This window comes from Nannocystis pusilla, from assembly GCF_026626665.1.
GTDB classification, from domain to species: domain Bacteria; phylum Myxococcota_A; class Polyangia; order Nannocystales; family Nannocystaceae; genus Nannocystis; species Nannocystis pusilla.
This window is the reverse complement of record NZ_JAPNKE010000002.1, coordinates 4,803,734-4,915,625: the sequence shown is the minus strand read 5'-3', so window position 1 is coordinate 4,915,625 and position 111,892 is coordinate 4,803,734. Positions and strand designations below refer to the sequence as shown.

The 111,892-nt window shown below is 72.4% G+C and carries 110 protein-coding genes, 1 tRNA gene and 6 pseudogenes (2 of these 117 cut by a window edge); 58 read left to right on the top strand and 59 right to left on the bottom strand.

Going from position 1 to position 111,892, the window contains the following annotated elements:
* The 6 genes and pseudogenes from OV079_RS21700 to OV079_RS21680 form a co-directional block, all read right to left on the bottom strand.
* A protein-coding gene (locus OV079_RS21700) for an MbnB/TglH/ChrH family RiPP precursor modification enzyme (RefSeq protein ID WP_267770772.1) crosses the window boundary here: on the bottom strand, positions 1-304 show its beginning. It extends 536 nt beyond the left edge of the window; the window shows 304 of its 840 coding nt (coding positions 1-304); it begins with the start codon at positions 302-304; its stop codon lies off the left edge, out of view.
* Entirely contained in the window at positions 301-795 is a 495-nt protein-coding gene (locus OV079_RS21695) for a class I SAM-dependent methyltransferase (RefSeq protein WP_267770771.1), read from the bottom strand. Before OV079_RS21695 ends, OV079_RS21700 begins: the two co-directional genes overlap by 4 nt.
* A gap of 28 nt (positions 796-823) precedes the next feature.
* A pseudogene (locus OV079_RS58310) lies at positions 824-1,069 on the bottom strand (class I SAM-dependent methyltransferase); the annotation flags it as partial.
* Positions 1,066-1,884, bottom strand: a complete 819-nt coding sequence (locus OV079_RS21690) for a phytanoyl-CoA dioxygenase family protein (protein WP_267770770.1) — start codon at positions 1,882-1,884, stop codon at positions 1,066-1,068. The pseudogene OV079_RS58310 and the gene OV079_RS21690, both read right to left, overlap by 4 nt.
* A 26-nt stretch (positions 1,885-1,910) precedes the next feature.
* Complete coding sequence (locus OV079_RS21685; protein ID WP_267770769.1) at positions 1,911-2,075, bottom strand: hypothetical protein; 165 nt, start codon at positions 2,073-2,075, stop codon at positions 1,911-1,913.
* Positions 2,076-2,098: 23 nt separating this feature from the next.
* Positions 2,099-2,263, bottom strand: coding sequence for a hypothetical protein (locus tag OV079_RS21680; RefSeq protein WP_267770768.1), 165 nt, complete (start codon positions 2,261-2,263; stop codon positions 2,099-2,101).
* Positions 2,264-2,572: 309 nt separating this feature from the next.
* Between OV079_RS21680 and OV079_RS21675 the strand changes: the two genes are divergently transcribed.
* The 10 genes and pseudogenes from OV079_RS21675 (at position 2,573) to OV079_RS21635 (ending at position 11,959) form a co-directional block, all read left to right on the top strand.
* Entirely contained in the window at positions 2,573-3,583 is a 1,011-nt protein-coding gene (locus OV079_RS21675; RefSeq protein ID WP_267770767.1) for a 2OG-Fe(II) oxygenase family protein, read from the top strand.
* A gap of 118 nt (positions 3,584-3,701) precedes the next feature.
* Positions 3,702-4,250: a hypothetical protein gene (locus OV079_RS21670; RefSeq protein WP_267770766.1), complete on the top strand. Its 549-nt coding sequence runs from the start codon at positions 3,702-3,704 to the stop codon at positions 4,248-4,250.
* Between the two features lie 15 nt (positions 4,251-4,265).
* Positions 4,266-4,619 (top strand): annotated as a pseudogene (locus tag OV079_RS58305) (radical SAM protein); the annotation flags it as partial.
* A gap of 31 nt (positions 4,620-4,650) precedes the next feature.
* The gene (locus OV079_RS56135) at positions 4,651-5,604 is read left to right on the top strand and encodes an SPASM domain-containing protein (protein ID WP_267770765.1); all 954 of its coding nucleotides are present in this window, start codon (positions 4,651-4,653) and stop codon (positions 5,602-5,604) included.
* Positions 5,605-5,783: 179 nt separating this feature from the next.
* Positions 5,784-6,578: a polyphosphate polymerase domain-containing protein gene (locus OV079_RS21660; protein ID WP_267770764.1), complete on the top strand. Its 795-nt coding sequence runs from the start codon at positions 5,784-5,786 to the stop codon at positions 6,576-6,578.
* Complete coding sequence (locus tag OV079_RS21655; protein WP_267770763.1) at positions 6,569-7,258, top strand: DUF4956 domain-containing protein; 690 nt, start codon at positions 6,569-6,571, stop codon at positions 7,256-7,258. Before OV079_RS21660 ends, OV079_RS21655 begins: the two co-directional genes overlap by 10 nt.
* Entirely contained in the window at positions 7,258-8,586 is a 1,329-nt protein-coding gene (locus OV079_RS21650) for an HlyD family secretion protein (RefSeq protein ID WP_267770762.1), read from the top strand. Before OV079_RS21655 ends, OV079_RS21650 begins: the two co-directional genes overlap by 1 nt.
* A gap of 26 nt (positions 8,587-8,612) precedes the next feature.
* The gene (locus OV079_RS21645) at positions 8,613-9,428 is read left to right on the top strand and encodes a hypothetical protein (RefSeq protein WP_267770761.1); all 816 of its coding nucleotides are present in this window, start codon (positions 8,613-8,615) and stop codon (positions 9,426-9,428) included.
* On the top strand, positions 9,413-10,774 hold the full coding sequence (locus OV079_RS21640; protein WP_267770760.1) for a TolC family protein: 1,362 nt from the start codon (positions 9,413-9,415) through the stop codon (positions 10,772-10,774). Before OV079_RS21645 ends, OV079_RS21640 begins: the two co-directional genes overlap by 16 nt.
* Positions 10,775-10,828: 54 nt before the next feature.
* On the top strand, positions 10,829-11,959 hold the full coding sequence (locus OV079_RS21635) for a lamin tail domain-containing protein (RefSeq protein WP_267770759.1): 1,131 nt from the start codon (positions 10,829-10,831) through the stop codon (positions 11,957-11,959).
* Positions 11,960-12,146: 187 nt separating this feature from the next.
* Here the strand turns inward: OV079_RS21635 and OV079_RS56130 are convergent.
* Both OV079_RS56130 and OV079_RS56125 read right to left on the bottom strand, forming a co-directional pair.
* A pseudogene (locus tag OV079_RS56130) lies at positions 12,147-12,812 on the bottom strand (amidohydrolase family protein); the annotation flags it as partial.
* A 122-nt stretch (positions 12,813-12,934) separates the two neighbouring features.
* Positions 12,935-13,216: pseudogene (locus OV079_RS56125) on the bottom strand (amidohydrolase family protein); the annotation flags it as partial.
* Positions 13,217-14,117: 901 nt separating this feature from the next.
* Between OV079_RS56125 and OV079_RS21625 the strand changes: the two are divergent.
* Positions 14,118-14,729 carry an SAM-dependent methyltransferase gene (locus OV079_RS21625; RefSeq protein ID WP_267770758.1) on the top strand — a complete coding sequence of 204 codons (612 nt, stop codon included), beginning with the start codon at positions 14,118-14,120 and terminating at the stop codon, positions 14,727-14,729.
* Between the two features lie 214 nt (positions 14,730-14,943).
* On the opposite strand, the gene OV079_RS21620 is transcribed toward OV079_RS21625, so the two are convergent.
* From OV079_RS21620 to OV079_RS21605, 4 genes are all read right to left on the bottom strand, one after another.
* Entirely contained in the window at positions 14,944-15,840 is an 897-nt protein-coding gene (locus tag OV079_RS21620) for a hypothetical protein (RefSeq protein ID WP_267770757.1), read from the bottom strand.
* A gap of 450 nt (positions 15,841-16,290) precedes the next feature.
* Entirely contained in the window at positions 16,291-17,121 is an 831-nt protein-coding gene (locus OV079_RS21615) for a hypothetical protein (RefSeq protein ID WP_267770756.1), read from the bottom strand.
* Positions 17,122-17,165: 44 nt separating this feature from the next.
* Entirely contained in the window at positions 17,166-18,563 is a 1,398-nt protein-coding gene (locus OV079_RS21610) for a sensor histidine kinase (protein ID WP_267770755.1), read from the bottom strand.
* On the bottom strand, positions 18,560-19,276 hold the full coding sequence (locus OV079_RS21605; protein ID WP_267770754.1) for a response regulator transcription factor: 717 nt from the start codon (positions 19,274-19,276) through the stop codon (positions 18,560-18,562). The genes OV079_RS21610 and OV079_RS21605 overlap by 4 nt, the downstream gene beginning before the upstream one ends.
* A 272-nt stretch (positions 19,277-19,548) precedes the next feature.
* Here OV079_RS21605 and OV079_RS21600 point away from each other — a divergent pair, with 272 nt between their 5' ends.
* On the top strand, positions 19,549-20,553 hold the full coding sequence (locus OV079_RS21600) for a hypothetical protein (RefSeq protein WP_267770753.1): 1,005 nt from the start codon (positions 19,549-19,551) through the stop codon (positions 20,551-20,553).
* A 42-nt stretch (positions 20,554-20,595) separates the two neighbouring features.
* Here OV079_RS21600 and OV079_RS21595 read toward each other — a convergent pair whose 3' ends face one another.
* The gene (locus OV079_RS21595; RefSeq protein ID WP_267770752.1) at positions 20,596-20,934 is read right to left on the bottom strand and encodes a hypothetical protein; all 339 of its coding nucleotides are present in this window, start codon (positions 20,932-20,934) and stop codon (positions 20,596-20,598) included.
* Here OV079_RS21595 and OV079_RS21590 point away from each other — a divergent pair.
* Genes OV079_RS21590 through OV079_RS21580 form a run of 3 tightly spaced genes read left to right on the top strand, consistent with a single transcriptional unit; the run spans position 20,933 to position 24,900 of the window.
* On the top strand, positions 20,933-21,637 hold the full coding sequence (locus OV079_RS21590) for a hypothetical protein (protein WP_267770751.1): 705 nt from the start codon (positions 20,933-20,935) through the stop codon (positions 21,635-21,637). The genes OV079_RS21595 and OV079_RS21590 overlap by 2 nt on opposite strands.
* A 28-nt stretch (positions 21,638-21,665) precedes the next feature.
* Positions 21,666-23,702: a PEP/pyruvate-binding domain-containing protein gene (locus OV079_RS21585; protein ID WP_267770750.1), complete on the top strand. Its 2,037-nt coding sequence runs from the start codon at positions 21,666-21,668 to the stop codon at positions 23,700-23,702.
* Positions 23,703-23,748: 46 nt separating this feature from the next.
* Complete coding sequence (locus OV079_RS21580; protein ID WP_267770749.1) at positions 23,749-24,900, top strand: thaumatin family protein; 1,152 nt, start codon at positions 23,749-23,751, stop codon at positions 24,898-24,900.
* Between the two features lie 215 nt (positions 24,901-25,115).
* Here OV079_RS21580 and OV079_RS21575 read toward each other — a convergent pair whose 3' ends face one another.
* Complete coding sequence (locus tag OV079_RS21575) at positions 25,116-25,736, bottom strand: DUF47 domain-containing protein (RefSeq protein WP_267770748.1); 621 nt, start codon at positions 25,734-25,736, stop codon at positions 25,116-25,118.
* Between the two features lie 478 nt (positions 25,737-26,214).
* On the opposite strand from OV079_RS21575, the gene OV079_RS21570 reads away from it, so the two are divergent.
* From OV079_RS21570 to OV079_RS21540, 7 genes are all read left to right on the top strand, one after another.
* Positions 26,215-27,615: a CotH kinase family protein gene (locus OV079_RS21570; protein WP_267770747.1), complete on the top strand. Its 1,401-nt coding sequence runs from the start codon at positions 26,215-26,217 to the stop codon at positions 27,613-27,615.
* A gap of 830 nt (positions 27,616-28,445) precedes the next feature.
* Positions 28,446-29,363 carry a sigma-70 family RNA polymerase sigma factor gene (locus OV079_RS21565; RefSeq protein ID WP_267770746.1) on the top strand — a complete coding sequence of 306 codons (918 nt, stop codon included), beginning with the start codon at positions 28,446-28,448 and terminating at the stop codon, positions 29,361-29,363.
* Between the two features lie 137 nt (positions 29,364-29,500).
* On the top strand, positions 29,501-30,256 hold the full coding sequence (locus OV079_RS21560) for an SDR family oxidoreductase (RefSeq protein ID WP_267770745.1): 756 nt from the start codon (positions 29,501-29,503) through the stop codon (positions 30,254-30,256).
* A gap of 7 nt (positions 30,257-30,263) precedes the next feature.
* Complete coding sequence (locus OV079_RS21555; protein ID WP_267770744.1) at positions 30,264-30,758, top strand: Ohr family peroxiredoxin; 495 nt, start codon at positions 30,264-30,266, stop codon at positions 30,756-30,758.
* A 113-nt stretch (positions 30,759-30,871) separates the two neighbouring features.
* The gene (locus tag OV079_RS21550) at positions 30,872-31,291 is read left to right on the top strand and encodes a cupin domain-containing protein (RefSeq protein ID WP_267770743.1); all 420 of its coding nucleotides are present in this window, start codon (positions 30,872-30,874) and stop codon (positions 31,289-31,291) included.
* Between the two features lie 111 nt (positions 31,292-31,402).
* Positions 31,403-32,395 carry a LysR family transcriptional regulator gene (locus OV079_RS21545; RefSeq protein WP_267770742.1) on the top strand — a complete coding sequence of 331 codons (993 nt, stop codon included), beginning with the start codon at positions 31,403-31,405 and terminating at the stop codon, positions 32,393-32,395.
* A 67-nt stretch (positions 32,396-32,462) separates the two neighbouring features.
* On the top strand, positions 32,463-33,455 hold the full coding sequence (locus tag OV079_RS21540) for a hypothetical protein (protein ID WP_267770741.1): 993 nt from the start codon (positions 32,463-32,465) through the stop codon (positions 33,453-33,455).
* Positions 33,456-33,596: 141 nt separating this feature from the next.
* Here the strand turns inward: OV079_RS21540 and OV079_RS21535 are convergent, their stop codons facing one another.
* Entirely contained in the window at positions 33,597-34,022 is a 426-nt protein-coding gene (locus OV079_RS21535) for a hypothetical protein (protein WP_267770740.1), read from the bottom strand.
* Between the two features lie 114 nt (positions 34,023-34,136).
* Entirely contained in the window at positions 34,137-34,940 is an 804-nt protein-coding gene (locus tag OV079_RS21530; RefSeq protein WP_267770739.1) for a hypothetical protein, read from the bottom strand.
* 98 nt (positions 34,941-35,038) lie between these two features.
* On the opposite strand from OV079_RS21530, the gene OV079_RS21525 reads away from it, so the two are divergent.
* Together OV079_RS21525 and OV079_RS21520 are read left to right on the top strand one after the other, a co-directional pair.
* Positions 35,039-35,815, top strand: coding sequence for a protein kinase domain-containing protein (locus OV079_RS21525; protein WP_267770738.1), 777 nt, complete (start codon positions 35,039-35,041; stop codon positions 35,813-35,815).
* A complete protein-coding gene (locus OV079_RS21520; RefSeq protein ID WP_267770737.1) occupies positions 35,749-37,671 on the top strand; it encodes a tetratricopeptide repeat-containing protein kinase family protein in 1,923 nt (640 codons plus the stop codon). The genes OV079_RS21525 and OV079_RS21520 overlap by 67 nt, the downstream gene beginning before the upstream one ends.
* A gap of 230 nt (positions 37,672-37,901) precedes the next feature.
* Here OV079_RS21520 and OV079_RS21515 read toward each other — a convergent pair whose 3' ends face one another.
* The 6 genes from OV079_RS21515 to OV079_RS21490 all read right to left on the bottom strand — a co-directional run bounded on the left by OV079_RS21515 (position 37,902) and on the right by OV079_RS21490 (position 44,056).
* Positions 37,902-39,134 (bottom strand): cytochrome P450 family protein, encoded by a 1,233-nt coding sequence (locus OV079_RS21515; RefSeq protein ID WP_267770736.1) that lies wholly within the window; start codon positions 39,132-39,134, stop codon positions 37,902-37,904.
* Between the two features lie 197 nt (positions 39,135-39,331).
* Complete coding sequence (locus tag OV079_RS21510; RefSeq protein ID WP_267770735.1) at positions 39,332-40,348, bottom strand: hypothetical protein; 1,017 nt, start codon at positions 40,346-40,348, stop codon at positions 39,332-39,334.
* Between the two features lie 180 nt (positions 40,349-40,528).
* Complete coding sequence (locus OV079_RS21505) at positions 40,529-40,651, bottom strand: hypothetical protein (RefSeq protein ID WP_267770734.1); 123 nt, start codon at positions 40,649-40,651, stop codon at positions 40,529-40,531.
* A gap of 10 nt (positions 40,652-40,661) precedes the next feature.
* Entirely contained in the window at positions 40,662-41,546 is an 885-nt protein-coding gene (locus OV079_RS21500) for a hypothetical protein (RefSeq protein ID WP_267770733.1), read from the bottom strand.
* A gap of 497 nt (positions 41,547-42,043) precedes the next feature.
* Positions 42,044-42,835 carry a hypothetical protein gene (locus tag OV079_RS21495; RefSeq protein WP_267770732.1) on the bottom strand — a complete coding sequence of 264 codons (792 nt, stop codon included), beginning with the start codon at positions 42,833-42,835 and terminating at the stop codon, positions 42,044-42,046.
* A gap of 33 nt (positions 42,836-42,868) precedes the next feature.
* A complete protein-coding gene (locus OV079_RS21490; protein WP_267770731.1) occupies positions 42,869-44,056 on the bottom strand; it encodes an AsmA family protein in 1,188 nt (395 codons plus the stop codon).
* A gap of 587 nt (positions 44,057-44,643) precedes the next feature.
* Between OV079_RS21490 and OV079_RS21485 the strand changes: the two genes are divergently transcribed.
* Positions 44,644-45,204 carry a hypothetical protein gene (locus OV079_RS21485; RefSeq protein ID WP_267770730.1) on the top strand — a complete coding sequence of 187 codons (561 nt, stop codon included), beginning with the start codon at positions 44,644-44,646 and terminating at the stop codon, positions 45,202-45,204.
* A gap of 5 nt (positions 45,205-45,209) precedes the next feature.
* Here the strand turns inward: OV079_RS21485 and OV079_RS21480 are convergent, their stop codons facing one another.
* The 3 genes from OV079_RS21480 to OV079_RS21470 all read right to left on the bottom strand — a co-directional run bounded on the left by OV079_RS21480 (position 45,210) and on the right by OV079_RS21470 (position 48,208).
* A complete protein-coding gene (locus OV079_RS21480; protein WP_267770729.1) occupies positions 45,210-45,470 on the bottom strand; it encodes a hypothetical protein in 261 nt (86 codons plus the stop codon).
* A gap of 194 nt (positions 45,471-45,664) precedes the next feature.
* A complete protein-coding gene (locus tag OV079_RS21475) occupies positions 45,665-46,318 on the bottom strand; it encodes a hypothetical protein (RefSeq protein ID WP_267770728.1) in 654 nt (217 codons plus the stop codon).
* Positions 46,319-46,420: 102 nt separating this feature from the next.
* Positions 46,421-48,208: a CFI-box-CTERM domain-containing protein gene (locus OV079_RS21470; RefSeq protein WP_267770727.1), complete on the bottom strand. Its 1,788-nt coding sequence runs from the start codon at positions 48,206-48,208 to the stop codon at positions 46,421-46,423.
* Between the two features lie 308 nt (positions 48,209-48,516).
* Between OV079_RS21470 and OV079_RS21465 the strand changes: the two genes are divergently transcribed.
* The 4 genes from OV079_RS21465 to OV079_RS21450 all read left to right on the top strand — a co-directional run bounded on the left by OV079_RS21465 (position 48,517) and on the right by OV079_RS21450 (position 54,167).
* Entirely contained in the window at positions 48,517-49,956 is a 1,440-nt protein-coding gene (locus tag OV079_RS21465) for a hypothetical protein (RefSeq protein WP_267770726.1), read from the top strand.
* A gap of 97 nt (positions 49,957-50,053) precedes the next feature.
* A complete protein-coding gene (locus OV079_RS21460; protein WP_267770725.1) occupies positions 50,054-51,037 on the top strand; it encodes an expansin EXLX1 family cellulose-binding protein in 984 nt (327 codons plus the stop codon).
* 286 nt (positions 51,038-51,323) lie between these two features.
* Positions 51,324-52,631, top strand: coding sequence for a hypothetical protein (locus OV079_RS21455; protein WP_267770724.1), 1,308 nt, complete (start codon positions 51,324-51,326; stop codon positions 52,629-52,631).
* Between the two features lie 342 nt (positions 52,632-52,973).
* On the top strand, positions 52,974-54,167 hold the full coding sequence (locus tag OV079_RS21450; protein ID WP_267770723.1) for a hypothetical protein: 1,194 nt from the start codon (positions 52,974-52,976) through the stop codon (positions 54,165-54,167).
* A 3-nt stretch (positions 54,168-54,170) separates the two neighbouring features.
* Here the strand turns inward: OV079_RS21450 and OV079_RS21445 are convergent, their stop codons facing one another.
* On the bottom strand, positions 54,171-55,907 hold the full coding sequence (locus OV079_RS21445; protein WP_267770722.1) for a sensor histidine kinase: 1,737 nt from the start codon (positions 55,905-55,907) through the stop codon (positions 54,171-54,173).
* Positions 55,908-56,090: 183 nt separating this feature from the next.
* A complete protein-coding gene (locus OV079_RS21440) occupies positions 56,091-56,414 on the bottom strand; it encodes a hypothetical protein (RefSeq protein WP_267770721.1) in 324 nt (107 codons plus the stop codon).
* A 325-nt stretch (positions 56,415-56,739) separates the two neighbouring features.
* On the opposite strand from OV079_RS21440, the gene OV079_RS21435 reads away from it, so the two are divergent.
* The 4 genes from OV079_RS21435 to OV079_RS21420 all read left to right on the top strand — a co-directional run bounded on the left by OV079_RS21435 (position 56,740) and on the right by OV079_RS21420 (position 60,652).
* Positions 56,740-57,816 (top strand): diacylglycerol kinase family protein, encoded by a 1,077-nt coding sequence (locus OV079_RS21435; RefSeq protein ID WP_267770720.1) that lies wholly within the window; start codon positions 56,740-56,742, stop codon positions 57,814-57,816.
* 191 nt (positions 57,817-58,007) lie between these two features.
* A complete protein-coding gene (locus OV079_RS21430) occupies positions 58,008-59,594 on the top strand; it encodes a DNA polymerase IV (protein WP_267770719.1) in 1,587 nt (528 codons plus the stop codon).
* A gap of 261 nt (positions 59,595-59,855) precedes the next feature.
* Positions 59,856-60,257, top strand: a complete 402-nt coding sequence (locus OV079_RS21425; RefSeq protein WP_267770718.1) for a hypothetical protein — start codon at positions 59,856-59,858, stop codon at positions 60,255-60,257.
* Between the two features lie 11 nt (positions 60,258-60,268).
* Positions 60,269-60,652: a hypothetical protein gene (locus OV079_RS21420; RefSeq protein WP_267770717.1), complete on the top strand. Its 384-nt coding sequence runs from the start codon at positions 60,269-60,271 to the stop codon at positions 60,650-60,652.
* Positions 60,653-60,685: 33 nt separating this feature from the next.
* On the opposite strand, the gene OV079_RS54265 is transcribed toward OV079_RS21420, so the two are convergent.
* From OV079_RS54265 to OV079_RS21410, 3 genes and pseudogenes are all read right to left on the bottom strand, one after another.
* The gene (locus OV079_RS54265) at positions 60,686-61,564 is read right to left on the bottom strand and encodes an ethanolamine ammonia-lyase light chain EutC (RefSeq protein WP_276603604.1); all 879 of its coding nucleotides are present in this window, start codon (positions 61,562-61,564) and stop codon (positions 60,686-60,688) included.
* Positions 61,565-61,567: 3 nt separating this feature from the next.
* Positions 61,568-62,898, bottom strand: a pseudogene (eutB, locus tag OV079_RS54260) (ethanolamine ammonia-lyase subunit EutB); the annotation flags it as partial.
* A 440-nt stretch (positions 62,899-63,338) separates the two neighbouring features.
* On the bottom strand, positions 63,339-63,983 hold the full coding sequence (locus OV079_RS21410) for a winged helix-turn-helix transcriptional regulator (RefSeq protein WP_267770716.1): 645 nt from the start codon (positions 63,981-63,983) through the stop codon (positions 63,339-63,341).
* A gap of 73 nt (positions 63,984-64,056) precedes the next feature.
* Here OV079_RS21410 and OV079_RS21405 point away from each other — a divergent pair, with 73 nt between their 5' ends.
* Positions 64,057-64,788 carry a hypothetical protein gene (locus OV079_RS21405; RefSeq protein WP_267770715.1) on the top strand — a complete coding sequence of 244 codons (732 nt, stop codon included), beginning with the start codon at positions 64,057-64,059 and terminating at the stop codon, positions 64,786-64,788.
* A 29-nt stretch (positions 64,789-64,817) separates the two neighbouring features.
* A complete protein-coding gene (locus OV079_RS21400) occupies positions 64,818-65,621 on the top strand; it encodes a crotonase/enoyl-CoA hydratase family protein (protein WP_267770714.1) in 804 nt (267 codons plus the stop codon).
* 257 nt (positions 65,622-65,878) lie between these two features.
* Here OV079_RS21400 and OV079_RS21395 read toward each other — a convergent pair whose 3' ends face one another.
* Positions 65,879-66,526 carry an SAM-dependent methyltransferase gene (locus OV079_RS21395; RefSeq protein ID WP_267770713.1) on the bottom strand — a complete coding sequence of 216 codons (648 nt, stop codon included), beginning with the start codon at positions 66,524-66,526 and terminating at the stop codon, positions 65,879-65,881.
* A gap of 157 nt (positions 66,527-66,683) precedes the next feature.
* Here OV079_RS21395 and OV079_RS21390 point away from each other — a divergent pair, with 157 nt between their 5' ends.
* From OV079_RS21390 to OV079_RS21380, 3 genes are all read left to right on the top strand, one after another.
* Complete coding sequence (locus tag OV079_RS21390) at positions 66,684-67,007, top strand: hypothetical protein (protein ID WP_267770712.1); 324 nt, start codon at positions 66,684-66,686, stop codon at positions 67,005-67,007.
* Positions 66,995-68,128 (top strand): pyridoxal phosphate-dependent decarboxylase family protein, encoded by a 1,134-nt coding sequence (locus OV079_RS21385; RefSeq protein ID WP_267770711.1) that lies wholly within the window; start codon positions 66,995-66,997, stop codon positions 68,126-68,128. The genes OV079_RS21390 and OV079_RS21385 overlap by 13 nt, the downstream gene beginning before the upstream one ends.
* A 304-nt stretch (positions 68,129-68,432) precedes the next feature.
* Positions 68,433-69,458 (top strand): adenosine deaminase, encoded by a 1,026-nt coding sequence (locus OV079_RS21380; protein WP_267770710.1) that lies wholly within the window; start codon positions 68,433-68,435, stop codon positions 69,456-69,458.
* Between the two features lie 63 nt (positions 69,459-69,521).
* Here OV079_RS21380 and OV079_RS21375 read toward each other — a convergent pair whose 3' ends face one another.
* From OV079_RS21375 to OV079_RS21345, 7 genes are all read right to left on the bottom strand, one after another.
* Positions 69,522-71,534 carry a vWA domain-containing protein gene (locus tag OV079_RS21375; RefSeq protein WP_267770708.1) on the bottom strand — a complete coding sequence of 671 codons (2,013 nt, stop codon included), beginning with the start codon at positions 71,532-71,534 and terminating at the stop codon, positions 69,522-69,524.
* A 164-nt stretch (positions 71,535-71,698) separates the two neighbouring features.
* Entirely contained in the window at positions 71,699-72,979 is a 1,281-nt protein-coding gene (locus OV079_RS21370; protein ID WP_267770707.1) for an FG-GAP repeat domain-containing protein, read from the bottom strand.
* Between the two features lie 229 nt (positions 72,980-73,208).
* Complete coding sequence (locus OV079_RS21365; protein WP_267778886.1) at positions 73,209-73,514, bottom strand: hypothetical protein; 306 nt, start codon at positions 73,512-73,514, stop codon at positions 73,209-73,211.
* Positions 73,448-74,347, bottom strand: a complete 900-nt coding sequence (locus OV079_RS21360) for a sodium:solute symporter family protein (protein WP_267778611.1) — start codon at positions 74,345-74,347, stop codon at positions 73,448-73,450. Before OV079_RS21360 ends, OV079_RS21365 begins: the two co-directional genes overlap by 67 nt.
* On the bottom strand, positions 74,239-74,670 hold the full coding sequence (locus tag OV079_RS21355; RefSeq protein WP_267770706.1) for a sodium:solute symporter family transporter: 432 nt from the start codon (positions 74,668-74,670) through the stop codon (positions 74,239-74,241). Before OV079_RS21355 ends, OV079_RS21360 begins: the two co-directional genes overlap by 109 nt.
* Positions 74,671-75,062: 392 nt before the next feature.
* Entirely contained in the window at positions 75,063-75,278 is a 216-nt protein-coding gene (locus tag OV079_RS21350; RefSeq protein ID WP_267770705.1) for a hypothetical protein, read from the bottom strand.
* Positions 75,279-75,343: 65 nt separating this feature from the next.
* Positions 75,344-75,694 carry a hypothetical protein gene (locus tag OV079_RS21345; RefSeq protein ID WP_267770704.1) on the bottom strand — a complete coding sequence of 117 codons (351 nt, stop codon included), beginning with the start codon at positions 75,692-75,694 and terminating at the stop codon, positions 75,344-75,346.
* 18 nt (positions 75,695-75,712) lie between these two features.
* On the opposite strand from OV079_RS21345, the gene OV079_RS21340 reads away from it, so the two are divergent.
* From OV079_RS21340 to OV079_RS21330, 3 genes are all read left to right on the top strand, one after another.
* Positions 75,713-75,985 carry a hypothetical protein gene (locus OV079_RS21340; RefSeq protein ID WP_267770703.1) on the top strand — a complete coding sequence of 91 codons (273 nt, stop codon included), beginning with the start codon at positions 75,713-75,715 and terminating at the stop codon, positions 75,983-75,985.
* 364 nt (positions 75,986-76,349) lie between these two features.
* A tRNA-Lys gene (locus OV079_RS21335) sits at positions 76,350-76,422 on the top strand.
* A 136-nt stretch (positions 76,423-76,558) separates the two neighbouring features.
* Positions 76,559-77,167 (top strand): hypothetical protein, encoded by a 609-nt coding sequence (locus OV079_RS21330; RefSeq protein ID WP_267770702.1) that lies wholly within the window; start codon positions 76,559-76,561, stop codon positions 77,165-77,167.
* A gap of 10 nt (positions 77,168-77,177) precedes the next feature.
* Here the strand turns inward: OV079_RS21330 and OV079_RS21325 are convergent, their stop codons facing one another.
* The 3 genes from OV079_RS21325 to OV079_RS21315 form a co-directional block, all read right to left on the bottom strand.
* Complete coding sequence (locus OV079_RS21325) at positions 77,178-79,043, bottom strand: hypothetical protein (protein WP_267770700.1); 1,866 nt, start codon at positions 79,041-79,043, stop codon at positions 77,178-77,180.
* A 135-nt stretch (positions 79,044-79,178) separates the two neighbouring features.
* Positions 79,179-79,793: a DUF1501 domain-containing protein gene (locus tag OV079_RS21320; protein ID WP_267770699.1), complete on the bottom strand. Its 615-nt coding sequence runs from the start codon at positions 79,791-79,793 to the stop codon at positions 79,179-79,181.
* Positions 79,794-79,994: 201 nt separating this feature from the next.
* Positions 79,995-80,309 carry a hypothetical protein gene (locus OV079_RS21315; RefSeq protein WP_267770698.1) on the bottom strand — a complete coding sequence of 105 codons (315 nt, stop codon included), beginning with the start codon at positions 80,307-80,309 and terminating at the stop codon, positions 79,995-79,997.
* 133 nt (positions 80,310-80,442) lie between these two features.
* Here OV079_RS21315 and OV079_RS21310 point away from each other — a divergent pair, with 133 nt between their 5' ends.
* The gene (locus OV079_RS21310) at positions 80,443-81,450 is read left to right on the top strand and encodes a hypothetical protein (protein ID WP_267770697.1); all 1,008 of its coding nucleotides are present in this window, start codon (positions 80,443-80,445) and stop codon (positions 81,448-81,450) included.
* Between the two features lie 79 nt (positions 81,451-81,529).
* Here the strand turns inward: OV079_RS21310 and OV079_RS21305 are convergent, their stop codons facing one another.
* Together OV079_RS21305 and OV079_RS21300 are read right to left on the bottom strand one after the other, a co-directional pair.
* On the bottom strand, positions 81,530-83,185 hold the full coding sequence (locus tag OV079_RS21305; RefSeq protein ID WP_267770696.1) for a formate--tetrahydrofolate ligase: 1,656 nt from the start codon (positions 83,183-83,185) through the stop codon (positions 81,530-81,532).
* Positions 83,186-83,366: 181 nt separating this feature from the next.
* Positions 83,367-84,008, bottom strand: coding sequence for a YiiX/YebB-like N1pC/P60 family cysteine hydrolase (locus OV079_RS21300; protein WP_267770695.1), 642 nt, complete (start codon positions 84,006-84,008; stop codon positions 83,367-83,369).
* Positions 84,009-84,260: 252 nt separating this feature from the next.
* Between OV079_RS21300 and OV079_RS21295 the strand changes: the two genes are divergently transcribed.
* Genes OV079_RS21295 through OV079_RS21270 form a run of 6 tightly spaced genes read left to right on the top strand, consistent with a single transcriptional unit; the run spans position 84,261 to position 89,904 of the window.
* Positions 84,261-86,228 carry an ATP-binding protein gene (locus tag OV079_RS21295; RefSeq protein ID WP_267770694.1) on the top strand — a complete coding sequence of 656 codons (1,968 nt, stop codon included), beginning with the start codon at positions 84,261-84,263 and terminating at the stop codon, positions 86,226-86,228.
* Positions 86,225-86,872 carry an ATP-binding protein gene (locus OV079_RS21290; RefSeq protein ID WP_267770693.1) on the top strand — a complete coding sequence of 216 codons (648 nt, stop codon included), beginning with the start codon at positions 86,225-86,227 and terminating at the stop codon, positions 86,870-86,872. Before OV079_RS21295 ends, OV079_RS21290 begins: the two co-directional genes overlap by 4 nt.
* The gene (locus tag OV079_RS21285) at positions 86,872-87,459 is read left to right on the top strand and encodes a SpoIIE family protein phosphatase (RefSeq protein ID WP_267770692.1); all 588 of its coding nucleotides are present in this window, start codon (positions 86,872-86,874) and stop codon (positions 87,457-87,459) included. The genes OV079_RS21290 and OV079_RS21285 overlap by 1 nt, the downstream gene beginning before the upstream one ends.
* Before the next feature lie 4 nt (positions 87,460-87,463).
* A complete protein-coding gene (locus OV079_RS21280) occupies positions 87,464-87,919 on the top strand; it encodes an STAS domain-containing protein (protein WP_267709150.1) in 456 nt (151 codons plus the stop codon).
* A 24-nt stretch (positions 87,920-87,943) separates the two neighbouring features.
* The gene (locus OV079_RS21275; RefSeq protein WP_267770691.1) at positions 87,944-89,074 is read left to right on the top strand and encodes an STAS domain-containing protein; all 1,131 of its coding nucleotides are present in this window, start codon (positions 87,944-87,946) and stop codon (positions 89,072-89,074) included.
* A complete protein-coding gene (locus tag OV079_RS21270; protein ID WP_267770690.1) occupies positions 89,071-89,904 on the top strand; it encodes an STAS domain-containing protein in 834 nt (277 codons plus the stop codon). The genes OV079_RS21275 and OV079_RS21270 overlap by 4 nt, the downstream gene beginning before the upstream one ends.
* Before the next feature lie 255 nt (positions 89,905-90,159).
* Here OV079_RS21270 and OV079_RS21265 read toward each other — a convergent pair whose 3' ends face one another.
* Positions 90,160-90,597 carry an ATP-binding protein gene (locus OV079_RS21265; protein ID WP_267770688.1) on the bottom strand — a complete coding sequence of 146 codons (438 nt, stop codon included), beginning with the start codon at positions 90,595-90,597 and terminating at the stop codon, positions 90,160-90,162.
* A gap of 64 nt (positions 90,598-90,661) precedes the next feature.
* On the opposite strand from OV079_RS21265, the gene OV079_RS21260 reads away from it, so the two are divergent.
* Positions 90,662-91,396: an expansin EXLX1 family cellulose-binding protein gene (locus tag OV079_RS21260; protein WP_267770687.1), complete on the top strand. Its 735-nt coding sequence runs from the start codon at positions 90,662-90,664 to the stop codon at positions 91,394-91,396.
* Between the two features lie 58 nt (positions 91,397-91,454).
* Here the strand turns inward: OV079_RS21260 and OV079_RS21255 are convergent, their stop codons facing one another.
* Positions 91,455-92,591 carry an STAS domain-containing protein gene (locus OV079_RS21255; protein WP_267770686.1) on the bottom strand — a complete coding sequence of 379 codons (1,137 nt, stop codon included), beginning with the start codon at positions 92,589-92,591 and terminating at the stop codon, positions 91,455-91,457.
* Positions 92,592-92,738: 147 nt separating this feature from the next.
* A pseudogene (locus tag OV079_RS58300) lies at positions 92,739-93,298 on the bottom strand (helix-turn-helix domain-containing protein).
* Positions 93,299-93,421: 123 nt separating this feature from the next.
* On the opposite strand from OV079_RS58300, the gene OV079_RS21245 reads away from it, so the two are divergent.
* The 3 genes from OV079_RS21245 to OV079_RS21235 all read left to right on the top strand — a co-directional run bounded on the left by OV079_RS21245 (position 93,422) and on the right by OV079_RS21235 (position 96,295).
* On the top strand, positions 93,422-94,162 hold the full coding sequence (locus OV079_RS21245; protein WP_267770685.1) for an SDR family NAD(P)-dependent oxidoreductase: 741 nt from the start codon (positions 93,422-93,424) through the stop codon (positions 94,160-94,162).
* Positions 94,159-95,223, top strand: a complete 1,065-nt coding sequence (locus tag OV079_RS21240) for an S-adenosylmethionine:tRNA ribosyltransferase-isomerase (RefSeq protein ID WP_267770684.1) — start codon at positions 94,159-94,161, stop codon at positions 95,221-95,223. Before OV079_RS21245 ends, OV079_RS21240 begins: the two co-directional genes overlap by 4 nt.
* Before the next feature lie 286 nt (positions 95,224-95,509).
* Positions 95,510-96,295, top strand: a complete 786-nt coding sequence (locus OV079_RS21235; RefSeq protein ID WP_267770683.1) for a VOC family protein — start codon at positions 95,510-95,512, stop codon at positions 96,293-96,295.
* 111 nt (positions 96,296-96,406) lie between these two features.
* Here the strand turns inward: OV079_RS21235 and OV079_RS21230 are convergent, their stop codons facing one another.
* The 4 genes from OV079_RS21230 to OV079_RS21215 form a co-directional block, all read right to left on the bottom strand.
* Positions 96,407-97,240: a hypothetical protein gene (locus tag OV079_RS21230; protein ID WP_267770682.1), complete on the bottom strand. Its 834-nt coding sequence runs from the start codon at positions 97,238-97,240 to the stop codon at positions 96,407-96,409.
* 460 nt (positions 97,241-97,700) lie between these two features.
* Entirely contained in the window at positions 97,701-98,042 is a 342-nt protein-coding gene (locus tag OV079_RS21225; protein WP_267770681.1) for a hypothetical protein, read from the bottom strand.
* A 135-nt stretch (positions 98,043-98,177) separates the two neighbouring features.
* A complete protein-coding gene (locus OV079_RS21220) occupies positions 98,178-99,053 on the bottom strand; it encodes a sigma-70 family RNA polymerase sigma factor (RefSeq protein WP_267770680.1) in 876 nt (291 codons plus the stop codon).
* 1 nt (position 99,054) lies between these two features.
* Positions 99,055-99,486, bottom strand: coding sequence for a carboxymuconolactone decarboxylase family protein (locus OV079_RS21215; protein WP_267770679.1), 432 nt, complete (start codon positions 99,484-99,486; stop codon positions 99,055-99,057).
* Between the two features lie 289 nt (positions 99,487-99,775).
* Between OV079_RS21215 and OV079_RS21210 the strand changes: the two genes are divergently transcribed.
* From OV079_RS21210 to OV079_RS21200, 3 genes are all read left to right on the top strand, one after another.
* Complete coding sequence (locus OV079_RS21210) at positions 99,776-100,447, top strand: DUF899 family protein (RefSeq protein ID WP_267770678.1); 672 nt, start codon at positions 99,776-99,778, stop codon at positions 100,445-100,447.
* Between the two features lie 82 nt (positions 100,448-100,529).
* Positions 100,530-101,279 carry a hypothetical protein gene (locus OV079_RS21205; RefSeq protein ID WP_267770677.1) on the top strand — a complete coding sequence of 250 codons (750 nt, stop codon included), beginning with the start codon at positions 100,530-100,532 and terminating at the stop codon, positions 101,277-101,279.
* The gene (locus OV079_RS21200) at positions 101,276-101,659 is read left to right on the top strand and encodes a hypothetical protein (RefSeq protein ID WP_267770676.1); all 384 of its coding nucleotides are present in this window, start codon (positions 101,276-101,278) and stop codon (positions 101,657-101,659) included. The genes OV079_RS21205 and OV079_RS21200 overlap by 4 nt, the downstream gene beginning before the upstream one ends.
* A gap of 76 nt (positions 101,660-101,735) precedes the next feature.
* Here OV079_RS21200 and OV079_RS21195 read toward each other — a convergent pair whose 3' ends face one another.
* From OV079_RS21195 to OV079_RS21170, 6 genes are all read right to left on the bottom strand, one after another.
* Positions 101,736-102,236 carry a mechanosensitive ion channel family protein gene (locus OV079_RS21195; RefSeq protein ID WP_267770675.1) on the bottom strand — a complete coding sequence of 167 codons (501 nt, stop codon included), beginning with the start codon at positions 102,234-102,236 and terminating at the stop codon, positions 101,736-101,738.
* A complete protein-coding gene (locus OV079_RS21190; RefSeq protein ID WP_267770674.1) occupies positions 102,143-102,508 on the bottom strand; it encodes a mechanosensitive ion channel family protein in 366 nt (121 codons plus the stop codon). Before OV079_RS21190 ends, OV079_RS21195 begins: the two co-directional genes overlap by 94 nt.
* Before the next feature lie 296 nt (positions 102,509-102,804).
* Positions 102,805-103,008, bottom strand: coding sequence for a hypothetical protein (locus OV079_RS21185; protein ID WP_267770673.1), 204 nt, complete (start codon positions 103,006-103,008; stop codon positions 102,805-102,807).
* The gene (locus OV079_RS21180) at positions 102,963-104,036 is read right to left on the bottom strand and encodes an SLC13 family permease (protein ID WP_267770672.1); all 1,074 of its coding nucleotides are present in this window, start codon (positions 104,034-104,036) and stop codon (positions 102,963-102,965) included. Before OV079_RS21180 ends, OV079_RS21185 begins: the two co-directional genes overlap by 46 nt.
* A gap of 272 nt (positions 104,037-104,308) precedes the next feature.
* A complete protein-coding gene (locus OV079_RS21175) occupies positions 104,309-105,145 on the bottom strand; it encodes a hypothetical protein (RefSeq protein WP_267770671.1) in 837 nt (278 codons plus the stop codon).
* A gap of 40 nt (positions 105,146-105,185) precedes the next feature.
* The gene (locus OV079_RS21170) at positions 105,186-105,674 is read right to left on the bottom strand and encodes a GAF domain-containing protein (protein ID WP_267770670.1); all 489 of its coding nucleotides are present in this window, start codon (positions 105,672-105,674) and stop codon (positions 105,186-105,188) included.
* Here OV079_RS21170 and OV079_RS21165 point away from each other — a divergent pair.
* Genes OV079_RS21165 through OV079_RS21155 form a run of 3 tightly spaced genes read left to right on the top strand, consistent with a single transcriptional unit; the run spans position 105,669 to position 109,350 of the window.
* Entirely contained in the window at positions 105,669-105,809 is a 141-nt protein-coding gene (locus tag OV079_RS21165) for a hypothetical protein (protein WP_267770669.1), read from the top strand. The two genes, OV079_RS21170 and OV079_RS21165, sit on opposite strands and share 6 nt — an antisense overlap.
* A gap of 60 nt (positions 105,810-105,869) precedes the next feature.
* On the top strand, positions 105,870-108,587 hold the full coding sequence (gene acnA, locus OV079_RS21160) for an aconitate hydratase AcnA (protein WP_267770668.1): 2,718 nt from the start codon (positions 105,870-105,872) through the stop codon (positions 108,585-108,587).
* A 34-nt stretch (positions 108,588-108,621) separates the two neighbouring features.
* A complete protein-coding gene (locus OV079_RS21155) occupies positions 108,622-109,350 on the top strand; it encodes a class I SAM-dependent methyltransferase (protein WP_267778610.1) in 729 nt (242 codons plus the stop codon).
* A 361-nt stretch (positions 109,351-109,711) separates the two neighbouring features.
* Here OV079_RS21155 and OV079_RS21150 read toward each other — a convergent pair whose 3' ends face one another.
* From OV079_RS21150 to OV079_RS21140, 3 genes are all read right to left on the bottom strand, one after another.
* The gene (locus OV079_RS21150; protein WP_267770667.1) at positions 109,712-110,710 is read right to left on the bottom strand and encodes a hypothetical protein; all 999 of its coding nucleotides are present in this window, start codon (positions 110,708-110,710) and stop codon (positions 109,712-109,714) included.
* A gap of 142 nt (positions 110,711-110,852) precedes the next feature.
* Entirely contained in the window at positions 110,853-111,053 is a 201-nt protein-coding gene (locus tag OV079_RS21145) for a DUF4169 family protein (RefSeq protein ID WP_276602763.1), read from the bottom strand.
* A 329-nt stretch (positions 111,054-111,382) separates the two neighbouring features.
* Positions 111,383-111,892 carry the 3' portion of a hypothetical protein gene (locus OV079_RS21140; protein WP_267770665.1) on the bottom strand. Its footprint extends 12 nt past the window's final position, so only the last 510 of its 522 coding nucleotides appear in the window; its start codon lies beyond the right edge, outside the window; the stop codon is at positions 111,383-111,385.

Here is a 111,892-nt window from a genome sequence, read left to right as displayed (position 1 = left end):
TGACGGCGAAGTGGTCGCTGTACACCCGCGGCTGCACGAGCTCGACGAAGCGGGCGAGCCCGTCGAGGTAGGCCTGCGGCGGCCGCTCGACCGAGCCGATCGACAGGCCGACGCTGTGACCGACGAGGGCGTAGCGCTCGCGCAGCGCTCGCACGTCGTCGACGCGCCCGGGCAGGCGCGGGTCGAAGGTCTCGGCCATCAGCTCGAGCACGTCGGGCCCGCGCTCGGCCTCGTGCAGCGCGGCGCGGTAGTGCCGGCGGTACGCGAAGCCGACGAGCGGGGTGTTCGCAACGGACGCGCTCATGGTCGTCGCTCCGCGAGCACGTGGATCCACCGCACCGTCGCCCCTGCGGGCGCGCTGGCAGTCCACGCGAGGTCGAGCAGGCGCAGGCGTTCGGCGTACGGCACCCGCGGCAGCGTCCGCGACGTCGAGCCGGGCAGGCGCAGGAAGTCGCGCTGACTCTCGACGCTCTCGAACACTTCGGACTCGACGGCGCGGACCACCTCGAGGCCGGCGATCGTCAGGGCCGCGAGCAGCTCGGCGCGCCGGGGCAGCGGACGCGGCTCGGCCGGCTGCAGCCCCGCGGCGCCGGCGAGCGCGCGCATGCGCCGGTGCAGGTCGGACGTCGCGTCGGTGTGCGCGACGTTGAAGCCGAAGCGCCCGCCGGGTCCGAGCGCTCGCCCGACCGCCGACGCGACCGCAGCGGGCTCCATGGCCCAGATCGCCGCGCTGCACACGACGACGTCGACCGGTCCGGCGAGCGCCGCATCGAACCGCTCCGCCGAGGCGCACACGAAGCGCGCGCGGGTCGTCGACGTTGCGCGCGGCGCAGGCGACCATCGCCGGCGACACGTCGATCGCCACGACCGCGGAAGCGCCGGCGCGCAGCAGGGCGCGGGTCGTCACGCCGGTGCCGCAGCCGAGGTCGACGACGCTCGCGCCGGCGAGCGGGCGGCACAGCGCGACCAGGGTCTCGCTGGTCGCGGCGAAGCGGGCGTGCCGGCGCGTGAACGCGTCGTAGAGCTCGGCCGTGACCGCGTCGACGTCGACTTGCGCCGCGGGCGTCATGCGACCTCCGGAGGCCACACGATCGGGAACGCCGGGCCGCGCAGCGGCTCGCCGGCGACCAGGTCGAGGTCGGGCAGCAGGCCGCGGACGCGCGGGTTCTGCAGGATGTCGCCCTCGCGCGGCTCGTACACGCAGCCGTCGGCGAAGTAGCGCAGGGCGAGCGCGCGGCGGCGGGTCGTCGGTGTGGTGTTGCCGCCCGAGGCGTGCACGGTCAGCGGGTGATGGACGAGCACGTCGCCCGGTTGCATGTCCCAGTACATGAACGAAGCGTCGCGGATCTCCTCGGCCTCGAGCGGGGCCGCGCTCGCCGGCGCCGCGCCGTCGCGGGGGAATCGCCAGCGCTTGGCGACGCGGCCCCAGCGGTGCGAGCCGCGGGCGTAGACCACCGCCCCGCTCTCGCGGGTGACGACGTCGAGCGGCACCCACATCGTCACGAGCGCGTCGTCGCGAACCGGCCAGTACGGCAGGTCTTGATGCCACGGCATGCTCTCCTGCGTGCGCGGCTCCTTGACGAACAGCTGGTCGAAGAAGAAGCCGACCCGCGGCGCGGCGAGCAGTTCGGCGGCGAGCGCGGGCAGCGGCGATTCGCGGATGAACGCGGCGAACTCGGGCTCGCGCAGCCACAGGAAGAAATCATTGTAGAAGCGACCGGGCCGGTCCGGCGGGGTGTAGTCGACGGCGATCGATCCGGGCGCGGCGAGCACCCGGTCGACCGCCGCCTCCAGGCGGGCCAGCCAGCCCGCCGGGATGACGCCGCGCAGCACCGTCGCGCCGTGGTCGCGAAACTCCGTCAAATTGTCGGGTGGAATCGTCATGGCGGTAGGGTGGCGGGCGCCTCGGTTCAGCCCGGCTGGCCCGGGGTCCAGGTCTTGCAGATGATCACGCAGCAGCTCATGCCATTGGCCTCGCTCGGCGGGGCCAGGGTCTCGAGCTGGAACAGGTCGCGGAGGTGGAGCGGATCGATCTGCTTCACACCCTCGACCACGTGGTCCGTCGTCTCGATCATGTCAGTCGTCTCCTCTCGGCGGTTCAGCTCGGCCGGCCCGGGACCTTGGTCCAGCAGATGATCACGCAGCAGCTCATGCCGTTGGCCTCGCTCGGCGGGGCCAGGGTCTCGAGCTGGAACAGGTCGCGGATGTTGCTCGGATCGATCTCCTTCACGCCCTCGACCACGGGTTTCGTCTTCTCGCTCATGTCGCTTGTCTCCTGTCGATTACGTCCGCGGAGGTGCCGGTGCCGAATTGCCCGGACACGCTCCGTATTCGCGGCGCGCCGCCCCCGGCGCGGCCCCAGCCCCGGGCGATCGTGCTCGATGCTCGATCGTGCGTGGATGCGGATCAGGCCGTGCGGCGCTCCTCGATCAGGACGACAGGTCGTCGGCAGCGAAGTCGCATCGCGGTCGCCACGATCGACTCGTGAGCTTCTACACGCATCATTGCGCGCGTTGCCGCCCGCGCGCGCACGGCTTGACGCGACGACGCGGCGGCGGGTATTGGGGGCAGCGTGGTGGTGTTGACAATGCCGGAATCGTCCTATGTCCTCGCGCCCGCGTGTGTGTTCCGCCCCGGGCCCGACGCGACGGTCGTCGCGCTCGTCGGTCGTCGCGCCTTCTCGCTCGAGCCGCGCGCGTTCCAGACGCTCGCCGCGTTCGCGGCCCCGCGGACCATCGCCGCGGCCCACGCGACGCTCGGCGACCCAGGCTCGCTCGACGCGCTGGCGGCCACCGTCGCCGGTCTCGTCGCCCAGGGGCTGCTCGTCGGCGAGGGCGAGCTCGCGGCTGCGCCGGCGGCGTGGCCGACGTCGCTGGCCGACGCGCTCGACCCGGCAGTGCTCGCGCGGCAGGACGACATCGCCGCCCAGCTCGCGGCAGGGCGAGCCGTGGTCATCCGCGACGCGATGCGCCGCGACCTCGCCGAGCGCGTCGGCGCGGCGCTCGACGCCGCCGGCCGCTGGCGCGTGGTCGAGGCGTTCGGGCGCTCCCCCCATTATCGCCACCACGTCCTCGACGAGGACGACGCCGCGGGCCCGGCGGTCGCGGATTGCCGCGCGCTGTTCGGCGCCGCCGCCAGCCGCGACCTCGCCGCCGCGCTGTCGGGCCGCGACTGCGGCGGCCCGCTCGAGCTCGGGGCGACGCGCTACGTGGCGGGCGACTTCGCCGCGCCGCACGCCGATCACAAGCTGGCGCGCACCGTCGCGTTCGTGTGGCACCTCGCCCGCGACTGGGACGCGTCGTGGGGCGGCCAGTTCGTGTGGTGCCCGAGCGGCGCGCAGGTGGTGCCGTCATTCAATACGCTGATCGTGTTCAACGTCGCGGCGGAGACGGTACACGCGGTCACGCCGGTGTCGCCGTACGCCCGCGGCAAGCGACTCGGCGTGACCGGGTGGTGGAGCCACGCGGCCGGACTCGCCGACCCGTCCGAGCCCGCCGGCTTCGCGCGCTGGGGCGTCGGCGCGGCGAGCTACGGCGCGCAGCCGCTGGCGCTCGACGAGGCGCGCGGCCTGCTCGCGCTGTGACGGCCGAAGTCGTGGACGTGCATTCGACGAGCGGGGGCGTCGAGCATCACCTCCAGACCTCGCGGAAGGCCGCGCTGCACGCCTTGACGCGTCCGCGGCCGCGTGAGACCGTGCCTGCATGCGTTCTTGTCCTACTTGTGATCGCCACGTATTCGACGGGACCACGACCTGTCCCTTCTGCCAGGCGCCGTGCGGCACCGTCCGCGGCAACCTGCTCGCAACCCTCGGCATCACCCTCGGTATCGCGCTCTCGGCTTGCAGCGACTCGAAGACGACGACCGAGGGCGATACCTCGAGCACCTCGTCCTCGAGCACCGATCCGTCGACGACGGCCGAGACCACGACCACGACGAGCCCGACCAGCACGGCCACCGACAGCAGCTCCGACTCCACCGTCTCGGGCGACGTCACCAAGACCACCGGCCACGACGAGAGCGACAGCGGCGGCTCCTTCTACACCGTCTCCGGCGATCGCGACACGGACACCACGACCACCGGGACCGCGACCGAGACGGGCACGGACACCGAGACGGGCACGGACACCGAGACGGGCACGGACACCGAGACGGGCACGGACACCGAGACGGGCACGGACACCGAGACGGGCACCGGCACCGACACCACGACGGACACCGGCACCACCGGTGATTCGAGCAGCACCGGCTGACGCCGCCCGGTCGCCATGGGACTCCAAGACGTCCGCCGTCGCCTGCCGATCGTCGACGCGCTGCCCACCCCGAAGACCCGCGCGATCCTGCCGCTGGCGCCCGGCGAGACGCCCAGGCCGCGGCTCGCGGTGTGGGAGTTCACGCTCGCCTGCGATCAGGCGTGCCTCCACTGCGGGCCCCGGGCCGGGCACCCGCGCGGCGACGAGCTGAGCACCGAGGAGGCGCTGCAGCTGGTCCGCGACCTCGCGCGCATGGGTGTCGGCGAGGTGTCGCTGATCGGCGGCGAGGCCTACCTGCGCAACGACTTCCTGCTGGTGCTGCGGGAGATCCGGACGCAGGGGATGCTCGCCAGCATGGTCACCGGCGGTTACAACCTCACGCGCGCGCGCCGAGGCGGCGGTGGAGGCCGGGCTGCTGCTCGCCGGGATCTCGATCGACGGCCTCGAGCACAGCCACAACCGCGTGCGCAACACGCCCGACAGCTGGCGGCGCGCCTTCGCGGCCCTCCGCCTGCTGCGCGACGCGGGCTGCCAGGTCAATGCCAACACCCAGATCAATGCGTATACCCGCCACGAGCTGTTCGAGCTGCTCGAGCTGCTCGGCGCCGAGGGCGTGCGGTCATGGCAGCTGCAGATCACCGTGCCGCACGGCAACGCGGCCGACCACCGCGAGCTGCTGCTGCAGCCCTACATGCTGCTCGAGCTCTACGACGTCCTGGACCCGCTGATCACCCGCGCGGCCGCGCTCGGGATGTCGATCTGGCCGGCGAACAGCCTCGGCTACTTCGGCCCGCTGGAGAAGCGGCTGCGCGCGCCGGTGATGAAGAAGACCGGCCACTACAGCGGCTGCCAGGCGGGCTCGTCGAGCATCGGCATCGAGAGCAACGGCGCGATCAAGCCGTGCCCCAGCCTCGGCGGCGAGGTGAACATCGGCGGCAACATCCGCGACTATTCGCTGGAGCACCTGTGGCACAACACCGCGCAGCTGTCCGGCCTGCGCCAGCGCACGCGCGCCGACCTGTGGGGCTACTGCCACGATTGCTACTACGCCGAGGTCTGCCTGGCCGGCTGCACCGCCGTCTCCGAGCCGGTCATGGGCCGACCCGGCAACAACCCGTTCTGTCACCACCGCGCGGTCGAGATGGACCGCGCGGGCCTGCGCGAGCGCATCGAGTTCGTGCGCGCGGCCCCGGAGGTCGCGTTCGGCACGGCGCTGTTCCGGGTGGTGCGCGAGGCCAAAGATCCGGAGCGACGCGCGAACGAGGGGCCGGTGGCGATCGAGGAGCCACGGATCTCCCGCGAGCTCGAGCGCACCGGTCCCGGTCGACCGCTCGATCCGTCGTCCGACGCCTGACCGGCGCCCCCCTGGGCGGCGCGCCGGCCTGCTCGACACACTTCGACACAATCCTGTCACGAGCGCGACACCCCCCGGTCACACGCTCCGCTAGACCTGCCGGAAGCGAAGAAGGGCCGAGATGTCGATCCTGCTCGAGCATCACCGCGATGTCGCCGTTCACGGCGCGGAGGATCACGATGTCTGCGCGTGACGCCAACGTCATCGAGCGGCGCGAGTTCAAGTACCTCGTCGACGCGCTGACCGCGGCGCGGCTGCGGGCGGCGATCCAGCCGTTCTGCGAGCTCGACCCGTGGGCGGCCAAAAACCCGCGCGGGCGCTACACGATCGAGAGCGTCTACCTCGACACGGAGGCGCTGCGGCTGTTCTGGGCCAACGAGCACGAGCAGCTCGACCGCGTCAAGGTGCGCGTGCGCGGCTACGCCGAGGCGCCGACGGCCCCGGTGTTCTTCGAGGTCAAGCGCCGCGTCAACGACGTCATTTTGAAGACCCGCGGCAAGGTCCCGCGCGACGCCTGGCAGCGACTGGTGGCAGAGCCCGACGCGGAGATCGATCCGCGGGTCGGCGGCAAGGATCGCCGGGCCGTCGAGCGCTTCCTCGCTATCGCCCGCGGCATGCACCTGCGGCCGTTCACCGTGGTCCGCTACGAGCGCGAGCCCTACTTCAGCCGCATCGACGACTACGCGCGCGTCACCTTCGACACGGCGATCCGCGCCCAGCCGACCGCGCTGCCGACCTTCGCCCTGCCGGAGCGCGGCTGGCGGGCGCTCGACGACGCGGTCACCATGCGCACGCTCGACTCGCAGATCGTCGTCGAGCTCAAGTTCACGACCCAGGTGCCGCTGTGGCTGGTGCGGATCGTCGAGCGCCTCGGCCTCTGCCGGCGCTCGTTCTCCAAGTACGGCACCTCGATCCGCGCCTTCTACGAGGCGCCCTCGCTGCGCCGCCCTATCGCGGCCGGGGGGTGGCAGTGAGCGGGATCGAGGGCTTCACCGCGGGGCTCGGCGAGCCGATCGCGCTGCGGTCGGCGGCGCTGTCGCTGCTGCTCGCGTTCGGCCTGACGCAGGCGATCGCCGCGGTCTACGTGTGGACCTTCCGCGGCATGTCGTACTCGCAGGGCCTGGTCCACTCGATCGTGCTCGGCAGCATCATCGCCTGCACGTTGATGCTGGCGATCGGCGGCAGCATCGCCGCGGGGCTGGGGATCGCCGGCGGCCTGGCGATCGTCCGCTTCCGCACCGCGCTCCGCGATCCTCGCGACATGATGTTCGTGTTCGCGGGCCTCGGCGCCGGCATCGCCGCGGGCCTCGGCGCCCACGCGGCGGCGCTGTGCGGCGCGGCGCTGTTCTGCTTCGCGGTCGGATCGCTGACGTGGATCGAGTTCGGCAGCACGCACCGCCTCGACGGCCTCTTGCGCTTCCAGCTGCCGGCCGACGCCGACGAGGCCGCGGTCATGGCCCTGCTGCGCCGTTACACCCGCTTCGTCGCGCTGGTGACCCTGCGCGAGGTGGCCCAGGGCGCGGCGCTCGAGCACGCGTACCACGTGCGCTTCGCCGATCCGCGGCGCCGCGTCGCGCTGGTGCAGGCGATCGAGGCGCTGCCCGGGGCCCAGGACGTCTCGCTCCTGCTGCAGGAGCCGACGGTGGAGCTGTGATGTCGCTGCGGGTCGTGCGGACGCGGATCGCCCCCTGGGGCCTGTGGTGCGCGACGATGGCGGGCGTCGCCTGGCTGTGGGGCGACGTCCACGACGAGGCGGCCGTCGGCTTCGTGCTCGCCGCCGAGTACGAGCTGGCGACGCCGGAGCCGGCGCGCGTGGCCGCGGTCGCGGTGACGCCGGGGCAGCGGGTGCGCGCGGGCGAGGTGCTGGTGTCGCTCGACGCGCAGGCGATCGACGCCGAGCTGGCGATCGTGGCCGCCGAGCGGGCCCGCCTCGAGGCCGAGCTCGGGGCGGTCCGCGCCGAGTCGAGGGTGCGCGTCGGCGACACCACGCGGGAGTTCGACGAGTCGGTGGCCGCCGCCGACGTGGCCCTGAGGACAGCTCGCGCCGAGCGCAAGGCCGCCGCCGCCGAGTACGCCGCGCTGTCCGAGCAGGTGGCGACCCTCGGCGGCCTGGTCGAGCAGCGCATGGCGGACCGCCGCGAGCTCGACGCGCTCCGGGTCGAGCACGTGGCGCTGGAGAAGCAGCTGCAGACCGCCGACGCCCTGATCCCGCAGCTCGTCAGCCAGGCCGCGGCCGCGCGGGCGAGGCGGGCGGCGCTGCCGGCCGATGCCACGGAGGCGGCGCTGCGGCCGGTCCAGGCCGAGCTGGCGGTGGTCGAGCGGCAAGAACAGCTGCTGGCGGTCCGCCGTGAGGCCATGAGCCTGCGCGCGGTGGTCGACGGCGACGTCGCGGCGGTGCACCTGCAAGCGGGCGAGGTCGCCGACACCGGCCTGCCGATCGTCACGCTGGTCGGCGACGCGGCGGCGGCCGAGGTCCAGGTGTGCCAGCGCGAGGCCCAGGCGGGCCGCGGGCGCCCGGGCGAGGCCGTACGCGTGCGGCCGCGCGGGTCCGCCGGGGCCGAGGCGGGGGTCGGATCGTCCGCGTGGCGCCACGCATCGCCGAGCTGCCGCCGCGGTGCTGGCGCGACCCGAAGCTGCCCGAGTGGGGCCGCGAGCTGGTGGTGCGCCTCGACGAGCCGCTCTCGCTGCTGCCGGGACAGGCGGTGTCGGTGCGCTTCCTCGGCGAGGACGCCGGGCCGCTGTCAGGGTCGGCAGCACCGATCGACTCGCCCCGCGAAGTCATCGGCGAGGCGAGCTCCGGCGTCGCGTCGTCGACCTCGATCGACCTGCGGCCGCCTCACGAAATCACTCTCGAGGCGAGTGCCGGCGCCGCCTCGCAAGACGCCTCGGCGATTGCGACGAACCCGTCGCTCGCAGCCCCGAGCCCGCTGGTCGTCCCGTCCGCGCTGGCCGCTCGCACGCGCTTCGAGCCGTCGGCGCTGACGTGGTCGGCCCGCCGCGACCGCTTCGTGATCGCCAGCGACGACACCGGCCTGGCCGACCGCGACGAGCACGCGCCGTGGCTGTTCACCATGGACCGCCACGGCCGGGTCGACGTCGAGCCGCTGGTGGTCTCGGGGATCGACGGCTTCAGCGATCTCGAGGCCATCGCGCCGGCGGCCGAGGGCGGCCTGTACGTGCTCGCCTCGCAGAGCCGCAGCCGCAAGGGCAAGCGCCCGGCCGCGCGCCAGGTGTTCGCCCGCGTCGCCGTGACCGCCGACGGCGCGAGGCTCGAAGCGTCGGTCTCGCTGGCGGAGCAGCTCGAGCGCGACCCGGCCGTGTTGGTCGCGCTCGGCCTCGAGGACACCGCGGAGCTCGACCTCGAGGGCATGACCGCGACCGCCGGAGGCGGCCTGCTCCTCGGGCTCAAGCAGCCGCTCGACGCCGAGCAGCGCGCCCCGATCTGGCACCTGCCGCGCCCCGACGCCCTGCTGGCAGGCGCCACTCCTTCGGCCGCCGGCCTGCGTCGGCTCGGCGCGGTGCCGCTGCGAGTCGAGACCGACGGCGGCCCCGTGCCCGGGGGGATCAGCGAGCTGCTCGAGCTGCCCGACGGCTCGCTGCTGATCGCCGCGACCGCCTCGGGCGCCGACCCGCAGCGCCAGGACGGCGGCCTGTGGCACGCCGCGGGGCCAGGCGACCTCGCGCACGCGCGCCTGCTGCGGCGCTTCCCCGGCCTCAAGCCCGAGGGCCTGGCCCTGCGGCCCGACGGGCGGGCGATCGTCCTCGTGTTCGACACCGGCGCCGCCGCGCCGCAGTGGACGGAGCTGCCGTGGCCCGCGCCCTGAGCCTGGCCGGCGCCGCCCTGCTCGGCGCCTGCTTCCACGCGCCGGCCTACGCCCCGGAGCGCTCGCTGGCGGTCCTGCGCGCGCTCGAGGCTCCCGCCGAGCCGACGCGCAGCGGCGAAGACCGGGATGCTGGTGATCGCGGATGCTCGCCCAGGTCGACGCCGGCGCGCGCCGACGGGGCGCTGACCGCCGACGAGGCCTTCGCGCTGGCCGTGGCGAACAACCCGGACCTCGCGGTCGCCGAGGCCGAGGCGGCGGTGGCCGCGGCCGAGGTCGACGTCGCGCGGCAGCTCGACAACCCCTCGTTCCGCCTGACCAACTTCCGCGTCGCCGACGCGCTCGCCGGGGCTCCGCAGATGAACCTCGGCGTGCGCGTCCCGATCCCGCGCCCGGGCACGGTGCGCACGCGAGTCGCCGCGGCCCGGCTCGCGGCCGACGCGGCCGAGAGCGACGCGGCGGCCGCCCGTCGCCTGCTGCGCGTGCTGGTCTACCAGCGCTTCGCCCAGATCGCCTGGCTGCGCGCCGACATCGACGAGCTGACCCGCGCGGCCGCGCTGTTCGACGAGCGGCGGGCCCAGATCGGCGCGCGCGTCGAGCGGGCCGTGGCCACCCGCGTCGACCTCGCGGTCGCCGACCTCACCCACGCCGAGGCGCTCGAGAAGCTCGGCCGCCTGCGCAGCGAGCTGGCCCGCGCCGAGGCCGAGCTGGCCCGCGCCCTCGGCCCCGGCGGACCGCGCCGCTTCCACGCCGACGCGGCCGAGCTGCAGGCAATCGCGCGGGTCCCGAGCCGCGAGGACCTGGTCGCCCGCGCCGTCGATGCGCGCCCCGAGCTGCGCGCCAGCCAGGCCCGCGTCGCTGAGGCCAGGGCCGGCGTGCACCTGGCCCGCAGCGCCGCGTGGCCGTGGTTCAATTGGGTGCAGGTCAACTACTACGTCGGCCCGACCGCGACGCCGGCCTCGTTCGGCTTCGGCCTGGCGCTCGACCTGCCGCTCCTGAGCTGGAACCGCGGCGAGGTCCGGGCCGCGCGCGCCCGCGTGCGCCAGCGCGAGGCCGAGGAGCGGGCGGCGGCGGCTCATCTCTCGGGCGAGCTCGACGAGGCGATCGTGCGCCTGCAGGCCGCGGACGCGCGGGTCATGGAGATCGAGCAAGTCCTGCTGCCGCGCGTGGAGGACGCGGCGCGCGAGGCCGCGGCGGCCCTGGACGCCGGCGCGGTCGATCCGCTGACCGCCAACGAGATCGAAGGTCGCCGGGTCGCCGCGCGCCGGCAACACCTGGCGGCGCTGTTCGAGCGGCGCAGCGCGGCGCTGCTCCTCGAGGCCGCAGTCGGCGCGCCGCTCGGCCTCTGACGCCATTCACCGCGAATCATCACACTCGCCCATTCACCACACCGGAGCCCTGCCATGATTCACCGCCTCCTGTCTCGCACGCGCACCACCCTCACGCTCGTCGCGCTGGCGCACGCCGCATGCGGGGGCGACGGCGGCGGCAGCAGCGAGACCGATCCGACCGGCAGCGACACGAGCGGCGCGCCCCCGGCCGCCGGCGCGCTGCGGCTGAACGAGCTGACGTCGAAGAGCCCCGCGGAGGGGCCCTACGCGGGGATGGGCGACGCCATCGAGATCGTCAACCCCGGCGCCGAGGCGGTCGACCTCTCGGGCTGGAAGCTGTCCGACGACCCCGGCCTGGCCGCCGACAAGACCTACGAGTTCCCGGCCGGCACCACGCTCGCGCCCGGAGGTTACCTCGTGCTCGTCGCCTTCGACGACTTGACCGGCGCCGGCGACTTCCCGTTCGGCATCTCGTCGACCGGCGCCGAGACCCTCTCCCTGGTCGACGCCAACCAGACCCTCGTCGATCAGGTCGAGGTCGACGGCGCGCGCGCCCTGGTCTCGTATTGTCGGGTGCCCGACGCCGACGGCGCGTGGGGCAACTGCGTGCAGACGCTCGGCGCCGCCAACGTCGTCGCGCCCTCGACCTGCGGCGACGGCACCATCGAGGGCGACGAGGCCTGCGACGGCGTCGACCTCGACGGCCTCGCCTGCGCCGACCTCGGCTTCGCCGGCGGCGCCTTGACCTGCACCGCGGTCTCCTGCCGCCTCGACGCCACCGCCTGCGATGCGGGCGCCGAGGTCGTCATCAACGAGCTCGAGGCGGTCGACGATCGCATCGAGCTTCACAACGCCGGCGCCGACGCGGTCGACCTGACAGGATGGATCCTCACCGACCGGTTCGCCCCCGGCTACGACCCGACGGGCGACGCCGAGAAGCTGGTGTTCGCCGCCGGCACCGAGCTCGCGCCCGGCGGCTACCTCGTCGTCGCCAAGGGCGACCTCGCCGGCCAGCACCCGTTCGGCCTCGCCAGCGACGGCGACGGCGTGACCCTCGTGCGCGCCGACCTCACGCCCGCCGACCACGTCACCTACGGCCCCGAGCAGGCCGAAATCTCGTACTGCGCGCTGCCCGACGGCCCCGGCGGAGCGTGGACCGCCGACTGCATCCCGAGCTTCGGCGCCGCCAACGCTGCGCCCTGAGCGAATCACTCCCTGCCCGCCGCGCGAGGCCGAGAGCGGCGGCGAGGACGACCTCACTGCGGCGCTGTCGGGGCGCAGGTGGAGACGCCGGCGCTGACGATGCTGATCGGCGCGTCGGCGACGACGACCGTGATGTCCTGCTGGCCGAAGTCGCAGGCGCCGCCGAGACGCGCAGGCGTCCGCGGTCCTATCGCCCGGAGCCCGGCACCGTGTTCTTGTAGATCACGCCGTCCTTCATGACGATCAGGAAGTTCCGGCCGGGGTCGGCCACCAGCCGGATGTCTCGCAGCGGATCGCCGTCGACCACCAGCAGATCGGCCAGCGCGCCTTCTTCGATCACGCCCAGCTTGCCGGGATAGGGGTTGCGCAGCCCGGACAGCGCGAGCAGCTCGGCATTGGTCGAGGTCGCCATGATCAGCGCCTCGGCAGGGGTGTACCAGCGAGCGAGATCGGCCAGCATGGCGCCCTGCCGCTCGGCCAGCGCCGCGGAGAACAGGATGTCGGTGCCGAACGCGGTCTTGATGCCGTACTTCTTCGCCAGCGTGTAGACCCTGTCGGTCCCGTTCACGACCTGCCGCATCTTCGCCTGCTCCGCCGGCCCGAGCGCCGCGGCGCCGCTCAGGTCGAGGAACGGCTGGGTGCTCAACCAGATGCCCTTCTGCGCCATCAGCCGCGCGGTGGCGTCATCCATCAGGTGCCCGTGCTCGATGCATTTCACCCCGGCGGCGATCGAGCGCTGAATACTGGCCGACGTATAGGCGTGCGTAGAGACATAGGTCCCCCAGTTCTGCGCCGCCTCGACCGCGGCGTGAGCTCCTCCTGCGTGAACGTGGACACGTCGAGCGGGCTGAACGGCGAGGCCACGCCGCCGCCGGCCGTGAGCTTGATCTGCGTCGCGCCCTGCATGAACTGCTCGCGCGCCCGCAGGCGCACCTCGTCGGGGCTGTCGGCGATGGCGCTGCCGCCGATCTGCTCGACCCGCGACACGGGGCCGCCCAGGGTCCGCGGCAGGTCGGAGAGCGGACGGAAGTCGCCGTGGCCGCTGGTGACGGTGATCATCGCCCCGGACGGATAGATGCGCGGTCCGGGCAGCAAGCCGTCGTCGATGGCACGCTTCAGCGCGAAGCTGGGGCCGCCCATGTCGCGCACGGTGGTAAACCCGCGCATGAGCGTGGCAGTGGCCTCGGCCGCGGCCTGGAGGTTGGTGTAACCGACGTCATTGGTCAGAGCCGCCGCCGGCGTGGGACGGACCAGCATCGCGTGCCAGTGCATGTCGGTGAGGCCCGGCATCAGCACGCGGCCCGCCGCGGGAATGACGGTGGTGCCGGGCTCGGCGGCGATCGGCGCGGTGGAGATGCGTTCGATGAGGTTGCCGCGCACCAGCACGTGGGAGGGTGCAGACAGCGAGGCGCGCCGGCCGTCGAAGATCCGCACGTCCTGGAACAGGGTCAATCGCGCCGGTGCTGTGACGGGGCCGGGGCCGGGGGCGGGCTGCGGTGAATGTGCCAGGCCCAGCTGTGTCGCCGCGAATGCGAGCACTGTCAGGACACCGAGGATACGCAGCGCCCGTCTCGGAAGGGAGCCCCGGGGCGATGCGTCGGACGGATCGATCGAATTCATGGCGCGCTGCAATCGTCGGAGAAGGGGCCGCAGTGCTCGCCGCGGCGGTCGGCTCGCTCGCCGCTCGAAGCGACCGGCTGCTCGGCTTCGCCAGCCGCTCCGCGCGGCGAGCGTGGATGAATACGGTGACCCCGCAAGTTCGCCCGGGCGCCGGGGGCGGCGGCTATCTCGCCCGCGGCTGGCTCGGCGTCCGGCTGGGCGGGCCCGGCGCGAGCGAGCGAGCCACCCGACTCGAGGCGATGAGGGGCGGGGCCGGCGCAGCAGACTTTCACTTCTGCCCGCTCCTCACCTCGAAGGACCTCCGGAGGATCGAGCGACGGGGCGTCGGCGCGGCAGACTGTTACTTCTGCCCGCTACTCACCTCGAACGGACCTCCGGAGGATCGAGCGACGGGGCGTCGGGTGATGATCGGCGTCGCCGCGCCATCGTATCGGCGGAGCGCCGCGCCGGCCGCGACCCGCGAGTTGTCCTGTTGGCAATTGGTCAACGGATTGGCAGCGCGGCGGAGCGCGACCCCGGGCCACGATATCCTGGAGGCATGACGACGCCACAGTCCGAACGCTTCCCCGACTGGGAGACCCTGTACCGCCAGCGGCCCGGCGAGAGCCTGCCCTGGTACTACGCGGACCTCGACCCCGACCTCGAGGCGGCGCTGCGCGACCACAGGCTCGCGCGCGGGCGGCTGCTCGACCTCGGCACCGGCCCGGGCACACAGGCGATCGCCCTCGCCGCCCGCGGCTTCGAGGCGACCGGCAGCGACCTGTCGGCGACCGCGGTGGCGAAGGCGACCGAGCTCGCGCAAGCACGCGGAGTCCCGGTGACCTTCGTCCAGGACGACGTGCTCGCGTCGCAGCTGACCGGGAGCTTCGACGTAGTGTTCGACCGCGGCTGCTTCCACGTGATCGACCCGGCGAGGCGCGGGGACTACGTCGATTCGGTGGCCCGCCGACTCGCGCCCGGGGGACTGCTGCTGCTCAAGACCTTCAGCAAGCTGCAGCCCGACGACGTAGGTCCGCACCGATTCTCGCCCGACGACATCCGCACGACCTTCGCGCCGCGCTTCGAACTGCTGTCGGCGACCGAGACGGTGTACCAGGGCACGCTCGACCCGCTGCCGAAAGCGTTGTTCAGCGTGCTCCGGCGCGTCTGACAGCGAGTCCGTCACGTCACGATGCTCCGCGGGGCGCGTCGTTCGTGCGCCACTACAATCACCGGAGTTTGGATCGTCAAGCCCGAAAGTTCCGCACCAGGAATTCGCGCGGATGTAGCGAGACGAGGCTCCGCTTCTGAAGTACAGCAAAGGCGAGGCTGACAGATGCCGCTCCCCGGCCGTCAGTCGCGGCTCCAGCCCAGCTTGAGCTTGATCAGCCGCCACCGATCGGCGGGACCGGGGTCCACGCGAGGCCCCAGCCGAACGAGGGCTCGACGTACGAGCAGCCGGTGGTCTCGCAACCGCCCCACTCCACCGTGAGCCGGCCGCGGTAGCGCGCGCCCGCGAGGCTGAAGGCGTAGAAAGTATACGTATTGTTGTACGTGCTGGCGTCGAGGTACCACGACTCGCCGGCGACGTTCGACCACGTCCCGCTGACGAGCTTCTGGATCGTCAGGGTCTTGTCGTCGTAGGCGCCGCCGCCCTGATGGTCCACGCAGGCGCCGATCCACGTCTGCGTGTTGTTGGTCGATCCGGGGGCGAAGTACAGCGGCGCCGCCAGGTCCTCCTGAGTGTAGAAATCGGTGGCGTCGTAAGTGCTGAGCGGGCCCACGTCACCCGACCATTGCGAGCCCCAGGCCAGGCTGTGGCAATAGCCGTCGAGGTCATGATAGCCCTCCTCGTCGAGGTTCGGCGGGGCCAGCGACTCGGTCGGGCCGATCTTGAGCGGCCGCGGCGACGACTCGGCGACCTGCTCGTGATGGAGCTGAAGGCGCGTCAGCGCGGCCGGGTCGTGGCCGCGGGCAGCCACGTAGACCTCGAGCGGGGTCGCGTCTTCGGCCCTGGCCTTCGCCAGCACGGACGGGCGACCGGCGGGCCGGCGCTCCATCACGCCGACGTCGCCGTCTCCGAGATCGATGAAGGTGAGCGTCGCGCCGTCGTCCCCTTCGAGCGTCTCGATCACCGAGCCCACCACCGCTTCGGACTCCGGCAAGTCGTCACCGAACTCCACGAGGCTGTGCGCGGGCGAGGCTTCGCGCGTACACGCAGGCAGCGCCAGGGCGAGGACCATGAGAGGCACGGTCCGCGAGATCTTCGTCTTCGTCTGCATTCGTTCGTCCATTCTCTAAGTTGTCGAGGTCGCGCGCGCAGCTCGCTCGCGCGGTCGACGGCGCATCGAGCAATGGATGTGCCCGCGAATTGTCGTGGAGAATCGCGACGTGGACCGCCAGCACCGGCTGTCGTCCCGCCGGCTGCCCCATGGGGCCCCATGGGGCAGCCGCAGGGCGGCTGACGGGGTCCGTCGAGCCTGCGCTGCAGCGGCGGTGCGCCTGCGCGCGGTGGCGGCGCGTCCAGCATCGCCGTCGACCGCGTGACCGGCCGTCGCCGCGTCGGAAGTTTTGGTGCGTTTGGAGCCTGGCTAGAGTTGTAAACATCAGATACTGTGAGCGCGCTCCGACTGCCCCCGGGCGTGGCGCGGGCCGCGTCCGCCACCCGGCAGCGCTCGTGAGATCGTAGCGAATCGCCCCATGCTCCATTGGCCAGGAGCGAGACCTGCGAATCACTCGTCGCAATCGACGCGGTGGATCGCCGCGCCTGCGCCCTCGCCGACGCTGACCCACGCCTCGCCGTCGGGCGTCCACGCGATCGCCTCGCCCTGCGCCTCGTCGAGCTTCGGGCCTGCGCAGCCTTCCCCGGCCAGCGCCGACGCGACCGACTGCTCCGGCTGCTTCGTATAATAAAAAACGCCGCTGCGCGTGCGCAGGAGCACCGCGGTCCCGTCGGGGTGGACGTCGCCGCCGGTGATCCGCGCGCTGCCCGTGGGCGGCTCGACGCTGCCGACGAGCTCCGCGGTGGCGCGCTCCCCGGGTTGCAGCGGCAGCGCGTAGATCGACGAGGGTCCGCTGTCGACCTTGGTGATGACAATGACTTCGCCGCTCGCCGGATCGATCAGCAGCGTCTCGGCGTCGTGCGCTCCGTCGGGATATTTAAAATAAAGGCGCTCCGCCGGCAGCACGCTGTCGACCAGCTGCACCGGCTCGGACACGCGATAGACCACGAGGGCGTCGCGCGCGAGCTGATTGTCGCCGATGTCGCCGATGTACAGGCATTGGCCGGCGGGGCAGGGTCCGCGGGCGATGTCTTCCCAGTCGACGTGCGGCACGTCGAGCGTCAGGGTCGCGCGCAGCGAGCCGTCCTCGCCCACCGCGAACAGCCGGGCGGCGTCGCCCGAGTCGTTGTGCACGTACCACACACCCGGGTGCGCCGCGCTGGCCGCGATCCCCGAGGTCTCGCGGATCTGCGGATCGCCCAGCGTCCCGAGCACCACCGGCGCCGCGCATTCGCGGCACTCCTGCGCGGCCGGCGAATCACCGCACCCCGCGATTATCATCGCCCAAACCGTCGCAGCGATCCACGCATTCGTCATTCGTCGCCTCACTCCTGCGCCGTCGCCTGCTCGCAATGCAGCGCTTGCGACGGCACGAGCCCGCCGCGCGCTCGGGGGATCCGCAGCGTCACTCGCGTCCCGCGGCCCGGCTCGCTCTCCAGCGCCACGCTGCCCTCGTGGGCGAGGGCGATCCGCTGGACCAGAGTCAGGCCGAGGCCGACCCCGCCGGTCATGCGCGTGCGGCTGCGGTCGGTGCGGAAGAACGGCGTGAACACCTGCACCTGGTCGGCCGCGTCGATGCCGATGCCGGCGTCGGCCACCTCGAGCACCACCTCGTCGCCCTCGGCCGCCGCGCGAAGCGTGATCGGCGAGCCCGGCTCCGAGTACTTGCGGGCGTTGTCGAGCAGGTTGTCGAGCGCGCGGCGCAGCAGCTCGGCGTCGCCGTCGACGTACAGCGGCTCCTCGGGCGCGGCGATCGTCACCTGGCTGTTCGACCAGGCGCCCGCGAAGCGCCGCCCCGCCCGCCGCACCAGCGCCGCGACGTCGAGCCGCTGCCGCTGCAGGGCCGTGTGGGAGCCGCCCGGGCGCAGCGACGCCAGGTCGAGGCTGGCGGTGCGGAGCACGTCCTCGACCATGCGCTCGAGCTGCGCCAGGTCGTCCTCCGCCAGGTGCAGTTCGGTCCGCGCCGTCTCCGGGTCGCTCTCGGCCGCGAGCTCGAGCGCGACCCGCAGCCGGGCCAGCGGCGTGCGCAGCTCGTGCGACACGTTGGCCAGCAGCTCGCGCTGCGACCGGAGCAGCTCGGCCACGCGGTCGGCCATCTCGTCGAACACGCGTCCGAGCAGCCCGAGCGGCCCGCGCGGCGGCAGGCCGGCGCGCACCTGGATGTCGCCGGCCCCGAACGCCTGCGCGGTGCCGACGAGGCGCCGCAGCGGCTCCAACAACCGCCGCGCCAGCAGCACCGACAGCCCCGCCAGCACCGCCAGCACCACCGCGACCGTCGCCACCCCCATGCGCGGCGGCGGCGGCAGTTGCAGGCGCGCGACGCCGAAGCCGACCAGACCATCCTCCGCGCGCAGCGGCACGATGACCCGCGCCGGCCCGTCGATGCGCTCGGTCCGCGACAGCGTCGCCAGCCGCTCGAACGGCAGCTGCGGCGGCGTGCTCCCGCGGGTCGCGGCCAGCAGCGCGCCGTCGCGGGAGAACAGCGCGAACTGATCGGACGTCGCCGCGCTCGCGCGATCGATCGCCGCCTGCAGCCCGCCCGGCTCGTCCGCGTGGGTCGCCACCTCGCGGATGATGTGCTCGTGCAGGCGCATGAAGTTGGGCGGCGCCGGGTGGCGCGACATCCAGAACATCGCCGCCAGCGACAGCACCACCACCGCCTGGGTCAGCAGCGCGAGCGCCCAGATCTGCGCCGCCAGGCGCCACGGTCGCAGCGGGCTCACGTGCGCGTCCCCTTGGCCAGCATGTAGCCGACGCCGCGCACCGTCAGCAGCAGCTGCGGCTGGCGCGGGTCGTCGCCGAGCTTGCGGCGCAGGCGAGACACGTGGGTGTCGATCGAGCGGTCGAACGCCTCCTCGGCGGAGCCGTGGACCAGGTCGAGCAGCTGCTCGCGCGTCAGCACCCGGCCGGCCCGCTCGGCCAGCGCGTACAGCAGCGTGAACTCGAAGCTCGTCAGCGACACCGAGACGCCCTTGTTCTCGACGTACAGGTTGCCCGGGTCGAGCACCAGGCCGCCGACCCGCAGCGCGCGGTTGCTCGGCCCGAGCTGGCCGCGCGAGCGCCGGACCACCGCGCGCACGCGGGCCAGCAGCTCGCGCGTCGAGAACGGCTTGGTCACGTAGTCGTCGGCGCCCGACTCGAGCCCGAGCACGCGGTCGGCCTCGGTCCCGCAGGCGGTCAGCATGATCACCGGGACGTCGCTCATCTGTCGCAACGAGCGGCACACGTCGATGCCGTCGCGCTCCGGCAGCATGACGTCGATGAGGATCACGTCGTAGCGGCCGCGCATCGCCTCGTCGAGCCCGCGCGAGCCGGTGACCTCGTAGCGCGTCTCGATCCCGTGCGCGGCCAGGTAGCGGGTCGTCAATTGGGCCAGCCGCTCGTCGTCCTCGATCATCAGGGCGCGGACGCCTGCGCCGCCGCTCGCCTCGGTCATGCGCTCAAGATAGCCGAAAGCCCCCACCCGCGCCGGCCGACACAATCGGACACAATCGGACATACCCCGGGCAATCGCGCGGCGTAGCCTGCGCTCATCCGTCTCCGAGGCGCCGCGATGCTGCTCTCCCGCGCTGTCTGGCCGCGATCCGTCGCGCGAGTGTTCGCGGCCGGCGGCGTCGCGGCCGCCGAGACGCGGTTGTTATCGATCGATCGCTCGCGCCACCCATTGCTCGCTGCGCCGGTCCTGCGGCTCACCCCTCGCACCACGCCATGAAGCTCGTCGCATGCATACCCCGGTCCGGACGGCGCGCCTCGCTCGCGGTCGTCCTGTCGACAATCGCCGTCGTCGCCTGCGGTTCGCCGTCACGACCGTCCGGCGAGGACACCAGCGACGGCGGCGACACCACGACGAGCGGCGACACCGGCGGCGACGCGGAGGTCCTCGTCGGCAGCTTCCAGATCTCGCTCGCGGCGGAGGACGGCAAGACGACGGTGCTGGGCAAGGTGTACGACGGCCCGACCCCCGCGGCGATCGTGTGGGAGGAGGACGCGAGCGCCGGCGATTGTCGATTGCTGACCCCGCGCGTCCCGCTGTGCAGCACGCCCTGCGGCGGCTCCGCGGTGTGCGTCGAGGACGAGACCTGTCAGAGCTACCCGACCGCGGGCAGCGTCGGCACGGTCACCGTCGAGGGCCTGCGCACCGAGGCCGGGGCCGCGTCCTTCACCATGGACCCGATCGCAAGCACGTATCAGCCCGGCGGCAGCGTCAAGCTGGTCTACCCGCCGTTCGGCGAGGGCGATCCGATCGCGGTCACCGCCGAGGGCGAGGCGCTGGGCGGCTTCATGGTCGAGGCCCGCGGGATCGCCCCGCTCGCGCTCGTCACCGCCGACATCGATCTTGCCCCCGACGTCGCCCTCGCGCTCGCGTGGGAGGCGGCCGCTCAGCCCGAGCTGTCGACGATCCGCGTCAAGCTCGACATCAGCCACCACGGCGGCACCAAGGGCACGATCGTATGCGCCACCGCCGACGACGGCGAGCTCGAGATCGCCGCCGACCTCGTCACCGACCTGCTCGCGCTCGGCGTCGCCGGCTTCCCCTCGATCGTCGTCACCCGCGAGCACGTCGGCGCCACCGCGATCGCGGAGGGCCGCGTCGAGCTGGTGGTCGCCGCCAGCGTCGAGCGGTCGATCACCATCGACGGCCTCGTGTCCTGCAACGACGACAGCCAGTGCAGCGACGGCCAGACCTGCCAAGCCGATCTGACGTGCGCGTGACGACGCTCCCATCCATCCGCCTGCGGGCACGAAAGGAAGTTTTTAAATATGATGACGATTCGCAATCCACGGAGCCTCGCGCTCCTCCCGGATCCTCCTTTGCGCGCTCGGCTGTCCGAGCGACGGCGGCGACACGGCGAGCAGCGAGACGGAGGCGGCCAGCACCGGCGGCGCCACCTCCGGCACCAGCGACGGCACGGGCACGAATGTCGTCACCACGAATGACGCCCCGACGAGCGCCGGCTCCACCAGCGACGCCCCGACGAGCGGCGCCTCCGAGAGCGGCGACGGCTCGACCGCCGCGAGCACCGACGATTCCACCACCACCGGCGCGGTCCCCGGCGAGCCGTTCAGCTTCTTCGTCACCAGCCTCAAGGCCATGCAGGAGCTCTCGGGCAGCCAGCAGGGCTTCGGCGGCGACCTCCGGTTCGGCGAGGAGGGGCCCGGCGCCGGACTCCGCGGGGCCGACAAGATCTGCGCCGCGATCGCCGAGAAGAGCATGCCCGGCGCCGGCAGCAAGCCGTGGCGGGCGTTCCTCAGCGCCAGCGCCGACGAGAACGGCGAGCAGGTCGACGCCATCGATCGCGTCGGCGACGGCCCCTGGTACGACCGGCTCGGGCGCCTGGTCGCCGCCGGCAAGGACGACCTGCTGGCCGAGCGGCCCGTCGGCGCCGACTCGGCGATCCAGGACGACCTGCCCAACGAGGACGGTGTGCCCAATCACCAGCCCGATCCGCTGCAGGACCCTGTCGACAATCACGACACCCTCACCGGCAGCGGCGCCGACGGTCGCCTCGAGAGCGCCTCGTCGACCTGCCTCGACTGGACCTCCGCGGTGGGCGAGAGCGACGTCGACGGCAAGCCCATGCTCGGCCACTCCTGGCCGCGCGGCGGCGGTGGCGGCGGCGGACCCGGCCCGGGCCCCGGCGACATGGACGGCACGCACTGGATTCAGTCGCACACCGCCTCCGGCTGCGCCCCGGGCGTCAGCCTGATCGAGATGGGGCCGTCGCCGCCGGGCGCCAACACCGTCGGCGCCGGCGGTGGTTACGGCGGCATCTACTGCTTCTCTCGGGTCCCCTGATTCGAGCGGCGACGCGCGGAGGACGGCCATGTCACGACGCTCTCTCCCGATCCTCGCGGCGCGGCTCCTCGCCGGCGCGGCGCTGTCCGGCTGCGGCGGGCAGTCGGACGCCGTCAGCCTGCCCGAGCGGTGCCTGCAATCGGGCGACGCGGCCCCCGAGTTCGCGCGCCAGATCGGCTGCATGGCCGACTTTCAGGCCCTCGCCTCGGTGCCGCTCGACGCCAACCTGCCGGGCGCGCGCTCGGTCAAGGTCGTGCAGGACCACGGCGACGCCGACGCGCTGTACTTCCAGAACAGCGCCCTCTACCCGATCCACTACGAGTTCGTCTCCACCCACCTGTCGGGCGACCCGCTGCCGGTGGTCCCGCAATTGGCCGAGTTCAACGCCACCGAGTATTACAGCCCCGAGCGGCGCTTCAGCCTCGGCGCGGTGACCTGGTACGAGGAGCCGCAGGTGTGGGCATTGGAGCTCTCGCCCTACGATTCGGCCTCGGCCGAGATGATCGCGGCGCTGTGGCGCGGCGTCGCCGCGGACTCGTACTTCGGCGGGTCGCTCTATTTTCACCCGACCTCGGAGTCGATCGCGGTCGAGGCGGAGCGCCTGCCCGCCGACGTCCCGGTGATCACGACCGACCAGATCTACGCCGAGATCGACTACCAGCCGCTCTCGCTCGGCGCGGGCATGGGCCGGCTGCGGTTTCTGACCGCCGAGCAGCTGGCCGACGAGTACGTCTCGTACCAGGACATCCTGGTGCTCGACGAGGCCCCCAACGACATCAGCGTGGTCCAGGGCCTCGTCACCGAGGAGTTCCAGACCCCGCTTTCGCACGTCAACGTGCTCTCGCTCAATCGCAAGACCCCGAACATGGGCCTGCGCGGGGCGACCGGCAACGCCGAGCTGCGGGCGCTCGAGGGCAAGCTGATCGAGCTGACGGTGGACGCCGCGGCGTGGCGCGTCCGCGAGGTCACCGAGGAGGAGGCCGCGGCGTACTGGGAGGCGCACCGGCCCGAGCCGGTCACGCTGCCGCCGCTCGACCTCGACGTCACCGAGCTGGTCGACATCGAGGACGTGACCCCCGAGCCGGCCGCCGGCGAGTCGCTGCGCGAGGCGATCAAGACCGCCGTCCTCGCGTTCGGCGGCAAGGCGGCGCAGTACTCGATCCTCGCCCGCACCGAGGGCGTCCCGGTCGCCAAGGCGTTCGCGGTCCCCGTCTTTTACTACGACCAATTCATGCGCGACAACGGGTTCTACGACCGCATCGACGCCTTGCTGGCCGACCCCGCGTTCGCCACCGACGCCGCGCTGCGCGATGCGGAGCTCGCGGCCCTGCGCGCCGACATGGTGGTCGCCCCGCTCGACGGTGCTTTTCAAGCGACCCTCAAGGCCAAGCTGGCGGCCGATTACCCCGGCCAGAAGATGCGCTTCCGCACCAGCACCAACAGCGAGGACCTCGACGGCTTCCCGTGCGCCGGCTGCTACGAATCGCACACGGGCGACCCGGCCGACTGGAGCGACGTCCTCGACGCGATCCGCGAGACCTACGCCACCATCTGGCTGTTTCGCACCTTCGAGGAGCGCAGCTACTACGGCATCGATCACCGCTCGGTCGGCATGGCGTTGCTCGTCCACCCGAACTTCGCCGACGAGGAGGCCAACGGCGTCGCGGTCACCGCCAACCCCTTCGACCCCTCCGGCCTCGACCCCGCGTTCTACGTCAACGTGCAAGCCGGCGGCGACGTCGAGGTCGTCGCGCCGCCCGCGGGCGTCACCAGCGATCAGTTCCTCTACTTCTTCTCGCAGCCGAACCAGCCGCGGTCGTACATCACCCACTCGAGCCTGATCGACGCCGGCGAGACGGTCCTCTCGGTGAAGCAGGCCTATCAGCTCGGGGTCGCGCTCGACGCCATCCACCGCCGCTTCTCGCCGGCCTACGGGCCCGGCGCCGGCAATCACGGCTGGTACGCGATGGACGTCGAGTTCAAGTTCGACGACGTCGCCGACCCGTCGCAGCCGCCGGCGCTCTACGTCAAGCAAGCGCGACCGTACCCGGGCCGCGGCGACTGACCGCGCGCCGCAGGTCGTCGCGGCGCGTCGTGTGATATCGTGGCCCATGCGGTCCGATTCGTTGTTCATCTTCGCGCTCGTCCTCGGCTGCGGCAGCCCGGGCACCCAGACCTCGAACGCCAGCGAGACCGACGCCGAGACGGGGCCCGACGCGCAGACCACGAGCTCGAGCGCCCCGACCTCGACCACTTCTGCGACCACCACCGAGCCCGAGCCGACCACGAGCTCGGGCACCCAGACCGCGAGCACGAGCAGCGGCACCGAGAGCGCGAGCACGAGCAGCGGCACCGAGACCGCGAGCACGGGCGAGCCCGAGCCCGAGCAGACGGCGCGCCTGCGCATCGTCAACGGCTGCGATCAGCCGATGTGGGTGCTCCACCAGGTGGGCGCGGGCGGCGGCACCCTCGACGCGGCCAACCAGATCCTCCTCGCCGCGCAGGGCGACTATTATGATTATGCGATCCCCGACATCGGCCTGGCCGCGACCCGCTTCTGGCCAGGCTTCGGCTGCGACGAGACCGGCAACGGCTGCGCCATCGGCCAGAGCGGCGGCCCGCCGGAGCAGGGCTTCACGTGCCCCCCGGAGGGCTGCGCGCCGCCGATCGACTCCAAGTTCGAGGGCACCTTCGGCTGCCTGCCGGGCGTCGCGCCGGCCGACTGTCAGGACAACCCGTCCGCGCCCGGCATGAAGCTGCCCGCGAGCGACGGCTGGGACACCAGCATGGTCGACGGCTTCACCGTGCCCTACGAGGTCGAGCTGCTCGACGACTGCCCGGGCGGCCCTCAGGGCGGGGCCATCGATTGCAGCGAGCTCCGCCTGTCCGACTGTCCGACCGCCGAGGACATCTCGACGAACCAGCAATTCCCCGCGCTCTCCGCCGTCGACCTGCGCGCCGAGAATCCGACCACGCAGGCGGCAGGCGGCTGCTACTCGCCGTGCGGCAAGCTCACCTACGCCAATTGGGGCAACGATCCGGTCTACGCCCCGGTCGCCGCGGAGGCGGAGTACTACTGCTGCCCGACGCCGCCGATCGGCGTCGAGGACTGCCGCGAGGGTCCTGTCGTGGGCACCCAGTACGTCGATCTCATCCACGACAAGTGCAAGCAGGTGTACTCGTACGCGTACGACGACGGGATCGGCAATTGGTCGTGCCCCGCGGGCACTCGCTACCGGGTCACCTTCGCCTGCCCGCAGTGAACCTGCGGCGGCTCACGGCTCGCCTGCGAGGCGCCGGGAGGTACTGGGGCCAGGCGACGGCTTCGGCCCACGCGGCTCCTGCTGGCATGATTCGGCGCGCGTCCAGAGCTCGTCGATTCGCGGGGGCGACCGTCTCCGAAGGCGCGGGTCGTCGGCGAGGGCGCCGGCGGACGAGCAGGGCGACGAGCACGACGATGATGACCAGCGCGATCGCGTCAGCCATGCTTCACCGCCAGGTGCTTGAGGCGCTCGGCCACCGTCTCGCAGCTGTCGATCGCCAGCTCGAGGTCCTCGAGCACCTCTTTTTCGCGCAGGAGCGCCCGGGTGTCGATCGTCGGGTCGTGGAACAGCCGGCCGAGCGCGGCGCGGAACACCCGGTCGCCCTCCTTCTCGCGCTGCTTGATCGCCCGGGCCGCGGTGAGCAGGCGCGCGTAGTCGTGGCGGCGCAGGGCGGGCAGCTCGCCGTGCAGCAGCTCGGCGGCCTTCGTCAGCACCTCGATCATCTCCAGCATCGGTCGCGTCGGCCGCGGCAGGCGGTAGAGCGCGAGGGTGCGGGCCGCCAGGTCGATGTCGTCGATGATGTCGTCGATCGCCGCGACCAGGCCCTGGATGTCCTCGCGGTCGATCGGCGTGACGAACACTCTCGCCAGTCGATCCTCGACCTCGTCGACGAGCGCGTCGGCGCGGTGCTCGATGTCTCGCACCGCGGCATGCACCTGCTCCGGCGGCGCTCCGGCGGCCAGCCCGGCCAGCGCCCGCGCCGCCTCGGCCACCAGCGCGCCCTGCTGCTCGATGAGCCCGTAGAACACGTCCTCCCGCGGGAGGAGCCAGCGCACCACTCCTGCAAATTCATGGGACCTCGGGGCGTGCGCCGGTTCGTCGGCGCCGAGGCACGGGCGACGAGAGGCGGATCGAGCGGACGTTCATGCGCTTCGAGGGTAGCCCTGGGGGGACCCGCGACAATGGCGTGTGTGTCTCGATCGTGGCGAAATGTGAAGCCCGCCTGGCGATCCGCCGGGCTCCACAATTCTTCATGATCGGGACATATGCGGGAAACCTGCGCCGGGAGGCCGCAGGGTAGGGTGACGGGGATGTCCTCGACCGTTCGCTCGCTCCTCGTCGCGCCGCTCGGCGCGTGCCTGTTCGGCCCTGTACTCGCCTGCGGTGACGCAGGAGCCGGCGGAAGCGACAGCGACACGGGCACCACGGGCTCCTCCACCGGCGATACCGGCGAGCCGACCACCGGCGGCGATGCCTCCTCCGAGACCGGCAGCACCGGCGAGCCTCCCCTCCGCCGACGAGCCGGACTACGAGATGGCGTTCCCGCAGGATCGCGTCGCGCGGCTCGACATCACCATCACGCCGGAGGACTGGCAGGCCATGCTCGCCGACATGACCGACATGGCCGGGGAGTTCGGCACCGGCATGGGCATGGGGATGAATCCGCCGATGCCCGACACCTCGGCCTGCGAGGGCCTCGCCGCCGGCGACGCCTGCGAGGGCGAGTTCATGGGTCAGGCGATCGTCGGCATCTGCACCGATTTCATGGGCGCGCTGGTGTGCTTGCCGGAGGACCTGCCGGGCCCCGGAATGGGCGGTGGCGGGGGCGGGACGGACCTCCTCCCGCGCACGCCGATCTACGTCGAGTGCGAGGTGAGGAGCGGCGACGACGTCTGGGAGCACGTGGGGATCCGCTTCAAGGGCAACTCGAGCCTGTCGATGCCGTGGTCGCAGGGGATCTACAAGCTGCCGCTGCGCCTCAACTTCGACAAGTTCGAGGACCTGCACCCCGAGATCGAGAATCAGCGCTTCTACGGGTTCGAATCGCTGAGCCTGTCGAACGGCTCGCTCGACGCCTCGCTGCTGCGCGACAAGCTCGGCACCGACATCTTCGCCGAGGCCGGGGTGCCGGCGCCGGCCTCGGCGTTCTACCGGATCTTCATCGACCACGGCGAGGGGCCGACGTACTTCGGGCTCTACACCGGCATCGAGCTGCCCGAGGACGAGTCGTTCCTCGACCGACGCTTCGGCGGGCACGACGGCAACCTTTACAAGCCCGACGGCGAGGCCGCGCGCTGGGACGTGTGGGACAGCGAGACTCTGGGCAAGGAGAACAACGAAGACGCGGCCGACTACGGCGACGCGCAGGGGCTGTTCGACGCGCTGCACGCCGATCGCAGCGACGCGGTGGCCTGGCGCGCGGGCCTCGAGGCCCGGCTCGACGTCGACGGCTTCCTGCACTGGCTCGCGCTCAACGCGGTGGTCGAGGACTGGGACGTCTACGGGCGCATGCCCCATAATTACTACGTGTACGCCGACCCGGCCGACGCCGGGCGGTTCTCGTGGATCCCGTGGGATCACACGTTCGCGTTCAGCAGCGGCCAGGGCATCGGCGGCCAGAGCCTGTCGCTGGCGATGGACGAGGTCGGCGACGAGTGGCCGCTCATCCGCTACCTCCTCGACGACGCGGTCTATCGCGACCGCTACCGCCAATTCGTCGAACAGGCCGCCGCCAGCGAGTACGAGCCGGCGAGCATGGGCCCGCGCTTCGAAGCGGCGCACGCGATGATCGCCCCGTACGTGGTCGGCCCCGAGGGCGAGCAGCCGGGGTACACCTTCGTCGCCTCCGAGGCGGCGTTCGCCGCGACCCTCGACGAGCTGCTCGGCCACGTCGAACAGCGCCAGCAGGACGTCGCCGCGTTCCTCGCGCCCTGAGCCGGCCGCGGCGTCGACGGCGATTTCGTGGCCGTGGCAACGTCGCCGCGGGAGCGTCGCGGGCTGTACAATCGGCGCATGGCTGCGCGAAAGCGATCGCCCTCGAAGCCGTCCGCTGTGCCGAAGGACCTCCGCGCTCCGTGGGCCGCGCTCCTCCCACCCGCGATGGCGCGGATCGGGCGCGAGCGCGGCCGCTGGTTCGCGCCGCGACCCGTGGCCGCCGCGGACCTCGCCGCCATCGCCGCGAGCACCGTGCCGCCCGGCTACCTCGAATTCGTCCGCTCCTTCGGCGGAGCGGACAGCATCGAGAAGAGCTTCCCGTACTTCGGCGGCGTGCAGTTCCTGCCGGCGCGCGTGGTGCTCCGCGAGCGCCCCACGCTCGAGGCGACCCCGTCTTGGCCGAAGGGGGCGCTTCCGATTGCGTCGACCTTCGATCCACCCGACGCGTGCCTCGGCAGCTACCACGCGCTCTGTAAAGACGGGGTAGTGCGCTTTTGGACGCGACGCGAGGGTCTCGTGCGCGACGAGCACCCGAGCTTCGACGCGATGCTGACGTGGTTCCTGCGGTCCATCGCCGGGAGCGGCGTCACCTACGATGCGACGACGGGCTTCAGCTTCGAGCTCCGAGCGAGGTCCAGCTCCAGGAGCGCGGCTCGCCGTCTGCCCGTCCAGCGCCGCGGAGCGATCGCGGGGCATGCTCGATCCACGCGCGTCGAGGCTCGACGGCGTGGTGGGTGCATGCACGCGCTGAAGCGCGACTGCGCCGCTGCGGGCCGCGCGGCCCGCCTGGTTGAAATTCGCGTCTGCCCGCGTTACACGCTGCCTGGACCATGGCTTCCGGAGCGCCCGACGCGACGAGCGACCTCGACGAGGTGGCGTCGGCGTTCGTCCGGCTGCGGCCGCGGCTGTTCGGCATCGCGTACCGCATGCTCGGCGACGCCTCGGAGGCCGAGGACCTCGTGCAAGAGGTCTGGCTGCGCTGGCAGAACACCGACCGCGCGGTCGTCATCCACCCGGCGGCGTTCTTGGCCACCACGATCACGCGGCTGGCGATCAACGTCGCCCAGTCGGCGCGGTCGCGGCGCGAGGCGTACGTCGGCCCGTGGCTGCCCGAGGCCGTGGACACCAGCGCCGACCCCGAGGTCGGCGCCGAGCGAGGCGAGGCGCTCGGGCTCGCGGTCCTGCTGCTGCTCGAGCGCCTGAGCCCGACGCAGCGCGCCGCGTACGTGCTGCGCGACGCCTTCGACTACTCCTACGAATCCATCGCCGAGATCCTCCAGCTCGAGGAGGCCAACGTGCGGCAGCTCGTGAGCCGCGCGCGCAAGCACCTCGGCGAGGGCCGCCGGGCGCCCGTGAGCGCGGACCAGCACCGCCGCTTGCTGTCTGCCTTCCTGGTCGCGTCGCAGGCCGGTGACTTCGCCGCGCTCGAGGGCTTGTTCGCCGCCGACGTGGTCAGCGTCACCGACGGCGGCGGCGTGCTCGGGGCGGCGCGCGTGCCGGTGCTCGGCCGCGCCCGGGTCGCCAGGTTCCTGGCGAACTCGGCCCGCAAGTTCTGGCCGGGCACCACGGTCGCGTGGGTCGAGGCCAACGGGCGCGCGGCCCTCCTCGTCTCGCGGGCCGACGCCGCGCTCGCGCTGCTGACGATCGACGCCTCCGACGCGGGCATCGAGCAGCTGCTGTGGATCATGAGCCCGAGCAAGCTCGCCGCGTTCGCCCGCTCGCTGGCGGGCGCTCGCCGTCCGGCCTGAAGCGCTCGGTGTCGCCGATTGGTGCGCGGCGGACAACACAGTGCGTCCGTCCACGTGCCTACCGCCCGATCCGGGCCCAGCATAGGGTTCCACGCGTCGGACCGCCGCGCGCGGCCCGTGAAAGCGCCGAGCACACCATGAAGATCGTCGTCATCGGGGGCACTGGCCTCATCGGAAGCAAGCTCGTCCATCTGCTCCGCCAGCGCGGACACGAAGCGGCGGCGGCCTCGCCCGCGTCGGGCGTCGACACGGTCACCGGCGAGGGGCTCGCCGCGGCGCTCGCGGGCGCCGACATCGTCGTCGACGTCGCCAACTCGCCGTCGTTCGCGGACAAGGCCGTGCTCGAGTTCTTCACGGCCTCGGGGCGCAACCTCCTCGCCGCCGAGGCCGCCGCGGGCGTGAAGCATCACGTGGCCCTGTCGGTGGTCGGCACCGACCGCCTGGCCGAGAGCGGCTACTTCCGCGGCAAGATCGCCCAGGAGCAGCTGATCCGCGGCGCCGCGGTCCCGTACACCATCGTCCGCTCGACGCAGTTCTTCGAGTTCCTCGGCGGCATCGTCCAGTCCGGCGCCGACGGCGACGTCGTGCGCCTGTCGCCCGCGTTCGTGCAGCCGATCGCGTCGGACGACGTGGCCCTGGCGATGGCCGACTTCACGCTCGGCGAGCCGGTCGGCGGCATCGTCGAGATCGCCGGGCCCGAGCGCGTGCGCCTGCCCGAGCTCGTCCGCCGCTGGCTCGCGGCCACGCAGGACCCGCGCGAGGTCGTCGCGGACCCCGGGGCGCGCTACTTCGGCGCCAGGCTGGAGGACGACACCCTGGTGCCCGGCCCCGGGGCGCGCCTCGGCGCGGTGACCTTCGAGGCATGGTTCGCGCGCTCCAGGGCCTCGAGGTGAGGCGCGCATGACGAAGCTCCGGGCGCCGCCGATCTCGCTGCTCGAGCGCTACCACGGCGACGGCTTTCAGCCGCTCTACACCGCGACGGTCCGCGTGACCGGCGGCGAGGCCGAGCACGCGCGCGCCTCGGGCGTCGCGCGTTCGGACGACGGCAACCTCCACGTCGACCTCCGACTGCCGGCGGCGCTGGGCGGCGACGGCGGCGGCACCAACCCCGAGCAGCTGTTCGCCGCCGGCTACGCCGCCTGCTTCCACGGGGCGCTGAGCTTGCTGGCGACCCGGGCCGACATCCCGATCCCCGGCGCCTCGGTGGCGGTGACCGTCGCGTTCGGGCGCGATCCGGACGACGGCCTCTTCATGGTCACTGCGGACGTGACGATCGACCTGCCCGGCGTCGAGCGAGACATCGCCGAGGAGCTGGTCCGCAACACCGAACGCGTCTGTCCGTACGCCAAGATGGCGCGGCAGGGCATCGCCAGCGTCGTCGCGCTCGCGGATTGAAGCGGGCCCCGGCGACGCTCTCACACCATTCATTGCCATGACCCGGCCGGCGCTCTCTCGCCGGCAGACCACCTTTTTCGCTCTCGACGAGGCACACGCGAATGATCTCCTCCATGCAAAAAATCGTCCCTCTCCTCGCTCTCTGCGCGCTCTTCTGGGGCTGCGCCGGCAAGGCGAAGCTCGCACACCCCGACACCGCCCCGGCGGAGGCGGCCGTCACGACGCTCATGACGAAGGCGCTCGCCGACTTCCCCGGCAAGGAGGCCCTGCTCATCACGGTCGACTATCCGCCGGGCGCGGTCGATCCGGTGCACCGTCACGACGCCCACGCGTTCGTCTACGTGCTCGAGGGCTCGATCGTGATGGGGGTGAAGGGCGGCCAGGAGGTCACTCTGAAGCCGGGGCAGACCTTCTACGAGGGGCCCGACGACATCCACACCGTGGGCCGCAACGCGAGCAGCACCGAGCCGGCGAAGTTCCTCGTGCTGCTGATCAAGCCGGAGGGCGCGCCGGTGTTGGTCCCGATCGAGTGAGCGGGGCTGCGGCCACGGGCGCAGCGGGGGGCGCGCCCGACCCCGCGGCGGGGGCGGCGAAAAATTCGCCGCTGGCTGTCACAAGCCGGACGGCTCGCCGGTCCTCCGCCCGTGCCGAGCCATCCGAGCCATCCTCCGCGCCAGGGCCCCGACGCGCTGGCCTCCAGCTTCGCGGCGAGCTACGCCGGGGTCGTCGCCTTCATCGCGGTCGTCACCGAGGGCAGCTTCGCCCGCGCCGGCGACCGCCTGGGGATCGGTCGCTCGGCGGTGAGCCGCAGCGTGCAGAAGCTCGAGGAGCAGCTCGACGCGCGGCTGTTCTTCCGCACCACGCGCAGCACCACGCTGACCCGCGAGGGCGAGCTGTTCTACGAGAACTGCCACCCGGGCGTCGAGCGCATCGTCCAGGCGCTGGAGGAGATGCGCGAGCTGCGAGAAGGGCCGCCGCAGGGCCGCTTGCGCGTCGCGTCGACGGTCGGCTTCGGACGCAAGGTCGTGGCGCCGCTGCTGCGCGGCTTTCAACGCAAATACCCCGAGGTGGCGATCGACCTGCTGCTCGACGACGCCGCGACCGAATTCACGGCGGGCCACGTCGACGTCGCGTTCCGCAACGGGCGCCTGGAGGACAGCCAGATCGTCGCCAGGCAGCTGTTCCCCATGCAGCTGCTGGTGTGCGCCTCCCCGGCGTATCGAGCGACGCACGGCCTGCCGCGCAGCGTCGAGGAGCTGGCCGAGCATCGCTGCATCAACCTCCGCCACGCGTCGGGGCGGGTCTGCGAGTGGGAGTTCAAGGTGGGCGGCCGTCCCCGCAAGTTCTCGCCGCAGGCGATGACCAGCTTCAACGACGCGGAGCTGGTCCTGCAGGCGGTGCTCGACGGCCAGGGCCTCGCGCAGCTGCCCGGCTACCAGATCTTCGATCTCGTGCAGGGCGGGGCGCTGGTGCCTTGCCTCGCGCAGTACGCCCCCGACGATCGCGGCCACTACATCTGTTATCTGAGCCGCCGCCACCTGCCGTCGCGGGTCCGCGTGTTCATCGACTACATGACGGCGCACACCAGGACCCTCAACGTGCAATCCCTGACGACCTTCTCGGCGGCGCCCAGATAGGCCGAGGTGCGCCGGTGTCGGTCGCGCGCGGTTGGAAATTCGATGAAACGCGGCCATCATCGCCCGCATGTTCGCGAAGTTAGTGTCGGTATCCTGCGCCGGCGGCCGTCGGCTCCGCGGCGCCTGTCGCTCGCTGGTGCTCCTCGCGGTCGCCTGCGGCCCGAAGTCACAGGACACGACCACCGACGGCGGCACGACCGCGCAGACGACCGAGCCGGCCACGACCGCTTCGACGACCACGTCTTCGACTTCGACCTCGACTACGACCACCGCTGGCACGATGGACTTGACGACCACCGGCGATGTGCCGGGCCCGACGACCTCGACTTCCACGACGACGTCGACGTCTTCAACCTCGACGACGTCGACGACGACGACCGACGACCCGCCGTTGTGCTTCGACACCGACGCGACCACCGGCGATCCCGAAACCACCGGTGGCGACGACGAGACCACCGGCGGTCCCGTGCAGTGCCCGCCGGTCGAGGGCCTGCCGTGCACCGCCCCGATCGACTGTACCGACTTTCCGTGCGGCACCTACGCCTCCGGCTACGACGAGCACGGCTGCCCGCGCCGCCGGTGCGAAAACGACGCCGAGTGCGCCGCGGACGAGGAGTGCCTGGATAACGTGTACGAGGGACACGCCGAGTGCGCGGAGCAGGACGGCGTCTGTGCCTGCGCGCCCGGCATGAACTTCGAGCCGGGCGTGTGCGTGCCGAAGAAGGTCATCGACGTCGCCGCGCTGTGCCCGACCCTCACCGACCAGGCCGCCTGCGACCGCTTCTCGTCCCCGAAACTCTGGGAGTTCTGCCTGTGGACGGAGATCGAGCAGCTCTGTCCCGGCACCTGCGCCTCACGCAAGGTCCACCGCTGCATCCACTGGAGCTACCACGGCGCGGGATGCCTCGGCCATTGCGACGGTGTGACGCGCGGCTACACCCGCGAGGGCGAGTTCGGACCCGAGCTCATCGTCACGCAGATCTGTGAGCACGACCCGGTCGGCTGGGATTGGTGCCCCGACAGCCGCAACGCCGAGGTCTGCGACTGCGCCTGCGATTGAGGCCACCGGCCCCTGAACCACAAGTCCTTTCGGACAGGTAACGACAATCCGCACCTGCGAGATCGAGGTCTCGCAGGTGCGGAGTGATGCTGCGGTGCACGCCGGGATCGCTGCGCCCGGACGATGCCCGCCGCGCTGCGATCACACGCAGGACGCGCCCTGGCTGAACACCGGGCCGCACGCGCCGTCCTCGGCGAAGGCGCCGCAGGCGTCGGTCTTGGCCGCCTTGTAGCAGTCGATGAGCTCGCCGACAGTGATCGGGCAGTCGGCCGAGACCTTGTTGGCGCGGCACTCCTCGGCCGTGTTGACCAGCAGGTACGTGCCGTCGGCGTCGCACGTGTACTGCGTGCCGGGCTCGTCGTCGATCGCGGCCAGGAGCGTGTCGCAGTAGGTGGCCTGCTGCTCCTCCGAGAGCTCGGCGAGCGGGCAATCGGTGATCGGGCCGTCGCAGCCGTCGCCGTTGCTGCTGCCGTCGCTGTCACTATTGGCGTTGTCGCCGCTGTCGCCGCCGTCGTCGCCACAGGCCGGGAGGAAGCTGATCGAGGAGAGGGCGAGCAACGAGAGCAATTGAATCGCATGAGGTGGCCTTCTTTGGGACTGGTTCGCCGACCAGACGGAGCCCGGGCTCCGCGGTCGCGGCGAAAAAGACACGCGCGAGAATCGGCCGCGCGCGCGGTCCGATCAGGCCGGTTCGATGGGGAGCGGCTCGTCGCCGGCGTCCAGTCGGGTGGCGATCAAGCGCAGGATGCTGTCGACCGTGCGCGTGCTCACCCCAATGGCGCGTCCGAGCTCGGCGCGGGTGCCCGCGACCAGTCGCTGGCGCGCCGAGGCGCAGCGGCGCGCCGCGGTCGAGCGGTGGATCCGGTAGATGACCGCGAGCTCGTCGATGCCGACCTGATCGAGCAGGTGGTAGCGGAGCAGCAGCCGCTCGGGCATCGGCAGCTTGGCCCACGCGGCCTCCAGCGCCTCGGTGAAGCGCGTGGTGTACAGCTCCTTCTGATAGTCGACGTCCGGATCGCTCAGCGGCGTGATCGGACGTCGGGCCAGCTCGCCGAGGTCCGGCGGTTGGCGCGCGCGCTTGCGATCGAGCACCAGCCTGACCGCGACGGTGCGCACGAAGCCTCCCAGCGCGCCACGCCCCGAGTAGCGCGCGAGCTTCGGCTCACCCCCGGGCGCGCCGACCAGCAGCGCGACGCGCAGGGTCTGGACCATCTCGTCGAGCTCTTCTCCCGCGAGGTCGAGCGCGCGGAGGTTCGGCACCACGTCGCGGACGTAGCGGACCTCGAGGTGGCGGATGGCGTCGCGGTCGCCGAGCAAGCAGGCCCAGGCCACGAAGAGCTCGGCGCGGCGGTCCGCGGCCGCCGGCTCGGACCACAGCTGCGGATCCACGTCGGCCAGACGGCGCGCGACGTCCTCGCGCTGCCACGCCGTCCCCGGCGACGCGACGCGCGCCTGCTCGAGGACCGAGTCGACCAGGTCGTTCACCCGTGCGGCGATGCTAGATCTGCGACTTCGCACAGGTCAACACTGCGGCCTCGGCGGCGGTTGACTCGTCGCGTCGACCTCGACGACATTGCCGCGGGTTGGACGGCTGTCCGGAAGAAGAGACGATCGCCGCGTATCTCGAGGGCGATCTGAGCGCGGCCGAGCGCGCCGCGCTCGACGGCCACCTCGAGGCGTGCACCGACTGTCGCGTGCTCGTCGCCGGGCTGGCGCGCGGGCAGGTCGGTGCCCGCGTCGAGGACGACCGCAACGCAGACCCGATGACCGGCGTGGTGATCGGTCGCTACACCCTCGCCGAGCTGCTCGGCTCGGGCGGGATGGGCCTCGTCTATCGCGCCCACGACCCGGTGCTCGAGCGCGACGTCGCGGTCAAGCTCATCCACGCGCTCGACGTCCGCCCGGCCGATCGCGAGCGGCTGCTGCGAGAGGCGCGAGCGATGGCCCGGCTGTCGCACCCCAACGTCCTCACGGTGTTCGACGCCGGCGAATCGGGCGACGAGCTGTTCGTGGCGATGGCGCTGGTCCGCGGCAGCACCTTGCGCGAGCACTGCGCGCGCCGGCGGCCCGACTGGCGCGAGGTCGCGACGCTGTGCCTGGGCGCCGCCCGCGGTCTCGCCGCCTCGCACCGGGCCGGCGTGCTGCACCGCGACGTCAAGCCCGACAACATCCTGGTCGGCGAGGACGGCAGCGTGCAGGTCACCGACTTCGGCCTGGCCCGCGAGATGACGGACCCCGGCGCGCCGCTGTGGCCGGCGGGCTCCGAGAGCGGGAGGCCGGCACGCCGGGGTACATGGCGCCCGAGCTGCGCGCCGGCGGCGAGCCGACGGCGGCGAGCGATCAGTACGCGCTCTGTCTGACCTTGAAGGAGTGCCTCGGGCGGGTGCCACGCCGGCTCGAGCGGATCGTCCGTCGCGGCCTCGCCGAAAAGCCGGCGGATCGTTACCCGACGATGGACGCGCTGGTGGGCGCGCTCGCGGCCGCGACCGAGCCGCGGTGGCCGCGGGTCGCCGGGCTCCTCGCCTTCGCGGCCGTCGTGGCAGCGGCAGTGGTGTGGGCGCTGCCGGAGGCACCGCAGCCGCCGGTCGTCGACGCCGTCGATCCGTGCGACGAGCCGCGGGCGCGGATGGAAGGCCTGTGGAACCCCGCGCGGAAGCAGCGACTGCGCGCGGACATCATCGACGGAGGCCTCGCACGAGGCGAGCTCTTGAGCGAGCGGCTGCAGGCCCGCCTCGACGAGCAGGCCCGCCGCTGGATCGAGATGCGCACGCAGCTGTGTCGCGACGCGGGCGAGGACCGGGCGATCGCGGCGCGCAGGATCGCGTGCCTCGAGGAGGGCTACGACGAGCTCGACGAGTTCTTGGCCACAGTGGGCCAGGCCGAGCGCGCCGTGCTGCAGCAGGTCGAGTGGCTGTCGTACGGCCTCACGTCGCCGGCGCGGTGCGCGGCCGATGCACCGATCTCGCTGTTGCCGAGCCCCGATCCGGCGGTGCGCGAGGAGGTCGCGCGCGCGCGCCGGGAGCTCCGCGAGGCCAGCGCCATGGCCGACGACGGCCGACTCGACGGCGCGCTGGCGTCCGTGCGGGCGATCGAGGCGACTGCGCGGCGAGTGGGCTACGTGCCGCTCGAGGCCGCCGCGCTGAGCGACGAGGCCAACATGCTCATGATGTCGGGTGACCTGGCGGGCTCGCGGGCGCGGCTGGAGGCCGCGGTCGAGCTCGCCGAGGCGAGCGGCGACGACACTCGCCGGGCGATGGTGCTCGTGAACCTGGTCGTGCTGGTCGGCGTCGGCTACTGGGATCCCGACACGGCGCTGGCCTACGCGGCGCGAGCGCGGCCGCTGGTCGAGCGGTTGCAGCTGCCGATCCTCGCCGGCGAGCTGTGGCGGGCCGAGGGCCAGGCCCTGCTCTACAAGGGGGACGCCGTCCAGGCGCGCGACCGTCTCGAGCGCGCCCTCGACGTCTGGGACCGGACGCTGGTCGGTGATCACGACGCGACCATGGCGACCTTGAACTTCCTCGGCGCGACCGTGCAGCAGCTGGGCGCGTGGGAGGCCGCCGACGACTACCAGCGGCGCGCCCACGAGATGGCGACGCGGCTGCACGGCGAGCACCACCCGACGACCGCGGCTTTCTTGCGAGACTGGGCCAACAACGTCCTCAACCGGGCCGAGGCGGCCGAGGCGCCCGACGAGCGCGAGCGCCTCGGGCGGCTCGCGCTCGCCAAGGCCGACCGCGCCGTCGGCGATCTCGAGGCGTCCCTCGGGCCCGAGAACCCGGAGGTCGCCCAGGGGCAGCTCACCCGCTGCCGCACGTTGTGGGTGCTGCAGGAGCTGGGCAGCGCCGCGTCCGCCTGCGAGCAGGCGCTCGCGGTGTTGCGGCGAGCCCACGGCGCGGACAGCCCGCTGCTGACGGAGTCGCTGCTGGTGCTGGGCGTGGTGCAGCACGCCCGCGGCGAGCTCGGGCCGGCCCACGCCGCGCTCGCGGAGGCGCTCACGCGCGGCGCGACCGGCGATCCGACCCTGCTGGCCGACGTGCAGTTCGAGCTTGCCAAGGTCCTCGGGCAGTTGGGGCAGTCGCGCCGCGCGGTCGAGCTGGCCCGCACGGCGCGACCGGCCCTCGCCGCCGATGCCAGGACCGGCAAGACGCTGGCCGAGCTCGACGCGTGGCTGGCCGCTCGCCGTCCGGCCCGGCGCGCGCGGCCTCCGGCGAAGTGAGGCGAGCTCGCGGCCTGCGGCGCGGATCCGCGTCCGCTCGGGTCCTTGAGATGGCGTATGAGACATGTCTCGATGGCCATGTCATGAGCTCCGCCGGCCGGGAGTCACCGCGCCCACGCTGGCGAATGCGGCCGCGCGCGTCGACGGTGCCGTTGGTGAAGTGTGAAGATTCGCGGGGTCGAACGGCACCCGCGCCGGGTGAACCCGGCCGATAGGATAGAGGGCCGAGTTCAGCGCCGGACTCGCAGCGGCAGGGCCGTCAGGCCGCGGATCGACTGCGAGCGGCGCCAGGTGAGCTCGGAGCGGGGCACGCCGAGCTGCATGTCGGAGTACCGCTGCAGCAGCGCGCGGAAGGCGAGCTTGGCCTCGAGGCGGGCGAGCGGCGCGCCGAGGCAGAAGTGCGGGCCGAAGCCGAAGGCGAGGTGACGGTTCGGCTGGCGGCCGATGTCGAACCGCTCCGGCTCGGCGAAGTGCGCCTCGTCGTGGTTGGCCGAGGCGAGGATCGGGCACACCGCCTGCCCGCGCCGGAGGGTCACGCCGCACAGCTCGGTGTCGACGCAGGCGAAGCGCGGGGCGTTGAGCTGGACCGGGCTGGTGAAGCGCAGCATCTCCTCGACCGCGGCGTCCACGAGCTCGGGGTGGGCGCGCAGGCGCCCCAGCTGATCGGGGTGCTCGAGCAAGGCGAGCACGCCGTTGCCGATCAGGTTGACGGTCGTCTCGTGCCCCGCGAGGAGCAGGATGAGGGTCGACGCGACCAGCTCGTCGAAGCTCAGCTTGTCGCCGGCCTCCTCGGCCTCGACCAGCGCGCTGAGCAGGTCGTCGCCCTTGTTCCGGCGCCGCTCGGCGATAAGCTCGCGCAAGAAGCGGTTGAGCTTGATCATGTTGGGGAAGTTCGTCAGCAGCTCCAGCCAACCGGCGCCGTCCAGCTCGAGGATGCCCTTCATCCAGCGGTGGAAGTGCGGACGATGGCGCTCGGCGACGCCCATCATGTCGGAGATCACCGCGACCGGCAGCGGCAGCGCGAAGTCGGCGATCATGTCCATCGAACCGCGCGCGTCGGCGGCCGCCAGCAGCTCGTCGCTGAGCTGGGCGATCCGCCGCTCGAGCGCGGCGACCCGCGACGGCGTGAACGCCTTGTGGGCCAGCGTGCGCAGCCGCCGATGGTCGGCGCCGTCCTTCATCACCATCGAATCGTTGACGCCCAGCGACAGCCGCGACTCGAGCCACGACACCTCGTGCCCGGCGGTCCGCTTGTCGCTGGCGAAGCGCTCGACGTCCTTGAGCAGCACCATCACGTCGTCGTAGCGCGAGACGTAGAAGCTCTCGCCGCGGCGCCCCTGGTTGATGCGGACGATCGGCATGTCGCGCCGCAGCCGGGCGTAGAAGGGATACGGGTCGCGGCGATACTCCGGCGTCGTGAAGTCGAACGACGGCGTCGGTGCGGTGCGCGTTGGGGCGGTCATGGGCTGTCTCCGGGCGAGCTGAAGTGGGCCGCGTCTCGCTGCGCCGCTCGAAGGGGGCGCGTCTGCATCGTATCGGAGCTCTCAGGGTCGGGGCTCGACGATCGGGAGCGGTGATTTTCGCGCTTCGTCGCCAACGGCTCGTGGGAGGCCCGACGCCGTCGAGGAGACACGCTCCGCGCTTCGCCGACGTGAGCCGATCACGGGACGAATCGCCGCCAGTCCTGCCCCGGGGTCGGGCACAGCTCGAAGGTCGTCGCCTCCCACGAGAACGCGTGCAGGCGGCAACCCAGGCGGGCGATCGTCAGCAGCGGCGTGAACGGGTCGTCGAGGTCGCGGTAGGGGTGACCGACGACCTCGGGGCGGAGATTCACCATGTGCCCGCAGTGGCGCGCCCGATCGGGGTCCCGCACCCTCGCGTCGTGCTCGCGGGCGAGGCGCCAGGCCAGCGCGCCGAGGGTCAGCGTCTCGAGCTCGCCCCACCCCGAGCAATGACTCCCCGGCAGGCCGAGGCGCTCGTGGTGCTTCGCGTCGCCGAGGTCGTGGACGACCTGGGTGGCGGTCAGCGTCAGCATGCGCAGTCGCGAGGCCTCGCTGCGGGGCCGCCACAACCGCCACACCGCCGCGCGCTGCGGAGATCCTCGGCCGTGCGCGGCGAGGCGGTCCAGCGCGTGCGTCGGCTGACCCAGCGCGTCGAACGCCCGGACCGCCCGCGCGCCGAGCTCCTCGCAGCGTCGCATCGACGGCAGCGCCGCGGCGAAGCGCACCGCGTCCTCGATCGAACCCGGGTGCGCCAGGCCGCGGGCCTTCGGCGAGCCGGGGTCGGGATCGATGGCGATCTGCGGGGCCTGGTCGCGCGTGCGGGCGTGCAGCCGCTCGCGCTCGAGCCGCGGGTGGCCGCGGACGTGGAACCGCCGCGCGACGCCGTCGCCGAGGCGCCCCCAGGCCTCCGCGAGCGCCTCCGTCTGGCGGGCCGCGAGGATCGCCGGAGCGCTGTCGCGATCTTCCGCGCATGCGCGCCAGACCTCGCCCGCGCGTCGGCGGTGAAGGTCGGCGACGCGCCGATACAGCGTGGCCAGCCGTTCAGGCGCGTCGAGGCGGGAGCGCAGGGGATGAATGGGCCAGCGGCCGGTTCGCATGGCCTGCTGCAGCTGCGCGAAGGACATGGCGACGACCTCGCCGAGCAGGTCCGTCGCGCTCGGCAGGTCGTCCGTCATGCGCTGGTTATAACACCCGCAGCGCGCGCTCCCGGGGGAACACGAGGCCACGGCGAACGCCTCCCGAGCGGTCGAGCGCGGCTTTACGGGGGGTCGTCGCAGCGATGGTCGTCTCGCGATGCGACGCGCGGCCGGCCTTCGCAGATCCGGGTCGCCGATCACGCTCCGCTGCGCGGGCGCTCAGGCCGGGACGCAGGCGCCGCTTCGCGGGTCGCACACCTGATCGTTCGGGCAGGCGTTCGGCTGCTCGGGGTCGCAGTTCTGCTGGCAGAAGGTGCTCGAGCGTGCGGCCGGTGTCGTCACGCTGGGGCGGTCACAGGTCGGAATCGGGGATGTCGGGTGGGTCGTCCGGGATGGGTTCGGGGCCGTCGAACAGCTGGCAGGGGATCGGCAGGAAGGGGTCGAGGGTCGAGAACGCGGGGCCCTGGTAGCTGTAGAAGTTGCCGTCGTACTTCACCCAGGCGTCGCCGAGCGAGGGCACGGCCAGGCCGCCGAGGTCCTGGAGCTGCGACAGGCCGCCGGCGGCGTAATGGAGGTGCAGCACCATCTGAAAGTTGGGGTTGTCCTCGAACGCCTGCAGCGTGTTGCACAGGAACGGCTGGATCGGGACGCCGAGGCCGATGACGAGCGAGGTCGGGTCGCCGTCGAGCGCGGCGACGCTGGTGGCGACGAGCGGCCCGGTGCTCTGGTAATAGCAAGAGGGGCCGTAGTAGCAATAATAGTCGTACGGCGGCTCGTAGTAGCAGGGCGGCGGCGGGTCCGGCGAGCAGTACTGCTCGAGGTTGTAGTAGCGCGGATCGATGAGGGTGGTGCTCGGCTGGCCGCCGTAGTCGCCGAGGTAGGCCTGGGCGATGCTGAGGCGGAAGCGCTTGGGGTTGACGGTCTCGACCGGCGCGAGCGGCTCGGTGAAGCTGAGCTGCAGGGTCGAGGCGTCGAGCAGCTTGACGCCGAGCAGCGCCGGCGGCACGTCGACGGGCGGCGGGTCGGGCGGCGGCGGGTCGGGCGGCGGCAGCGGGAGCGTCGGATCGGGCGGGAAGGGCGGTCCGGTGGGATCGTCGGTGGTCGGCGCGTCGGTCGTGGTGCCGGTGTCCGTGTCCGTGTCCGTGTCGCCCTTGCCGCCGCCCTGACAGGCGCCGAGGACCAGCGCGCCGCTGGCGATGGCGGCGTGTACGAGCCGGCTGAAGCGTAGTCCAAGCATGCGCCGAGGGTACGCGCGCCGTCTCAACGCGCCGAGGTCGGCGCCTGTGGACGCTCGCGGGATCGACCTGTCCTTCGGGTCATCCCCACCGATCCATGGCGCGGGCGATCTCAAGCGCAGTGTCGGCGCCCTCGTGGGCCCTGGCGGCGCCGCGCAGCAATAGCGCGACCAGCAGGGGGTGCTCGACCGCAGGCAAGGCGGCCGGGCCGACGAGGAAATAGGTGAGGGTGCGGACCAGGAACGCCGTGCCGCCGCTGCGCTCGCGCTCGGCCCGGTCGGCCAGCGCCTCCAGGCCGCGCAGCGCCGCGGCCCGCAGCGGCTCGAGGTCGCGGCCGGCGAAGGCCTCGCGGCTCGGCGGCCAGGGCCCGTCACCGGGTCGGTGGGTACGCAGGGCCGAAGCTCGGGGAAGAAGACGAGCTCGGGCACGGCCCGCAGCACGACCTCCACGTCCTCGTCGTCGGCCGGCGGCGGCGAGCCGGGGTGCAGCGCGGGGTGCATCAGAACAGGGTGCAGGGGATCGGCAGGAACGGGTTGAAATTGCTGAACGGGGCCGCGTTCAGATAATTGTAGTAGTTGTTGTTCGGGTCCTTGACCCACGCGTCGGCGAGCGACGGCAGCGGCAGGCCGGCCATGTCGGTGATCTGCGCCAGGCCGCCGCTGGCGTAGTGGAGGTGCAGCACGAAGTCGATGAGCGGGTCCTCGGGCGCCTGGAGGATGTTGCACAGCGACGGCTGGATCGGGGCGGTCAGCGACAGGATCACCTGCGTCGGATCGGCGTAGTGGTTGAACACGTCGGCGACCGCGATCGGCAGCGGCTGATAATAACAGCCGCCGTAATAGCAGTAGTACGGCTGCGGATCGTAGTAGCAGCCGGGCGGCGGCGGCGGGCAGTACTCGACGAGGTTGTAGTATTGCAGGTCGCGCAAATAGGTGGCAGGTTGGCCGCCGTAGTTGCCGAAGTAGCCGCGCGCGAGGCTGAGGCGGAAGCGCTTGGGGTTGACGGTGTCGACCGGCGCGATCGCCTCAGTGAAGCTGAGCTGCAGCGTGAAGGCGTCGATCATCGTCACGGCCGCGAGGGCCGGGGGCGTGATGTCGCCGGGCGGAGGCGGCGGGGGCGGCGGAAAGCCCGTGGTCGGGTCGGGATCGTTGGTCGTGTCGGTGTCGCCGGTGTCGGTCTCGGACTCGGTCCCGGTCTCGGTGTCACCGGGCGCGTCGGGGCAGGCGCCGAGGAGCAGCGCGCCGCTGGCGATGGCGGCGTGGACCAGTCGGCTGAAGCGTAGGCCAAGCATGGGGCTCAGCGTACGCCCGACCTTTCGGACAGGTCAACGTTGCCGCGCGTGCAGCCGCTGGTGGGCGGCGTCGAGGGCTCTGGAGCCGAGGCCCAGCAGGTTCATGTCGCCCTCGTCGAGGCCCAGCTTGCGGCCGAGCTGGAGGTTGTATTCGTGGACGCCGAGGTCCCACAGGCCGACCTGCGCCGCCGTGGCCACGCCCCGCAGGCGGCTGCGCTCGAGCTCGAGCTCGAACTGGAGCTGCAGGCGGGCGCCCAGGTGCGAAAACGCGGCGGCGATCCGCTGGATCGCGGTGCGTCGGTCGCCGGCCGGCGGCGAGACGCGGAAGCCGGCGAGGTCGAGGTCGACGCGCAGCCGCAGCGGGTCGCCGTCGGGCTCGACGCAGGTGACGCCGATGTCGAGGCTGCCGTCGCGCAGCCATCGTCCGACCGCGCCCAGGCCGACCGCGCCCTGCGGCGCGAGCGGGACGTCGCGGACGGTCCAGCTGCCCGGCTCGGCGAGGAAGGCGTTGCCGCGGGCGCGGCCGCGGGCGCGCGTGTGACACAGGACATCGACGAGGGCGTACTCGCTGCGCAGCGGCGCGATCTCGAGGTGCTCGAGCGCCAGCGGCAGCACGCGCGTGGTCGGTGCCGCCGCCAGGTCTTCGAATTCGATGGCGAGGTCGTCGACGACCAGCCGCTCGATCACGAAGCCGCGACCGCCCGGCTGGCCGACGCCGAGCGCCCGGTTGCGGACGATGCCGCCGCGCACGCCGTGCAATTGCAGCTCCGTGATCGGGACCTCGCGCTCGAGCAATCGCAGCATCGCGATGTCGATGTCGAGGCGGCCGATCGAGAGGGCGAGGTCGGCGCCGTTGCGATGACGGATGGTCACGCCCTCGAGGTGCACGTGGCCGGTGAAGATGTTGCCGCGCGCGCGCTCGAAGCACACGTCGACGCCGGAGGTCCGCTCGACCTGGTCGAGCAGCAGCCGCAGGCCGGGCTCGTAGAGGACGAGGTCGACGAACACGAGGGTGGTGAGCACGAGGCCGAGGACGCCGGTCAGCGTCCACACGGCGCGTCGCCACCAGCGCAGCAGGCGGGTCGGCCGCTGGCGGCTGCGCCACAGCACGAGGTAGCCCGCGCCCAGCAGGGCCGCCCCGACCAGCTCGAACAGCAGGGCCGCCGCCACCAGCAGCGGCACTGCCATGAGCTCGGCGACGACGATGAGCAGGGCCTCCACGCCCGTGGGATTCTCGCACCGGTCGCTGCCGCTGCAAACGCGGCCAGGGGGCCCCACGGGCGCGAAATGTGGGGGTCTGTGAACGTTGGCCAGGCGGACGAACCCCCGGGGCGACCGCCGACCACGTGCTCGGGCCTTCAGGTGCGGGCGCCGGCGCAGGTCCCAAAGGACAGGTCACGCGTGGCCGGCGCCGTGTGGGCCCCGGCACGGAGAGACCGGAGTTTCGCGCGGCTTCGGGACGGTCGCAGCGGGCGGCCCGCGGGGCGCGGCAGGTCCGGCGCGCCCGCTGCCGGCGCGCCGCCGAGCCCTCGCGCGGGCGCCCGTGCGAGTGTCCGCGTGAGGACGACCGCGAGCTCGCGCGCCGGATCGATCTCGTGCGGGGCAGGGTTCGAGGTCGCTCGCGACCGGCCGACGCGAGGCAGCGCTCGCCTGTCTTCACGGACAGGTGAGCGCGCCGGCCCGGCCCATCGCGGCGGGCTCGGCGGCGGGAAGCGGGATGTCCCGAGGGACATGTCCCCGGAGACGGCCGCGGCCCCCACCCGCGACGGCGCTGGCGAGCGCGGGCGCGGGTGCGTATCGTGGCGGGCATGACGCTTGATCTCAAGATTCACGGCACGGCGCCGCTCCTCGTCCTGGTCGCCGCGCTCGCGGCGTGCGGGCCCGGCAAGCCGGGGACGACCGACACGACCGACACGGGCACGTCCACGGAGCCGGCCGCCACCGGCACCGACACCGACCCGGGCACGACCGCTGCGACGCTGACCGAGCCGACGCCGACGACCACCGGCGGCGACGCCCCGGCCCTGTGCGCCGAGGCGAGGACGGAGGCCGACTGCATGGCGGCGACCGAGATGGACGAGGACCTGGGCCTCCGCTGCCGCTGGGCCGAGGTCCAGCGGTTCGAGGCGACCGACGGAGGCGACGGCTGCGGCTTCCAACCGGCCGGCGGGGTGTGCGTGCTGGCCAGCTCCGAGGAGGGCGGGGCCGGTTGCTTCGGCTTCTGGCGCGACCTCGGGCCAGGCATGATCGAGTTCGCCGAATGGGGCTGCGGGACGCCGCAGTCCGACGAGTGGCAGGGCTGCTTCGACGTGCCCATGGACAGCCCGGGCTTCGCGGCCTGCCTGTGCAAGAACGGCGGCGGCGAGTAGCGCCGTCAGCCGGTGCTGCCGCCGGTCGAACCGCCGCCGGTCGAGCCGCTGGTGGTGTCGGGCTCGTAGGCGGGGCAGGCGTCGGGGTCGGGCGGGTCCTCGACGCAGCCGTGACCCTCGGCGACGCAGGGCGAGCAGTAGGGCCGCGCGGGGCTGTTCTCGGCGCACCAGGCGTCGCTCTGGACGTCGCGGTGGACGCAGTGGTCGGAGTTGGGGATCCGGCACGCGCCCGCGGCGAAGGCGAGCAAGAGACAGACTCGTCTCATGGGCCAGGTTCGCGGGTGCGCCGGGCCGGGAACGCGCGGAGATGTCTCATGGGACAGGTTCATGGACGCGCGATCGCCGAGGATGCCAGGACATGTCTCATGGGACAGGCTGCGCGGCGCCGGGCCGGGAATGAGCGGAGATGTCCCATGGGACATGTGCCGGGGCGCCGCCGCGGGGAATGAGCGGACGTGTCTCATGGGACAGGCGCCGCGGCGCGCAGGCGCTGGGCCAGTCGGCCGGCCTTGCGCGCCGCGAGCAGGGTGAGGAGCCAGGTGGCGGCCAGACCGGCGCCGACGGCCAGGAAGGCGGCCCCGGCGGGCCGGTAGGTGACGAGCGAGGTGGGATCCGCGGGGTCGACCGCGATCGGGCGCGCCAGCAAGGCGACGCCGGCGACGAGCGAGCCGACGCCGAGGCCGCCGGCCACGCCGCCGAGGATCAGCAGGCGACGACAGGCGCCCGAGCCGTGACACAGCCGACCGCCCGGGGCCGGCGCCGGACCCTCGACGCCGGCGGCGACCGGGACGGGCGGGCTGGCCGGCGGGACGACCTCGGTCGGCCTGTCGGAAGGGACAGGCGCCGAGGCAGGCCCGGGCATGCCGGGCGTGGCGAGGCCGGGCGCGGTCGCCGTCGGGGTGCGCGCGCCGGGGCCGACCGGGGCGTTCGGACCGGCGGCTCCGTTGGTCGGCGCAGCGCCGGCGGTCGGCGCGGCGCCGGTGGCCGGCGGGGCCGCGCCGCTCGTCACGGCCGGGCCGCCGGCCGGGCCTGCCGGCGCGCCGTTGGATCCGGCCGGGCCGCGGTGGGCGCCGGCGGTCGCCGGCAGCGGGCCGGAGGCTGTCTCCGGGGACATGTTGACTGCGACAGGTTCCCATGGACCTGGCGCAGGGGACATGTTCTCGGGGGCAGCCGGGCCGACGGCCAGGGCGAGCGCGGCGAGGGCCGCGGCGAGGGGCTAGCCGCCATGGCCGGGCTGCGCGGAGGCGCGGGTGGCCAGGCTCGCGGCGTCGGCGACCGGCTGGAGGACGACGCGCGCGAGGCCGCGGAGCAGCGGCTCGTGCTGGATGACGCGGGCCAGCGGCGGGCTGTAGGCGTAGTAGAAGCGGACCAGGTCGACGCCGGTGGCCGAGGTCTTGAGGTAGGCGTCGCGGAACGAGCGCAGCGCGGCGACCTGGGCGGCCCACGGGGCGCCCCAGGCGGCGGTGGCGACGAAGCAGAAGCTGTCGACGGTCTGGAACTCCTGCGCCTCGGTGGTGATCTCGCCGCCGACGATCGGGCTGCGGCTGGTGCACTTGTCCTCGTACACGACCGCGAACTGGTAGGTGTAGTCGCCCCACAGCTCGCCGATCTCGAGCGTCACGAGGCCCTCGGCGGCCCCGAGCTCGGCGGCGCTGAAGGTCTTGAGGAAGGCCGCGCCGAGCAGCTCGTCGGTGAGCGGGTTGTCGCCGGTGATGTGATAGACGTGGATCTTCGTCAGCTCGAAGTCGGGGTCCTGCGCCGGCATGCGGAAGCTGAGCTGCACGCGGTCGAACGACATGCCGGCGAGCGCGAGGTCGTCGATCGGGGCGAGCGGCTTCAGCTGGCTGCACTGGCCCCAGCCGCCGCTGTCGTCGCCGGTGTCGTCGCCGCCGGTGCCGGGCTCGCTGGTGGCGCCGTCGCTGTCGGAGTCGCTGCTGGCGCCGGTGCCGTCGCCGGTGTCGGTGCCGCCGTCGCTGGTGGTGCCGCCGCCCTCCTTGCCGTACGAGAACACGCCCCAGCGGAAGGTGTCGCCGTTCTTGGTCATGACCCGCAGGCGGTCGGCACCGCTGCCGCCCTCCTCGCTCAGCTTGCCGTCGGCGGGGTGCAGCGAGCCGGTGGCGCCGTTCCAGTCGCCGTAGCCGAGGTACTGCGTGGTGCCGACGAAGGCCCGCTCGCGCGGGTCGAATTCGACCTTGTAGACCACCGAGGGCTGGCCGAGGAACTCGATGCCGTAGTTCTCGAGGCGCGTGTCGACGAAGTGGTCGTCCTCGCGGTCGTAGTCGAAGTTGGCGTTCTCGTCGCGCTCGAGGTTGACCTCGACGTAGGCGGTCAGCGGGCCCTTGGCCAGCACCTCGGGCGCCAGCAGCAAGGTGGTGAACTCGGCCATGTCGCCGACCGGGGTGGCGGCGGTGACCGCGTCGAGGTCGTTGATGTCGGCGTACTGCTTGGCGTCCTCGTGGTCGGCGTTCGGCTCGAACTCGACGAGGTCGTTGCGCGGCGGGTAGAACACCTGGTTGCCCTTGGGGTCGAAGCGGCCCTTGTCGGACTGGAACACCTTGGGCGAGGGGCAGGTCTTGGTGTCGACCGAGATGGTCTCGTGCTCGGAGTCGGTCAGCGGCCGGCAGTAATAGTTCTCGGCGGAGCTGCTGTTCTCGTGCCAGCCGAGCGACTCGAGGTCGGCCGGGTTGTCGTCGTGGAAGATGATCCGCGGGTACTTCTTGCCGCGCCGGTGCGACCACACCGGCAGCACGTTCTGCCGCGGCCCGTACGGCGCGCGCCAGCTCGAGACGAAGTTCCACACGCCGGGCCGGTTGCCGATGCCGTACTTGCCCGTCGCCTGTGTGACGAGGACGTCTTGCACAAAGTTGCCGTCCTGGTCCTCGAGCCAGATCGCCATCTGGACCTCGGGCACCGGGGTGTAGTGGAACTCGACGAGGATCGGCTCCTCGGCGGCCGCCTCGCGCGCCGGGCCGAACACCCCGGCCAGCACGGCGAGTCCGCTCAAGACAGTCCAGTGACGCAAGCCAGGCACCGCGGCAGCATATCACGCCGCCTCGCCGGCCCCGCCGCCCGGGCCTGGAGCCGCAGACGGGCCGGCGAGGGCGCCGCAGGAGTGTTCGCGCGCTGCGCGCAGGTCGCCGCCTGCGCCGCTTTCGGGCCGATAACTGGCGGTCCGGGCGCGAGTGCGCCAGATCACCGCTGCATGCGCGGACGGACCGTAGAGTAGGAATCGTCGTGGCTCGCGGATCTTCCCATCGCCCCGGTCGCACGGACGCGCGGCGCCGCGTGTCGCCCCGCAGATCGTGCCAGCGCATGGCGGGGGCGGTCCTGGCCGGCGTGGCGACGCTGACCTGCGGGCCGCGGCCGGGCACCGAGGCCGCCGTGCCGGCGCTCGGGAGCCAGAGCCAGCTGCCCGGCGGGCCGCCGCCGCCGCGCGCCGGGCTGAGCTTGCCGAGCCTGGCGGTGGCCTGGTCGCCGCCGACGCTGACGGCCGGCGACAGCGAGGCGCTGGCCGAGGCGCTGACGGCCTCGCCCGCGGTCGAGGTGCTGCTCGGCCCCGGCCTGGCCGGCTGGGACGCGCGCCTCGGCCCGGCGCTGCAGGCCCTAAGCCCCAGAGTGCGGGTCACCAGCGTGCACCAGGCCGAGCAGGCGGCGATCGTGGCCCGGCCCGACGCGCTGACGGCCGCGCGCGAGCCGGGCTCCGGCCGCCCGCGCTACCGCGCCGAGGGGATCGAGCTGCAAGAGACCTGGCTGCGAAGACATGACCCGAGCGCCAGGTCGATCGTCAGCGTCGACGCGGCGCCGATCGACCTGGCGGCCTGGAAGGCGCTGCCGGCCGCGCGCGTCGGCGGCTGCGAGCCGGCGATCCGGGCGCTGGCGGAGGGCCAGGAGCAGGGCCTGGCCCAGCTCGAGGGCTTCCTGAACCACGCCGACGCGCTGCTGTGGCGGTTCTACAGCGCGGAGCTGGCGGCGTTCGTGCCGGAGATCCACGCGGAGCTGCGGGCCTTCGCCGACGCCGAGGCGCCGACCGAACCTGACGCGAAGGCCAGGTACGAGTGCGGCCGCGCCTACTGGCAGCACGTGCAGCCGTACGCGGCCTGCACGTCGGCCGACCGCTGCGCCGTGGCCCCGCGGGTGGTGCTGTCGGCCGGCGGGGCCCGGGTGGCCGCGCCCGAGCCGCAGCTGGCGCTGTCCGACCGCTGTCCGATGCTGGTCGGCCGCGACTACCCGGGCGAGCTGCGCCAGCTCGGCCTCGACGCCGCCGAGGCCGCGACCGCGGCGCTCGATCGCGACTGGTCGACGCTGGCCGACCGCCTCGGCGCGGTGGCCGAGGTCCATGCTGTCCTCGAGGACATCTGCACGCCCCGCCGCTGGCGCTTCGCCGCGGCCGACCTGAACGAGGCCCGCGGCCGCCTGGGCCGCGTCGGCGACCTGCTCGCCAGCCCCGAGCTGGCCGCGCCGCAGGCGGGCTGGCGCGTCGAGGCGGCCGACCTGTTCGTGCCCGGCGCGGGGCCGATGCGCCAGCTGGCCCGCTTCGACCCGGGCCCGGCCGCGGTCAACCACACGATCGGGGCGGAGGCCCGGGCGCTGCGCGAGTTCGTGCTGTCCCGCGCGCAATGTCGTGCAGGACATGACCCAAGGCCCATGTCGGTGCTGGTCGCCGACGCCGAGTCCGGCCGCGCGCGCTTCTTCGGCTACCTCTACGCCGAAGAGCTGGTGTGCGGCGACCTGCCGCCGCTCGGGCGCGAGTGAGCGCGAGCCGCCAGAGCCCCCAGGTGGGGCGCGAGAGGCCCAGGGGCGGGCCCGCCCGGCGTTGACAGGCCGCGCGCGTCGGGGGCATGTCAGACGGATGCGCGGGCGATGGTTCGAGACGGCGGCGATCTTGTTGTGTGCAGCGTGCCCCGGCGAGAGCGGCGAGACCGAGGCGTCGACGGCGAGCAGCGGTGCGTCAAGCGCGGGGCCGACCGGCAGCCCGGGCAGCGAGGGCCCGGCCGGGCCGAGCTCCGGCGACGCCCCGACGAGCGCGGGGCCGACGAGCGGCGAGACGAGCAGCGGGCCGACGAGCGGCGAGACGAGCGGCGAGACGAGCGGTGGACCGACGAGCGGCGAGACGAGCAGCGGACCGACGAGCGGCGAGACGAGCACCGCGACGACGGGGAGCGAGACCGCGGGCGAGACGAGCCGCGGGCCCGGTACGAGCGAGACGACCGGCGGCGGCCAGGCGTGCGAGGGCGCGGACCACGAGGGCAAGGCGACCTACTACGCGGCCGACGGCAGCGGCAACTGCAGCTTCGACGCGAACCCCGGCGACGACATGGTCGCGGCGATGAACACGCCCGATTACATGGCCTCGGCGGTGTGCGGGGCGTGCGTGCAGATCGACGGACCGGACGGCCAGATCGTGGTCCGGATCGTCGACCGCTGCCCGGAGTGCCAGTCGGGCCACATCGACCTCGACGAGGACGCTTTCCCGATGATCGCCGACAAGGACCTCGGGGTCGTGCCGATCACCTGGCGCTACGTGTCCTGCGAGCTGAACGGGCCGGTCGTCTACCACTTCAAGGAAGGCAGCAACCAGTGGTGGACGGCCGTGCAGATCCGCAACCACCGCAATCCGATCGCCAAGCTCGAGTTCAAAAATGAGGACGACGCCTGGCAGGAGGTCGCGCGCCTCGAATACAACTACTTCGTGGCGGAGGCGGGGATGGGGCCCGGGCCGTACGCGTTCCGCGTGACCGACGTGCACGGCAATGTGCTCGAGGACGCGGGCGTCCCGTTCGTCGAGGCCGGCGACTCGCCCGGGGCGGGGCAGTTCCCGGCCTGCGCGCCGTGAGATGTGCGGAGGGACATGTCGATACGAGCATGTTCAATAGGGCATGTTTGAAAAGACCTGTCATTGTCTCCGCGCTTCGGACGTGCCCGGTGGCCGCGCTTCGCAGGAGCGAGGGTCGAGCGAGCCGGCGCGGCGCATCGCCGCTTCGGCGGCCGCAGGGGACCGGGCCTGATCGCTCCGCGAGCGGAGGACCCGAGGCCGCCTCGATCGAGCGCCTGGCGGAAATAGGCGCCAGTTTCTGGAGGTAGGTCCGGCCATGAGAAACGCTCATGGGATGATGGGATGGTTGTTGCTGGCTTCCGCGTGTCCGGCCGGGCCGCTCGCGCCGGCGCCGGAGACCGAGTCCGACGGCACTTCGGAGCCGACGGCGAGCACGACCGAGCCGTCCGAGACCGCCGGGCCGGGCCCGACGACGACGACGGTCGAGCCGACGAGCACCACGGCGACGGAGCCCGCGGCGCCGTGTCCCGACGGCGACCTCGACGAGGGCGAGGCGTGCGACGACGGCAACGACGTCAACGGCGACGGCTGCAACCGCGACTGTCAGCCCTCGGCCGAGCTGCTGTTCGAGTTTCACCCCGCCACGCGCGGCTCGGACGAGGTGGAGGCGGTGGCGGTGAACGCCGACGGGAGCATCCTCGCGGGCGGTCGTGCGCCCGGACTCACGCCCTGGGCTGCTCGATTCGACGAGACCCTCGAGATGGAGTGGTCGCAGCAGTACGGCGAAGCCAGGGGCTTGATCACTGGAATCGCTACGTCCGCGGGTGGCGCCTACGTCGCGGGCAGCGTGTTCACCGACGGCGACGGGCACGACGTCTGGCTGGCGCGCATCGATCCGGGCGGCGCCGTCGTGTGGGAGGCGACGTTCGGCAGCGGCTTCGGCGACGATTACGTGACCGACGCGGCGGTCGTCGACGGCGACGAATTGATCGTGACCGGCTTCGCGTCCGACGAGGACGGGCTCACCGATCTGTGGACGCGCCGGTACGCGGCCGACGGGGCGGAGCTGTGGACGAGCCGGGTGCCGATGGGCGTCAAGTTCACGATCTGGCCGCTGGGCCCCGGCGTGGTGGTCACGCCCGAGCACGCGGTGGCCAACTGGGCGCGGCCCAAGGACGGGGTGTTTCCCGAGTGGCTCGTCGCCCTGCCGCTCACCGGCGGGGAACCGAGCTGGACGGTCGAGTATCCGGGCGGCGGCGGGACCATCTACGCGCTGGCCCGCGAGCCCGGCGGCGACCTGATCCTGGCCGGCAAGCAAGGCGAGGCATTGATGGTGCGCCGGGTGACGAGCACCGGCGAAGGCGTGTGGTCGAGCGACGCGTGCACGGGGATGAACGGCCGCGACGTGGCGATCGACAGCCAGGGCGACGTCGTCGTCATCGGCGACGGCCCGGGCGGGACCGCGACCAACATTCGCCTGTGCAAGTTCACCTCCGATGGCAAGCTGCGCTGGGGCAAGGACATCGACGGCGGCTTCGGCCCCGACCGCGGGTACACGGTGGCGATCGACGCGTCCGACCGGATCGTCGCCGGCGGCGCGATGATGTCGGAGGTGCTGGTCGACGATCCGTGGCTGGCGATCTTCTCGCCGTAGCGCGGCGAATCACCATATGTCTGAAGAGACATGTGCTGATGGTTCGTCGAGGGCGCCTGTACCACGAGCTCGTCGGCGGGCGGCGCAACGCTGCCGACCTCGGGCACGCAGGGGATGAAGATCTTGTCGGACGGCCTGCGGGATCGGCCGCCTCTCCGCGCAGCCGGACGCGCGGGTCGGGCGGGCCCTGCAGCGGCTCGGCGGGCGACCGCGTGGGGGCCCGGCAGCGGGCGCGCGAGCGGTCGAGGCTGGTCGGTCGCCGGACGCGGGGCCCGCGAGGTCCGGACGCGCGAGGCAGGCGACGCCGGCTCGCGCGCGCGCCGGGCGGTTTATCCTGCCGCGATGATGCGTCCTACCTTGATTGGTTCTCTGCTGCTCGTCGCGGCCTGCGGCGACAGCGTGCAAGCGACTGACTCCGCCGTCAGCGAGGGGGCGACGGCCACGGACACGAGCGACGGCACGACCGCCACTTCGACCCCGACGACGACCGCGCCGACGACGACGACGACCGCGACCGAGGGCGGGCAGACGGACAGCGACACCGGGACGACGACCTCGACGTCGACGACGGATGATTCGACGACGACGACGACGACGAGCGAGACGACGACCACCACCACGACCTCGACGACCGACCCGATCGACACCACCACGTCGACCTCGACGTCGACCACGCAGGCCGAGACGACCACTACCACGACCGACGGCGAGACCACCGCGGAGACCACCGACGGGCCGCCGGCGCCGTGCGAGTGCCCGGACATCGAGGTGCCGCTGGACGACGGGATCTTCGTGCTCTCGGGCGACGCCGAGCTGTGGAAGTACTTCCCCGAGACCAACTCGTTCACGATGCTGGGCGGGCTCGACTGCGGCGGGCTGCTCAGCACGTTCTCGATGGCGGTCGACCGCCAGGGCTTCGCGTGGGTCCAGTTCGTCGGCGGCGAGCTGCGCAAGATCGACGTGACCGACGTGGCGAACTGCGAGGACCCGGGCTACGCGCCGGGGCAGCTCGGGGTCGACAACTTCGGCATGGCGTTCGTGTCGAACAGCCAGTTCGATCAGTGCGACCAGATCTACGGCAACACGTACAGCGGGATCGGTCCGTTCAGCGAGGGCCCGAACATCGGCGACTTCATCGGCATCGACCCGGACTCGCTGCAGCTCTCCAAGCTCGGCAAGACCAACTTCGACGGCGCCGAGCTGACCGGCACCGGCGACGGGCGGGCGTTCGAGTTCGGCGGCACCGGGCCGGCCAAGCTGGTCGAGGTCGACAAGGCCAGCGGCGCGGCGCTCGACGTGCTGCCGCTCGCCGGGCTCGAGATCAACAACGGCGCGTTCGCGTTCGCCTTCTTCGCCGGCGACTTCTACTTCTTCACGGACAGCGACAACGACTTCTTCGCCAGTGAGGTCACGCGCCTCGACTACGACGACAGCGACAACAACGGGATCCAGGACCTCGAGCTGCTGACGAGCGACGCGCCGCTGCTGATCGTCGGCGCCGGGGTGTCGACGTGCGCACCGGTGGCGCCGATGTGACGCTCACGCGCCGGGCGCGGCCGGCAGCTCGACGATAAAGGTCGCGCCCTCGCCCGGGCGGCTGTCGGCGCGGATCGTGCCGCGGTGGGCGTCGACGATCTTGGCGGTGATGTGCAGGCCGAGGCCGAGGCCGCCGAAGTGGTTGAGCGGGACGGCGCGCTGGTAGCGGTCGAACACGCTGCCCACCCGCTCGAGCGGGATGCCGATGCCGTGGTCGCGGACGACCAGGCGGACCGCGCCGTCGTGCGGCTCGACGCGGACCTCGATCGGCGCGCCCTTGCCGAACTTCATCGCGTTGGCCAGGAGGTTGGACACGACGACCTCGAGGCCGGTCTCGTCGCCGTCGATGATGACGCCGTCGCCTGTGTGCAGCTGCAGCTCGCAGCCGGCGCGCGCGAACAGGTCGGCGAAGTCGCAGGTGACCGCGCGGACCAGGACGCCGAGGTCGAGGCGGGTGAATCGCAGCGGCAGCTCGCCGTCGCACTGGCGGGCGGTCATGACGATGAGCTCCGTGAGCCGCGACAGGCGGGTGGTCTGGCGGGCGATGGTGTCGACGGCCCGCTGCGCCGGGGCGGTGGCCGGCGTCGCCTTGCGCAGCAGCTCGACCGCGAGCTGCAGGGAGGTCAGCGGGGTCCGCAGCTCGTGGCCGGCGAGGCTCAGGAAGTCGTCGCGCGCGCCGATCGCCGCCTGCGCCTGGGCGTAGAGCCTGGCGTTCTCGAGCAAGGTGCTGACCTGCTGCGCGTAGGCCTCGGCGAACCGCATGTCCTCGCGGTCGTAGTAGCGGTTGCGCGAGCCGAAGGTGAGCACGCCGGTGACCTCGTCGCGGACGCGCAGCAGCACGGAGAGCAGGCTGCGCACGCGCAGGGCGGTCATCAGCTCGATGTGGCCGTCGACCATGCCGGCCTCGCGCAAGGCCGCCTCGTCGGCCACCGGCAGCAGCAAGGACTGGCGCTCGCGCAGCGCCTGCATGCCGAGCCCGGGGCCGTCGATGTCGGCGCCGTAGCGGGCGCACAGCTCGTCGAGGATCCGCTGGCCCGCCGGCTCGACGTGGGCGGCGGCGATCCGCCAGGCGCGGCGGCCGTCGTAGCCGACCAATGAGCAGATGTCCCCGAGGACAGGTAGGCTGCGGCGCACGACGATCTCGCCGGCCCGCACCGGGTCGAGGGTGTCGGCCAGCGCGCTCGCGGCCTGGACGAGGAAGGCGGCCCGTCGCTCGGACTGCTCGGCGTGGTCGCGCGCGCGCGCCTCGAGCAGGCGCGCGAGGGTCTGGCTCAGCGTCAGCGCGAGCTCGTGGTCGTGCGGGGTCCAGTCGCGCGGAGCGCCGACGTGCTCGTGGCAGAGGATCCCGGCCAGCCGGCCGCGGGCGAACACCGGCACGTCGAGGAGGCCGCGGATCGCGTGCGTGGCGAAGTAGTCGGACAGCGCCCCGAGCCGCGGGTCCTCGCGGACGTCGCGGACCGCCAGCACGTTGACGCTGCGGATCAGCTCGAAGTACTCGGGCGCGCTGCCCTCGGTGACGACGAGGCCGCGCTCGAGCAGCCGCTTGCTGTGGACGTAGCCGAGCTCGCAGGTGATCGCGGTCGGGTCGTCGTGGAAGCTCCAGTAGCTGGCGCGCTCGACGACGAGGAGGTCGCAGCAGATCTCCAGCACCTGCTGCAGCGCGCCGTCCCAGTCGGAATTGCCCATGACGCCGAGTCGCAGCAAGGTGGCGACGACCGAGTCGGTGGGGGTGGACGACATCGCTGGGAGGATGCCGTTCATCGCGCATGCAACAAGTCGGCGGCGGCCGTGCGGCTGACGCACACGTTGCGCGCGTCGATCCGGCCGCTCGCGCCGCAGCCGCCTGGGCGATTCACGGAGGTCGTCGCGGCGGCGAGGCTTTCGGTGCGCAACGGGCGCGAACACGCGCCGCGGCCGACCCGCTCACTCCGCGGTCTTGATGATCGTCTCGGCCAGCGCAGTGAGGCCGCGCCGCGCGACCGTGACGACCTTCGGCGAGCGGCGATCGGTGTAGAGCTGAGAGACCTTGTGGTCGAGCAGGGTGGCTCCCCAGACGACGATGCGGTCGGCCCAGGCGAGGTCGTGCGCGGCGTCGTGGGCGGTGCGGCGGGCGGTGCCGTCGACGAGCCGGAGGTCGATGCGCTTGCCGACGAGGGCCCGCAGCTCGTGGTGCAGCGGCGGCGAGCCGCCGACGACGACGAGGCGATGCCAGTCGCGCCGGGCCATGGCGGCGAGGGCCCGCTCCACGCGCTGCGGTTGGTCGAGCCGCCGCAGAACTCGCACAGGCGGGCCGACGGCGCGTCGAGGTCGACGACGATCCGCCCGTCGGTCGTCGCGGCGGCGCGGCAGTGGGCGCGCGAGCAGGTGCGCACGAACTGCTCGCCGAGGACCTCCTCCACGCGCGCCCGCTTGCCGGCGGCGAGGTTGCGCTTGCCCGGGCGCGTGAGCCCTGCGGCCTCCAGCGCGGCGCGCCCCAGATCGCGCGCCTCGCCGCCGCGAAGCCCGTGCTCGGCCAGGAGCGCGTCGATGTCGAGGTCGCCGCTCACGCCGTGAAGCGTGGCACACTCCCGGGATGAACACCGCAACGCGGCGGACGACGCCGCCCGGGCTCCACTGCCTCGACCCTCATGATGCGCCGGCCGAGCCGCCTGCGCGGGTCGCTCGCCTCGCCGCGCGCAGGAGGACGTCGAAGCCGCGCGCCGCTCTGGTGTGGAATCCGGTCGCCGGCGCAGCCCGCGACGAGCTGCCCGCGGTCGTCAGCGAGCTCGAGCAGACGTACGAGCTGGCGGTGTTCGAGACCAGCCCCGAGCGTGACGCCGACGCGTGCGCGGCGGCGGCGCTGGCGAGCGATCCGTCGCTCGTGATCGCGGCCGGCGGCGACGGTACCGTGTCGCTGGTGGCGTCGCGCCTGATCGGCGGCGAGGTGCCGCTGGCCGTGCTCCCGCGCGGGACCGCCAACAGCTTCGCGCGCGCGCTGTCGATCCCGCTCGACCTCGCGGGCGCGCTCGAGAACGCCTGCAAGGGCCAGCCGCACGCGATCGACACCGCCCGCGCGGCAGGGCGCTCGGTGCTGCTGTTCGCCTCGGTCGGCTTCCACGCGGCCGCGATCGGCGAGACCTCGCGCGAGGCGAAGAACCGCTGGGGCCTGCTGGCTTACATCGCCACCGGGCTGCAGCAGATCGCCGAGCTGGAGCCGTTCTCGCTCGAGCTCGAGACCGAGAGCGAGATCATCCGCTGCAAGGTCACCAACGTGGCGGTGGCCAACCTCGCGCCGCTGCACACCCTGTTCGCCCAGGGGCCGACCGCGGTGTGCGGCGACGACGGGAAGCTCGACGTCACCCTGATCGCGTTCGACGGCCTGGGCTCGGGCATCGGCACCGCGCTGCACCTGTACCGCTCCGGGCTCAGCCAGAACCCGGCGAGCCGCGACGACATCGGCTTTCTGCCGGTGACGCGCGCGACGCTCCGCACCGACCCGCCGCAGCGGGTGCTCATCGACGGCGAGGACGTCGGCGAGACGCCCGTGACCGTGGAGTGCGTGCCCCGCAGCCTGAAGGTGCTGGTGCCTGCGGCGCCGCCGTCGCAGAGCTGCGACGAGCGCAAGCTCGACGGGCTGCCCGAGCTCGAGGTCGAGCCGAAGGCCGAGTGAACCCGAGGGGATGTCCTCGCGGGCATGTTTCCGTGAGCATGTTCTCGGGGGCATGTGCTCCCGGACATGCTCTATGGGGCATGTCGTGAGGGACAGGAGACGCGAGGCGGCGGCCGGCGGCGGCGAGGGCGCCGGGGCGCGCGTTCGCGCGCGGTGACGGGCGAGCGCGGGCGCGCTAGGCTTCGCTCCGCGTGAGCGGCGCGAACGACATGGCCGGCGGTGCCGGGCGGGAAGAGGGCGCGCGGGCCATCCTGCACGTCGACATGGACGCGTTCTTCGCGTCGGTCGAGGTGCGCGAGCAGCCTCAGCTGCGCGGGCTGCCGGTGCTGGTCGGAGGGGCCGGGCGGCGCGGGGTGGTGGCGGCGGCCAGCTACGAGGCGCGCAAGTTCGGCTGCCGCTCGGCCCAGCCGATGGCGGTGGCGCTGCGGCATTGCCCGCAGGCGGTGGTGGTGCCGCCGCGGCACGCGCTGTACGCCGAGGTGTCGCGCTCGGTGTTCGCGGTGTTCGAGCGCTTCTCGCCGCTGGTCGAGGGGCTGTCGATCGACGAGGCGTTCATCGACCTGGCCGGCACCGAGCGGCTGTGGGGGCCGCCGCGCGGGGTGGCCGAGGCGCTGCGGGTGGCGGTGCATCAGGAGGTCGGCCTGACGTGCTCGGTCGGGCTGGCGAGCGTGAAGTTCCTGGCGAAGATCGCCAGCGGCATGCACAAGCCCGACGGGCTGACGGAGATCCCGGCGGGCACCGAGCTCGAGTTCCTGACGCCGCTGCCGATCGGCGAGCTGTGGGGCGTCGGCCCGCGCACGCAGGAGAAGCTGCAGCGCCGCGGGATCCACACGGTCGGCGACCTGCGGCGGCTCGGCGAGGCGGCGCTGGTCGAGATGTTCGGGGCCCACGGGCAGCACATGCACCGGCTCAGCCTCGGGATCGACGAGCGCGCGGTGGTGCCCGACCGCGCGGCCAAGTCGCTCGGGCACGAGGACACCTACGCGGTCGACGTCGTCGGCGTGCCGGCGCTGCGCCGGTGCCTGCTGTCGCAGGCGACGCGGGTGGCCGACCGCCTGGTGGCGCAGGGCCTGAAGGCGCGCTGCGTGTGCCTCAAGATCCGCGACGGCGACTTCGTGACCGAGACGCGGCAGACGACCCTCCCGCGCGCGACCGACGATTACCGCGAGCTCCACGGGGCCGCCTGTCGCCTGCTCGAGGCGGTCGACACCGACGGCCGCGGCTTCCGCCTGACCGGCGTCAGCGTCAGCCAGTTCGAGGCGCCCGAGCGCGAGGTCCAGCTCGACCTGCTGGCGGCCGCGGCTCCGGAGGCTCCTCCGCGCAGCGCGGCGCTGCAGGCGGTGCTGTCGGCGGTGCGCGAGCGCCACGGGCACCAGGCGCTGTTCCCCGCCGAGGCCGGCAGCCAGCGCCGGCTCGGCGACACGGGGGGATCACCCACTCGCGCCAGGCCGAGCCGGGCAAGCGGCGGCGGTGAGCATGTCCGGATGGACATGTCCCCAAGTGCATGTGCGGCGCGAGGGCGCGCGCAAGCGGTGGCGGTGACCATGGCTCGATGGACATGCGCGGCGCGAGGGCGAGCGCAAGCGGTGGCGGTGACCATGGCTCGATGGACATGCGCGGCGCGAGGGCGAGCGCAAGCGGTGGCGGTGACCATGGCTCGATGGACATGCGCGGCGCGAGGGCGAGCGAGCGGCGCCTATGAACATGTCCTTATGGACATGACTCGAAGCGCACGCGCGGCCGGCGATGGTTGGAATGTCTTCATGAACATGTCTTGAGGGACATTCTCGGCGCGGGGCGAGCGCGACGGGCGATGGTGATCATGTCTTTGTAAACATGTCTTGAGAGACATGCGCGGCGCGGAGGCGAGCGCGACCGGCGATGGTGATCATGTCTTGATGGACATGTCTTGAGGGGCATGCGCGCGCGGGGGCGAGCTTCGCCGGCGCGCGGGGGCGAGACGGTCCCGTCGAACGCGGATCGAACAACGTATGCGGGCGCGTGGGCGGTCGTTGCCTGACGGTCCGCGGCGGGTTAGCGTGGGCGTGATGGATGATGCCGACGAGCCGGCCGGGGTGGCGCGCGTCGAGTTCGACGAGGCCGAGGAGCGCGGGCTGGTACGACTGGCCGGGGCCATGGGGCTGGTCGGGCTGCTGCAGGTGCTTTTGGGCGGGATCGGCGTGGTGCTCGCGTTGCTGGTGCTGGTCATGGCCCGGCATCCGCTCGAGCTCGTGATCGTCTCGGTGCTCGGGCTTGTCTACGTCGGGCTGCCGGTGTGGCAGGGGATGCTGCTGCGCGAGGCGGGCGAGGCGATCGGCAAGGTCGCGGGCTCCGACGAAGACGATCAGGAGTACCTCGCGTCGGCCTTCCGCCGCCTGCGCGTGGTATTCGTCGTCGAGCTGGTTTTGGCGCTGTGGCCGCTGGTACGGAAGCTGCTGTGACGGAGGCGGTTATGAGCGAGGCGCGAACGATCCCCTTCACGGCCGGCCAGCGGGCGACGATCCGCAGCTGCGGCCTCCTGATGCTGCCGATCGGCCTCATCGAGCTGTGGAGCGGCGTGGACGCGCTCATCGATCTACTGCCGATGCTGGCGTTGGTGCTGGTGTGGCCGTTGGTCGGCGCGGCCGTGTACGCCGCCGTCCAGGCCGCGCTCGGCCTCGGCTTGCTGGTCGGCGGGGTCGTGTTCTTCCAGGTCGCGCGCGCCGGCACGGTCGCCGCGCTGGTCCGCGGGCTGCGGGCGCTGTGCTTGGTGTTCGTCATCAAGGCGGTGTTGCTGCTGCTCGTGACCGCGTCGATGCTGTTCGTGATGCTCGGGATACCCCTGCTCGGCCTTTGATGGCCGAGAGGACATGTCCTGAACGTCATGGGCTCAAGGACATGTTTTGGGGAGCATGTCCTGAAGGATGGCGACCGCCTCGCGCGCGGCCCCCTCGGGCGGGTAGGCGGTGTCGGCGACGCCGGAGATCACGCGGGTGATGTGGTGATCGATGGCCCGCGGGGCGGCCCAGGCGGCGCCGTCGGCCGCGGTGAGGTAGACCGAGAAGGCGTGGTGCATGGTGCCGGGGCGCTCGCCGATGACGTGGATCAGGCGGCGCGGCCCGGGCTGGTCGGCGAACAGGGCGGCGCCCACGGCGTAGCCGGCGCGGACGCGGCCGCCCGCGAGCACGAACACGTCGGGCGCGAGGGCGAGGCCGGCGGCGCGCAGCTCGGGGACGAGGACGTCGAGGAAGGGGAACAGGTGGTGATCGTCCATCACCGCGTGGGCGTTGAGGCCGTCGGACACGACCAGGACGACGTCGAAGCGGCCGGCGTAGCTGTCCTTCAGGCCAGATAGCTCGGCGAGCGCGGCGGGGCTCAGCGCCTCGCCGGTGGGCGGGTGGAGGATGTACTCGTCGCGGTCGCCGGCGCGGGTGCGGAGGCGGCGGGCGCCGGGGATCCTGGCCACGAACTCGGGCCGCCACTCGGCGCGCAGGCTCTCCTTGGCGTCGGCGCACTGCGAGCGGACCTCGGCCTCGAGGGCAGGCGGGAGGTCCCACGGGCGATCGCCGTGGCCCTCGCCGATCGCCACGCCGCGGGCCCGCACGGCCGCCAGCGCGGCCCGGCCCTCGCCGGCGACGAGGTCGAGCGGGCGCACGTCGCCGCGGGCGCGGCACCACTGCGCGTAGACCCACACCGGATCGCCGAAGCGCGCGGTCGGCCGCCCGCGCTCGTCGACCACGCCGAGGCGCTCGCGGAAGAACGCCCACATGCGATCGTCGACGCGGGTGCCGAACCGCTCGCGCAGGCGCACGTGGTCCTGGAAGGCGGTGGTGAGGTAGCCGAGCATCGGGTCGTTCTTGGTCGGCAGGGCCATGAGGTAGCCCGGGCAGGCCGGGGCGATCCGCTCGAGGCACCAGTCGAGGTCGTCGAGGCCGATGTCCATGTGCAGGGTGGCGCAAACGTCGAGGCCGATCATCAGGCCGTGCAGCTTGGCCATGGCGATGTCCTCGAGGCAGCAGCGCACCAGCTGCTCGCGGGTGCGGAACACCTCGGGGCCGATGAAGCCGGCGACGTCGTTGACGTGGACCCACGGCGTGGGGTCGAGGCCGAGGCGTCGGCGAGCGTCGGCGATGTCGGCCTTGAGCAGGCGCGCGAGGCCGTACTTGCGGGCCTCGTGGACGACCATGTCGACGCCGCGGCCGTGGCCGTTGGTGAAGTCGGCGCCCTGACCTGTCTCGAAGTACAGGCCCCAGCGACCGGTGCGGCCGCGGGCGTGGCGGCGCAGATCGGCCAGGTCGAGGCCGAAGGTGGCGTTGGCGGCGTCGGAGCCGGCGATGCTCTGGAACCAGATCCCGGTGGTGCCGGGCGCGAGCCGCTCGACCTCGGCCTGGACGTCGATGTGGGCGAGGACGCAGTGCGGGAGGGTGTCCTGCAGGCCGAAGCCGAGGAGGATGTCCCAAAGGGCAGCCTCGACGGCGGCCACGGAGCGCGGGTCGGAGGACACGGGGTTGGTGCCGAGGACGACGTCGCCGACGGCGTACGACCAGCCGGCCAGCACCTGCCAGCGGATGTCGTCGGGGTGGTCGGTCGGGCTGTTCGGCTGGATCCGCGCCCCCAGGTAGCCGCGCGCGCCGAGCCGGCTGCCGGGCAGCGGGTGGAACAGGCGCGAACCGAGGGTCACGAGCTCGGCGTCGCTCATGATCTTGACCAGGCAGGCGACGACGTCGCTGGCGAGGCCCGGGAGGAGCTGGGACACCTCGGCCTCGTCGGCGGTCAGGACGAAATTCTGAGCTGTCCGAGGGACCAGGTGGCGACGTGGGCCGCGGCGCGCGGGTCGAGGGTCTCCTCGAGGGCGTCGTACAGTGCATCGCGGAACAGCGGGGCGGCGGCGAGGCGGCCGACCGGAGTGTTGGCGAGGAGCCGACGCGCGGCTGTCCGCGAGGCCAGGTCGGCGGCGGCGAGGCCGAGCGCGGCGTCACCCTCCTTGAACTCGGAGGCGGCCCCGATCACGGCGCCGCGCCGCGCCGCGTCGCCGCCGGTGCGCGCGAGGTAGGCGAACAGGTCGTCGTCGGGCTGGGCGTCGTGGACTCGGACGGCCGGCATGATTCATCAGAGACGATACCTCGCGGGGCCGGAGGGGCGAACCGGGCCGGGTTCGTCGAGGAACGCGCCGGCGAGGGCAGGGAGGGGCGGTTCTGCGCGGGAGGCGCGGGGTGCTCGCCGACGCGCCGGCGGGCGCGGCCGCGAGGCTGCGGGCGGGCGAGGCGCGGGTCGGCGGTGCGCGCGGAATGTGTCCGAAAGGACATGTTTTTGTGAGCTGCGGGCGAGGGCGGGGCGGCGATCGAGCTGGCCAGGCGCGGGGTGCCGGCGATCACGCGGTGTGTCCGAGAGGACAGGTCATTGCGGACTTCGGGGCGCCGGCGCGGGCGCAGCGGCCGGGTCGGCCCGAGGGCTCCGCCGCACATGTCCGAAGGGACAGTCGTAGCGGCTCGGAACCGGGGGTGTGTGGAGCGCTGTGTCCGAAAGGCCAGGTCGATGGCACTTCACGGGCGCAGGCCGAACGCGCGGGCCAGGTCGGTCAGCGCCTGCGCCGGGCCCTCGCGGGTGAGCGCGCCCTCGAGGACCTGTGCGCGGGCGGAAGCGCCGTGCACGATCCACGCGCCGAAGCTGCGCAGCGGGCCGGCCAGCACCAGCTCGGGCGCAGGCGGGGCTCCGTCGACCAACTCGGCCGCGGGGCCGCCGGTGCGGACGGTGAAGGACAGGTCGTCGACGCGGAGCTGCGCGCACAGCGGGCGCTCGCTGCCGAGGTAGCGGCGCTTGAGCGAGACCATGGCCCAGCGCGGATCGGTGCGGTCGTCGGGCGCGGGGGCGCCCAGCCAGCGGGCGCCGAAGCGGCCGAGCGCGAACACGACGGGCTCGAGCTCGCGCCCGAGGGGGGTCAGCTCGTAGAGCGTAGTCGCGTGCGGGGGCGGCAGGCGCCGCTGCGCGACGAGCCCGTGGGCCAGCATCTCCTTCAGGCGGCGCGACAGCAGGTTCGGGGTCAGGCCGGGCAGGGCGGCCAGCAGGTCGCCGAAGCGGCGGCCGCCGAGCAGCAGATCGCGCACCAGGAGCAGGGTCCAGCGCTCGCCGACGATGTCGAGCGCTCGGGACACCCCGCAGAACTGGTGATAGCCGCGACGCTCGGTCACAGGTATCATTGTGCATACTACGATTTTGATAGCAAGTGCTTTACTTAGCGATACCCTCTCCCAGGAGCTGCCAGTGCCCGTCCCGCCGATGATCATGCCCTCCGCGGCCAGCACCGCCGCCTTCGTCGTCATCGTCGCCGCCGTCGTCGGCATGCTGGTCCTCGCCACCGCGCGGGCGGGGCGGCGGCTGGGCGAGCCCGCGGCGCAGGTGCGGCGCTGGACGATCGGGACCGCCGCGGGGGCGCTCGGGTGGCTGGCGCTCACCGGGCTCGTGTCGTGGTCCGGGGTGCTCGCGGCCGACACCATGCCGCCGCGGGCGCTGTTCTTCTTCGCCGGGTCGCTGGCGGTCGCGGTGGCGTTCGCGGCGACGCGGCCCGGGGCGCGGCTCGCGGCCGGGGTGCCGATCGCCGCGCTGGTCGGTTTTCACGCGTTCCGCCTGCCCCTCGAGCTGGTGCTGCACAGCTGGTACCGCCAGGGGACCTTGCCGATCCAGATGACCTACGAGGCCTGCAACCTCGACATCCTCACCGGCATCGCGGCGGTGAGCGCCGGGCTGTGGCTGTGGCGGCGCGGGCCGTCGCGGCCGCTCGTGTGGGCCTTCAACCTGCTCGGCACCGCCTTGCTCGTCAACGTGGCCACCATCGCGGTGCTGTCGTCGCCGGTGCCGTTCCGCTACTTCACGAAGGAGCCGGCGGTGCTGCTCGCGTTCCACTTCCCTTACGGGTGGATCGTCCCGTTCTGCGTCGGGGCCGCCCTCGCGGGCCACGTGATCGTGTTCCGCTGGCTCGCGCGCCCGTCCGCGTGAGGCCGCGAGGATCGGTTACACTCGCGCGCATGAGCGAGAGCCCGCCGCGCGTGATCGTCTCCGTCGACGCCGGAGTCGCCGAAGTCCGCCTCAACCGCCCCGACAAGCGCAACGGCCTCGACCTGCCGATGTTCGAGGCGCTGGTCGCCGCCGGTCGCCAGGTCGCCGCCGATTCGACGGTGCGCGCGGTCGTGCTGCACGGCGAGGGCAAGGCGTTCTGCGCCGGCCTCGACTGGGGGGCCTTTCTGGCGGCGCCGGAGATCGGGCAGAAGCTGCTCGCGCGAGACACGAGCTCGCCCGCCAACCTGGCCCAGCTGGCGTGCTGGATCTGGTCCGAGGTGCCCGTGCCGGTGATCGCCGCGATCCACGGCGCCGCGGTCGGCGGCGGCCTCCAGCTCGCGCTCGCCTGCGACCTGCGGATCGCCGCGCCCGACGCCCAGCTCGCGGTGATGGAGCTGCGCTACGGCCTCATCCCCGACATGAGCATCTCGAAGACGCTGCTGCGCCTGGTCCGGCCGGACATCGCCCGCGAGCTGATCTACACCGCCCGCACAGTGACCGGCGAGGAGGCGGCGCGCCTCGGCCTCGTCACCCGCGTGGAGGCGGATCCGCTGAGCGCCGCGCGCGAGCTGGCGCGCACGATCGCGGGGCAGTCGCCGCAGGCGATCCGCGCGGCCAAGGCGCTGTGCAACGAGGCGCCCGAGCTCGACACCGCGGCGGCGTTCCGCCGCGAGACGGAGCTGCAGCTGCCCCTGCTCGGCAGCGAGAACCAGCTGGAGGCGGTCCAGGCCGTGCTCGGCCGGCGCGCGCCGGTGTTCCGCGATCCCGAGTGAGCGCGGCTGGTTCCAAGGACAGGTCACCGCGGCTGCAGGTCGGCGCTCGACCGGCACGGCACTGCAGGGCTGTCCCGAGGGACATGTGGCCGCGACGTCCGTCGATGGCTCGCAACGGTCCGCGCGGCGAGCGGGAAGCACGGGCGGCGGCGGCCAGGGCGGCGAAGGCTGGACAAGTCGGCGCGCGACTGCGCGTCGGCAGCGGTTCGACGTGGTGAATCGGACATGTCTTATAAAAACATGTCGATCGAGGCATGTCAGATCGAGGGCTTCGCGGCGGGCTCGGGCTCGAGCTCGAAGGTGCGGGCGGCCTCGGCCCGCTTGCGGTTGCGCTCGATGCCGACGGCGTCGAAGCCACGGGCGTTGGCGACCGCGAGGATCGTGCCGAGGCCGCAGAAGGGGACGACGATGCGGGTGGTGGCGGGCGACAGGCGGCGCACGGCGGTGACGGCCGCCTCGGCGGCGCGCGTGCCGATGCTGTGGCTCCACGGCATGGCGCCGAGGTCGGGCAGGACGTCGGGCGTCGGGTGATCGGCGTCGTCGCGGGCGCGGCGAGAGAACGCGAGGATGTGCGAGTAGCCGGGGCGGCCGTGGATGAGGCTGCCGGGCGGGCGCCGGCACACGATCTTGTGGAAGAGGAGCGGGACGTCGAGCTCGTCGGCGACGCGCAGCACGAGGCCGGCCTTCGACACCCAGCGGCCCTCGATCTTGTTGTCGGTCTGGATGAAGACGGCCAGGCCGTCGGGGGGCGCGGCGAGCAGGACCGCCCGCGCCGCCCCGAGGAAGAACTCGCGCCAGCGCTCGAGGCTGACCCCGAGCTCGCTGACGTCCGGCATGGTGGCGATCACGGAGCTGTCCTGGAGGTCAGGTCGCTCCGCGAGCCAGGCGACGGCGTCGCCGTGCACCACTTCGCGCCGCGGGGGTGGTCGGACACCGGCGAAGGATAGAGGAAGATGGCGCGGCCTGGGCGCTTCGTGCGGGTCGGAGGCGGCGGATTCGGGCGAGGGCGGCTCGTGCGCCGCGCGGCTGGTGTTTTCGCGGCGCTTGGCGTACGCCGGTGGCGTGTCCGCGACGCCGCCGCCCGCCTCTCCCACGCCCGAGCTCGAACCCGACGCGGCGGCGATGCGGGCCCTGGTGGCGGCGGCGATGGAGCGGATCGCCGCGCACATCGAGGCGCTGCCGGCGATGCCCGCCTGCGACGTCGAGGACGGCGCGGGGCTGGCCCGCTCGCTGCGCGAGGCGCTGCCGGACCGCGGGAGTCCTTCGAACATGTCCTCGAGGTTCTGTTCGATCGGGCAGTCCCGTGCAGCTTCAACACCGCGGGTCCCGGCTACCTGGCCTACGTCCCCGGCGGCGGGCTGTTCCTGGCGGCGGTGGCCGACCTGATCGCCGACGCCACCAATCGCTACGTCGGGGTGTGGCAGGCGGCGCCGGGGCTGGTGCAGCTCGAGACCAACGCGGTCCGCTGGCTGGCGGAGATCGTCGGGCTGCCGGCCGGGAGCGGCGGGTTTTTGACCACGGGCGGGTCGCTGGCGACGTTCTCGGCGGTGGTCACCGCCCGCAGCGAGCGCCTCGGCGAGCGCTTCGAGGACGGCGTGATCTACACCTCGGCGCAGGCGCACCACTCGGTCCAGCGGGCGGCGCGGCTGGCCGGGTTTCGCCGCGATCAGGTGCGCGAGATCGGGGTGGACGATCGCTTCCGCGTCGACGTCGCGGCGATGGCCGCGGCGATCGCAGGCGATCGGGCCCGCGGCTCGCGGCCGTGCCTCGTGGTCGGGCACGCGGGCACCACCAACACCGGGGCGGTCGACGACCTGGCGGCGCTGGCCGATCTGGCGGCGCGCGAGGGTCTGTGGCTGCACGTCGACGCGGCGTACGGCGGGTTCTTCTGCCTCACCGCGCGCGGGCGGGCGGCGCTGGCGGGCATCGAGCGCGCCGACTCGGTCACGCTGGATCCGCACAAGGGCATGTTCCTGCCCTATGGGACAGGTTGCCTCCTGGCCCGCGACCCGGCGGCGCTGCGGCGGGCCCACGGCTCGCCGGCCGAGTACTTGCCGCCGATGCAGGAGGACCCCGACTTCGTCGACTACTGCGAGCTGTCGCCCGAGCTGTCGCGCGACTTTCGCGGCTTGCGGGTGTGGTTGCCGCTCAAGCTGCTCGGGGCGCGGGTGTTCGCGCGGGCGCTCGACGAGAAGCTGGACCTGGCGCAGGTGTGCGCGGCGGCGCTGCGCGAGCTACCGGGGGTCGAACTGGTGGCCGCGCCGCAGCTGTCGCTGCTGGCGTTCCGCCACGTGCCCGCGGGCGCGGCTGATGGGCCCGAGCTCGACGCGCACAACCGGCGGTGGCTCGCGGCGATCAATCGGCGCGGTCGGGTGTACTTGACCGGCACCGTGGTGCGCGGCGGCTTCGTCCTGCGCATCTGCGTGCTGTCGTTCCGCACCCACCGCGACCGCATCGACGCCGCGCTCGCGGACATCCGGGCGGGACTTGCGGAGGTCGGAGGATGAGGGCGGGCCCGGCGCGTTCGCGCGGACTCCGCAGTGCAGCGCGATCCCCTGGGCGAGCGAACCACGCCGCTCCCCGGGGTATCGCCGGGCCGGCGGCGGAACGGGGTTCGACGGGGCGGACCGGGCTCCGTGCGAGGGGCCCCGGAGGCTCGAATTCAAGCTGCGGTGCGGGCAGGCGCGCGAGGAACTTGCGCCGCCACCGGCACCTGCTGTGACATCCCAGTACAGAGTTTGACTGCGCGTGCCCTGCGGGGCACCTAACTCCACAACGCCCCGGCAGGGGCTGAAAAGGTCCGAGCCCCCGATGACCCAGGCCGATCGTCTCGAGACATTCATCCGCGGCATCCCCAAGGCCGAGCTCCACGTGCACATCGAAGGCACCCTGGAGCCGGAATTGATGTTCTCGCTGGCCCGCCGGAACGGCATCGCCTTGCCCTGGATGGGGGTCGACGAGCTACGCAAGGCGTACGACTTCCACAACCTCCAGAGCTTCCTCGACATCTATTACAAGGGCGCCGACGTGCTGCAGCACGTCCAGGACTTCTACGACCTGACCTGGGCGTACTTCGAGCGGGCGGCGCGCGACAACGTGCGCCACGTCGAGCTGTTCTTCGACCCGCAGACGCACACGCGCCGCGACGTGCCGTTCGAGACGGTGATGACGGGGATCCACGGGGCTCAGGTGGACGCCGAGAAGCGGCTCGGGATCACGTCGAAGCTGATCCTCTGCTTCTTGCGCCACCTGTCCGAAGAGTCAGCCATCGAGGCGCTCCACCAGGCGGTGCCGTTCCGCCCGTGGATCGGCGGCGTCGGGCTCGACTCGTCGGAGTCGGGCAACCCGCCGAGCAAGTTCAAGGAGGTGTTCGCCGAGGCCCGCGAGGCGCAGTTCCCGGTGGTCGCCCACGCCGGCGAGGAGGGCCCGCCGGACTACATCCGCGAGGCGCTCGACGTGCTCGGGGCCCAGCGCATCGACCACGGCGTGCGCTGCCTCGAGGACGACGCGCTGGTCGAGCGGCTGGCGCGCGAGCGGGTGCCGCTGACGGTGTGCCCGCTGTCGAACATCAAGCTGCGGGTGTTCCCGCACCTGGCCCAGCACAACCTGAAGCAGCTGATCGATCGCGGCCTGGTGGTCACCATCAATCCCGACGACCCGGCCTACTTCGGCGGCTACATCGGCGACAACTACGCCGCGTGCGCGCGCGAGCTCGGGCTGACGCGCGACCAGGTGATCGCGCTGGCCAAGAACAGCTTCACCGCCAGCTTCCTCGGGGCCGAGGACAAGCAGCGGCACGTCGCCGCGGTCGACGCCTACGCGGCGGCCAACCCGTGAGCGCGACCTCGGGACATGCCCCGAAGGGCCTGTCCCGAGGTTCCTGTCCTGGAGGACCTGTCCTCAAGGCAGGGCGCTGCGGCTGTGGACGGTCTCGCGGGTCATCAGCTTGCGGGCCTTGTCGACGAGCTCGACGAACTCGCGGCGGTGACCCTCGGGGTCGGGCAGCTCGGCCGACTGGGCCCACCAGCGGGCCGCGGCGAGGTCGAACTTCTCGAGGCTGGGCGAGCCGCGCAGCTTGAGGCCGAAGGCGGCGACGGCGGCGGCGAGGCGCATCTGCGGCGAGGCCTCGTCCCAGTCCGTGCCGGCCTCTGTCACGGGGGCCTCGAACTTGGTGCTCTTGTCGCCCTCCGGCTGCTTGTAGCGGACCTTGACCGTCAGCAGCTCGGCGTCGGCGGGGCCGGCGGGGCGCTGGTACTTGAGGTTGTCGACCGCGGCCCCGGGCACGGGCCGACCGGCGGGCACGACCTCGTAGAGGGCGGTGACGCTGTCGCCCGCGCCGAGCTCGCCGGCGTCCTTCTTGTCGTCGTTGAATTGCTCGGCGGTCAACGTGCGGTTCTCGTAGCCGAGCAGGCGATAGCCGGCGACCCGGTTGGGGTTCCACTCGACCTGCAGCTTGACGTCCTTGGCGACGGTGACGAGCGTGCCGCTGGCCTCGGCCACCAGCACCTTGCGCGCCTCCTTCTCGGAGTCGAGGTAGGCGTAGTTGCCGTTGCCGTGGTCGGCGATCTGCTCCATCGTCTGGTCGTTGTAGTTGCCGCGGCCGACGCCGAGCACCGTCAAGAACACGCCCGTCTGCCGCTCCTTCTCGATCAGCTTGATCAGGTCGTCGTGGTCGGTGAGGCCGACGTTGAAGTCGCCGTCGGTGGCCAGCAAGATCCGGTTGATGCCGCCCTTGACGAAGTGCTTGTGCGCCTCGGCGTAGGCGAGGACGATGCCGGCGCCGCCGTTGGTCCCGCCGCCGGCGCCGAGGCGATCGATGGCGCGCAGGATCGTCTGCTTGTCGCTGCCGGGCGTGGTCGGCAGGGCGACGCGGGTGTCGCCGGCGTAGGTGACGAGGGAGATCCGGTCCTCCGGCCGCAGCTGCTCGGCGAGCAGCGACAGGCCCTTCTTGACCAGGCCGAGCTTGTCGTCGTCGCTCATCGAGCCCGAGGTGTCGACCAGGAACACGAGGTTGCGCGCCGGCACGCTGTCGGTCTCGATCCGCTTGGCCTGCAGGTGCACGCGCACGAGCTGGTGGCCCTTCTTCCACGGGCACGGCGCGACCTCGGCGCCCACGCCCAGCGGATGCTCGCCCTCGGGCGACGGGTAGGCGTAGTCGAAGTAGTTGATCATCTCCTCGACGCGCACCGCGTCCGCGGGGGGCAACCAGTTGTCGCCGAGGAACCGGCGGACGTTGCTGTAGCTGGCGGTGTCGACGTCGATCGAGAAGGTCGACAGCGGCACGGCGTGGGTCAGCGTCCACGCGGCCTCCTTCACCTTGGCGTAGCGGTCGCCGCCCGGGCCGCCGGCGCTGTCGTGGCCGAGGCCGCCCCACACGTCGCCGTCGTCGTTGCCCACCGCATAGGCGGCGCCGTAGGGGCTGCCGATCGTGCCCTCGCCGGTGCCGCCGCCGCCGCGGCCGGTGCCGACGAGGCCGAGGCCGCCGACGCCGTAGGACTCGCCGATCTCGGTGCCCGTGAGGCCGGCGAAGCCGGTGGCCATCTGCGGGATGGCGTCCTTCGGGCCCTTCATCGCGTAGAGGCCCGACTTGCTCTTCGAGGTGGGCTTGCCCATCTTGCCCTCCTCGCCCTTGTGCCGCTGGCCGGTGCCGGCGGCCCATTCATCGCTGTTCTCGAGGTCCTCGGGCGGGGCTTCCTCTTCGATCGCGTCGGGCTTGGCGATCGCGCGGAGGAACCGGTTGGACGCGTAGCCGCCCTCGCTCACGATCTCGTCGATGGTCGGATCGGGCGTACAGGCGGGCAGGAGGGCGCCGAGGAGGGTCACCGCGGCGGGCAGCAGGCGCGCGAGGCGGGCGCGCTGCGGAGACACGAAGTAGTGCGGGACGACGGGACGGACGGGCGAGGTGCGATGCATGACGGCTCTCCGAAATCGACGGGGGCCGAGACACGGGTGACCCGTCACGGTTCCTCGCGGCAAAAAAACTTCGCGTGGACGTGCGCCGAAACGGGTCTCGGCGACGACCTGCGAAGCGCCCGGGAACCTGCCCCGGAGGCGGTTGTCGGCCCGCGGGAGGCCAATCAGGGGTCGGCGAGGAGCACGGTCGCGCCGGCGCCGAAGGCGTCCGCGGTGACGAGGTCGAGCGCGCCGTCGCCATTGAGGTCGGCGGCGGCGAGGTCCATCGGTCCAGCGCCGATCTCGAAGCGCGCGATCGTGACGACGTCGGAGACGCCGAGGCCGGCGATGACGACGAGCTCGCCCTCGCTGTGATCGACCGCGACGAGCTCGGGCGGGCCGTCGCCGTCGAGGTCGGCGCCGATCACCGCGTAGAGGCCCTCGCCGAGGACGATGGGGATGTATTCGCCGAACTCACCGCCGCCCAGGCCCGGCAAGATCGACAGGTGGTCCGCGGTGAAGCTGGCGGTGGCGAGGTCGAGCAGGCCGTCGAGGTTGAGGTCGGCGGCGACGAGCCGGCGCGGTTCGGGGTTGACGAACCGCTGGCCGGCGTCGACGAAGGTACCTGGCCCATCGGACAGGAGGACGGTGACGCGGGCCTGGTTCTGGTCGGCGCTGACGAGATCGAGGCGGCCGTCGGCGTCGACGTCGGCGATGATGACGTCGTAGGGCTCGTCGCCCACGGGGTAGACGACTGCGTCGGCGAATTCGCCGCCGCCGGCGCCGAGGAGGACGAGCACGGCGTCGGCGAACTCGTCGGCGACCGCGAGGTCGAGGAGGCCGTCGCCGTCGAGGTCGGCCGCGGCGAGGGCCCGCGGCTCGGTGCCGGCCTGGACCGGCTGCGGCGGGTCGTAGACGAGGCCGGGGCCGACGTGGCGGTAGACGCCGACGAGGCCGACGCCGGGGTCGGCGAACACGAGGTCGAGGCGGCCGTCGCCGTCGACGTCGGCCGCGAGCGCGTCGCGCGGGCGCAGGAAGGTGGGGAGGACGGGGCCGGCGACGAACTGGCCGCTGCCGTCACCTGTCTGAAGGGTCAGCTCGCCGGCCTCGAAGTCGGCGAACAGGAGGTCGTGGTCGCCGTCGAGGTCGAGGTCGGCGATGGCGACGGCGACCGGACGCGGGCCGGTCGAGAGGCGGACGCCGGGCGCGAAGCAGAACTCGCCGGGCTGGCGCAGGCCGTCGCCGCACACTGGGCTGGTGCCGGTGGTGCTGTCGTCGCTGGTCGAGGTCGTGGGGGTCGTGGTGGGGTGAGTCGTGGTCGTGGATTGGGAGCTGGTCTCGGAGACATGTCCCGAAGTACTACCCAGGGTGGTGCTCGCGGTCCCGCCGTCCGGGGCGCCGTCGCTGCTGCCGGGGGCGGTCGGCGTGCAACCGGCGAGGAGGACGAGGAGGAGGCGCGGCTTCACTGGAAGAGCATACGCCGGCCGCGGCTGGGCGAGCGCGAGGGTCCGATGCCCGCGAGCGGGCGCCGGCGAGCGCGATGTGTCGAGCGCCGCGGCGAAGGGCGCAGGGATTCGTCGTGCCGGCGGCGGACCGGGGTGCTCGGGCGGGCCTCGGCGTCAACGAGGCGGTCGTCCCGACAAGCCCGGCAGCGCTGCGAGCGAACGACCCCGCCGCGGGTGAGGCGGCAGGCTCTCAGGCAGGGCCGAGGGCGCGGGTGACCACGTGCGCGGGCGGGGGCCGGGACAGGGCGGTGCCGACGAGGGCGCCGGCGATGGCGGCGACGAGGCCCCAGGCGACCGGGAGGACGCCGAAGGGCGCGGGCAGGACGCCGGCGAAGGCGAGGCCGAGGGCGAGGTTGCCGGCGACGATCGAGGCGATGGCCCCGGCGGCGGTGAAGCGGCGCCAGCGGACGCCGAGCAGCAAGGTGGGCGTCAGGGTGACGTAGCCGGAGAAGCTGAAGGCGGCGATGTCGAACAGCGAGGCCGGGCGCGCGAGCACGAGGACGAACACCGCGGCCGAGAGCGCGAGGGTGAACAGGCGCGCGGCGACGACCTCGCGCGCGGGCGTGAGGCCGGGCAGGAGGCGGCGCAGGACGTCGCGGGTGAGCATCGAGGAGAGGGTGAGCAATGGGCGTCGAGGGTGGACATCACGGCCGCGAGCACGCCGGCGAGCGCCATGCCCTGAAGGACAGGTCCGAGGTGACGCACGACGAGCAGCGGGAAGATGGCGTCGCTGGCCTTGCCCTGGAGGCCGGCGATCTCGGCGGCGCCCCACACCCCGAACAGCACCGCCGGGAGCCACAGGATCACGAGCACGAAGGGATAGAGGCGGCAGACGTTCTTGAGCGCGGTGGCGTCGCGGGCCGCGAACACCCGCACGAGCATGTGCGGGAAGGCGATCACGGTCAGCGAGATGGCCAGAGCCCACGAGGCCCACGGACCGGGGGCGAAGGCGCCGGCGGTGGTTTTTTCAAAGAGGTGCGGGGCGCGGGTCTGGACGGCAGTGGCGGCGGCGCCGAGGCCTCCGAGGCGATCGGCGATCAGGAAGAAGGCGGCGACCATGAAGCCGAGGAAGGTCGCGCCCTGAAACACGTTGGTCCACATGGTGGCGCGCATGCCACCGAGCGCGGTGTAGGCGATCGTGATGCCGAGGATCAGGGCCGAGGATGCCCCGAAGGACAGGTTGCCCTCGGTCAGGACCTCGGCGGTCAGGCCGGCGCCGATCACCGCGGTGACCATGTACGGGAGGGTGTAGAGGAAGAAGGCGGCGAACAGGGCCAGGCCGACGGCGGGCGAGCCGAACCGCTCGGCGTAGAGCTCGGCCGGGGTGATGGCGCCGAGGCGACGGGCAGCGCGCGCGCGGGCTCGCCGATGAGGAAGAAGGTGAGCGGGATGCCGAGGCCGACGATGGCGGCGTTGAGGCCGAACACGGCGACGCCCTGGTGATAGGCGAGGCCGGGGATGCCGAGCAGCACGAACGGGGTGACGTTGGTGCCGAACAGGGCCATGAAGAGGACGAAGGTGCGCGCGGCCCGACCGCCGAGGAAGTAGTCCTCCGGGGTGCCGGAGGTGCGGCGATAGGCGACGGCGCCGATCACGAGGGTGACGGCGAGGTAGGCGGCGACGACCAGGCCGATCGCGGCGAGCGAGCTCATGCGAGAAGCTGGTCTTTCGGCCAGGTGACGGCGGGCGAGAGAGCGGCGGGCGAGAGGGCGGCGGGCGGACGACGGCCTGGCCTTGGGCCAGGCGGTGGTGCGGGCGAGCGCCTGGTCTTTGGGTCATGTCGCGCGGAGCGCCGGCGCCGGGGCTGCGGGTCAGGCGCGGGCACGGATGGTCGAATGGCCTTGGGGTCATGTCGAGCGAAGCGCTGGCCTCTGGCCGTTGGTTCATGCGCCGGCGCGGGGGGCCGAATGGCCCTGGGGTCATGTCGAGCGGCGCGCCTGGGCCTGGCCTTCGGGGTAGGCGTCGGCGCGGGGATTCGAATGGCCCTGGGTCATGTCGAGCGGCGCACCTGGGCCTGGCCTTCGGGCCATGTCGCCTCGCGCGGTCATGGGTCGTCCGGGTCGTCGGGCCAGAGCGCGTTCGAGGTCATGTAGAACACGAGGAGCGCGGCGGCGGCCATCCACGCGAGGTGGTAGGCGAGGTCCCACGGCAGCCAGCCGAACACGAGCGGGCCGGGGCCGGCGTTCCAGGTGTCGACGTGGAGGACGATCAGCGCGACCGCGAGGACCGCGAACAGCCGCTGATGCGCCGCGGGAGACATGCACGGCGATGGTACGCGATGCGTGGGCCGGCAGGGGACGGTGAGGCGGGGGCCGGCGCGCCCCGTCAGCGGCGGAACCTGCAGTAGCGCGGCTCGTCGGTGCACACGTTCTGGGCGCAGACGAAGCTGTCGCACTCGCGCTCGCTGCTGCACGGCTCGCCGCCGGGGAGCCTGGCCCGACAGACGCCGGTGGAGCTGTCGCTCGTGTCGCACCAGAGCTCGAAGCGGCATTGCCGGTGGCGGCAGGGCTCGCCGAGGGTCGGCTGGGCGACGCAGATGTGCTCGTCGAAGTCACAGCTCTGGTCCGGGCCGCAGAGCCCGACGAGGGCGCCGTCCTCCCGGCAAGGGGCCCCTCGTCGACCAGCGGCAGCCCGCCGATACAGCGACCGTTGATGCAGAACAGGTCGGGGCCGCACGGGTCGATGACGCTGTCGATGACCTCGCAGGCGTCGCCCTCGGCGCGCGTGCCGACGAATACTCTGCAGGGCTCGCACGGCGAGGGCGTGTGGTGGCCGCAGGACGACCACTCATGCCCCAGCACCACCTGGCGCGCGCACACCGGGTCGAACACGTTGCCGGCCGCGAGGAAGAACTCGTTGTGGCCGATGCTGACGGCGGTGCGGTCGGCGACGCAGGTGTCCGGGACGGCGGAGCAGCCGCAGGCCGCGAGCTTGGCGCAGACGGCCTCCGCCAGCGCCGCGGCGTAGGCGTCGGGGTCGGCCAAAGGCTCGAGCTCGGCCGGACATTCGGCGGGGGCGGAGCCGGTGGCGTCGCCGCTGGTGGCCGGGGCCGAGTCAGGTCCGCAGGCCAGGAGCGAGGCGAGGGCAGCGAGGCGGAGCCGGGTTCGGCGCATGGCGGGGCAGGAGGCGGCGCCGAAACTCCATGCGCTAGCGCACTCGTTTGCGGCCAGTTCGCATGGTTGTAGCCCGAAAGGCACACGCCGTGGGCGTCTGGCGGGATTCCGCGCCCCGGCGGGGGGCCTGACCTCGCTCGCGGCGAAAATACCTGTTGCGTCCCCATGGGGATCGTGTAGAAGGGGGCCCGTTCGCGGCCCGCAGCGGCCAAGGACTTGGGCTCGTAGCTCAATTGGTAGAGCAAGGGACTCTTAATCCCTGGGTTGTAGGTTCGATTCCTACCGGGCTCACAGTAAAGGAAGGCCAGAGGTCCAAGTGACCCCTGGCCTTCTTGTTCTGGTCTTGGCAGCCATTCCAAGGGCCGCAGCGGCCGGTGCTGGCGGCGACTGCGACCGGCTCGGGGAGATCTGTTAACCTCGGCCGGTCATGCGTCCGCTGCGACCCACCTTGTTGGCCCTGGCCCTGGCCGTGGCCGGTTGTTCGATGCATCCGGTGTACGTCGCCGAGATGGAGACGAAGATCCCCCAGCCCGGCGAGCTGCGGCGCATCGAGCACCCGCTGTTCATCATCCTCGACCCGGCGAAGCTGCCCGACACGATGACGGCGCTGGGGCAGGGGGTGAAGCCGATCGAGGTCCACGGGCTTCACACGTTCGTCGAGCGCGACCTGCAGCGGACGATGTCGCAGCTGTTCACGACGGTGACGGTGGGGCCGCCGTCGCTGCCGGCGCCGAGCGGGATCTTCCTCACCGGCGAGGTGCTGGTGAATTCGCTGTCGAGCTTCGTGGGCACGCGCGGCCCGGGCACGCCCTCGGGGGTCTACGTGCGCATGCAGTGGAGCTTCCGGATCCGCGCCTACGGGGCCCCGGCCGACGCCTTCATCTACCAGGGCACGGCCGAGAGCACCGTGCCGATCACGGCGGTGGGCTCGACGCAGCCGGCGCTGCAGACGCTGTTCGAGGACGCGTTGCGCCGGCTCGTGTCGCACTACGACGGGCAGAAGGCGTACGAGCGGATGTCGCGGATCGGCGCGTGAGGCCGCGGCCTCACTCGAAGGCGGCGACGCGGACGGTGATCTCCTTGGCGTCGCCCTCGGGGACGATGAAGCGGGTGCGGTAAAGGGTGCCGGCGTCGTCCTGGACGTAGAGGACGGTCTCGCCGGCCTCGAGCCGCAGCTTCTCGCGGATGTCGTCGCCCGCGCCGGCGAGGCTGGTCGCCGAGGCCTTGCAGCTCGGCTGTACTTCGGGACAGGTGAAGAAGCCGGGGTTCGGGTGCTTGTACTCGGCGTTCGGGGGCAGGTCCTCGGCGGCGACGTAGAACAGGTAGGGCAGGCCGTCGCCGCCGCGGCGGTAGTAGAAGTCGACGGGGCCGTTGTTCTTCCAGTAGTCGCCGAGCAGGAGGTCGGCGATCTTGGGCGCCTGCTCCTGCAAGTAGGGCCGCACCGACTCGGCGATCTGCGGGCCGGTGACGCCGATGTCGATGTCGCGCAGGGTGAAGGCGACGTCGGCCGAGCCCTCGGCGATGTCGCCGGCCGGCGGGGTGTGCAGGGCGATCTGGGCCACCTCGTTGATGAGCTCCCAGACATACTGGTCCTTCGGCGGGTTGCCGAGGTTGAGGAACACGTCGAACAGCGCCCAGCCCGGCGGGTCGGGGCCGACGTAGATGTGCGCGCCGAGGTTGCACGAGAACAGCACCTCGTAGCACTTGTCGAAGATGCGGTTCTTGTACTTCTCGCGGCCGCCGGCCACGATCACGCTCTCGAGCAGCCACGGGTCGATGGCCCACGCCGAGCCGGGCCAGGTCGCCTGCACGAGGTCGTGGTTCTCCGGCAGGTTCTGCTTGCAGGCGTCGTCGCCGGCGCACGAGTTGATGAAGTCGGCGTGCTCGGAGATGGCGAAGCGGAGGTCGACCCGCGGCTCGTCGGCGACGCCGACGATCGAGAACTTGACCGGGTCGTTGAAGTCGAACTCGAGCGGCTCGCCGAAGGTCGGGCCGGTCACGTCGACGACGGTCGACATGTAATCTTTCCCTTTGGACAGGTCGATGCCGTCGAGCAGGCGGAGGTTGCTCTCGGCCTCGATGTTCATGGCGAACTCGGGCGTGAGGCACTCGCTGGTGATCGGGAAGCTCGGGTCGACGATGCCGGGGTGCCCGCCCATCGGCCCCAGCTTGGTGGCGAGGGTGGTGAGGTCCTGCAGGGCGTCGTCGAGGTAGAGCGGCAGCGACTTGCCGTCGCCGCCGATGTGCGGGTGGGTGGCGAGCAGGTTGCGCTGCAGGGCGACGACCAGCTCCGGCGTGGTGATGAACTCCTCGGTGCGCTGGATGCCGAGCGTCTCCGCCAGGATCTGGCTGAAGCCGCCGCCGATGCCGAGGCCGTCGGCCAGGCCCTGCATGCCGGCGATCGAGGTGCCCTCGACCTTGGCGTTGGCGGGGGTCATGGTGAGGATCCGGATCAGCGAGTACTCGGCGCTGGTCTTCCAGGTGTTGTCGGGGCCCTTGAAGTCGGTGCCCGAGCAGTCGTGCTTGGGGTCCTCGCTGTCGGCCTTCCAGCCGGTGCCGCAGGCGCCCTTGATCGTGTCGAGGGTGTTCTTCAGCAGCGTCCCCGACTCGATGTCGAGCAGCTTGATCTCCTTGGCGGTGTCGCCGAACAGCTCGGCCGCCTCGGCCTTGTCGAGGCTGAGCTTGAGCGCCGGCACCGGGTCGTCGTTGAGCCGCAGGACGAACTCCTGCTCGGGGCCGAAGCCGTCGACGCCGGTGGTGGTCGGCTGCTCGGTGTCCGCGCCGGTGGTCGAGGTCGGGGCCTCGCCGCCGGTGGTGCCGGACTCGGTGGCAGAGTCGGCGGGCGCGTCGCCGCCGTTGCACGCGGCGAGAGCGAGGACGAGGAGGCGAGCGGTCGGCTGCGTGGTGGCCATTGGGGCTTCCCGTAAGCGTTCACCTTATCACAGCGCGCCGCGGCGGCGCGACGGCCCGCAAAGCGCCGCGAGCGGCTCCAGGAGCCCCCAGGCTCCTGAACACCGCTCGCGCTGGCGGGCCGCTCGCCTGCAGGATCAGGCGAGGATGTTCATCTCGTCGCCCTTCTCGATGGCGATCGGGTACTGCTTCATGAGGTCGTGGCCGTCGATGCCGGCCAGGCGCCGCAGGCTGGCGTGGACGTGGCGCGGCTCGATGTGGATGCCCGAGTCGCTCTGCTTGAGCGTCTTGGGGTCCCAGTTGTAGGCGTTGTGGCGCTCGTCGGAGCCGCCGATGACCTTGTCGCCGCCGATGCCCTTGCCCATCATCATGAGGCTGGTGATGGCCCAGTGGTCCTTGCCGTTGGTGTCGTTGTAGCCGGGGGTGCGGCCGAAGTCGGAGCCGCACAGGACCACGAAGTTGTCGCCGATGCCCTGGGCCTCGGACTCGCTCCACAGGAAGTCGAGGCCGTCGAGGATCTGGACCAGCCGCGGGATGTGGTTGTTGTCGTGGTCGCCGTGGGTGTCGAAGCCGCCGATGTCGAGGTTGATCGAGATCGTGATGCCGGCGCGGAAGGCGGCCAGCGCGACCTGGATCTGGCGACGCAGCGGGTTCGGGCCGTTGTCGAGCATGTCCGGCAGGTACTGCTGCAGCCGCTTCAGCTCGTTGCTGCCGGTGCGCGAGGCGTACAGGTTGCCGATCGCGTTCTGCACGCGCGGCAGCACGGACGCCGTTGGGATAGGTCTTCGAGAGGTTGCGGATCTGGAGCTGCATGCGCGGTCCTGCTCGGAGCATATCCGAGGCTCCGCTTGGACTACCCGCGACAGCTCTCAGTTTCGCGCCGCGCGCACGACAAAGCCCCGCCGGGGCGATGCCGCCGGCGGGGCCCAGGCGCGACGCGCCCGATCACGGGATCACTGGATCTGGACCGCGATCCGGCGCGCGCCGTGGCCGTCCCACAGCGCCTCGTAGAGCGTCTTGCCGTCCTTCTTGCCGTCGTGCTTGCCGACGCCGTAGATCTGGAACTCGTCCCCGTCCCGCCGGTAGAAGATCGAGACGTGGGCCTGGCCCTTGCCGAAGGTGACGTGGGCGATGGACAGCTTGACGCCCGCGACCTTGACCATGATCTGCTGCCCGCCGTAGCCCGGGTTGTCGTTGAACTGAGTGAGCTTGTCGAGCTCGTTGTTGTCGATGTTTTCCCTGACGTTCTCTGCGATCGTTACCGACATCCACTCCCCTCCGAGGCCTATAGGGCACCGCAGCCGCCGGGCCCTGTCAAGGCGGGGGCCCCGACGACGAGATCGCGCAGGGCTTTCGCGCGCGCGGGCGGCGGCGTGCTAGTCTCGTGACCTGACCTGACTTATGCGTCGGCCTTTACGCTCGATCTTCGCCATCGCCTGCGTGCTCGCGTGCGCGGCCTGTAACGAACACCGGTTCGGCTTCTTCCCCGGGACCGAGAGCGACGGCGGCACCTTCGATCCGTCGACCGAGTCGGACACCGTGGGGCCGACGACGACGATAAGCCCGACGACGATCAGCCCGACGTTGCAGCCGACGATCACCTCGGACACCGAGACGACGGTCACGTCGGTCACGACGGTCGATCCCACGGTCACCGTGACCACCGGCGTGCCGAGCGAGTGCGGCGAGATCGTCCTGCCGCCGGTGGTGCCGATCACGCAGGTCGACTCGCTGCAGGCCAAGGGCGACGATTTCTCGCTCAGCTGCGGCGGCGTCGGCGGCACCGACCTCGAGGTGGTGTGGACGGCGCCGGTCACCGGCCGGTTCCAGTTCGACACCATCGGCTCGAACTTCGACTCGCTGCTGGCCGTGCTCGACGGGGTCTGCTCCGGCGCAGAGTTGGCCTGCGACGACGACAGCGGCGGCAACCTGACGTCGAAGGTCGAGGTCGACCTGGTCGTCGGCCAGACGGTGACGCTGGTGATCGACAGCTTCGGCCAGAGCACCGCGGAGGTGATTTACAACATCACCCAGGTGCAGCTGCCCGACGAGTGCCCCGACGGGGTGTTCGACCCGTTCGTGCCGCTGACGATCGACGGCCAGACGTCCGGGGCCGCCAACTTCCGCAGCGGCAGCTGCAACGGCTTCGAGTCGCCCGAGATCGAGGCGCTGTGGACGGCGCCGTTCGACGGCCAGTTCGTGTTCGAGGTGATCGAGGCCGACTTCGACCCGGTGCTGTACCTGCTCGACAGCTCGTGCCAGGGCGGCGAGCTGGCCTGCAACGACGACTCCAACGGGCTGTTCCCGGCGATCTCGATGTTCCTGTTCGCCGGCCAGCCGGTGGTCGTGGTGGTCGACGGGGTCGGCGGGCAGGCCGGCAAGTTCTTCCTGTCGATCCACGAGGGCTGAGCCCGCCTGGCTGCACGGATATGTCCGCATGGACATGTCCGAGCGGGCATGCTCCGAAGAGCATGCCCGAAAAGACAGGCTAGAGGCCGAGCGCGGCGCCGGTGACGGGGTCGAGGTCCATGTCGACGGCGTTCGGGCGGGCGCCCAGCGCCGGCAGGGTGGTGAGCTCGCCGGTCAGGACGGTGGCGAAGCCGGCCCCGGCGCGGACCAGGACGTCGCGCACCGGCAGGGTGAACGGCCGGGGCAGGCCGCCGTCGGCCGGGTCGTGGGTGGTGGCGAGGTGGGTCTTGGCGACGCACAGCTGCAGCTCGCCGAGGCCCCACTTCTCGAGCTGGTTCAGGCGCGTGCGCGCCGACGGGGCCAGCTCGATGCCGGTGGCGCCGTAGACGTTCTTCGCCAGGCTCTCGAGCCGCGGCAGGAGCGGACCTGTCCCTTCGTACTGGTAGCGGAGGTCGGTCGGCCGGGCCGCCTTGACGACCGCGCGCGCGAGCGCCTCGGCCCCGGCGCCGCCGTCGGCGAAGCCGGTGTGGACGGCGAAGCCGGCCCCGAACTCGCGGGCGATGCCCTCGACGACCGCGATCTCGGCGTCGGTGTCGGTGGGGAAGCGGTTGAGCGCGACGACCACCGGCGGGCCGAAGTTGGTGGCGATCCGCAGGTGATGCCGCAGGTTGGCGGCGCCCTTCTCGACGGCGGCGACGTCCTCGGTGAGCACGGCCTGATCGAGCGGCCTGCCGAGCACGGCCTTGGCCAGGCCGGCGTGGACCTTGAGCGCGCGCACGGTGCAGACGACGACGACGCAGGCGGGCCGCAGGTTGCCGAGGCGGGCCTTGATGTGGACGAACTTCTCGAGCCCGAGGTCGGTGCCGAAGCCGCACTCGGTGACGACCCACGGGGCGCGCGTGAGGGCCCAGCGGGTGGCGATCAGGCTGCTGTTGCCGTGGGCGATGTTGGCGAACGGGCCGGCGTGGAGGAGCACGGGCGTGCCCTCGCTGGTGCGCGCGAGGGTGGGGTAGAGGGCGTCGCGCAGCAGCACGCTCATGGCCCCGGCCGCGCCGAGCTGCTCGGCCCGCACCGGCGCGCCGCCCTGGTCGGGCCCGAGGACGATGTTGCCGAGGCGCCGCCGCAGGTCGCCGCGATCGTGGGCGAGCGCGAGGATCGCCATGACCTCGCTGGCCTCGTTGATCTCGAAGAAGGACTCACGCGGGACGCCGTTGAGCGGGCCGCCGAGGCCGGTGATGACCTTGCGCAGGCTGCCGTCGTTGACCGGCGTGACCCGCGAGAAGGCGATCCGCGCGGGGTCGATCTTCAGCGCGTTGCCGTGGCGCAGGTGCGCATCGAGCATGGCGGCGAGCAGGTTGTGCGCGGCGCCGACGGCCTGGCCGTCGCCCGTGCCGCCGAGGTTGACGCGATCGGAGGGCACGACCTGCGCCTTGCCCTCGCCGGCGCCGCCGCCCTTGGCGCCGAACACCGGGCCGAGCGAGGGCTGCCGCAGGCACGTGAGCGCGGACTCGCCGATCCGCGCGAGGCCCATGCCGAGCGAGATCGAGGTGACCGTCTTGCCCTCGCCGAGCGGGGTGGGCGTGACGGCGGAGACGACGACGAGGTTGCCGTGCGCCGAGCCTTCGCCGGCGGCGACGGTGTCGATCTTGGCGAAGTCGTGGCCGTAGGGGACATAGGCGCGGCTCTCGGGGTCGAGGCCGAGGTCGCGGGCGAGGTCGACGAGGCGGCGGAGCATCGCCGGATGGTGCCACACGGCCCGTAGCGCGGCGGGACGAGGGCCGCGGGCGGGCGGCCTGCGTCACGCCGGTCGTCGGCGCAGGAACGAGGCTCCTCGGCGGCGCGGCCGAACCCCGCGGCGAGGCTGCCGGCGCGGCGCGCGGCCGCACGCGGGCGGTGATGAGATCTCTCGTGATGCTTCAGGGAGGTCGGGGGAGATAGCTGGTGCCGACGATCCGCAAGCGAGGATCGGCCGCGAGGCTCGCCGGGGTCAGGATCGGGACCGCTGCGAGCGCCGGTCGACACGCGGCGAGCGAGGGCGCGCCGCGGCAGGCCGGGTGCGCTCGCCAGCGGCGCGTCAGCAACCGTTGCGCGGCCGCGTCGTGGAGCGCGAGATCCCCCAGCGGACGCCACCTGCCCACCGCGACGTCGACTGCGGCGTAGGCGAGGGCCACCAGCTCACTACAATAGAGGGCGTCGTCACCTGGCGTAAAGGACAGGTCGTAGGGGCGCCCGAGGTAGGCGGCGGCGGCGGCGACCACGGCGGCGCGCGCGGCGGAGTCGAGCCCGGGGTGGCGCAGCGCCGTGGCCTTGCCGCCGACGCCGCGGGCGAGCCACTCGGGCAGCGGCGTGCGGCGGGTCCGGTCGACGGCTTCGATCACGAAGAGCGCGTCGCCGGTGCGCTCGACGATGCCGACGTGGGTGTAGGGGCTGGCCGTCGCGCTGGCGACGGCGACGGCCTGCGCGCTGCGCGAGGTGTGGAGCAGGATGTCGCCGTCTCGCAGCGCGGCGGTGTCGAGCTCCGGGACCGCGAGCAGGCCGGTGAGCAGGGCGAGCCACACACACATGACGGTAGCAGGGCGGGGAATTGCGGCACGCGAACAACCGGCCTGCATGCGGACTGCGAGGTCGCGGCGAGTGCCGGGGAGGTCCCGAAGCCGCGGTCCAGGAAGGACGATGTGCGCTGCGGTCGCCGAGGGGTCCGTGCGCGTGCGCGAAAAAGGATCGCACACTGGGGAGGCGTTCCCCCATACAATCCAAGCCTCGTGTCTGACGGCGACACCCAGCGCGCGGCGCGTGGCGAGGAGACGGCGATGTTCGGGGAGCCAGAGCGAACCTTCGCCAGTTCGAGCTACGCGCGGCTGTTCGCCGCCAGCGACGCGCTGATCTTCGAGATCGACCGCGACGGTCGGTTCGCCGCGGCCAACCCCGCGACCGCGCTGGCGCTCGGCTACATGCCGGAGCAATTGCTCGGCGCGCGTCTGCTCGACCACGTGCACGCCGACGATCGCGGCGCGGTCGAGGTTGGCCTTTCAAACATGTTCGAAAGGCCAGGCGAAGTGCAGGCCCTGCGCACCCGCTTCGTCCACCGCGAGGGGCGGACCGTGACGCTGGCGTGGCAGGCGGTGGTCGACGCCGCGGCGGGTCGAGCCTGCGCGATGGCGTCGGACGCCGGCGGGCGCGAGCTGGCGGAGCGGGCCTACGAGCGCGAGCACGCGGCCGCGGCCAGGGCGATCGCCGAGAGCGAGGCGCGGCTCGGGGCGCTCTGCGATCACATCCCGGCGATCGTCTACCTGAAGGACGAGGGCGGCTCGTACCTGTTCATCAACCGCTTCTTCGAGGCGCTGCTCGGGCGCCGCCGCGAGGAGGTGCTCGGCCGCACCGACCGCGAGGTGCTGCCGGCGGCGGCGATCGAGGCGTTCGCCCGCGGCGAGGCGCAGGTGCGCCAGCGCGGGGCGACGGTCGAGATCGAAGAGGTGCTGCACGGCCTCGGCGACGGCGCGCGCACGTTCTACTCGGTGCGGTTCCCGCTGCGCGCGAGCGACGGCAAGATCGCGGCGATCTGCGGGGTGTCGACGGACATCTCCGGGCGCAAGTCGGCCGAGGCGCAGCTGGTCGAGCTCAACGAGTCGCTCGAGCGCCGCGTCGCCGAGCGCACCGCGGCCGCCGAAGACGCGTCGCGGGCCAAGAGCGAGTTCCTGGCGCGCATGAGCCACGAGCTGCGCACGCCGCTCAACGCGATCCTCGGCTACAGCGAGCTGCTCGAGGACGAGATGCGCGAGCGCGGCACGCAGACGTGGCTCGCCGACCTGCTGCGCATCCGCGCCGCCGGCAAGCACCTGCTCAGCCTCATCAACGACATCCTCGACATCTCGAAGATCGAGGCCGGCAAGATGCTGGTCCACATCGAGGAGTTCACGGTCGCGGGGATGATCGACGAGGTGGTGGCGACCAGCCGACCGCTGATCGAGAAGAACCGCAACGCGTTCCGCCTCGAGATAAGCCCCAGCGTCGGGTCGATGCGCTCCGACCCGCTGAAGATCCGGCAGTGCCTTTTGAACCTGCTGAGCAACGCCGGCAAGTTCACCACCGCGGGCCAGGTCGAGTTCAGCGTGGCGCGCCAGATCGTCAACGGCCGCGCGTGGATCCTGTTCCGCGTGTCCGACACCGGCATCGGCATCGCCCAGGAGAACATCGGCCAGCTGTTCCGCGAGTTCTACCAGGTCGACTCGTCGTCGACGCGCCGCTACGGCGGCACCGGCCTCGGCCTGGTGATCACGCAGCGGCTGTGTCACATGCTCGGCGGCGACATCCGCGTCAGCAGCCGGCCGGGGCAGGGCTCGATCTTCACGCTCGAGCTGCCCGCGGTCCACATCGAGGCCGGCGGCTCCGAGGTGGCGCTCGAGCTCGACGTGCTCAGCGAGAAGGACGTCGCTCGCGCCCGCGTGGCCGCGCGCGAGCTGTGCCAGAAGCTCGGCGCGCGCCCGCTGTCGCTGCAGAAGATCGCCACCATCATCAGCGAGCTCGCGCGCAACATGGTGCTCTACGCGGGCGGAGGCAAGGTCGTGGTCGGATCGGTGGGCGCCGAGCGCAAGTGCGTGTTCATCCGCGCCGTCGACGAGGGCTCCGGCATCGCAGATGTCGATGCGATCCTCGCCGGGCGCAAGGTCAGCCGCAACGGCCGTGGTCTCGGCCTCATCGGCACCAAACGTCTGGCCGACGGGTTCCGGCTCCACACCGGCCCGACCGGCACTTGGATCGAGGCGGAGGTCAACCTGTGACCGATCTGCGAGGCAAACCACCAGGCGGCCCTGGAGGCCTGGACGACGCCGCGCTGCTGTCGGTGCTGGCGCGCTACGTCGGCACGGCGCGGGCCCAGGGCATCTTGCTGCGCGCGCGCACCGAGCTGCGCGGGCGACCGGCCACGGACAGCCAGCTCATCGCGCGCCTGGTCGAGGGCGTGCGCAGCTTCGTCGGCGAACTCGAGTCGCGCAAGGCGTTCGCCGAGCTGACGCGGGCCGCGTCGCCCAAGACCGTCGAGGCGATCGAGATCGACGTGAAGATCGAGGCGGACATCGCCCGCGCCCGCCTGGCCGCGCGCGACATCTGCATGGCCCTCGGGACATCCGCGCTGATCCTGCAGAAGCTGGCCACCGTGGTCAGCGAGCTGGCGCGCAACCAGGTGCTCTACGCCGGCGGCGGCAAGCTGGTCATTCGGCCATGTTCGAGCGGGCGCCGCTGCATGCACGTGGTCGGCAGCGACAAGGGCGGCGGCATCAAGAACCTGCCGGAGATCATGTCCGGCAAGTACAAGAGCCGCAGCGGCCTCGGGCTCGGGATCCTCGGGACCAAGCGCCTGTCGGACAAGTTCGAGATCGAGACCGGGCCCTCGGGCACCCGGATCGAGGTCGAGGTGAACTACTGATGTGGAAGACCGCCTACCGGACGAGCCCGAAGACGGGCGAGCGCGAGAACGGCGACGCCGTGCTCGTCCGTCGCGGCCCCGAGGCGATCACGCTGGCCGTGATCGACGGCCTCGGGCACGGGCGCATGGCGGCGCTGGCCGCCCACGCCGCGGTCGAGTGTCTCAATCGCCTGCCGCTCGCGGTCGACCTCGAGGAGGCGATGCGGGCGGTCCACGAGGCGCTCCGCGGCACCCGCGGCGCGGCGGCGGCGGTGTGCCAGCTCGGCGCCACGCCGACGAGCTCGGCGGGCACGGTGTCGTTCGTCTGCTGCGGCGTCGGCAACGTCGAGATCCGCTGCCTCGGCGCCAAGCTGCCCATTCTTCTCAGCCCCGGGGTGCTCGGCGCGCGCGTGCAGAGCTTCCGGATCTGCCGCGGCGAGCTGCCGTCGGGCGCGCGGCTCGTCATGTTCTCCGACGGCATCTCGCAGCGGGCTCCGCTCGACTCGCTGCGCCAACAAGACCCCGACTCCTTGTGCGACACCCTGATGCGCGAGCACCGCAAGCCGGACGACGACGCCAGTGTGCTCGTCTGCGATACCGAGGCATAAGGCCATGAAGACCTTCGAGAACCGCATCCCCGTCATTCAGCTCTGGCAGCGCATCGTCGTCCCCTTGCAAGGCGATGTGACCGACGAGACCGCCGCATTCCTGGTCGACGACGTGCTGCGGACGATCCGCGACACCTCGGCGGCCGGGCTGGTCATCGACGTCACGGGCATGTGGACGATGGACAGCCACCTCTGCCACGTGATCGCCAACCTCGCGGCGGCGGCCCGGCTGATGGGCACGCCGACGGTCATCTGCGGCATGAGTGCGCCGATCGCCATGACGCTGCAGACGATGGGCGCCGACTTCCGCCTGGCCCAGACGGCGCTGACCCTCGAGGACGCGCTCGAGCGCCTCGGCGTCAGCGCGGTGGTCAGCGAGCTCGAGCCTGACGACGCGTTCGACGACCTGACGCCGGAGACGATCACCAGCGCGGCGTCGTTCGCCAAGTCCGCCGAGTAATCCGCGCTCACCTCATTCCCTGCCATGACCGCCCTCGCCCCAGGCAAGCTCGACATCGCCGGCGTCAGCCACGAGTGGGACCTCGTGCGCGGCGAGCTGCGTATCGGCGGCCTGCCGAGCGTGACGATGTTCCGCGACTCGTCGCTGGCGCGGCTGATGTCGGCGTTCCTGGCGATGGTCGGGCCGCGGCGCTTCGCGCTGGCGCTGCAGGCCGAGGGCGTGCGCAGCACCGACGGCGACTGGCGCGTCATCTCCGGCTTCCCGAGCTTCGAGCAGGGCTTCGTCGAGCTGGCCAAGTACGCGGCGGTGTCGGGCTGGGGCGGCTGGGAATTGGTCGACCTCGACCGCGCGGCCAAGGTCGCGGTATTCCGGGTGACGAACGGGTGGGAGAGCGTCCTGCCGCGCGACGGCAGCGCGTTCAACGGGGGGCTCATCGCCGGCAAGCTGACGGGGCTGTGCCAGCGGCTGTTCGAGACGCCCTGCTGGCCGCGGCAGACGGCCTTCACCAGCGACGGCGACGCGTTCGACGAGTTCGTGATCGAGGCCTCGAACCGCTCGCTCGACGACGAGATGCGCGATCTGGCGGCCGACGATCAGGCGACCGCGGCCGACCTGCAGCAGATGCTGGCGACGGTCCACGCCAGCGCGGCGGCCCGCGAGGCGGCGCTGGCCGAGCGCGACCGGATGGTCGCGGAGCTGCAGGAGAAGATCGACGTGATCGCCGAGCAGCGGCAGGCGATCCTCACCCTGTCGACGCCGATCATCGAGCTGTGGGACGAGGTCGTCGCGGTGCCGCTGGTCGGCTCGATCGACGCTTGCCGCGCGGCGCAGGTGATGGAGCGGCTGCTCGAGGCCATCCTGCAGCGCCGGGCCCGCTGCGCCATCCTCGACCTCACCGGCGTCGAGACGGTCGACACCGCCACCGCCGACAACTTCCTCCGCATCGTCCGCGCCGTGAAGCTGCTCGGCGCCCAGGGGATGATCGCCGGGATCGGCCCGCACGTCGCCCAGACGCTGGTCGGCCTCGGCGTCGACTTGACGGCGATCCCCACTTTCTCCAACCTCCGCGAGGCCCTCAAGGCCTATATCGTCGCGCCGCGCCGCGCCGCGCCGCCGACCGCGACTATGTCGAATGTTAAGGAGCTGAGCCGATGAGCGCAGAGCCACAGTCCAACGTTGCGTCCTTCAAGGCGATGTTCGCCGGCCTCGCGGACTTCGCGGCGCTCGTCGAGCCGAGCGGGGCGGTGCTGCACATCAATGCGTCGGGCCTGCGCCTGGTCGATCGCGCCACCGACGAGCTCCAGGGCCTCACGATCGACCAGCTGAGCCCGCACGCGGCCCAGCTGATCGGCGACTGGATCCCGGCGGCCGTCGCCGCGGGCCAGTGGGAGGGCGAGGCCGAGCTGCGGCGCTCCGACGGCTCGTCGGTGCCGGTGCAGCTGACGATCGCCCCGATCCGCGACGACGGCCGCGTCAGCGCGGCCGCCATCGTCGCCCGCGACCTCAGCGAGGGGCTCCGCCTCGAGGAGGAGCTGCAGCGGCGATTCCTGCAACAAGAGGCGATCACGGCCGCGACCTCGACTCCCATCATTCAGGTGTGGGACGACATCGTCACCATGCCGGTGGTCGGCCTGGTCGACAGCGTCCGCGCGGCCGACATGAAGAACACGCTGCTCGAGGCGGTGTCCCGCACCGGCGCCCGCTTCGCCATCGTCGACCTCACCGGCGTCGACACCGTCGACACCGCCACCGCCGACCACCTGCTCCGCGTGATGCGGGCGGTCCGCCTGCTCGGGGCCCGCTGCGTCATCACCGGCATCCAGCCCGCGGTCGCCCAGATCATCGTCGGCCTCGGCCTCGAGCTGCAGGGCGTGGTCACGCTCCGCAGCCTCCGCGAGGGCCTGCGCTTCTGTCTGCGCCGCCTCGGCTTCCGCGTCACCCGCGAGGAGCAGGTCCTCGACCTCGCCGCCATCGCGGCGTCCTGAGCGCCCGACGCGGGCCCACTGGCGAGCGCGCGGCGGTCTCCGTCGCGCGCTCGGTCGTTTCTCGGGCGCCGCGTACGTCGCCGCGACGAGCGGCCGCGCGGGCCGGCTGAGTTTTCAGACATGCCCATCGAGCCATGTCCATCGAGCCATGCCCCTCGGGACATGACTCGCCCGCGGGCCACGGCCCTGAATGACCGCTGGCTGGCTGTCAGGACGTGGCCGTTCGAGCATGTCCCATGGGACATGCCTCGAGCTTCACTGCCGGCCCGGACGCACGAGGTAGCGGGTGGCGACGATGCGCTTGCCCTTGGGCAAGGTCTCCTGGACCAGGCGGTCGCTGAGGCGGAGCGCCGCGCCGAGGCCGCTGCCGAGGCCGCGCCGGCGCATCCGCTCCTCCGGCGGGATCGGGCCGTTCGCGGTGTGACCGTCGAGCAGCGCCGTCTCGAGGTCGGCGATCGGCGGGCTGCCGTCGATCGCCGCGACGACCAGCGCAGGGCCGTGCGGCCCGTTCGTCATCGCCAGCTCGATCTCCCCGCCGCCCGCGTGGCGCACCAGGTTCCACGCCAGCTCCGACGTGACGAGCGCGACCTCCTGGGCCGCCAGCCGCGGGAACCCCTCCTGCAGCGCGAGGCGTTCGGCAGCCACGCGGGCGCCGATCACATCGGCCTCGGTAGTCACGCGGTAACGACCCACGGCCTCGATGGTATCACCGTTCCCCTGCGTTGACAGGGTCGTTCGCGCGTGGCCTGCTGGTGTCATGAGCGGAGCTCGTGGCATGTGGGTGGCGGTGTCGGTGTGTCTGGCGTGCGGCGGCGGCGGCGGCAGCGGCACCGCGGACGCGGACGCGGACAGCGATTCAGGTGGTCCGAGCGGCGGCGGCGAGGTGTGCGAGGGCGAGGTCCACACCGGCGAGGCGACCTATTACGCGGCTGACGGCAGCGGCAATTGCAGCTTCGACGCGGACCCCGGCGACCCGATGGTGGCGGCGATGAACAACGTCGATTACGCGGCCTCGGCGGTGTGCGGCGCGTGCGTCGCGATCGACGGACCGGACGGATCGATCATTGTCCGAATTGTGGACAGTTGTCCGGGATGTCCGCAGGGCGACATCGATCTGAGCGAGGGCGCATTCCCGATGATCGCCGCCATGGAGCTCGGCCGCGTGCCGATCTCCTGGCGCTACGTGTCGTGCGCGACCAGCGGCCCCATCGTCTATCACTTCAAGGAGGGCAGCAGCGAGTGGTGGACGGCGGTGCAGATCCGCGGGCACAAGAACCCGATCGCCTCGCTCGAGTTCAAGGACGAGGGCGGCCAGTGGCAGGTCGTCCCGCGCCTCGACTACAATTATTTCGTGGCCGAGCAGGGCATGGGCCCCGGGCCGTACGCGTTTCGCGTCACCGACACTGCCGGCAATGTCCTCGAGGACAGCGACGTCCCGCTCGTCGAGGCCGGCGACGCGGCGGGCGCCGGCCAGTTCCCGGCCTGCGAGTGAGCGGGCCGCGGGTGAGGCTGTCCGAAGGGACATGTGGCTCGCGCGGGCGGGCGCGGGCTCAGGCGCCGGCGGTCGGGGCGGCGGGGCGCTTGTTGCGGCCGAGGCGGGTGATGCAGTACTGGAGGGCGTCGCGCAGCTTGGCGTGGACGCCGACGCGGGTGAGGTCGACGCCGAGCGAGACGATCGTCTGCGCGATCACGGGGTGGATGCCGGTCAGGATGCCCTCCGCGCCGAGCAGGCGGATCGCCTGGATCATGCCGATCAGGTGGCTGGCGGTGCCGGTGTCGACGACCTCGACGCCGGTGAGGTCGAGGATGGCGAAGCGGGCCCGCGTGCGCGCGACGGTCTGCAGCAGGTTGTCCATGATCTCGGCGGTGCGCACGCTGTCGATGAGGCCGACGATCGGCAGGGTGATCACGCCGTCCCAGACCTCGATGATCGGGGTCGAGAGCTCGCGGATGACCTCCTGCTGCTTCTCGATCAGGTCGAGCTTGGCCCGCAGCTCGGCCTCGTTGCGCTTGGTGTCGCTTACGTCGAGCGAGATGCCGACCAGGGCGACGCCCGTGGTGCTCTTGACCGGGATGTACCAGTGCATCCAGTGCACGCCGTAGGTCTCGGACTGGATGCCGACCATCGGCTCGCCGGCCAGCGCCGCCCGCACCTCGGCGTGGCCCGTCTCGTTGGCGTAGACCTCGAACATGTTGGCGCCGACGAACTGGTGCGCCTGCAGGCCGGCGTCGCGCATCGCCTTGCCGTCCTGGAACAGGAACACGCCGTCGCGGTCGAGCGCCCAGGTGCTGATGTCGAGGGTGTCGAGCAGGGTGGCGAGGATGGTGCGCTCGAGGTCGCCGCGGCGGGCCTCGGTCTCACGAGCGGTGACGTCGTGGCCGTAGAGCGCGGCGCCGGTGACCTGGCCGTCGCCGTCGCGCAGCACCTGCGCCCACGACTCGAACATCAGCTCGCGCCCGGGGAGGGCGACCGCGCGGACGCGCGGCGCCTCGCCGTCGGGCGTCAGCGCGGCGCTCCAGGCCGATGGGTCGCCGGACACCGGCGCCACGTCGGCGATCGGCTTGCCGAGGGCCTCCGTCGCGCTGACGCCGAACACCTGCTCCGCCCGGCGGTTCCAGCCGGTGACGCGGAGCCGCGGGTCCAGCTCGATGACGACGTGAGGGGCCGTGCTGCTGCGTTCGTCCATGCGCCCTCAAGAGTACCCAGTTCGTGGGGGGAAAGCACGCATCCGCGAAGGCGGGCAGCTCGCCGCCGTACATGTCGGTGCGTCGAGCGGCCTGGCGGTTGGGACATGCCCGTAAAGACAGGCGGCGAGGCGCGCGCCGCGTGCTCGTCAGCCGGCCGGCGGCGCGAGGGTGATGACGCTGTAGGCGATCGCGGCGGCGCCGCCGGAGTTGCGGTAGCCGTGGGGCTGGTCGCCGCGGAACACGACGACGTCGCCGGGCCCCAGCTTCCACACGCGGCCCGACTCGCTGAGCTCGATCTCGCCGCGCTCGCACGTCAAATACTCGCGCGTGCCCGGGGTGTGCGGGATGCCCGACATGCTCGCGCCCGCGGGCAATTCCATGCGCTCGAGCTCGAGGCCGACGATCGGCTCCGGCAGCAGCCGGCGCACGCGGACCTTTCCGCGCTGGCGGGTGGGCAGGGTCGCGGCGGCGTAGAACTTCGAGGTCGTGCGCGGGGGCTTATCAGCTCCTCGAGCGAGACCTGCAGCGCGGAGGCGACCTTGATCAGGACGGTCAGCGTCGGGTTGGCGGCGCCGCTCTCGAGGTTGGCCCAGGTCGGCCGCGGCACGCCGGCGACCTTGGCGATCTGCTGCTGCGTCAGGCCGCGGGCCTCGCGGAGCTGACGGACGTTGTTGCCGAGGTACACGGGGACGGTCTCGTCGTCCATGCGGCGATGGTGGCCGGGACGGCCCGGTCGGCGCAATAACCTCGTGACAACCAAATAGCAGCGCGGTTGGTAAACGGGCCGGGCCGCTCCAGCCTGAGGACAGACCCAAAGGAGCTGCTCAAGATGACCACGAACCAAGATTCTGCCGGCACCGTCGCGCTCGTCACCGGGGCGAGCCGCGGCTTAGGTCTCGCGCTGGCGCGCGAGCTCGGACGGCGAGGGGCCCGGGTGGGGCTGGTCGCCCGCGAGGCGGCGGCGCTGACGGAAGCGGTCGCCCGGCTGCGGGCGGAGGGCGTCGTCGCCGAGGCGATCGTCGGCGACGTCGGCGACAAGCGGGCGATCCACCCGATCGCCCACCAGGCGGCGGCGCTGCTCGGGCCGGTCGACCTGCTGATCCACAACGCCAGCACGCTCGGGCCGACCCCGCTGCGGCTGCTGCTCGACACCGAGTGCGAGGATTTCGAACGCGCGCTGCAGGTCAACCTGCTCGGGCCGTTCCGCCTGAGCAAGGTGATCGCCGGGGCGATGGCGCTGCGCGGGCGCGGCACGATCGTCCACGTCTCGTCCGACGCCGCCGTCGAGGCCTACCCGCGCTGGGGCGCCTACGGGGCGTCCAAGGCGGCGCAGGACCACCTGAGCCGGACCTGGGCGGCCGAGCTCGAGGGCACCGGCGTGCGCGTGCTGGCGGTCGACCCCGGCGAGATGGACACGCAGATGCACGCCGACGCGATCCCCGAGGCCGACCGCGCCAGCCTGGCCGACCCGGCCGACGTCGCGCGGGCGATCGCGGCGCTCGTGCACGACCCGGCGGCGCGCTCGGGCGACCGCGTGCGCGCCGAGGCGTGGCGGGAGGGCCGGCGATGAACCCCGCGACCGCTCCCCGCGACGACCGGGCCGACGCCCGGCTGCTCCTCCTCGACCCGCGCACCGGCGTCCACGCCGACGCGCGCGTGCGCGACCTGCCGCGCTGGCTCGCCGCCGGCGACCTGCTGATCGTCAACGACGCCGCGACCCTGCCGGCGTCGCTGCGGGCCCGCGTCTGGCGAAAAGGCCATGTCTCCGAGGACATGTTGTCCGAGGACGTCGAGATCCGCCTGACCGGGGTCGGCGCGGCGACCTGGCGCGTCGCGGTGCTCGGCGCGGGCGACTGGCGCACGCCGACCGAGCGCCGCGCCCCGCCGCCGGCGCTGCAGGTCGGCGATCGGCTGGTGTTCAGCGAGGCGCTGGCGGCCGAGGTCGCGGCCGTGTCCCCGATCTCGCCGCGGCTGTGCGAGCTCCGCTTCGACCGCGAGGGCGCGGCGCTGTGGGGCGCGCTGTACCGCCTGGGCCGGCCGGTCCAGTACGCGTACGTGGCCGAGCCGCTGGCGCTGTGGTCGGTGCAGACGGTGTTCGCGGCGCGGCCGTGGGCGGCGGAGATGCCGTCGGCGGGCCGGCCGCTCGACTGGGAGACGCTGCTGGCGCTGCGCCGCGCCGGGGTCGAGATCGCGGCGGTCACCCACGCGGCGGGATTGTCGTCGGTCGGCGACCCGGAGCTCGACGCGGCGCTGCCCTTGCCCGAGCGCTTCGACGTGCCGGAGGCCACGGTCGCCGCGATCGCCCGCGCCCGCGCCCGCGGCGGGCGAGTGATCGCCGTCGGCACCACGGTGGTCCGCGCGCTCGAGGGCAACGCGCGCCGCTTCGGCGCGCTGCAGGCCGGCAGCGGCGAGACCGACCTGGTCCTCGGGCCAGACTTCGTCCCGCGCGTGGTCGACGGGGTGGTCACCGGCATGCACGGCCCGGGCGAGAGCCACTTCGAGCTGCTGCGGGCGTTCGCCGGCGAGGCCGCGCTGCGGGCCGGGTTCGAGCACGCGGCCGCGGCCGGCTACGTGGCCCACGAGTTCGGCGACGCGGCGCTGATCGTGCCGGGGCTGGCGCAGGCGGCGTGAGGGCGATCGCCTGTCCGCGAGGACAGGTCGACGGGGATCGAGGATGTCTGAAAGGACAGGTATCGAGAGCGTGGCTGCGGGCAGAGGACCGGCGCTCGAGGTCTCGCGACCACGGACCTATCGAGGCCGGTCCGCATCGTTGCTCGGTCCGCTAGAACATGTTCTTGAGGACAGACCGTCACCTCCGCGTCGCCTCGGTGTGTTGCAGCCGGCGGGAGACGCGAGGGGTTGACGGGGCTGGTGCCGAGGGGGTACGCAGGAGCGAACTCGCGCACGGAGCACGACGATGACACAACGGACCGGATACCCCGACGGGGCCCCCTGCTGGGCCGATCTCAACACCCCCGACCTCGACGGCGCCAGGCGCTTCTACACGGGGCTGTTCGGCTGGAGCTTCGACGAGCCGGTGGCCGCGTTCGGCCACTACACGACCGCCCGCCTCGGCGGCCGCAGCGTGGTCGGCATGGCGCCGAAGATGCCCGACCAGCAGGACATGCCCTCGGCGTGGAGCGTGTACCTCAAGACCTCCGACGCCGACGCGACGGTGCGCCGGATCGAGGACGCCGGCGGCAAGCTGCTGGTGCCGCCGATGGAGATCCCCGTCCAGGGCCGCATGGCGTTCGCGTTCGACGCGACCGGCGCGGCGTTCGGCCTGTGGGAGCCGGCCTCGCACACCGGCGCGCAGGCGTTCGACGAGACCGGGGCGATGTGCTGGCACGAGGTCAACACGCGCGGCGGCACCAGGGCCGACGCGTTCTACCGCGGCCTGTTCCCGTACGAGCAGCAGCAGGTCGGCGACGGCGAGAAGTTCGACTACGTGGTCTACCACCTCGACGGTCAACCGATCGGCGGGCGCATGCAGATGACCGCCGAGTGGGGCGATCTGCCGGCCCACTGGATGACCTACTTCCGCGTCGAGGACACCGACGCGAGCGTCGCCCGCGTGCGCGAGCTCGGCGGCAACCTCCTGCACGGCCCGTTCGACTCGCCGCACGGCCGCATCGCGGTGGTCTCCGACCCCTACGGCGCGGTCTTCTCGATCATCAGCCCGGAGCCGACCGCCGCGTCGTGAGGTCGCCCCGTCGCGCGCCCGACCTCTCGCGGGCGCGCGAGCCTGGCGCTTCGGGCATGTCTCTCGGGACATGTCCTTCGGGTCCGGCGCTCGCGCCGACGAGCCACCCCGCTACGGCTCGTAGTCGTAGATCGTCGGCATCGACTCGGGGAACGCGGCCGGCTCGACCGGGCCGTGGCCGAACAGCGCCGTGAGTCGGGCGCAGCGCTCGGGCTGGACTGCCGGGTCGCAGCGCTCGTACTCGCGCCGCAGGTCGGCGAACGCGACCGTCTCGAAGTCGGGGAAGCGCAGGGCGTCGGACACGAACGCCTGCGGGTACTCCGGGGTCGGCGCCTCGCTGCCGTGGCAGATGCCGCAGCCCGTGCCGTCCTCGCCGTCGAAGATGCGGGTGAACGGAGCGTCGTGGGCGATCGGGTCGGCGAGGGGGAATCCGATCTCGCCCTTGATCGACCGCGTCGGCGCGACGAGCTCGCCGAACTCGAGCAGGTCGAAGCCGTGACCGTCGACCGCGACCGACATGACCAGCTCGCCGGCGAACAGGAACAGGCGCGGGCTGGCCTCGCCCACCGCCGGCTGCAGGCTGATCACGCTCTTGGTCGCGGCGATCGCCAGCGGTCGCTCGAGGCGCTCGAGGAAGCAGTCGAGGGTGAGCGGCTGCGGCAGCCCATTGATGAAGGCGACGGCCTCGCCGATGGTGCGCGGGGACGCGGTGAGGTCGGTCGGCTCGGCGCACGCGGTCGGCGGCGGCGGGGGTTCGCCGGTGGTCGGTGCGGTGGTGCCGGGGGTGCCGGTCGTGGTCGGGTCGCCGGTCGAGGTGCCCGGCTGGGTCGCTCCCGGTTCGAGCGGCGACGCGCCGCCGTTGCACGCGGCTGCGAGCGCCAGCAGGCCGCCCACGATCGCGCGCGGCCCCGCCCGTCTCTCCCACGTCACTGCTCGCCCCGCCACGTCGGTGGTCACCTTACCGCCGGGGGGCCGCGGGCTCAATCAGCCGCGACCGGAGGTCGCGCGGGCCTGCGTCCGCGTCGCGGTCGGGTGGCCTGCGCAGGGGCCACCGCCCGCCGTGACATACGCGACATGGCGGTCCAGCGTCCTCGCGGGCCGCAGCCCGCCGAGCGGTCACCTCGCGTCACCCGTCGAAGCTGCGCGGCCCGATTGGCTGTCTGAAGGGACAGATCGCGCCCGCGTGGACGCGCGCGTCGGGATCGCGCCCGCGCCGGCACAGGATGCACCGCGTCGCCTGGCACGACCGGGGGCATGGGACGACGCCCGCAGGCAGGGGTGCACGGTCGTCAGGCCTGACCCCGAGAAACGGCAGGTTGTGCGGCCCTTCTCTGGCATGGCCTTGAGGTCATGCACGAACGGTCATGTCGCAGCCGCGAGCCGGAGCGACCGCTGACGGCGTGGCTCAAGGGGCATGCTCGCTCGGGCATGTCTTCTCGGACACGTCCGGAGCCTCGGCCGCCAGCTCGTCGACCAGGCGGCAGGCGCGGGCCAGGTCGACCCGCTTGTGAAATTCGATGTCGGGCCAGGTCGCGACGACCGGGCCCTTCTTGCACACGTGCAGGCAGCCGATCACGGCCACGCGCACGCGTGACCCGCTGGCGGTCGCGTAGGCGCGGGTCTGGTCGGCCAGCTGGCGCGAGACCTCGCGCGGGGCGCACGACTTGCCGACGCAGATCACGAGCGCCGGGGTGTCGTCGATCTCGCGCTTGTGCAGGCTCTTGCGGAGCTTTCGCTTCTTGCCCATGAGGTCCGTCCGCGCCGACAGCCGGCGCGAACGGAGTCTAGCGCCGCGGGGCCGAACGGCCGCCGCGGACGGCCTGGACGCGCGATCTGGGCGGTCCGCGTCCAGTCGGGCTCGCCAGGGCTCTCGCCGCGCGAGTCACGGCGTCATCATGCGAGCCCGACCAGCTTGTCGGGGTTGCGCATGATGTAGATGCCGGTCGCGGCGCCGTGCTCGTCGTAGGCGAACGAGACGGCGGCGAGCGTGCTGCCGTCCTGAGCCCGCAGGACCAGCGCGCGCGCCGTTGAGGTCGGGGGCCTCCCACACGAGGGTGCCCCCGACGCGGTGCAGGGTGTCCCGCACGAACGCGAGGACCGCCTCGCGGCCGCGCAGAGTGTCGCGCAGGGCGGCCACCTTGCCGCCGCTGTCGACCTGCAGCTCGACGTCGCTGGCCAGCAGCGCGGCGAGCCGGCCGGTGTGGCCGCCGACGACGGCGGCCTCGAAGGCCGCGAGCAGCTCCTCCTGCCGCTCGCGCGGGGTGACGTGGCGGACGCGGGCCTGCTCGACGTGGCCGCGGGCCCGCGAGACCAGCTTGCGGCAGCCGACCTCCTCCATCTGCAGGGTGCGCGCGGTCTCGGCGTAGGAGACGTCGAACACCTCGTGCAGCAGGTACGCGGCCCGCTCCTTCGGCGTCAGCCGCTCGAGCACCAGCAAGAAGGCGGTGGTCAACGACGACGCCAGCGAGACGCCGTCGTCGGCCGCGGTCGGCAGCGGCTCGGGCAGCCAGTTGCCGACGTACTCGACGCGCGACCGGTGGGCCGAGCGCATCATGTCGATGCAGCGCCGGGTGCACACGGTGGTCAGCCAGCCGCCCGGGTTGTCGACCGCGTCCGTCGCCGCGGCCCGCCACTTGAGCCAGGTGTCCTGGACGGCGTCCTCGGCGTCGGCGCGCGAGCCGAGCAGGCGGTAGGCGAGGCCCAGCAGCATCGGCCGGGCCGCGGCGAACACGTGGTCGTCGTCGTCGAGGAGCGTCATGTCAGTGGGTCGAGATCGCCAAGCGGTTGAACATGTTGATCATGCCGATCGTGGCCGTCAGCGCGGCGATGTGCTCGTCGCTGAAGTGCTGGCGCAGGCGCGCCCGCAGCGGGCCGTAGTCGGTCTTGCGGTCGAGCACGGTGAGGGCCTCGGTCCACGCCAGCGCGGCCTTCTCGCGCTCGTTGAAGATGTCGACGTGGTCCCAGACGATGAGGCGATCGAGCCGGTCCCCGGTCTCGCCGTGCGCCCGCGCCTCGCGGAGGTGCATCTCGATGCAATGGACGCAGCCGTTGATCTGCGAGGCGCGGGTGAGCACGAGGTGGTAGATGGTGCGATCGAGGCCGTGGCTGTCGACCGCGCGGGCCAGCTCCTTCGCGTGTTTGATGACGTCGGAGAGGTGCTGCTCGAGGCGGACGGGATGGGTGTCGCTCATGGTGTTCGCTTCCTTCGTAGGCTTGTCGAGCGAGCCGCCCGGGTTGTGACACGCGACGAAGAATTTTTTGTCCGCGCGAGGTCGCGCGTCGGGCGAGGCTGCGCGCAGGGCGCGGGTTCATGGTTGGGCTGACTCATGCGACATGTCGCGAGGGACATGTGATTGTCTCTCATGACATGGCTTTCGAGACAGGTCAGCTCAGATGATTGCAAATCGTGTAAGCGGGCTTACGCGGCGTGCTGCAGCGAGCGGCGTTTGCGGGCGCGGCATCGCGTGCTAGGTTGCCGCCATGGGTCTGACCTTCCCCAACGAATCGGCGGATTACCGGGCCGCGCGCGAGCGGCTGCTGGCGCGGGAGATCGAGCTGCGGCGCCTCACCGAGGCGGTAGCGCGCGAGCGGCGGGCGCTGCCCCCGGGCGGCGCGGTGCCGGAGGACTACGTGTTCGAGGCGGTGATCGACGGGGCGGTGAAGCAGGTGCGGCTGTCGCAGCTGTTCGCGCCCGGCAAGGACACCCTGGCGATCTACAGCTACATGTTCGGGCCGGAGCGCGAGCGGCCGTGCAACATGTGCACGCCGCTGCTCGACGGGCTCGACGCGGCCGAGCCCAACATCCGCCAGCGGCTGTCGCTGGTGGCGGTGGCGGAGTCGCCGGCGTCGCGGCTGGCGGCGTTCGCCCAGGATCGCGGCTGGCGGAACCTGCGGCTGGTGTCCGCCGCCGGCAACCACTACAACCGCGACTACCACGGCAAGGGCGCCGAGGGCGGCGACACGACGATGCTCAACGTGTTCCGCCGCGAGGGCGGGGCGGTCCGTCACTTCTGGGGCACCGAGATGGCCCACACCGACGGCGAGCCCGGTCAGGACCACCGCGGCCTCGATCCGCTCAGCCCGATCTTCGCGATGTTCGACCTCACGCCCGAAGGCCGCGGCGACTTCTATACGAAGCTGTCGTATCCGTGACCGCGAGGTGGCCAGCGCGCACGCGTCGTGGCCCCATGGGCGCCGCTTGCCGCGCCGGCGCGCGCGCTGATATCGTCGGCGTGTGCCGCCAGCCCGCGCGACGTGGATGATCGGGCCCGCGTGGGATGTCGCCGCGCTGGCGTTCGGCTGGCTGCCGTTCTACCTGTGGCTGGTCGTGGGCCTCGGCCTCGGCGCGCAGGCGTTCGGCGGCGCGCCGCTGTCGAAGGGCGAGCTCGAGGCGGCGACCGCGGCCGCCGTGCTGGCGGCGCTGGCGATCAGCTACGTGCACCGCCACTACACCTTCGTGGTGGTGTACGGCGACCGCGAGGTGTTCTCGCAGCGGGCCCGCGCGTACTGGCTGGCGCCGGCGCTGATCGTGACGATCCTGGTGCTCGCCAAGGCGACCGCGGGGCTGTCGCCGGCGACGGTGGCGGGCATCAAGCTGTCGCCGTGGCAGATCGCGCTGTTCGTGACCGGGGCGTGGAACATCTGGCACACGCTGCAGCAGCGCTACGGGCTCTTGCGGATCTACGCCGGCAAGCTGGGCGGCGGCACGGAGCGGCCCGAGCAGGCGCGGCGCGACCGGGCGCTGATCTGGCTGGCGACGGTGAGCGTGGCGGTGGCGCTGCCGCTGCTGCGGCCGCAGCTGCTGGCCGGCCACGTCAACGCGCGCAAGGCGGCGCGAGTATTGGCGCCCTTGGCAGAAGCGTGGTGGGCGTGGGCGCTGCTGGCCGCGCTGGTCGGGGCGTTCGGATGGGTGCTGCTGCGCTGGCTGCAGCACGAGCTGCGGCCCCGGCGACCCCCGGGCAGCGGGCGCCGCGGCTGGCGATGATGGGCTCGACGCTGCTGCTGTTCGCGGTGTTCCTGGTCCACGGGCCGGTGGTCGGCTACCTGTGCTTCGGGACAGCTCACGCGGTCGAGTACATGGCGTTCGTCCATCACTACGGGACGAAGAAGTACGGCCGCGGCGAGCGGCGCGGCGCGGCGGCGAGGCTGCTCGGCGACGTGCGTGTGGCCGTGCCGGCGCTGTTCGGCGGGCTCCTGCTGGTGTTCTGGCTGATCCAGGAGCAGCGCCGCAGCGACGTCTATCTGATCTACTACACCGCGACGTCTTGGCTGCACTTCCTGTACGACGGGTGGATCTGGAAGGTGCGCCGGCCCGAGCTGGCGCGCACGTTAGGGCTCGGGGCGCGGCCTCCAGCTGGCGCTTGAGACATGTTCTAAAGGACAAGAGACAGCGACGAGCCGGCGGGCGGGGCCCGTCGGCGCGGCGATGGGCGCGAGCGGCTCAGGCGTGGCGCTCGACGTGGTGCGGGGCCGGGACCGGGAGGCCGCCGGTGACCTCGCCGATGACCCGCTGGGTGTCGTCGGCGACCTGACCGAAGTGGAGGTTGCTGCAGAACGGCCGCACGTAGAGGAGGGTGCCGGCGGCGTTGTACTCGAGGATGCCGACCTGGGGGGCCGGCGTTGCGACGACGTTGGGGATCTGCTGCAGGCGCGCGGCCAGGGCGGCGATGACCGCGTGCGGGTCGACGCCGTGGGCAAGCTGCGCCCGCAGGTCGACGCGACGCACCGGGTTGGCCGAGTAGTTGACGATGTTGTCGGAGAACAGCTTGTTGTTGCCGATGAACACGCGGACGTTGTCGCCGGTGTCGATGGTGGTGGCGAACAGGCCGATCTCGCGGACGTCGCCGGTCACGCCGGCGCCGCTGATGGCGTCGCCGACCTTGAACGGGCGCAGGACGACGAGGAAGATGCCGGCGGCGAAGTTGGCCAAAGGCCCGACCACGCCATGCCGATGGCGACGCCGGCGGCGGCGAGGACCGCGGCGAACGAGGTCGACTCGACGCCGAACAGGCCGAGGATGGCGACCAGCAGGATGATCTTCAGCAGGACGCTGAGGGCGGAGTTGACGTAGTGGCTGAAGGTCGGATCGATGCCGCGGGCCGTCATGGCGCTGCGCACGACCCGACCGGCGCCGGAGATGAGGATCCCGCCGACGATCCAGAGGACGATCGCGCCGACCGCCTTCCACGCGAACGGGATCACGTATTGCTGCATGACGGCCGAGAGGTCGGGGAGTAATCTGCTGCGACGAGCATGGGTCTCCTGGGCTGCGAGGGGTAAATCCGAGGCAAGGTTCGTCGGTTCGGCGCTCCGGCGCAATCACCGCTGAATGCCCGCCGCGCGGCGGAGAAATGGGGCGGGCGCTCGGGCGGGCGCCCGCCCCCGCATGAAACTCCCCGCGGCTGCAGGCGGCGCGGACGATCGCCGGCGTGGCGTCGCTTACTTCACTGCGTTTCGTGGCGAGATCACGCGGGCCGCCCGGCGCGGAATGGTTCGAGCTGACCCGAAGTTCAGGTGCCGATCGCGCGCGCCAGGAGGACCAATGCGGGCACGCACACGGCGAGGACCACGAGGGTCGAGACCAGACCGAAGCGCAGGTACTCGAAGAAGCCGAGCTCGTGGGCGTCGGCGGCCTTCTCGGCGACGATGATGTTGGCGACCGAGCCGATCAGGGTGAGGTTGCCGGCCACCGTGGTGACGAAGCCGAGCAGCACCCAGGCGAAGGTCGAGCCGTCGGCGGCCACGTGCGGCGCGGCCAGCAGGACCATCGGCACGTTGGAGACGAGGTTCGAACCGAGCAGGTACAGGAGCGACAGCGCCGAGATGCCGGCCGCGCCGTCGTGGCCGAGCCGGGGCCGAGCGCGGCCCAGGCGGCGTCGACGAGGCTGGTGGTCTCGAGCCCGGCGACGACCACGAACAGGGCGGCGAAGAACACCAGCAGGGTCCAGTCGACGCGGGCGAAGATCGCCTGCGGGTCCTCGCGCTCCAGCAGCACCAGCGCGACCACCCCGCCGAGCGCGGCGTAGCCGAGGTGGGCGCCGGCGAAGAAGGCGACGACGACCCCGATCACGACGACGACCACGCGCGCGAGCCGGCCGCGATCGAAGCTGGCCGCAGGGACAGGTGCGAGCGGGCCGCCGCCGAGGTCGCGGCGGTAGTAGAGCAGCAGGAGGCCGATATTGATGGCGAGCGCGAGCGCGGCCGCCGGCGCGGCCAGGGCCGAGAAGGCGGCGAAGGACAGGCCGCTGAGCCCGCCGACGATCATGTTCTGCGGGTTGCCGACGAGGGTGGCGGCGCTGCCGAGGTTGGCGCTGGTGGCGGTGGCGATGAGATAAGGGCCGAGCGGCAACCTGGCCTTTTGGCAAGCCACGACCACGAGCGGGGTCAAGAACACGCACACCGCGTCGTTGACGAACAGCGCGCTCATGGCCCCGGCCAGCGCGGAGACGGCGACGAGCAGGCCGACGGGGGTGCGCGCGCGGGCGATCGCGCGGGCGGCCGCCCACTCGAAGAAGCCGGCCCGCTCGACGTAGGCGACCAGCGCCATCATGGCGAACAGCAGCAGGATGGTGTCGCCGTCGATCGCGGCGTAGCTGGCGGCCGGCCGCAGCGCGCCCACGGCGACCATGAGGAAGGCGCCGAGCAGGGCGCCCGCGGGCCGGCCGATCGGGAGCACGCGCAGGCGCCTGGCGGCGATCAGGACGTAGGTGACGGCGAAGACGGCGACGACGACCGCGGTCAAGCGCCGGTGAGGGTCGCACGGGCGCGGGCGATCGTCGAGCGAGCGCGGGCGAAGGCTGGGACGGGCCGCGCGTCGCGGAGGCGACGAGCCGCGCGCTGCCAGCCGTGCGTCGAGCTCGCACGGGCATGGAGCCCCGGCGCGGCCGCGACGAGTCGGCCGCCCCGCCGCGTCGCGTTCGCCTCACAGCACGTTTCACGCGGGCTGATGCGAGCGGGCGCTCGCGTCAGAGGCCACGCCACCCGGGCGCCGCTCGCTTGCCCACGCACGTGCTGTCAGTCCGGCGGCGGCTGGCCCTTGAGCTCGGCCTTGATCGTGCGGCGCCGGCGGGCGTCGTCGGCGAGCTTGCGCTGCCACTGGGCGATCCGCGGCGCCACCAGCTCGTTGGTCTTGTTCAGCTTCTCGAGCATCGGCGCGGTCAGGCCCTTGCCGGCGTGCAGGGCGGCGTAGAACTCGTCGAACACCGCGGCGATCTCGGGCTCGACGCTGTCGGACGGCGGGCGGTGCTGGGTGCGGTGCTCGGGCTTGACCGCCGCCAGCGCGGTCTCGGCGTCGCCCTTGCCGATCCACTTGAGGACGTCGCGCACGACCCGCTGCGGCTCGGCGAGCAGGCCCTCGTAGGACTGCACGTGGACCGGGTAGCGGCGGATGGCGATGTCGCGGACGAGGGCGAAGTTCTCGGCCCACCACTCGAGCGCGCCGGGCATGCGCAGCGGCACGAGGTCGTCCTTGCCCTCTTTGCGGCGGTTGTCGTCCTCCATCGCGTAGAGCCGGCGGATCGACGACTCGTACTCGCGCCACTCGCGGACGGTGGCGATGACCTTGGTGATGAAGGCGCGATCGCTGCGGACGAGGCCGGGGATGAACACCTTGACCGCGTGGTGCTGGACCTGCTCGGGGAACAGGTAGGCGCCGGTCTTCGGGTGCGGGTTGGTCTTGTAGTAGATGCCGCGGCGCAGGTGCGACTCGTAGAAGCCGTCGGGGTTGGCGGCCTTGATGGTCTGCTCCCAGCGGCCGCTGAACTGCTCGCCGATGTACGTAAAGCCGGCGCCGATCAGGATCTGCATCCACATCGAGGTGCCGGAGCGCTTGGTGCCCGTGACGATGATCATGCGAACAGGACCTCCAGGGTCGCGTGGGGGGCGGCGGCGGTCAAGCCGGCCAGTCGAGCCCGGCGACCAGCGCCGCGAGGCGCGTGAGGTGTTCGGCGTCGCGGTCGTCGAAGTTGGCGAGGCGGTCGCTGTCGAGGTCGATGACGCCGAGGACCCGCTCGCCGCGGACGATCGGGACCACGACCTCGCTGCGCGAGTCGGCGTCGCAGGCGATGTGGCCGGGGAAGGCCTCGACGTCGGGGACCACCAGCGCCTCGCGGCGGGCCGCCGCGGTGCCGCACACGCCCTTGCCGGGGGCGATCCGGGTGCACGCGAGCTTGCCCTGGAATGGCCCGAGGACCAGGTCGTCGCCGACCCGGCGATAGAAGCCCGCCCACGACACGCCCGGGAGCTGCTTGAGGCAGGCCGCGAGGTTGGCCAGGTTGGCCACCAGGTCCGGCTCGCCCTCGACCAACGCGTGCGCGGTCGCCAGCAGCTCGGTGTAGATCTCGGCCCTGTCCGCGCCCGCAGGGAGGTTCCAAGTGTGCATCGCGGCGACGCTATCACGCCCGTGAGCGGGCAACCGGCGGCGCGCGGCGACGCGATCCTCGCGGCGCGGGCCGCGAAGGGCCTGCATGGGCTCGGCGGGCGAGCGGCGTTCGTGGGGGGCGCGGAAGACAAGTGAGCCAGCGCGCGCCTCCGCGCGACAGATGCCACGCGACGATTTGATATCTTCCGCCCGCTCATGACTGCCTCGACCCGCAAGCGCGACCCCTTCCACGCCAAGGACACGATGACCACGCCGATGGGCCCGCGCGCCGTCTACCGGCTCGACCGGCTGCGCGAGCTCGGCCCGGTCGACACGCTGCCCTACTGCATCAAGGTCCTGCTCGAGGCGTGCCTGCGCAACGTCGACGACTTCATCGTCACCCAGGATCACGTCAAGGCGCTGGCGGCCTACGACCCGAAGAACGTCGGCGAGGTCGAGATCCCGTTCATGCCGGGCCGCGTGGTGCTGCAGGACTTCACGGGCGTGCCGGCGGTGGTCGACCTGGCGGCGATGCGCGAGGCGATCGTCAAGCTGACCGGCAACGTGAGCAGCGCCGAGAAGGTCAACCCGCTGGTCCCGTGCGACCTGGTGATCGACCACTCGGTGCAGGTCGACGCGTTCGGCACGCCGCAGGCGCTGCGCATCAACTCGAAGCTGGAGTTCGAGCGCAACCTCGAGCGCTACCAGTTCTTGAAGTGGGGCCAGCGCGCGTTCAACAACTTCCGCGTGGTCCCGCCGGCGACCGGCATCGTCCACCAGGTCAACCTCGAGTACCTGGGGACGGTGGTGTGGGACGGCGCGGGCGAGCAGGCCGGCGCGATCTACCCCGACTCGCTGGTCGGCACCGACAGCCACACGACGATGATCAACGGGCTCGGGATCGTCGGCTGGGGCGTCGGCGGCATCGAGGCCGAGGCGGTCATGCTCGGCCAGCCGATCTACATGCTCATCCCCGAGGTCGTCGGCGTGAAGCTGTCGGGCAAGCTGGCCGAGGGCTGCACGGCGACCGACCTGGTGCTGCGCATCACCGAGCTTTTGCGCAAGCGCGGCGTGGTCGGCAAGTTCGTCGAGTTCTTCGGGCCCGGCCTGTCGCACATGCCGGTCTCGACCCGCGCGACGATCGCCAACATGGCGCCCGAGTACGGCGCGACGATCGGCTTCTTCCCGGTCGACGAGCACACGATCGAGTACCTGCGCCTGTCGGGCCGCGACGCCGGGCTCCTGCAACTGGTCGAGGAATACTCGAAGCAGCAGGGCCTGTGGCGCGACGACTCGCGCGAGGTCCGCTACACCGAGGTGCTCGAGCTCGACCTCGGCACCGTCGAGCCGTCGCTGGCCGGGCCGAAGCGCCCGCAGGACCGCATCGCCCTCGGCGCGATGAAGAAGCAGTGGCGCTCCGACCTGCACGGCAAGACGTTCGGCCGCCCGGAGAGCGCGCCCGGCCAGCCGGTCGAGCTCGACGGCCAGAAGTTCGAGCTCAAGGACGGCGCGGTGGTGGTCGCGGCGATCACGAGCTGCACCAACACCTCGAACCCCGAGGTGATGATCGCGGCCGGCCTGGTCGCCCGCAAGGCGGCCGCGCTCGGCCTCACGCGCAAGCCGTGGGTCAAGACCTCGCTGGCGCCGGGCTCGAAGGTGGTGACCGAGTACTTCCGCGCCGCCGACCTGACGAAGGACCTCGACGCGCTCGGCTTCAACCTGGTCGGCTACGGCTGCACGACCTGCATCGGCAACTCGGGCCCGCTGCCCGACCCGATCTCGGCGGCCATCCAGCAGGGCGACCTGGTGGCGACCTCGGTGCTGTCGGGCAACCGCAACTTCGAAGGCCGCATCAACCCCGACGTCAAGGCCAACTACCTCGCCTCGCCGCCGCTGGTGGTCGCCTACGCGATCGCCGGCACCGTCGACATCGACCTGCAGAACGACCCGATCGCGCAGGACAAGGACGGCAAGGACGTCTACCTGCGCGACATCTGGCCGAGCCAGGCCGAGGTGCAGGCGCTCATCGACGAGTGCGTCACGCGCGAGCAGTTCATCGTGCAGTACTCCGACGTGTTCAAGGGCTCGGAGGAGTGGCAGGCGATCGCCGAGGTGCAGAGCCAGCTGTACGCGTGGGACGAGGCCAGCACGTACATCCAGAACCCGCCGTTCTTCGCCGAGCTCACCCCCGAGGTGCGGCCGATCCGCGCGATCCAGGGCGCCCGCGTGCTCGCGGCCATGGGCGACTCCGTGACCACCGACCACATCTCGCCCGCGGGCTCGATCAAGCGCGACTCGCCGGCCGGCAAGTTCCTGATCTCGCGCGGCGTCACGCCGGAGATGTTCAACCAGTACGGGGCGCGCCGCGGCAACGACCGGGTGATGACCCGCGGCACGTTCGCCAACACGCGGATCCGCAACGCCCTGGTCGAGCTGCAGGTGCCGGGCGGCAAGGAGGGCGGCTACACCGTCGACTTCCTCGACAACCAGGTCAAGTTCATCTACGACGCGGCGATCCACTACCAGGAGGCCGGCGTGCCGCTGGTGGTGCTCGCGGGCAAGGACTACGGCATGGGCAGCTCGCGCGACTGGGCGGCCAAGGGCACGTTCCTGCTCGGGGTGAAGGCCGTGATCGCCGAGAGCTTCGAGCGCATCCACCGCTCGAACCTGGTCGGGATGGGCGTGCTGCCGCTGCAGTTCAAGGCCGGCGAGTCGCGGACGACCCTGGGTCTGCGCGGCGACGAGGTGTTCGACATCGCCGTCGACGACGACGTGCGGCCGCTGCAGGAAGTGCGGGTCACCGCACGGAACGCCGCTTCGGGGGCCGTGGTGCGCGAGTTCACCGCCATCGCCCGGCTCGATACGCCGGTCGAGGTCGAGTACTACCGCAACGGCGGCATCCTCCACACCGTGCTGCGCAAGATGGCGGGCTGAGGCGCGGGGGCCTAAGCTCGGGATCGCCGTGCTGATGGACGACGACGAGCTGCCCCCGCTCTACACGCGGCGCGCCGCGTGGTTCCACCTGCTGACCGCCCCCGCCGACTACGCCAGCGAGGCCGCCGAGCTGGTCCGCATCATCCGCGAGTCCGGCTCGGGGCCGCTGGCGACGCTGCTCGAGCTCGGCGCCGGCGGCGGCAACATGGCGTCGCACTACAAGCGCGACGTCGCGGCCACGCTGGTCGACCGGTCGCCGTCGATGCTGGCGCTGTCGCGCACGATCAACCCCGAGTGCGAGCACCTGGTCGGCGACATGCGCACGCTCCGGCTCGGCCGCAGCTTCGACGCGGTGCTGGTCCACGACGCGGTGATGTACATGACCAGCGCCCAGGCCCTGCGCGCGGTCATGCGGACCGCGCTGGCCCACCTGCGACCCGGCGGCGTGGCCGTGTTCGCGCCCGACTGCACGCGCGAGACGTTCACCCCCGGCACCGCCCACGGCGGCGACGACGACGGCGAGCGCGGCCTCCGCTACCTCGAGTGGACCTTCGACCCGGACCCCGAGGACGCGACCTACACCGTCGACTTCGCGCTGCTGCTGCGCGACGGCGACGAGGTGGTGTGCGAGCACGAGCGCCACACCTACGGGCTGTTCAGCCGCGGCGAGTGGCTGGACATGCTCGAAGAGACAGGCTTCAAGGCGCTGGCGCGGGAGACCGAGCTCGGGCCGCTGTTCGTCGCGGTGCGCCCGCGCGGCTGAGGCGGGCGGCGCCGGGCGTGGCTAGCTCCGCTCGGGCGCGGGCCCGCCGGGCACGGCGGCGATGACCACGGCCGCGCGGGCGTGCCCGGGGACGCCCGCGACTCGACCGAGCGGGCCGGCGATGCAACATGTCCTCGAGGGCACGCCCGTGCGGACCGGCGATGCAACATGTCCTCGAGGGCACGCCCGTGCGGACCGGCGATGCAACGTGTCCTCGAGGGCACGCCCGTGCGGACCGGCGATGCAACATGTCCTCGAGGGCACGCCCGTGCGGACCGGCGATGCAACATGTCCTCGAGGGCACGCCCTCGAGGACATGCTCGATCGCGCATTTCTCGAGGAGCATGTCCTCGGGGACAGCTCAAGGCGGCGGGCCGAGGCGGGCGGTCCAGGCGGCGAGGGTGGCCTGCATGTCGGCCACCACGGTGGCGCCGTTCGCCGCCAGCGAGCGCACCAGCAGGCTGGCCGGCAGGGCGTCGGGCTCGTCCGGGAGGGCCTGGGTCGCGGCCACCGCGGTGAGGTCGTCGCCGGCGGCCGCGGCCGCTGCGACGCGCTCGCCGAGGTACCAGCGGGCCATCGCCAGCTCGCGCTCGGGGCCGACCCACGCGGTCGACCAGCGGGCGACGACGCCGGGATCGGCGAGCCCCTGCGGCTCGCTCGCGCCGCTGCGCAGGGCGGCCTCGGCCAGTCGCAGCGAGCACACGGCCTCGCGCGCGAGGATCGGCAGGACCTCCTCGCGGCGCGGGGCGAAGGCCATGAAGGCCGGGCCGGCGGGCAGGTTGCGGGCCTCGGCGACCTGAAGGGCGTCGCGGGCGATGGCGAAGCCGACGGCGCCGGCGAGCAGCGGGCCGCGGCCGCGCAGGTAGGCGCCGAGGCGCAGCGCCGCCGCGAACGCGGGGTCGCCGTCGTCGCGGCCGTGCCGGAAGGCGAGGCGAGCCAGGCGGAACATCTCGACGGTCCGCGGCGGCCCGGCCGAGAGGTCGGCCGGATCGACGATGCAGAGCTCGTCCCCGAGGCCGCCGCCCTGGCCCCACGCGGCCAGCGCGGCGAGGGCCTGCTGCGTTGCCGGGTCGCTGGCGGGCTCGGGCGGTCGCGCCGGCTCCCACGCCTCGTCGCGCGCTCCGGCCCGGCGCAGCGGCTCCAGGGCGGCGTGGAGCCCCTCGATCGGCGCGTTGGCGTGGCGCGTCTCGGCGGCCCACGCCTCGACGCGGCTCCACGTGCCGGCGACGTGCTCGGGCGAGGCCGCCGGCGGGGCCAGCCACGGCCGCGCGGCGAACCACCCGGCGGCCGTCAGGGCGAGCAGCACGAGCAGCAGCGCGGCGAGCCCCGGAGCAGGACGGACACGGCCCGACGATCCCACGCGCGCCGCCGAGGGTCAACGGGCGCGGACGTCCGTGGGGGCGGACGCGCGGGGCGGGGATTTCAGATGTGACCTTCAAGACATGTCCTTGCGGACAGCAGCGGCGACCGGCGTCACTGGCTGTCCGGACATGTCCGAACAGTCATGGGCCCTGCGGCCCCTCGTCGGCGCTGTCGAGTCGCTTGCCGTCGAGCTCGGTGGCCTGGCGGTCGAGCTCGCGCTGCACGGCCTGCTTCTCGGTCCGCGTGCGGGCGTGCCGGACGCGGTTGGCCTCGGCCTTCTGCTCCTTCTCGGCGCGGGCCTTGGCCTTGCGATAACGATTCAGATTGATCACATCGCCCATGGGTAGGCCACGACAGTAGCGAGGCCGCGATCGAGACGCCAGCAGGGGCTCTCTCAGCGCCTCGGGCGCCGCGTTCGACCTTTGCGGAGTGGCCCCAGCGTCGATTGTGCGGCGACAGGTGGGGGCGCCGGCAGCGACAGGCGGAGCCTGACGCGAACGTCGATTCGCCAGTGGCACTTTTCTCCACGGGCGCCAGCAGACCGCGCGGCCACGAGCAGCGGCGGCGTCGTGCGATCGCGCGATCGCAGCTCGGCCCCCTCACACGCGCGCGCGAGGGGCCAAGAGTTCGCTCGCGGCGGGCGAGCAGGAATGCGGTGACGCGCCGCCGATCAGCGGCGGAATTGCCAGGTCCGCACGCCGCCGGCGGTGTTGCCGTCCCAGTGGTCGGGGTGCGGGATGAGGGCCAGGAACACGCGGCCGGTGCAGCGCGCCGCCGCAGGCTCGAGCGTCCGCAGCAGGGCCTCGGGCTCGGGGACCATCGAGGCGACGAACAGCTTGTGGTGCGCGGACCCGAGGACCAGCTTGTTGAAGTCGTGGACCGGGTCGGGGCGGTCGAGCGCCAGCTCGGACTCGACTTGCCACAGCACCTCCGTGAGGTACCAGAGCTCGCCGATCTGGACGCTGCGGCTGAGGGTGATGTCGTGCAGCAGATCGCCGGTGCCGAGGCGCGGGCGGGCGTCGTCGTGATAGCGGCTCAGGATGTCGACGTCTTTGCCCTCGTGCTCGCGCAGGGCGTCGGCGAGGGCGAGCACGAAGTGACGCGAGCGAGCCTTGTGTCGCTCCTTCCGCGTCGTCTCGGCGGTCGGGCGGGCCTGCGCGGCGCGCAGCGCCCCTTCGAC

Bases quoted from the DNA above. Each gene is read 5' to 3' on its own strand.
- OV079_RS21690 (WP_267770770.1), bottom strand. From the start codon at position 1,884: ATGACGATTCCACCCGACAATTTGACGGAGTTTCGCGACCACGGCGCG.
- OV079_RS21685 (WP_267770769.1), bottom strand. From the start codon at position 2,075: ATGATCGAGACGACGGACCACGTGGTCGAGGGTGTGAAGCAGATCGAT.
- OV079_RS21680 (WP_267770768.1), bottom strand. From the start codon at position 2,263: ATGAGCGAGAAGACGAAACCCGTGGTCGAGGGCGTGAAGGAGATCGAT.
- OV079_RS21670 (WP_267770766.1), top strand. From the start codon at position 3,702: ATGCGTTCTTGTCCTACTTGTGATCGCCACGTATTCGACGGGACCACG.
- OV079_RS21660 (WP_267770764.1), top strand. From the start codon at position 5,784: ATGTCTGCGCGTGACGCCAACGTCATCGAGCGGCGCGAGTTCAAGTAC.
- OV079_RS21650 (WP_267770762.1), top strand. From the start codon at position 7,258: ATGTCGCTGCGGGTCGTGCGGACGCGGATCGCCCCCTGGGGCCTGTGG.
- OV079_RS21635 (WP_267770759.1), top strand. From the start codon at position 10,829: ATGATTCACCGCCTCCTGTCTCGCACGCGCACCACCCTCACGCTCGTC.
- OV079_RS21625 (WP_267770758.1), top strand. From the start codon at position 14,118: ATGACGACGCCACAGTCCGAACGCTTCCCCGACTGGGAGACCCTGTAC.
- OV079_RS21620 (WP_267770757.1), bottom strand. From the start codon at position 15,840: ATGCAGACGAAGACGAAGATCTCGCGGACCGTGCCTCTCATGGTCCTC.
- OV079_RS21615 (WP_267770756.1), bottom strand. From the start codon at position 17,121: ATGATAATCGCGGGGTGCGGTGATTCGCCGGCCGCGCAGGAGTGCCGC.
- OV079_RS21605 (WP_267770754.1), bottom strand. From the start codon at position 19,276: ATGACCGAGGCGAGCGGCGGCGCAGGCGTCCGCGCCCTGATGATCGAG.
- OV079_RS21600 (WP_267770753.1), top strand. From the start codon at position 19,549: ATGAAGCTCGTCGCATGCATACCCCGGTCCGGACGGCGCGCCTCGCTC.
- OV079_RS21590 (WP_267770751.1), top strand. From the start codon at position 20,933: ATGCAGGAGCTCTCGGGCAGCCAGCAGGGCTTCGGCGGCGACCTCCGG.
- OV079_RS21595 (WP_267770752.1), bottom strand. From the start codon at position 20,934: ATGGCCTTGAGGCTGGTGACGAAGAAGCTGAACGGCTCGCCGGGGACC.
- OV079_RS21585 (WP_267770750.1), top strand. From the start codon at position 21,666: ATGTCACGACGCTCTCTCCCGATCCTCGCGGCGCGGCTCCTCGCCGGC.
- OV079_RS21580 (WP_267770749.1), top strand. From the start codon at position 23,749: ATGCGGTCCGATTCGTTGTTCATCTTCGCGCTCGTCCTCGGCTGCGGC.
- OV079_RS21570 (WP_267770747.1), top strand. From the start codon at position 26,215: ATGGCGTTCCCGCAGGATCGCGTCGCGCGGCTCGACATCACCATCACG.
- OV079_RS21565 (WP_267770746.1), top strand. From the start codon at position 28,446: ATGGCTTCCGGAGCGCCCGACGCGACGAGCGACCTCGACGAGGTGGCG.
- OV079_RS21560 (WP_267770745.1), top strand. From the start codon at position 29,501: ATGAAGATCGTCGTCATCGGGGGCACTGGCCTCATCGGAAGCAAGCTC.
- OV079_RS21555 (WP_267770744.1), top strand. From the start codon at position 30,264: ATGACGAAGCTCCGGGCGCCGCCGATCTCGCTGCTCGAGCGCTACCAC.
- OV079_RS21550 (WP_267770743.1), top strand. From the start codon at position 30,872: ATGCAAAAAATCGTCCCTCTCCTCGCTCTCTGCGCGCTCTTCTGGGGC.
- OV079_RS21540 (WP_267770741.1), top strand. From the start codon at position 32,463: ATGTTCGCGAAGTTAGTGTCGGTATCCTGCGCCGGCGGCCGTCGGCTC.
- OV079_RS21520 (WP_267770737.1), top strand. From the start codon at position 35,749: ATGGCGCCCGAGCTGCGCGCCGGCGGCGAGCCGACGGCGGCGAGCGAT.
- OV079_RS21515 (WP_267770736.1), bottom strand. From the start codon at position 39,134: ATGACCGCCCCAACGCGCACCGCACCGACGCCGTCGTTCGACTTCACG.
- OV079_RS21510 (WP_267770735.1), bottom strand. From the start codon at position 40,348: ATGACGGACGACCTGCCGAGCGCGACGGACCTGCTCGGCGAGGTCGTC.
- OV079_RS21500 (WP_267770733.1), bottom strand. From the start codon at position 41,546: ATGCTTGGACTACGCTTCAGCCGGCTCGTACACGCCGCCATCGCCAGC.
- OV079_RS21495 (WP_267770732.1), bottom strand. From the start codon at position 42,835: ATGCTTGGCCTACGCTTCAGCCGACTGGTCCACGCCGCCATCGCCAGC.
- OV079_RS21485 (WP_267770730.1), top strand. From the start codon at position 44,644: ATGACGCTTGATCTCAAGATTCACGGCACGGCGCCGCTCCTCGTCCTG.
- OV079_RS21480 (WP_267770729.1), bottom strand. From the start codon at position 45,470: ATGAGACGAGTCTGTCTCTTGCTCGCCTTCGCCGCGGGCGCGTGCCGG.
- OV079_RS21475 (WP_267770728.1), bottom strand. From the start codon at position 46,318: ATGTCCCCGGAGACAGCCTCCGGCCCGCTGCCGGCGACCGCCGGCGCC.
- OV079_RS21465 (WP_267770726.1), top strand. From the start codon at position 48,517: ATGGCGGGGGCGGTCCTGGCCGGCGTGGCGACGCTGACCTGCGGGCCG.
- OV079_RS21460 (WP_267770725.1), top strand. From the start codon at position 50,054: ATGCGCGGGCGATGGTTCGAGACGGCGGCGATCTTGTTGTGTGCAGCG.
- OV079_RS21450 (WP_267770723.1), top strand. From the start codon at position 52,974: ATGATGCGTCCTACCTTGATTGGTTCTCTGCTGCTCGTCGCGGCCTGC.
- OV079_RS21445 (WP_267770722.1), bottom strand. From the start codon at position 55,907: ATGTCGTCCACCCCCACCGACTCGGTCGTCGCCACCTTGCTGCGACTC.
- OV079_RS21435 (WP_267770720.1), top strand. From the start codon at position 56,740: ATGAACACCGCAACGCGGCGGACGACGCCGCCCGGGCTCCACTGCCTC.
- OV079_RS21420 (WP_267770717.1), top strand. From the start codon at position 60,269: ATGAGCGAGGCGCGAACGATCCCCTTCACGGCCGGCCAGCGGGCGACG.
- OV079_RS54265 (WP_276603604.1), bottom strand. From the start codon at position 61,564: ATGTGGGCGTTCTTCCGCGAGCGCCTCGGCGTGGTCGACGAGCGCGGG.
- OV079_RS21400 (WP_267770714.1), top strand. From the start codon at position 64,818: ATGAGCGAGAGCCCGCCGCGCGTGATCGTCTCCGTCGACGCCGGAGTC.
- OV079_RS21380 (WP_267770710.1), top strand. From the start codon at position 68,433: ATGACCCAGGCCGATCGTCTCGAGACATTCATCCGCGGCATCCCCAAG.
- OV079_RS21375 (WP_267770708.1), bottom strand. From the start codon at position 71,534: ATGCATCGCACCTCGCCCGTCCGTCCCGTCGTCCCGCACTACTTCGTG.
- OV079_RS21355 (WP_267770706.1), bottom strand. From the start codon at position 74,670: ATGAGCTCGCTCGCCGCGATCGGCCTGGTCGTCGCCGCCTACCTCGCC.
- OV079_RS21350 (WP_267770705.1), bottom strand. From the start codon at position 75,278: ATGTCTCCCGCGGCGCATCAGCGGCTGTTCGCGGTCCTCGCGGTCGCG.
- OV079_RS21340 (WP_267770703.1), top strand. From the start codon at position 75,713: ATGACCTCGCAGGCGTCGCCCTCGGCGCGCGTGCCGACGAATACTCTG.
- OV079_RS21330 (WP_267770702.1), top strand. From the start codon at position 76,559: ATGCGTCCGCTGCGACCCACCTTGTTGGCCCTGGCCCTGGCCGTGGCC.
- OV079_RS21325 (WP_267770700.1), bottom strand. From the start codon at position 79,043: ATGGCCACCACGCAGCCGACCGCTCGCCTCCTCGTCCTCGCTCTCGCC.
- OV079_RS21315 (WP_267770698.1), bottom strand. From the start codon at position 80,309: ATGTCGGTAACGATCGCAGAGAACGTCAGGGAAAACATCGACAACAAC.
- OV079_RS21310 (WP_267770697.1), top strand. From the start codon at position 80,443: ATGCGTCGGCCTTTACGCTCGATCTTCGCCATCGCCTGCGTGCTCGCG.
- OV079_RS21305 (WP_267770696.1), bottom strand. From the start codon at position 83,185: ATGCTCCGCCGCCTCGTCGACCTCGCCCGCGACCTCGGCCTCGACCCC.
- OV079_RS21295 (WP_267770694.1), top strand. From the start codon at position 84,261: ATGTTCGGGGAGCCAGAGCGAACCTTCGCCAGTTCGAGCTACGCGCGG.
- OV079_RS21285 (WP_267770692.1), top strand. From the start codon at position 86,872: ATGTGGAAGACCGCCTACCGGACGAGCCCGAAGACGGGCGAGCGCGAG.
- OV079_RS21280 (WP_267709150.1), top strand. From the start codon at position 87,464: ATGAAGACCTTCGAGAACCGCATCCCCGTCATTCAGCTCTGGCAGCGC.
- OV079_RS21275 (WP_267770691.1), top strand. From the start codon at position 87,944: ATGACCGCCCTCGCCCCAGGCAAGCTCGACATCGCCGGCGTCAGCCAC.
- OV079_RS21270 (WP_267770690.1), top strand. From the start codon at position 89,071: ATGAGCGCAGAGCCACAGTCCAACGTTGCGTCCTTCAAGGCGATGTTC.
- OV079_RS21260 (WP_267770687.1), top strand. From the start codon at position 90,662: ATGAGCGGAGCTCGTGGCATGTGGGTGGCGGTGTCGGTGTGTCTGGCG.
- OV079_RS21255 (WP_267770686.1), bottom strand. From the start codon at position 92,591: ATGGACGAACGCAGCAGCACGGCCCCTCACGTCGTCATCGAGCTGGAC.
- OV079_RS21245 (WP_267770685.1), top strand. From the start codon at position 93,422: ATGACCACGAACCAAGATTCTGCCGGCACCGTCGCGCTCGTCACCGGG.
- OV079_RS21240 (WP_267770684.1), top strand. From the start codon at position 94,159: ATGAACCCCGCGACCGCTCCCCGCGACGACCGGGCCGACGCCCGGCTG.
- OV079_RS21235 (WP_267770683.1), top strand. From the start codon at position 95,510: ATGACACAACGGACCGGATACCCCGACGGGGCCCCCTGCTGGGCCGAT.
- OV079_RS21225 (WP_267770681.1), bottom strand. From the start codon at position 98,042: ATGGGCAAGAAGCGAAAGCTCCGCAAGAGCCTGCACAAGCGCGAGATC.
- OV079_RS21220 (WP_267770680.1), bottom strand. From the start codon at position 99,053: ATGACGCTCCTCGACGACGACGACCACGTGTTCGCCGCGGCCCGGCCG.
- OV079_RS21215 (WP_267770679.1), bottom strand. From the start codon at position 99,486: ATGAGCGACACCCATCCCGTCCGCCTCGAGCAGCACCTCTCCGACGTC.
- OV079_RS21210 (WP_267770678.1), top strand. From the start codon at position 99,776: ATGGGTCTGACCTTCCCCAACGAATCGGCGGATTACCGGGCCGCGCGC.
- OV079_RS21200 (WP_267770676.1), top strand. From the start codon at position 101,276: ATGATGGGCTCGACGCTGCTGCTGTTCGCGGTGTTCCTGGTCCACGGG.
- OV079_RS21190 (WP_267770674.1), bottom strand. From the start codon at position 102,508: ATGCAGCAATACGTGATCCCGTTCGCGTGGAAGGCGGTCGGCGCGATC.
- OV079_RS21175 (WP_267770671.1), bottom strand. From the start codon at position 105,145: ATGATCATCGTCACGGGCACCAAGCGCTCCGGCACCTCGATGTGGATG.
- OV079_RS21170 (WP_267770670.1), bottom strand. From the start codon at position 105,674: ATGCACACTTGGAACCTCCCTGCGGGCGCGGACAGGGCCGAGATCTAC.
- acnA (WP_267770668.1), top strand. From the start codon at position 105,870: ATGACTGCCTCGACCCGCAAGCGCGACCCCTTCCACGCCAAGGACACG.
- OV079_RS21155 (WP_267778610.1), top strand. From the start codon at position 108,622: ATGGACGACGACGAGCTGCCCCCGCTCTACACGCGGCGCGCCGCGTGG.
- OV079_RS21145 (WP_276602763.1), bottom strand. From the start codon at position 111,053: ATGGGCGATGTGATCAATCTGAATCGTTATCGCAAGGCCAAGGCCCGC.